The following is a 115,343-nucleotide window of genomic DNA, read 5'->3' as shown; positions in this document are numbered from 1 at the left end:
CGCGACAACTCACCTGGCACTGGCACCTGCTCGCCATGAGCGAGCGGCTGGCACCTTACAGGCGCTTCATTGCAGTTCTCTTAGAGTTTTGTGAAACGCACGGCGAAATCTTTCAGCGTCGGCGCGCGGCGATGAGAATCAGGCAGCCGCGGTGTTCCAGCAGCGTGCCGTCCGTCGTGATGCCCAGCAGTGTGGTCTGCGCATCCAGCGCGCTGCCTTCGTTGATGCGCACGCCATCGACGATGGCGAAGCGGCGTCTGGCGTCACGGTCGTAAGCCAGCACATCGAAGCGCGGCGTCTTGAAGGAACTGCGCAGGGCCTCGGGTAGCGAGCGGCTGTCCAGCGGCTGCGCGGCATCGGGCGCCGCTTCACAGCGCTGCGTCGCTGCGGCGCCGGCGGCCGCGGCGATTGCCGACAGTCTGGCCTGCCGGCGTTGCTGTGCCAGTGGTGAAGCGCTGTAGTCGCGCTGCGGCGCATCGAGCTCATCGCTCGGCAGCGCCGGCGCCTCGTCTTCGGCGGCAGTGGTGATCACCTCGTTGCTGGGGCGGATGCCCTCACCCGGATCGGGTGTCTGCAGCGCATCGTGAAAGGCATAGGGATCGTCATCGCCGCTGTCCTCGTCCAGGCTGCCATCCATCTCCACGACTTCCATCTGCTTCGGGCCGGACTGCGTGGCGGCGGGTGCAGTCGTCGTGACAGAGGCGGCCATGTCCTGCCGGACCCTTGCCGCATGAATCGCGGCCATTTCGGTTTCGCGCGGCGGGGATGAAGGCGCGGGTGCGCCGGCCAGCGTCAGCAGCAGCGCGATGCCGCCCAGCGCCAGCAGCGGCAGCGACCAGCGCTTCAACAAAGACAATGACTCACCGGAGTGGTTGGAGGCGTAAGCCGGCATGGGCAGCTCGGAAGGCAACAATTCTGTAACGGTAGCCTTCGATAATGACAAACGTTCGACAGCGGCCCGCTGCTGCGGCTCTCTCGCGTCGAAACAGCCTTTGCGAGGTCGCGCAAGGGCGCAGATCAGAGCTTGGGGCTACACGCGTTTTTCCATCTGGGGAAGGGGATGTCGTCTGTGCGTATCTACGCCGCACTGGCTTTGCTGGTGGGCGCCGTTGGCGTGTCGCGAGCGCAGGAAGCGCCGCGCGTCGCAGGCGCCACGCAGGTGGTGCCGGTACAGGATCGCCGTTTCGACATCCAGGAATTCCAGGTGCTGGGCAACAGCGTGCTGACGCCGCGTGAGATTCAGGAGGTGCTGCAGTTCTTCGTCGGCGAGCAGCGCAAGGCCGAAGACGTGGACGGCGCACGCGCCGCGCTGGAGAAGCTGTACAAGGAGCTGGGCTATCGCACCGTGACGGTGACCATTCCCAAGCAGACCATCCGCGACGGCATCATCAAGCTGCAGGTCAGCGAGACGGCCATCGGCGATACGCGCATCGAAGGCGCGCGCTACAGCTCCGCGCAGGGGCTGCGCCTGGAGGTGCCTTCGCTGCAGGCCGGCACGGTGCCGAACTTCAATGAGCTGCAGCGCGAGCTGCTCTCTGCCAACCGCATCGCCAGCCGGCGCGTCACGCCGGAGCTGGCGCCGGGACAGGTGCCGGGCACGCTGGACATCACGCTCAAGGTGGACGAGTCGCTGCCGCTGGGCGCCTCGCTGGGCCTGAACAACGATCACGCCCGCGGCACCACGGCGCTGCGCAGCTATGTCAGCGCCTACTACGGCAATCTCTTCCAGCGCGGCAACACGCTGAGCCTGTTCTACAGCACCGCGCCTTCGCGAAGCGATGACGGCCGCATCCTGTCGGCCTCCTACGCCCTGCACCTGGGCGATTCGCCCTGGACCCTGACCCTGTCCGATCTGCAGAGCAACAGCCGCATCGAGGTCGCGCAAGGCATTCTGGCGATCAGCGACAGCAATACCATCGGCCTGCGCCTGAGCCGCCCGCTGACGGTGGAGAGCCAGGACTGGTTTCCCAGCATCACGCTGGGCGCCGATTACAAGAACTTCGACTCGCAGACCGTGCTCAGCTCGGCGCAGGGCAGCAAGACCGAACTCACGCCGCTGCGTTATCTGCCGCTGAGCGTGTCGCTCTCGCAAAGCTATCGCGGTACGCATCACCGCCTGCAGAGTGATGCAGCGCTGATCATGAGCACCGGCGCAGTGGGCAGCGATGAGCAGCAGCTGGATCTGTCGCGCTATGGCGCACGCGCGCAATCGGTATACCTGCGGGCCTCGCTCAGTGATTACATCTCGCTGCCCAAGGGCTTCGGCATCAATCTGCGTGCGCTGGGCCAGTTCACCGACCGGCCGCTGCTGCCGGCGGAAAAGCTCTCCGGTGGCGGCACCGACAGCGTGCGCGGCTACTTCGAGGCCGAGGTCACCGGCGATTACGGCGCCGTGGGCAATCTGGAGCTGCGTCTGCCTTCGCTGCCGGATCTGTTCGCCGCCGCGGGCTGGGCCGCCTATCTCACCGAGCTGCAGCCTTACGGCTTCTTCGACGCCGCCTGGCTGCATGACCACGGCCCTTATGTCGATGCCAGCTCGCCGCGCATCTTCAGGCTGATGAGCACCGGTGGCGGACTGAGCCTGCGCATGCGCGAGTACGCGAACCTGCAGCTGGTGTACAGCGAGGCGCTGCGCAGCCTGCCGTTCGTGAAGTCCGATCCGAATTCAAACACGCCCAGCGGTCTGGCCGCACCGACCGCCAAGGGTGATCGTCGTCTGCTGTTCCGCTTCGTCGGCAGTTTCTAGGGAGTGTGGTGCCAATGCGTATGAATCGAAAAATCCGCTCGTGGCTGGCGCTGGGCGCACTGCTGGCCGGCTGGTCGCAGGCGGCGGGTGCGTGGTGGAGCCACGACTGGTCGTATCGCAAGCAGATCGTGCTCAATCCCGCCGCCGTGCCGGTGTCGGGCGGCGCGGCGCTGCACCCGGCCGTGGTGCTGGTGCGTCTGCACGAGGGCGTGTTCCGCTTCGGCGATGCCAATGCCGACGGCTCCGATCTGCGCTTCGTCGCCGAGGATGACAAGACGCCGCTGGCCTATCACATCGAGAAGTTCGATCCGGTGTTCAACATGGCCTTCGTCTGGGTGGCGCTGCCGGAACTCAAGCCGGACGTGCAGACCAGGATCTGGATGTACTACGGCAATGCGCAGACCAACACCCTGCCGGAGAGCCGCGAGACCTATCCCGCCGAACAGCTGCTGGTCTATCACTTCTCCGATGCTGCGGGCTCGGCGGCGCAGGACGCCACCACCTACGCACAACACGCCGGCAGCGTGGTGGCCGGCGATGACAGCGGCCTGATCGGCGGCGCCGCGCGCTTTGACGGCACCGCGCTGCTCAGCATTCCCGCCAATGCCGCGCTGCAGATGCAGAGTGGCGCGGCGCTGAGCTGGTCGCTGTGGCTGCGGCCCTCGGCGGCCGAATCCGCCACCGTGTACAGCTATGGCAATGGCGCGCTGCGCATCGGCCTGGACGGCGGCCATCCCTCGGTGGCGGTGAACGGCCGCAGCCTGCTGCGCGCGCCGACCGCGATTGCCGATGGCAGCTGGCATCACGTGGGCGTGACGGTGTCCACCGCCGGCACCCTGTCGCTGTATCTGGATGGCAAGCTGGCCGGCAGTGCGCCGGTGAGCCTGCCCACGCTGCAGGCGGGCGCCACGCTGGGTGGCGAAGGCAGCGGCGGCGCGGTGCAGCAGGCCTATCACGGCACGCTGGATGAATTCCAGATCTACCGCGGCGAACTCAGCGCCGGCTGGATGCAGCTCGCGGCGTCCAACCAGGGCACGCAGGACAAGCTGCTGGGTTTCGGCGGTGACGAACAGCAGAGCTCCAGCCACACCAGTCATCTCGGCATCATTCTGTCTTCGCTGACGCTCGATGCCTGGATCGCCATCGTGGTGCTGATGACCATGATGAGCATCAGCTTCGTGATCATGGCGCGCAAGGCAAGCCAGCTCAGCCGTGCCGCCAAGGGCAATGCCGCGTTTCTCGACCTGCTGGCCGGCGCCGAGGGCGATGTGCTGACGCTGGCCGGCAGCATGCACAGCGGCGAGACCGCGCCGGCATCGGCGCTGGCGCTGCAGTCGCCGCTGCATGCGCTGTTCGACAGCGGCCTGCGCGAGCTGCGCCATCGCAATCCGCAGCTGCAGCCCGGTGTCAGTCTCAACCCGGCCGCCATCGAAGCGATCCGCGCCGCGATGGAAACCGTGGTGCTGCGCCAGACGCAGGCGCTGAACAAGTTCATGGTGCTGCTCACCATCGCCATTTCCGGCGGCCCTTTCATCGGCCTGCTCGGCACGGTGATGGGCGTGATGATCACCTTCGCCTCGGTGGCTGCCGCCGGTGATGTGAACATCAATGCCATCGCGCCCGGCATCGCCGCCGCCCTGGCCGCCACCGTCGCCGGCCTGCTCGTCGCGATTCCCTCCCTGTTTGGCTACAACTATCTGCTCTCCCGGGTGAAGGAATGCAGCGCGGACATGCAGGTGTTCGTGCAGGAGTTCACCACCAAGGTGGCCGAGCGGTTCCACGCGGTCTGAAGCACCCAGGAGACAGCGCCATGCAAGTCCAGGAAGACAAGGCCTACGACGATATCAACGTCACCCCGATGCTCGATCTCGCCTACGTGCTGCTGGTGATTTTCATCATCATGACCACGGCTTCGGTGCAGGGCGTGAAGGTGAATCTGCCCAAGGCTTCCAACCAGCCCAGTCTGGCCAAGCCCAAGACCGTGGCCATCACCATCAACAATGAAGGCAAGATCTTCATGGACGCGGTGCCGGTGAGCCGCGAGGAACTGGCCCAGCGCCTCAAGCAGAAGAAGGCCGAGAACCCCGATCTGCCGGTGATCGTGCGCGGCGACAGTGCCACGCAATACCAGAACGTGATCGACGTGCTGGCGCTGCTGGGCGAGCTGGACATCACGCAGCTCGGTCTGGTCACCCAGCGTCTGGTTCAGTAGTCAGCGCCGATCATGCCCGCTGGTCTGCAAAACACGATGAGGAAGGCGGGGCCGGTACTCGGCGTTCTCGCGCTGCTGGCGCTGCTCGGCTGGGGCATTTACGCGCTGGTTCACTCCGGTGGTGAACAGCCGCGCAGGATCGTGCCGGAAGTGGTGCAGCTCAAGCTGATTCAGCCGACGCCCCCGCCACCCCCGCCGCCGCCGCCCGAGCAGAAGATCGAGCCGCCCAAGGAGCAGACGCCGCAGATGAAGGTGGAGGAGCTGCAGCAGACGCCCCCTTCACCCGAGCCGCCCTCCGATGCGCCGCCCGGTCCGCCGGCGCTGGACGCGGCGGGCGAGGGTGGCAGCGATGGCTTCGGACTCGGTGGCAAGCCGGGCGGCGCCGGTTATGGCGGTGGTGGTGGCGGCGGTTCCCGCTTCGGCTGGTACTACAGCAAGGTTCACGACAAGGTTTATGCGGCGATGGATCGCCGCAAGCGCTTGCGCGAGCAGCGCCTCGAGCTCACCGCACAGATCTGGGTCGAAGCCGATGGTCGCATCAGCCGCGTCGCGCTGCTGCAGCCCAGCGGCAAGAGCGATATCGACGATCTGGTTCTGGAGGCCCTGCGCAGCATCGGCCGTCTGGACGTTCCCCCCGCCGATATGCCGCAACCCATGAATCTGCGCCTGGGCGCACGCAATCGCGGCACGCGCTTCAACAGCTGACATCTCGCCAGGATATATCCCGCTCATGATTGACCAAGCCGATCTTCACGTCCTCAAGCCGCGCCAGGGCCTGCGCCTGCTGGCCGCCTGCGCCAGCCTCTGCGCCGCCACGCTCGCACAGGCGCAGCCGCTGCCGCAGGAGCAGACGCCGGCCGCGACACCCGATCTGCAGATGAGCGATTTTCTCGGCGAGTCGGCGCCGCCGCCGGCCGCGCCGCTGAACAAGCCCGCCACGGAAAGCCCGGACAAGACCGCCGGCGACAAGGACAAGGCGGTGCGCGTGCCGTATCTGAGCGAGCAGCAGCGCGAAGAGATCAAGAAGGAATTGCGCGACGAGATCCTGGCCACCGCCGCCAAGGAGAACTGGGCGCAGCCCGAGGCGCTGCCGGCCTGGGTGCGGCGCACCCGGATCGAAGGCGAGATTCTGCTGCGCATGGAAGCCGATCTCATGGACAAGGGCAATGGCGCGCAGTTCTTCAACTTCCAGGCCATCAACAGCGGCGCGCCGGTGAACTTCACGCCGCCCTCGGACCCTTCGCTGGTGACCGTGCCGTTTCTCAACACCACGCAGAACCGCACCATCCCCAAGCTGCGCGCCAAGCTGGGCCTGAGCTACACGCTCTCCGATCCCATGGTGTTCAACTTCCGTCTCGCCACCGGCAACGGCGGCAACCCGGTGTCCACCAACCAGACCCTGGGCACCAGCTTCAACAAGCCGCAGGTGCTGATCGACCGCGCCTATGTGCACTACCAGATGCTCGCCGCGCTGAGTTTCGACGGTGGCCGCGCGCCCAATCCCTTCACCACCGGCACCGATCTGATCTGGGATCGCGATCTGAGTTTCGACGGCCTGGGCGGCCGTTACCGCTACAGCTTCAGCCCGCAGCGCTCGCTGCAGCTGGCGCTGGGCGCGTACTCGGTGGAGAACACCGATCTGAACTACGCCAGCAACGGCCTGAGCAAGTACGCCAGCCGCGACAAGTGGCTGCTCGGCGCGCAGCTGGAATGGCGCGGCGACCTGTTCAAGGAGCAGATGCTGCGGGTCGGCGCCGGCTTCTACGATTTCACCAAGGTGGTCGGCAAGTTCTCCTCGCAATGTCAGGCGCCGGGTTCGGCAAACGCCTGCAGCACGGATGATTCGCGGCCGGCCTTCGTGCAGAAGGGCAACACCATGTTCGCCCTGCGCAATCTGCAGGTGCAGAACGAAAACGAAGACCCCACCTATCAGTATTTCGGTCTGGCGTCGCAGTTCCGCGTGCTCTCGCTCAGTGCCAGCTGGGATGCGCCGCTGAGCGAGACCGTGCGCGTCGCGCTGGATGCCGATTACGCGCGCAACCTCACGTTCTCGCCGGACAAGATCCGCGCGCAGGTGCCGGTGAACAATCTCGGTCCCTGCGCCAACGCCAGCAGCTGCACGGCGCAGCAGGCCTGGGAAGGCGGCGGCAATGCCTATCAGGCGCAGCTGCGTCTCGGCCGGCCCAAGCTGCAGCGTCCCGGCGACTGGCAGGCGCAGTTCGGCTATCGCTACGTGCAGAGTGATGCGCTGCTCGATGCTTTCACCGATTCCGACTTCCATCTCGGCGGCAGCAATGCGCAGGGCTATTACGTCGGCGGCAGTTTCACTTTTGCGCCGTCCGCGACGCTGGGCGCCCGCTATCTGAGCGCCACCGAGATCACCGGGCCCAAGCTCTCGATCGATGTGCTGCAGATCGATCTGGCCGTGCGCTTCTGATCCCGCCATGTCGCCAGGACGCCTGCTTTTGCTGAGCGCGCTGCTGATGCTGGCGGCGCCGGCCCGCGCGGATCGCAATTCCGAAGACCGGCTGCGCGATCAGCTGCGCAACACCATCACCCAGCTGCGTGCGCTGACGCAGGAAAACGCCAGCCTCAAGGTGCAGCTCGCGCAGGCGCAGGCGCGGCCCGTGGAGGACCCGGGCAAGGCGCAGCGCCTGCAGCACGACATCCAGCAGCTGCGCGGCGAGCGCGAGGCGCTGCAGGCGCAGCTCACGCAGCGCGGCGGCGAGCTGCAGCAGCTGCAGGAGGCCCAGCAGAGCGCGCAGCAGGATTACCGCCGCCTGCAATCCACGCTGCTCGCCGACCACCGCCGCGCCGAGGCTGCGGATGCGGCGCTGACCGAATGCCTTGCCGATAACCGCAGCCTGCTGGGCGTGGTCGATGAGCTGGCGCTGCGCTACCAGAATCGCGGCTTTGCCGATGTGCTGCTGTCACGCGAGCCGCTCACCGGCCTGCGGCAGGCGCAGCTGGAGCAGACCGCGCAGCGTTACCGCGATCAGGCCGCGACGCTGCGCGCCGGCAGCAAGAACCCCTGAAACCGCAAGCGCCAACGGAAAGAATCCATGAATACCCCTGTCGCATCCCTGAGCCTGGCCGAGATCGCCGACGTGCTGCGCGGCGCCGGCCTGCGCGCCACGCTCGCCGAGCAGCAAGACGGTCGCCAGCTGATTCAAAGCGCGGTGCAGGGCATCGGCTTCGTGGTCACCGGCGGCAACTGCGCGCCGCAGCAGCAGGACCGTTACGTGGATCTGAGCTTCAGCTGTCTGATCGCCACCGATGGCGGGCTGGACGCGGCGATGGCGCAGCGCTGGAACGCCGGCAAGCGTTTCGCGCGCATGTATCACAGCGGCGAGATGCTGGTGGTGGCGATGGATGTGTTCATCGCGGCCGGCGAGCCGGCGGCGCTGCTGCGAGCCTATTGCGAGCTCTGGGATCGCGTGCTGCATGAATTCATCGCCTTCGTGCGCAGCATGCCGGCCGCGCCGGCCGCCAAGTCCGCCTGAAATTCAAACTGGAAGCGCGCCATGAAACGTCCTGATCGCCAGCAGCGCAGACCCGGCCTCTGGCCGCTGTCGGCGCAGGGCCGCATGCGGCGCATCGCCTTGCTGGGGCTGCTGGGCGCGCCCTCGCTGCTGCAGGCGACGCCGGCGCTTGCCGGCGCTTCCATCGGCTCGGCGGCCTGGTTCGCGCAGATGCACGCGGGCAGCGCCGCGCAGAACCAGATACCGGCGACCCGTTCGCCGACCACGGCGGTACTGCAGTCGGGCGCCAGCACGCCGGACCAGGCCTTGAAGTCGGCGGATCGTTCGCTGAGCAATCTGCGCGCGGCCCTGGACGGTATCGCCGCCGAGAAGCAGCGCCAGCTGGCGGCGGCGCAGCAGCTGAGTCTGGAAGCCCCGGCAGTGCCGGACGGCCTCACCGCCGGCGGCCTGGTGCCCAGCAAGATCGAAGTGCCGCAGGCCAGCGGCAGCGCCGGCTGTGCCAGCGCCGCGCAGTGCATCTGGGTCAATGCCGAGGCGCCGACGCAGGCGGTGCAGGATGGCCGCACCACGGTGACGGTGGCGCAGACCGCCGACAAGGCGGTTCTCACCTGGGACTCCTTCAACGTCGGCGCGCACACCACGCTGCACATCGACCAGCACGCCGGCACGCAGTCCGACGGCAAGAACGACTGGATCGCGCTCAACCGCGTCAGGCCCGGCGTCGAGGCCTCGGTGGTGCAGGGCACCATCAAGGCCGAGGGCGCGGTCTACATCCTCAATCAGAACGGCGTGCTGTTCGACGCCGGCAGCCGCATCGACACGCATTCGCTGCTGGTCTCGACGCTGCCGCTGTATCTGCGCACGGGCGAGCAGAAGCTGCGTGATCTCAGCGACGAGGCGCTGGCCTACAGCAACACGCAGTTCCTGAAATACGGCTTGCTGTCCACCGATCCCAACAGCGCCATCGGTGGCGTGCTGGGCCTGAATGCGCGGGGCGGCGCCACCTTGCCGCTGGCGGCGGCGGATGCGCTGTCGCTGGCCCTGCCGGGCGATGTCACGGTGGCGCGCGGCGCGCAGCTGTCGATCCGCGACGATGGCTTCGGCCTGATCGCGGCGCCGAACGTGCATGTCGCCGGCGTGCTCGATGCCGCCGACAGCCAGCTGGCGCTGGTGGCCGGTGTGGGCGTCGAAGTCTCGCGACCCGACAGCTCGCAGAGTTCGCGGCGCTTCGTGGTCAATTCGGTGGGCCGCATCGTCGATGCCAGTCACGGCAATGCCGAGCTCACGCCGCTGTTCACGATCGACAACAGCGGCCTGATCAGCGCGCTGCGCGGCGGCGTGTCGCTGATCGGCAGCCGCGTGCTGCAGGATGGCGTGATCGAGGCCAGCACCAGCGTGGCACGCGCCGGCTATATCGACATCATCGCCGCCGATGGTTACGACGAGCAGTCGCAGCGTTATCAGCGCTACGGCTACGCCGGCTTCTCGGGGCGCTCCCTGACGACGGTGCTGCCCGATGAGGGCAAGAGCGGCGTGTTCGACCACGATGCCGCCGACGATACGCCGGACAAAACCAATTCCTCGGCCTCCGCCGATGCGCAGTTCGCGCCGCAGGGCCTGAACGTGAAAGCCTCGGCCATCGTGCTGGACAGCGGCGCGCTGCTGGAGGCGCCGGGACAGAACGTCAATCTCACGGCCGTGGCGGAAGACAGCTCGCTGCTCAAGTCCACGGTCGATGCCAGCGAGGGCGTGGCCGGGCGCCTGTATATCGCGCCGGGCGCCAGCATCGATGTCTCGGGTCTGGCCGATATCGAGGTGCCGCTGTCCGAGGTGCTGATCAGCGTGCCGCGCATCGGCCTCAACGAGCTGGCTGATTCGCCGCTGCAGCGCAGCGGTCCGCTGTTCGGTTCCAGCCTGGTGTTCGACAGCCGCGACAGCGGCACGCGCAGCGACGGTGTCAGCTGGGTGGGCACGCCGCTGGCCAATCTGCTGGGTTATGTGGAGAACGTCAGCCGCGGTGTGCGCGAGCTGCTGGTCAACGGCGGCAATCTCAAGCTGCTGGGCAATGAGGTGATTGCCGACATCGGCTCGCAGCTCAATCTGGCCGGCGGCTATCTGCATTACGACGCCGGCTACAGCAATGCGACACGGCTGGTGACCGCGTCCGGCGGCGTGGTGGACATCGCCCATGCCGATCCCAATGTGCGCTACGTGGGTTTCGCGGGCCAGGCGGTGGAGCAGCATCCGCGCTGGAACATCAGCGAGGTCTACATCAACCCGCTGCTGTCCGGCAAAGGCCTGGTTTACGAGGAGGCCGACATCGGCGGCGGCAACGCCGGCAGCCTCACCGTGTTCGGACAGACCACCAGCCTGATCGCCGGCAGCGTGGACGCGCATGCGGTGTCCGGACGCCGGCAGCTGGACAACGGCGGCATCAGTCTCGGCGGCACCCTGCAGTGGGGCGGCAATTTTTCCGGGCAGCTGTTTCCGGGTCTCAATACCGTGAGCGGCGGGCCGAGTTATGCGGTGGTGTCGCAGCTCGACAGTGCGCTGCTGCGCGGCGTGGACGCGCGCTCGCCGGCTTTCGAACGCGGCGGCGACGCCAGCGATACCGGCGATGTCGCCTGGTGGACACCGGTTTCGGCCAAGCTGATCCGCGACTCCGGCGCCAGTGTGGTGAAGATCATCGCCGATCAGGCCGGCGCCACCACCATGGGCGGCGAGATCAAGGTGGCGGAGGATGCGCAGCTGAGCGTGGCGCCGGGCGGCAGCGCCAAGGGCGACAACGGCCTGAGCATCTCGGCGGCGCGCATCGAGATGGTGGCCTCGCGCATCGATGTCGAAGGTCAGCTCAGCGCGCCTTCGGGCCGCATCAATCTGCTCAGCACCGGCCAGACGTATCTGGAAGGCGCCTCGGTGCTGGAGACCGAGGGCGATGTGGTGCCCGGCGATATCGTGCTGGGCGACAAGGCCAGGCTCAGTGCCCGTGGCCTGCTGATCAACGATACCGATCTGGATCAGCAGCAGGCGCACGGCAGCGCCTACCTCAACGGCGGCTCGGTGACGCTGAGCACGCTGCAGTCCTCCTTCGTCACCGATCCGGGCAGCCCGGCGGTGGAGCCGGACCCGAACAATCCCGATGACACCGGCACGCCCGAGGTGCCGCCGACGGTGGCCAATCTCACCGGCGCCATCGTGCTGAACAGCGGCAGCGTCATCGACGTGATGAGCGGCCTGCGCGTGCAGCAGAACGGCAGGCTGCAGCGCAGCAGCGATGGCGTGATTCTCGGCAGCGGCGGCTCGATTGCGCTGAGCACCTATCTGCTCAATGGCGCGCCTTTCGGCCGCGTCGGTGGTCCGGCGCTGCCCAGCACCCTGCTCGATGAGGTCGGTCATATCGAGCTGGGCGGCGCGCTCTATGGCTATGGCTTCCAGCGCGGCGGCCGCCTGGCACTGCGCGCGCCGGGCATTGTCATCGACGGTTCCACCGGCAGCGATGCGCAGGGCACGCTGGCGATCGATCCGGCGCTGTTCAGTGCCGGCGGCCGCGATGCCGGCGGCAGGCCGGTCCCGGGCGGTTTTGCTGATTTCCGTCTGGATGCGGTCTACGACGCCGGCATCGCCTCCAACACCCGCGTGCTGGTCAGTCCGCAGCAATGGCTGCTGAGCGGCGCCGAAGATGCGATCCCGGCGCTGCGCAGCATCGGCAGCGGCAGCGATCTGCTGCAGCTGGCCCGTGCGGGTGCGATCACCATCGGCCGGCTCGATGCCTTTCACACGCGCAGTGCCAGCTTCGCGCTCTACGCCGGCGACTATCTGAACTGGGTGGGCGGCGAGTCGGGCGGCATCTTCGTGCCGCCGAGCCTGCTGGATGAGGGCGGCGATCCGCTGGCGACGGGCTCGGTGCTGATCGATACCGCCGCCACGCTGGCCATCGAGCCGCGCTCCAGCGTCGTGATCGCCTCGCACAATCGCGTGACCCTGCTCGGTTCCATCATCGATCACGGCGGCTCGGTCACGCTCAGCGTCGATACCGCCTCGGGCGGCTATCACAACAATCCTTCCGGCGGCGCCGACAGCAGCGCCGGCATCCTCAATCCCTATACCTCCGACGATAAGTGGGTGCTGCTCGGCGCCGAGAGTCTGATCGACGTCTCCGGCACCACGCTCTACGACACCACCACCGCGCCGGCGGGTTCGGGAATGATTCCGGTGGGCGAGGTGATCGACGGCGGTTCGGTGACACTCAGCGCCGACACCGGTTATGTCATCGCCCTGAGCTGCGCGGATACGCAGGACTGCAGCGGTTCGTCCAGCACCGGCAACACCGGCAGCGCCAGCACCGGCACCGCTGCCGGCAGCAACGCGGTGATTCCGAAATTCGGCAGCAATGACGGCGGCTCCGGTGGTTCGGGGGGATCGTCCAGCGGCGGCAATACCGGCAGCAGCGACGGCAATCGCACCGCGGCGCTGATCGATGTCTCCGGTGCCAGCGGCTATGTCGGCATCCTGCAACCCTGCCTGCGCCTGGCCGACGCCACGCTGATCGCCAGCGATGCCGGTGCGATCCGCATCGGCGCGGGCTCCGGCCTGTATTTCGATGGCAGCCTGCTGGGGCAGGCGGGTGGCGCCGGCGCGCAGGGCGGCAGCCTGAGCGTGGTGGCGCTCAATCCGCGCGTGGCGCCGGACAGCGGCTATGCCGGCGCGCAGCGGCTGGTGCTCAGCGCCACCGCGCCGACCCTGCCCGAGCGTTTCCTCGACTTCAGCGCCAGGCAGACCGTGGGCGCCGACGGCATCCTGTATTTCTCGACGGACCGTCTCGACGGCTCGGGCATCGCCGCGCTGTCGCTGGGCAGCGATCCGCAGCTCAGCGACACGCCGGTGCCCATCGACATCAACAGCTCGCTGAGCCTGAGTCTGGCGCGTTCGCTGAGCCTCAACACCCTGGTGTTCTCGGCGCGTCCGCCGGTGCCCGAGCATGGCCACATCAAGCCGATCGAGGTCAGCTTGAGCGCGCCGTATGTGGCCCTGCACGGCTACAGCGCCAGCGCTGACAGCTACGACAGTTTCGAGAACATCACCGTGCCCGGCCTGCCGGAGACACGCCAGCCGCTGTCCTCGCTCAGCATCAGCGCGCAGGATTTCGACATCGGTGGTCAGCTGGCCATCGAGAACTACAAGGACGTAGCGCTGAACGCCAGCGGCGATGTGCGTTTCTACACGCCGGCGGCTTACAGCAGCTTCAATACCGGCAACGGCAACTACAAGACCTTGCCGGGCGTGCTCCTGATCGGCGGCAGTCTCACGCTGACGGCCAATCGCATCTATCCGGCCAGCGGCCAGACGCAGCTGCTGATTGCCGACAATCACCTGCGCCGCAGTGATCTGGAACTGATCATCCGCCCCACGGAGAAGGACCCCGATACCGGCGAGCCGCTGACCACCTTCGGCACTCTCTATCAGGCCTCCGACGCCACCATCACCTTCAAGCAGAGCGGCGGCAGCAGTGTCGCGCCTTACTCGGTGGGCGGCTCGCTGGTGGTCACCGCCAAGCAGATCGAGCAGGACGGCACGATCTACGCGCCGGGCGGCTCGATCCAGCTCGGCATCGCCAACGATCACATTCTCGAAGGCGTGGACGATGACGAGCAGGTCTTCAACTACAGCCTGTTCCCTTACTTCCGCAGCAGCATTCCCACCGTCCAGCTCGACGCGGTCTATCACTACGACGATCTGGTCTATCAAGACCCGACCGACACCCGGCAGGCGGTGTTGCAGGACCAGCCGCTGATCACGCAGGTGGCGCTGGAAACCATCACCAGCAAGGTCAGCTTCGGTGCCGGCAGCCGGACCTCGGTGTCGCTGGCGGGACTGACGCTGCCTTATGGTCAGACCGTGGATGGTCTGAATCTGGTCTACAACCCCAGCGGCGACAGTCACGCGCAGCTGTCCGATCTCAAGCAGTCGCCCGACAAGCGCATCGGCGTGGTCGGCGGCAGCATCGATGTGAAATCCGGTGCGGTGCTCGATGTCAGCGGTGGCGGCGAGCTGTTCGCCAGCGAATGGGTGGCCGGCACCGGCGGCACGCGCAATGTGCTGGCCAGCAGCAGCACCTCGTTCGCCGGCGGTGTCGAACATCAGCTCTCGCTGTATCCGGATGCGCGTCAGGTCTACGCCATCGTGCCCGGTTACAGCGGGCTGGCACCCTACGATCCGGCGCTGCTCAGCGGCGATCTGGCCCGCGATCCGCTGGTGGGGCAGGCGGTCTATCTCAGTGGCATCGCCGGCCTGCCGGCGGGCACCTACACCTTGCTGCCCGGCGCTTACGCGGTGCTGCCCGGCGCCTACCGCCTGGTGCAGGACACCGCCACGCAGGACGTGATCGCCTCGATCAGCAACAAGACCCTGGCCGACGGCAGCCTGCAGGTGGCCGGCTACTTCGTCGATCAGCTCAGCGGCGCACGCAGCGCGCACAGCAGCAACTTCCTGCTGCAGTCGGCGGCGGTCTGGGGCCAGTACTCCGAGTATCACTACACCAGCCTCAACCACTATTTCACCGCGCAGCAGAGCGCCGGCGCCTTGCCGCTGGCCGCGCCCGCCGACGCCGGCACGCTGGCCTTGTCGACGCTGACGCAGCTGTCGCTGAGCGGTGCGCTGCAGGCCGCGCCGGTGAGCGGCTACAAGGGTGTGGATCTGCAGATCGCCGCGCCGCAGATCGTGGTCGGCGACGGCAGCGCGCTTGGCGGCGCGCTGTCGCTGGACGCGGCCTGGCTCAGCGGGCTGCATGCGCGTCGCCTGCTGCTCGGCGCGCTCAGCGGTTCCACCGCCGACGGCATCGAAGAGCTGTACGTGGGTGCGGACAAGGTGACGGTCGCCAATTCCGCCGCGCGGCCCTTGCAGGCCGCCGAGATCGTGCTGGTGGCGCGTGGTGAATCCGCAGGCGATGGCGTGCAGATCGGCCAGCAGGCGCTGCTGCGCAGCGAAGGCGCGGCCACCGGCCGGCGCGGTTATCAGCTGTCCATCGGTGGCGCCGGCACCATCCAGCACCAGACGTCCGATCCGGACGACGGCACGCTCAGCGACGACGAGCCCATCGAACAGGATGTCAGCGGTGACGGCGCTTTCCTGCAGCTGTCGGTGAATCAGATCAATGTGCCGGTGCGTCTGCTGGTGACCGGCCTCGACGGCCCCGAGGGCCTGGCCAAGGGCAGCACGAATATCGTGGCGGGCGCGACGCTCGGCGGCGCCGGCAGTCTCACGCTGGATGCCACCGGCGGTCTGGCGATTGCCGATTCCGCGCAGCTGAAAGTGCAGTCCCTGGGACTCAACAGTGCCGACATCGCGGTGGCGGATCGCAGCAGCCTCAGCGGCGACTACGGTGTGCTGATCGGCCCGGCGCTGCAGCGGCAGCTGGCGCAGATCGGTCTGGTGCAGCTCAATGCCACGCAGGCCATCCACTTCATCGGCGATGCGCAGCTGCGCGCGCTCGACACTCTGGAACTCAACAGCCCCGAGCTGATCAGCGACGGCGGCCACGCCACGCTCAGCAGCGGCACGCTGATTCTCGCCAACAATCTCGACAGCGCTGCCGGTTACGGCAGCGGCGGCACCGGCCAGCTCACGGCGCAGGTCTCGCGTCTGGAGTTCTTCGGCGACCACAGCCTGACCGGCAGCAGGATGGGCTTCGATGGTTTTGCGCAGCTGAGCCTGAATGCCGGCAGCGAGCTGCGTGCGGTGGGCAGCGGCAGTCTGCTGCTCGGCGGCAGCGATCTGCTGCTGCAGGCGCCGGTGTTCAATCTCGGCAATGCCTCGGCGCTGCGCATCGAAGACGCGGGTCTGCTGCAGGCCACCCGCAGCAGCACCAGCCAGGTGCCCGCCGGCGGTGTCGGCGGCAGCCTCGGCGTGACGGCGCGCCGCATCGACTGGAACGCGCCGCTCGCCGCGCAGGCCGGGCGCATCAGCCTCAGCGCCAGCGAGGATCTGCGCCTGGGTGCGCAGGCGCAGCTGGATGCCCGCGGCAGCCGCTTCATCGCCTACGATCAGACCCTGCCGCTGTCGGCGGGCTCGATTCAGCTCGCCAGCGGCAGCGGCGCGCTGAGCCTGGCAGCGGGCGCCACGCTCGATGTCTCCGCCGATGCCAGCGGCGGCGACGCCGGTGCCATCGCGTTGAGCAGCGCGGGAAACGCGGTGAGTCTGCAAGGCCAGCTGCGCGGTGCGCGCGGCAGCAGCGGTGCGGGCGCCAGCTTCAGCCTCGACAGCCGGTCGGCGGTGGCGCTGGATGGCGTCGCCGATGCGCTGGCAGGCTCGGGCATCGACGGCGCGATCCGCGTGCGCAGCGGCAGCGGCGATCTGAGTCTGGGCGCCGACCGGCAGCTGCGTGCACAGAGTGTGCAGCTGATTGCCGATGGCGGTGATCTGGATCTGGCCGGTCGCATCGATGCCCGCGGCGCCGATGGCGGCAGCATTGCCGCCTACGCCCAGCATGCGCTGCGCATCACTGGCTCGCTGCTGGCGGCCGGCGGCGCGCAGGGCAAGGGCGGCAGGATCGATCTGGGCGTGGGCGCCAGCGGCGACGGCCGCAGCGATGCGCTGCTCGGCTATCAGTCCTACGACGCCGCGCAGGCCGGACGCGTGCAGCTGGCCGATACCGCGTTGCTGGACGTCAGCGGCAGCGCCGGCCGCGTCCGTCTGCGGGTGCCGCTGCTCGCCGATGGCAGCGTGCCGCTCAGCGTCGCCGATGGCGCGACCCTGCTTGGCGCCAGCACGCCGGAGCTGGAAATCTACGCACGCTGGGACGCGGCCGACAGCAGCAGCGGCGCGCTGCACTTCAACGGCCGCGTCGATCCGGCGAACAGTGGCGATGCCGGCCGCTTCTTCCGCGACACGCTCGTGCATTATGTGCAGAGCCCGGTCTGGCAGCTGGATCAGCGCAACGGTCAGGCGCAGCACTGGCTGGCGCGCGCCGGCATCGAGCTGCGCAACAGCAGCGCACTGATCGATGGCGGCGACATCACCATCGCCAGCAACTGGAACCTCGCTTCCGGTCATTTCGATGCGCAGGGCCGGCCGGTGCTGGATCTGCGCACGAATGATCTGGCGCCGGTGATCAGCCTGCGCGCCAGCGGCGATCTGCGCGTGCAGGCCTCGATCAGCGATGGCTTCTTCCAGAGCGCCAATCCCTTCAATCCCACACAGCCGGATGATCTGGCCCATGATGTGGCAGCCAGTGCCAGCGCCAGCAATCCGCTGCCGCTGGCCACGGCTTCGCTGCTGGGCCTGCAGGCCGATGGCCGGCCTTACGATTCCGCCTCGCTGCGTCTGGTGGCGGGTGCCGACACCGGCAGCGCCGATCCGCTGGCGCTGCTCGCGAGCAGCGGCAAGGGCAGCGTGGTTCTCAGCGGCCATCAGAGCGCGGCCTCCAATGCCGCAGGCAATGAGGGCCGCATGCTCGCGACGCCGACCATGATCCGCACCGGCGTCGGCAGCATCGAGATCGCCGCCGCGCGGGATCTGCTGCTCAGCGACAGCGTGGCGCCCGGCGTGATCTACACCGCCGGCTACGCCAATACCGATGGTCTGGTGCGGCCTGGCAATGCCGGGCTGCTGAGTGTGGTGGACGGACAGGCGCCGGTGATCGACACCGGCAAGGTGCAGCCGCGCGGTGCCGGCGATCTGGACATCGCGGTCGGCGGCAGCATCCGCGCGCCGCTGCAGATCACGGACGACGGCACGCGCACCGGCGTGGCCGGCGCCAATCTCACGCAGTGGTGGTGGCCCTGGATGCAGGACAGCTGCCTGCTCACACAGAGCGGCTGCACCGGCAGCCGCGAGGCATCGTCCATCAACTTCGGCATGTTCGATCAGGGCGTGCTCAGCGCCGGCGGCGATGTGCGGATCCGCGCCGGTGGCGATATCCAGGGTCTCTCGGTCTCCCTGCCCAGCACCTGGACGAAGCAGGCCGGCGCCGATGAACGCGGCATCGGCGGCGGTGATCTGCAGCTCTCGGCCGGCGGTGATGTGCTGGGCGGCTCGTACTTCGTGGCGAAGGGCGAGGGCCATCTGCGTGCCGGCGGCGTGTTCGGCAACAGCGATGCGGCGCCGCTGCTGGCGCTGCAGGATGCGCAGCTCAAGGTCGAGGCGGCGGCCGGACTGAATGTCGGCGGCATCTTCAATCCCTCGTATCTGTTCACCAACTTCGACGCCAATGCCTACAGCGCTGCTTCGGCGGTGAGCCTGCGCAGCGCCGCCGGCGCGGTGGTGCTGGGCAGCGCGGCGGTGATTCCGGGTGCCGACTATGGCGGCAGCAGCGTGCTGGGCCGAGGTGATGCCTTCATCCTGCCGGCGCATCTGAGCATCGCCGCCGCCAACGGCACCCTGAGCCTGCGTCGCGGCGGCGAATTGTTCCCGGCCGCCGATGGCCAGCTGGAACTGTATGCACAGGACAGCATCAGCCTGCTGGGTCGCGCCAACAACGGCGAGCGCCTGGGCCTGCTCGATCTGGATGCGGCGCTGCTGCCTTCGATCGACTCGCCGCTGAGCAGCAGCGCGGTGCCGGCCTCGGGCAGCTTCATCCAGCAGGACGGACTCTCCAATTTCCTGCTGCGTGATCCCGGCTTGCTGCATGCGCATGATCCGCAGCCGCTGCGCCTCTACAGCGTGGCCGGCAGCATCCTCAATGGTTATCGCCTCAGCGTCACCGCCGGCTCGGAGGCGTTTCCCGGCTACGAGGCCGGTGCCGGCGACAATGGCATGCGCATCTCGGTGTTCAAGCCGGCGCAGATCCGCGCCGGTCTGGACATCGTCAATCTCTGGTTCTCGGGCCAGAACTTCTACAGCAGCGATATCACCAGCATCATCGCCGGGCGCGATCTGCTCGATCCGCCGCTGCAGCAATCCAAGTTCGTGCCGGTGATCGAGCTTGGCGGCCCGGGCAGTCTGGCGGTGTCCGCCGGACGCAATCTGGGGCCGCTGACTTCCGCCGGCGATGCGCGCAGCGACGGCTATCTGTTCAAGGGCAGCGAACAGTTCCCGGGCATCCGCAGCATCGGCAACAGCAACAATCTGTATCTGGATCGCGATGGCGCCGATATCGATGTCGCTTATGGCGTCGGTCCCGGCATCGCCATCGATGCCTTCGCCGCGCAGTACCTCGATCCGGCCGTGCTGCACGATCCGCTCAATCCGCAGGACAAGCTCGGCACGCCCGATTACACGCAGGCGCTGCTGGCGTTCGTGCGTGAGACGCTGCTGGACGCGCAGCGTCGCGATGGCGTGGATCGCAGCGTGCAGCTCGGCGCGCTGGATGCCAGCCTGGCCTGGCAGATCTTCAGCGCGCTGCCGCAGGCACAGCGCCAGCGCTTCGTCAGTGCCAGCTTCCTGGATCTGCTCAATCAGGTGGGCCTGGATTACAACGCGGTCACGCGCAAGGTCTACGACCGCAGCCATCCGCAGGGCGTGCAGTACAGCGCCGACAACATCCTCTATGCCGGCCAGTACGGACGCGGCTATCGCGCCATCGACACCCTGTTCCCCGGGCAGTGGGGCTATACGCAGAACGCGCTCGATGGCAGCCGCAATGGCGCGCTGGCGCTGCGCAGCACCGGCACCCTGGACATGCGCGGTTCCACGATCCAGTCGCGCTATGGCGGCAGCATCGACATTCTCGGTCCCGGCGGGCCGATTCTGGTCGGCAGCGCCGGCGCGCCGCCGTTCACCGCCGAAACCGGCAACACCGCGGCGGTGGGCCCCAGCTCGCAGGGCGTGCTCGCCTTGCAGGCCGGCTCGGTGCGGGTGTTCACCGATCAGAGCGTGCTGCTGGCGCAGAGCCGCATCTTCACGCAGCAGGGCGGCGATGTGCTGATCTGGAGTTCCAACGGCGACATCAATGCCGGCAAGGGCGCCAAGACCAGTTCCGAAGTGCCGCCGCTGCGCTTTGCCTGCGACGACGATCTGTTCTGCACGGTCGATACCGCCTCGCAGGTCAGCGGCGCCGGCATCGCGGCGCTGCAGAGCGTGCCGGGCGAGCCGGCAGGTTCGGCCAATCTGATCGCACCGGTCGGCACCGTGGATGCAGGCGACGCCGGCATCCGCGTCAGCGGCAGTCTCAATGTCGCGGCGGCGCAGGTGGCCAATGCCGACAACATCCAGGTCTCCGGCGCCAAGATCGGCGTGCCCAGCGCCGCCGTGGATTCTTCCGCCATGAGTGTGGCCGGTGCGGTGTCCTCGGCGGTGGCGCAGAGCGCCGAGCAGGCCGGTGCTTCGCAGAAACGCCGCGATACCGAGCTGGAACTGTTCGTCGAGATTCTCAGCCCGGTGGATTCGGGTTCCGATTGCACGGAGCAAGACCGCAAGCAGGGCGCCTGCGGACACGGCGGCTGAGTGCGCAGGCCGCTGCCGTGCCACGGCGCTGCAATGTTCCTTGTGTAGGCTGCGTCACAGATGACAGGGGTGTGGTTCTGCTTGGGGAATTCATGCGTTTCGGATGGGCAGGCTTGCTGCTGCTGGCTGCGCTGTGTGCGCAGGCCGCAGACATCGAGGTGCCGGGGCTGCTGGCCAACGAGACACGGACATTCGCGGGTCGCGAGTTTTACGACTCCTTCGCGACGGTCTGGCAGGCCTACGATCCGGACGGGCGCTTCTCCCTGACCATCAATGAAAAACCCGCCGCGCGTCTGGGCAGTCTGGTGACGGTGCTGTTCAACGGGCAGGTGGTTTTTCAGCGCTTCATCAGCTTCAACGCGCGCATGGCCAGGGCCGTGGGCGCGGACGCTTCGGGGCGCGTGTACTCGGCGGTGATGAGCGCGCAGTTGAACGACATGCTGAAGGATTCGGAACTGTTGGGCGACGGCCTGTAGGCCAGCGCGCCCGCTGACTGGCAATTGGGGAATGAGGATGCGCGGGTATTTATGGCTGCTGCTGTGGCTGCCGGCGGGGACGCTGTGGGCGGCGCCGCTGACCTACACGCCGGTCAATCCTTCGTTCGGCGGCAACCCCTTGAACGGTTCGGTGCTGCTGGGCGAGGCGCAGGCCATCAACAAGTACACCGCGCCGGTGGTGACCAAGAGTCCCGCCGACAAGCTGCAGGCCTTCGCCGATTCGCTGCAGTCGGCCATCCTGAGCCGCGTCAGTTCGGCGGCGCTGCGCAACATCATCAATGTCGACGGCGGCCTGATTCCCGGCACCGTGGAAACGCAGGACTACATCATCACGGTCACCGACAAGGGCAACGGTGTGACCACGATCAGTACGACCGACAGAACCACCGGTCAGACCAACACCTTCGAAATCAGTACGCAGCTGTGAGTCGTTCACGGCCGCGCATGCAAGAACACCTGGCGCAGTACCTCCACCTAAACGCAGTTTGAACTGGAGTATCCATTCATGTTGAAGAAACATTCAATCGCCCTCGTGCTGGGTGCGATGATCGCCGCCCCCGCGGCCTTCGCAGACGACACGGCGACGCAAGGCATCATCTATCAGGCCGACCAGACCGGCGCGGTCGCCAACATCAACCAGGTCCAGGCCGATGGCCTGCCGCAGGCCGCTGCGATCCTGCAGATCGACTCCAGCGGCACCGGCAATGCCGATGTCGCCAACATCGCCACCGTGATCCAGGGTGCCGCCGCCGGCGCCGCGGGTCAGGTCACCGTCGACAGCACCGGTGCGGCGTTCAACAGCGACACCACCGATGCGGTCGCCGGCCTGGCCGGTGTCACCGACTTCACCGGTCCCACCGTGCCCGATCTGTCCGCCTACACCGACCAGAACACCGGCGCCGCGCCGTTTCAGGTGAACGTGGTTGGCGGTTCACAGAACAACTACGGCCTGATCGTGCAGGACGGCCAGCAGAAGTCGCAGGCCATCGTGATCCAGGCCACCGGCCTGGAAGTCGATAACGCCATCGCCGCGCAGAACTCGCTGACCAATGGCGACATCGCCGCCAACGGCGACACCGACACCGCCTCGGCCACCGCCGGCGGCGCCTTCACGCTGACGGTTCAGGACTACAACAGCCAGGCCGTGGGCCAGGGTGAAGTGGTGGTGAACTTCGCCGACGGCACCTACTCGATCGATCTGGGCAACGGCGAGATCGCGCTCACCGATCTGTCCAACTACGTCGAGCCGGATAACGCCGAGGGCAACCTCGCGGTGATCACGCAGGGCACGCATCTGACCTTCAGCACCATCAACGGTGTCGATATCGATGTCGATGATTCCTTCGCCGGTTCCGATGTCACCAACAACCAGGCCCTGGCGCTGCAGAACGGCACCAACGGTTACGTCGGCATCGGTCAGCAGGGTTCGTTCAACACGGCGCTGGCGCTGCAGAACGGCGACAGCAACTTCATCGAGACCTTCCAGTACGAAGGTGACTCGGGCTCGCCGCTGAACGAGTTCGCGCTGGTGGCGCAGGTCGGCAACAACAACATCGCGCAGACCTACCAGGCGGGCGCGGTGAATTCCTCGTACGTGTTCCAGATCGGCGACGGCAACGTGGCGCAGGTGGATCAGTCCACCGACGTCGCGGGCGCCAGCGGCGCGATCGCCTTCGTCTACCAGAGCAACGCGGCGGCTGGTGCGGATTTCGTGACCGGCAACTACGCGAGCGTCTATCAGCACCTGGCCCCCTGATCGTCAAGGGCGGCAACGAAGTTCCATGCGGTTGAGAGCCTCCCCGGATATGGATCCGGGGAGGTTCATCTGTGCACATAAGAAGTATGAATCGGCTTGCCAAGATAATTGCTGTTCTGATCCTGTGCTGGACTTCGGGTTGCGCATTGATGGGCAAGGCACCGGAGGGCGTGCGCTCGCCCGCCGATCTTTCGCCGGCCACCAGCATCGGCCGGCGTTTGCGCCAGCTGCCGCCGCCCAAGGGTCCGATCACGGTCGCCGTGTATGGCTTTCGCGATCAGTCCGGCCAGTACAAGCAGTCGCCGGACAGTTCGTTCTCGACGGCGGTGACGCAGGGCGGTGCCGCCTATCTGGTGCGCGCGCTGGCCGAGTCGCGCTGGTTTTCACCGGTGGAGCGCGAAGGTCTGCAGGACCTGCTCACCGAGCGCAAGATTTTCCGTTCCACGGAGCAGACCGGCGGCAACAATGCCACGGTGCCGCAGATTCCCAATCTCACGCCGGCCAATCTGCTCATCGAGGGGGCGGTGGTGGGATATGACTTCAACGTCACCACCGGCGGCATCGGCATCAAGTATCTGGGCATCTCCGCCTCGCAGCAGTTCCGCAAGGATCAGGTCACCGTCAATCTGCGCGCGGTGGACACCAACACCGGCGTGATCCTGCACAGCATCAACGTCACCAAGACCATCTATTCCAGCCTGATCTCGCCTGGCGTCTACCGCTTCATCTCCTACAAGGATCTGTTCGAGGCCGAGGCCGGCTACACCAGCAGCGAGCCGGTGCAGGTGGCGATCCAGGAAGCCATCGAAACCGCCGTGGTGGCGCTGATCGTCGAGGGCATCAACAGGAAGTCCTGGGTGCTGGCGCATGCCGAGGACGTCAATCATCCGATCGTGCGCGCGGTCAGCGCCAAGCTGCTGGGCACGGACACCGAAAACGAGCCGGGCAGCGGCCTGCTGGAAGCGCTCAAGCCCAAGGTCGATCCGGCGACGACGCTGCTGGCGGCCGAGCCCGAGACGCCGGCCGGCGCCGTGTCGCTGGACAAGCTGCTGGCAACGCCGGATCGCGGCGCGGCACGCAGCAAGCCCGCGAACGCCGATGAGGCCATCCAGGCGATTGCCAAGGCGCGCGCGAAAAAGCCGGCGGCCACGGGCGCCGGCGACAGTTTCGTGGACAGCGGTCGGGAGTGATGCCGGTGAAAATGCTCACTGCCTTGTTCCTGCTGCTGCCGGCGCTGGCCCTGGCGCAGAGCAGCAGCATCGATCAGATCGTCGATGCACAGAAGGCTTTCGAGGCGCGCAACACCGAAGGCGGCGCCAGCATCGCGCCGGCCATCGAGAACTATCTGCTGGCGCTGCAGAGTACGGCGACGCTGGCGCTGATCGAGCAGTCCGAAGGCGTGGGCAATCGCGCTGATATCCGCCAGCTGGCGCCGCAGAACCAGGCCGCGGTGTTCCAGGGCCATGGTGACGGCAATCTCGCGGATATCGAGCAGAACGGGGTCGGCAATCTGGCCATCGTCACGCAGACCGGCAGCGGCAATCTGCTGTCGGCGCTGGAACAGGCCGGCAACGGCAATTCGGCGACGGTGCTGCAGGCCGGCAGCTTCAACAGCGCCGACATTCATCAGTACGGCGACAACAACAGCCTGAACCTGCAGCAGAACGATCAGTACAACAGCGCCACGATCAGCGAATACGGGCAGGTGGCGCTGAGCATCACGCAGAGCAATCCCGGTGGCAGCGCCGCATCGGTCAACGCGCTGAAGGTTTCGGCCGTGGTGGAGAGCGGTTACAGCTCCGGCTTCGGTCCGATCACCACCACGGGGACGGGCAACACCGCGCTCAATCTCTGTTCCGGCAGCGACGCGTTCTGTGCCTCGCACTGAGACGCGCCGCCCTCAGGCCCGCCCATCCACGTCCTTATATCGCAGCAGTCCCTCATCCGGAGGTTTGCAGATCATGAACACCATCCTCAAGCGCACTCTCATCGCCAGCGGCTGTCTGTGGCTGGGCGCGGGCCTGTCGGCTTGCGGCGGCGGGGGAGGCGGCGGCGCGCAGACGCCGGCGGCGGTGGCCAGCAAGGCCGATGTGCTGCGCAGCCTGGCGGTGGTGCTCAATGCCGCCAGCGATTTCGATCCGCAGTCCGAGGGGCTTTATCCGCTCGGCGATGGCAGCGCCGCCGGCAGCATCGCCACGCCGGGTGATACCAGCGCCACGTCCGTCGATTGCGAGATCAGCGGCAAGCAGAGCGAGGACGCCAGCACCGCGAACCGCATCTACAGCCTGTTCAGCAACATCGTGATCGAGAGCGACACCTATCACGATCTCTACACCGATTGCGTGGCCAGCTATCTGCGCAGCGACAGTTCCTCGGGCGAGCTGAGCATCAACGGCGCGCTGGAAAGCGGCGCCGGCAACTACGATCCGGTGAAGGAAGAGAACACCGACGACTATCGCTATGTGCTGTTCGGCAAGAGCGGTGATGCCAGCAAGCGTCTGGTCGCGGTGTATCGTGAGCAGGACGAGGACAACAATGTCACCGCCACGCAGAGCTATACCCTGGAAGGCCTGATCGAGAACGGCAGTTTCGAGGATCGCGTGGAGAGCCGGCTGCGCAATCTTGCCGTTCTGGAGAGCGACGGCAGCCGCGCCGGCCAGCTGAGCCTGGTGCTGGGCGGGGATGCGGCGCTGCGCCTGGTGCGCAAGAACGATGGCAGCCTGAGCATCAGCGGCCCCCTGAGCTTTTCGTCCTCGCGCAATGCCGAGTGCAAGGGCGCCGCACTGGAACTGGCCACGGTCAGCGATCTGAAGTCGGACGGCGGCACGCTGGTCGCCGGCACGCTCAACATCAGCGTCGACACCACCACCGCCAGCCTGAGCTTTCAGGCCGACGGTTCGGCGCAGCTGAGCGTGGGCGGTGCTGCGGCGCTGAGCATCAGCAAGGACGAGCTGCAGGCGGCGCTGAACTCGGCCTCGGGCTGCTGAAGGCGCTCAGCGCTGGATGATGCTGGCCTGATTGCCGTAGCCGGCCTGGTAGATCATCGCGCGCGCGCCGTTGGCGGGCGCGTCGATGCTGGCCTGGTTGGCGGCGCCGTACTGCACGATCAGGAACTGCTCGGTGGCGGCGTTGTACTCGCTGCCGCTCATCACCGGCAGGCTGGAGATGACGCCCGCCGCCGTATTGCTGTTCAGAAGGCTTTCTTCGATCTGCGCGGCGGTATCGGCGGCCAATGCCGGCTGGCCCAGCGCCAGCAGCAGGCCCAGGCTTGGCAGTAACAGATGCTTGGAAGTGGCCATCGCCAGACTCCTTGGTGTTCAGGAGTCATAGCGGTGCGCCGGCGTGCGGCTTTAGCGTGGCCCTCGGCCTGCGGGCGTCAGCGGCAGGTGCGGGCCGATCAGTGGCGCGCGGCGCCGTCGTCGCTGCTGATCAGCCAGCGGCCTTCCTGCAAGGCGAAGCCCAGGCGGCGAGGCGTGCGCTGCGTCTGGCCGTCCTCACCCAGCGCCAGTAACTCGAAGCGTGCTTCGGCGCGCCCTTGCGGCGCGATCTTGAGCTGGAGGTTTTCGATGGTCAGGCCGCCGAGCTTGCGCTGCGCCAGACGCTCGCTTTCCGCGCTCGCCCAGGCCTCGTGCGTGGTCTTGGCGGCAGGCTGGTAGCGGGCGTCGTAGAGCGCGGTGAAACGCGCGGCGTCCTGCTTGAGCTGCGCATCGCGCCAGTTGCGCAGCAGATCCAGCAGCAGGCCATGCCACTCGGAAGGATCCGGCTGCGCGAGCACCGGCACCGGCGCGATCAGGCTCACCGGCTGCACGCGGGTCTCGCCGGGAATGGCGGTGGCGACCGCCGGCGTGGCGCCCGCAGCGGCGACGCTGCGGCCGGTCAGCTCGCTGAGCAGCTGCAGCCTGGCTTCCAGCACCAGGTCGCTGCCGGGCGCGCCACGCGCCTTGCTCAGTGCGTCCTGTGCCTGCAAAAGGTAGATGTCGGCGAGATTGCGCTGCAGCTTGGTGTAGCCGGGTTCGCGGGCGGCGGCGGACTCCAGCAGCGCACGCGCCTTGAGCAGCTCGCCCGAACGCGCCAGCAGGGCGGCGAGATTGTTGTAAGGCTCGGGCCACTGCGGTTGTTCCTTGATCAGCCGCGCGTACACCGCCATGGCCTCCTTGTCGCGGTGCTGCTGCGTCTGGGCCAGGCCCAGCAGGAACAGCGCCTCGTAGTCCTTCGGCTGCTTTTCCAGATGCGGCGTGAGCAGCTGCAGCGCCTTGTCGCTGTCGTGATTCAGCAGCAGCAGGCGCGCCTCATCGACCACCGCCGCCTGCGCCGTGGCGCAGACGCCGGCATCGAGGCAGAGCGCTGCGGCCAGCAGCAGGCCGGCGGCGGATTTCACGAAAGGGATGCGGCCGATGGTCATGGCAATGAGGGCAAGGGTGCTGTCGCGGAATGGTGAGGACGGTTGCAAGGCCGCGCGCAACCATCAGCCGCACAGAATATTGTGGATTTGTTACGTGCAATTGAAACGGCCGGCACGGCTGTGCGCGCCGCAACGGCAGCGCGGATGCTTCAGGCGCTGGCGTCTTCGCCCGTCGCGCCGTCCGGGCGTTCGCGCCAGGCGCGCGGCGAGCGGCCCATCAGATCCTTGAAGGCGTGGCGGAAGCAGGCGATGTCGCGATAGCCCAGCTCGCTGGCGATCTCGCCGATGCGCGCCTGCGTGTGCTCCAGGTAGTACAGGGCCTTGTCGCGACGCACCTGATTGAGCAGCTCGCGAAAGCTCAGGCCTTCCTCGCGCAGGCGGCGGCGCAGGGTGCGCTCGGACTGATGCAGGGCACGGGCGATGCGTTCCAGGCTCGGCTCGTCCTTGAGATGGAAGGCGATCAGCTCGCGCACGCGATTGCCCAGCGAGGTCTGTTCGCGGAGGCGCGCCATCTCCTCGTCGCATTGATCCAGCAGCAGGCGCAGGTTCACCGGATCGGCGCTGGGCACGGGCGTGGACAGCAGGCTGGCGGGAAACACCAGCTGATTGCTCACCGCGCCGAAACTCACCGGACAGCCGGCGTATTGCTCGAACATCGCCGCGTGCGCAGGCGGTGGCCGCATCAGCTGCACGCGGCGCAGGGGCAGGGCGCAGCCGATCATCTTGGGCAGCTGGCGCGAGAGATTGCCCACCGTGGCTTCAACCATGGCGGCGTCGAAGTCGGCGTGTCCGGACGCGGTCTGCACCTGCACGATCAGCTCGTCGCCGCGCAGCTCGGTGTGTATGCGCAGGCCCGGCAGCAGGATGGGGGCGTAGCGCTCCAGGAGCTCCAGCACCTGGCGCAGATCGCGGCTGGCCATCGCCGCCGCGCCCAGGCAGCCATGCGCCAGCGCCGGCACGCGTTCGCCCAGGCGCAGGAAAATTCCGGCACAGCGCGGGTCGCGGAACAGGCGCACGAACAGACGCATCATGGTCGGCGCGGACAGACGCCGGCTCACCGGCACGGACTGCAGCTCGGCCAGCGTGGCGTCGTTCGCCGCCGCCTCCGCGCCGCCCAGCTGTTCGCGCAGCAGCTCCTGCGCGTACAGCAGGTAGATGCCGTAACCGCTGGCCTGGCGGGCGTTTTCCTGGGAAGTTTTGTCGCGCTTCATTTGGCCGATACTGTCCCATTTTGGCCTTGGCGGCGTCTACAGGCTTTGCAGACCACGGCGTACTTTTCCTGCAGACGGCAAACAGGCCGGCGCGAGCCCCGGAGCCGCGGCACAGAACCATGAGAGGAGCAGCATGTTCGCTTGGACCAAGAAGGTCGGGCATCGCGTGCGCCTGGAAGGCGGTGTGGAAATCAGCACACAGCCGGGCGAGACCGTGCTCAACGCGGCCCTGCGCAGCGGCGTGGCGTTCCCTTTCAGCTGCAAGGTCGGCGGCTGCGGCAGCTGCAAATGCCAGCTGCTGGAAGGCAAGGTCAAGGAGCTGACCGACAAGTCCTATCTGCTCACGCGCGAGGAACTGCAGCAGAACTACATCCTGGGCTGCCAGAGCGTGCCGCGCAGCGATCTGCGCCTGCGCATCCCGCAGGATCCGCTCACGCAGCAGCAGGTGCAGGGCTGCATCCGTGCCAGCACCGCGCTGAGCCATGACATCGTCGAGCTGCGCGTGGATCTGGACGCGCCCCTGCGCTACCGGCCCGGCCAGTACGCGATCGTCAGCGTGGAAGGCAGCGCGCTGCCGCCGCGCTGCTATTCCTTCGCGCAGGCCAGCGATGAGGTCGAGGGCGCGCGGCAGATCCGCTTCTTCGTGCGACGCCTGCCGCGCGGCGGCCTGTCACAGCTGCTCTGCGCGCCGGAAGCCCTGGGCAGGCGGCTGCAGCTCAGCGCCAGCCATGGCCAGTTCCATCTGCGTGAAGGCTCCACGCCGCTGCTCTGCATCGCCGGCGGCAGCGGGCTGGCGCCGCTGCTCGCACTGCTTCAGGGCGCGCTGCACAGCGGCGCGGCGTTTCGCGAGGTCACGCTCTTGTTCGGCGTGCGCGCGCAGCGTGATCTGTATTGCCAGAACGAGATCGCCGCGCTGGCGCAGCGCTGGCAGGGACGTTTCCACTTCATGCCGGTGCTCTCCGAGGAGCCGGCGGATTCGTCCTGGCAGGGCCTGCGGGGTCTGGTCACCGAGCACTTGAGCGCGCCACTCGCTGCCGGTGCGCAGGCCTATCTCTGTGGTCCGCCGGCGATGATCGACGCCGCCATGAGCCGGCTCGCGGCGCTGGGACTGCCGCGCGAGCAGATGTTCTTCGACAAGTTTTCCGATCAGAGCCAAACCGCCAAGGCGGCCTGAGCCTCCAGGCTGCAGGCGATGCATCTCAAGCAGGAGCGTCTCATGTTCCGATATCTGCGTTTCTTCTTCGGTCCGGTCATGGTGATGGTGATTTCCACGGCCATGTACTTCGGCGGCATCTGGCTGTGGCTGCCCAGCCTGCTGCAGATCAGCTTCGTGGCGCTGCTGGATCAGGCTTTCCCGTATGACCTGGACGAACGGCCCTATCAGCAGAGCTGGCTGCTGGATCTGGCCCTGTATCTGTCCTTGCCGGCCACGCTCTGGCTGTTCCTCTCGGTGATGTGGGCGGTGGGCAGCGGCACGCAGGACCCGCTGGGCATCGGCGCGCTGATGCACAGCCTCAGCGGCGTGGACGTGGTGGCGGCGCGCGCCGACACTGCCTGGTATCACTATCTGCCGATGTGCGTGGTGCTGCTGATCACCGCCACCGGCGCCGGTGGTCTGGCCGGACACGAGCTCACGCATCGCACCTCGCGGCCCTTCGATCTGTGGCTGGGCCGTATCAGCATGGCCATCCTCTGGGGCGTGGCCTTTCCCATCGAGCACGTCTACGGCCATCACGCCTATGTGAGCACGCCCAAGGACCCGGCCACCGCCGCGCGGGGTGATTCGCTGTACCAGCATTTCCCCAAATCGCTGTACCGCACCGTCACCAATGCCTGGGAGATCGAGCAGGCGCGGCTGGCCAAGCTGGGCCTGTCGTTCTGGTCCACGCGCAATGCCCTGCTGCGCATGAGCCTGGTCTCGCTGTGCTTCACGCTGCTGGCCTACACCCTCGCCGGCTGGGCCGGCGTGCTGCTGCACATCGTGCTGAGCCTGGAAGCCAAGCTGGCGCTGGAAGCGCTGAACTACATCGAGCATTACGGTCTGGTGCGTCTGGCGGGCGAGCCGGTGCAGCCGCGCCATTCCTGGAACTGCAATCACTCGGTGAGCGGCGTGCTCACCTACAACCTCACGCGCCACAGCCATCATCATGCCGATGCGCAGGTGCACTTCCAGGATCTGCGCAGCTTCGCCGAGCAGCCGCAGATGCCCGGCGGTTTCATGACCGCCTTCGTCTCCGCCTGGGTGCCCTGGCTGTGGCGCAAGCGCATCGCGCCCAAGCTGCTGACCTGGGATCGTGAACAGGCCAGCCCGCGCGAGTACAAGCTCATCCACGAAGCCAATCTGCGCAGCGGCTGGCCGGAGCTGATGGGCAGCGTGGCCAGCGCGCCGCAGAATCTGCACACGGCAAGGCCAGCCTGAAGGTTTGACTGCAAGGCGCGATGAGCACGGTATGAACAATCTGGCACAGGGCATCGATCAGGCTTTTGCTCGCAACGGGCTGCGCCACACGCGCGCCGCCAAGCTCAATCCGCCGATGGCGCCGGCCTTCGAGATGCCGCGCCCGCAGCTGGCGGAGCGCGTCACCGCCGTGCCCGGCGCCAAGCTGGTGCTGGTGCGCGCGCCGGCCGGCTTTGGCAAGACCACGCTGATGCTGCAGCTGCGCCAGCGTTTCCGCGAGGCCGGCCTGCTCGGCGCCTGGCTTACCGTGGACGAGGCGGACAATGACCTCAGCCGCTTTCTGGGCTTTCTCGCCGCCGCGCTGGAGCAGATCGGCATCGTCTACCGCCCCGAGTGCGAAGGCGATATCGCCGCCACCGCCGTGGCGCTGCTGGATCGCATCGCCAGTCATGAAGCGCCGTTCGCCTTGTTCGTCGATGACTTCGAGGCCATCCGCAATCCGGCCGTGCTGTCCTGGCTCAGCCAGATCATCGACAACATTCCGCCGGGCAGCCGCGTGGTGCTCGGTTCGCGGCAGCTGCCGAACCTGGGCCTGGGCCGGCTGCGCGCCAAGGCGCGCATGGTGGAGATCGAAGCCGCGCAGCTGCGTTTCAGCATGGAAGAAACGCGCAGCTATCTGCAGCAGCGCCGTCGCCTGAGCCTGACAGCGGATCAGATCCAGCGTCTGTTCCGCAGCACCGAGGGCTGGGCCACCGGTCTGTGGCTGGCCTCGATGTCGCTGGAGCAGGGCGGCGATGCCGAAGACTTCATCGCCGGCTTCTCCGGCGCCACCGCGCAGATCGCCGATTACCTTGCCGAAGACGTGCTGGCGCGCCAGAGCGAGCCGCTGCGCCGCTTCCTGCTGCAGACCAGTGTGCTGGGCGAACTCACGCCCGCGCTCTGCGACGCGGTGCGCGGCGCCGAGGACAGCGCCGCGCTGCTGGCGGCGCTGGAACACGCGGGCCTGTTCCTGGTGCAGATGGACAGCGGCCGGCATCGCTATCACGCGCTGTTCGCCGACTTCCTGCGTGGCCAGTTGCGACGCGGTGCGCCGGAAGATTTTCGCCAGGCCCATCGCGCTGCCGCGCAGTGGTACGTGCAGGAAGGCCGCATGGTGCCGGCGATCCAGCACGCGATGCAGGCCGAGGACTATGCGCAGGCCCTGCAATGGCTGGCGCGCGAGGCCGAGTCACTGATGCATGAGCGGCGCTTCGGTCTGCTGGTGCGCTGGCTGGAGGCGGTGCCGGCCACCGCGCTGCGCGACTATCCGCAGCTGCAGCTCGTGCTGGCCTGGGCGCTGGGCTTCACGCGCGGCCCCACCGAGGCCATGAAGCTGCTCAAGGAAGTGGAAAGCGAAAGCCTGGATGCGCCGCTGCGGCAGGGTTGCCTGGCCATCAAGCCCATGCTGCTGGGCATGCTGGACCGCGTCGACGAAGTGTTCGAGACCATGCGCCTCAACGAGGGCCAGAGCGTGGAGGTGGACCGCTTCACGCGCGGCATTCTCACCATCTCGGTGGCCAATGCCACGATGATGGACAACCGCTATGCCGAAGCCCGCCAATACGCCGACGAGGCGCGCCGCGCCACCACCCACAGCGCCGCCGGCTTCATCAGCCAGCAGCTCTCGGAATGGGTGGAGGCTTCGCTGGATCTGGTGCAGGGCCGCCTGCAGCAGGCCCTCGTGCGCCTGCGCACCGCCGCGCATCTCACCGACGCCTTCGCCAGCGGCAATCTGCTGGTGGGCGTGGTGCTGGCCGAGGCCCTGTATGAAAACGACCAGTGCGAAGCTGCCGAGCGTCTGCTCAAGGTCTATCTGCCGCTGACGCGGCTGGTGGCGCTGCCGGACCAGCTGATCTCCGCGCACGTGGTGCTGTCGCGCATCGCCGATGCACGCGGCGATCAGGAGGCCGCGCTGCAGGTGCTCACCGAACTGGAGCAGCACGGCCATGTGATGGCCCTGCCGCGAGCGGTGGCCTGCGCGCGTCTGGAACGCGCGCGCCGCTATCTCACCCAAGGTGATATCCCCGGCGCGCGCGAAGAACTGGCGCGCGCCAAGGACCCGGCGGTATGGAGCATGGTGGCGCGCTACACCCTGCTGGCCAATGACGTGGAGACCCTGGAGCTGTGCCGCCTGCGCCTGCAGCTGCGCTCCGGCAATGCTGCTGCCGTGCTGCCGGATCTGAAGCGCGGCCTGGAAGCCGCCGAGCAGGCGCAGCGCCATCGCCGCGCACTCAAGTACCGCATCCTCTACGCCGAGGCCCTGCTCAAGGACGCGCAGCCCAAGCTCGCGATGCGCATGCTGGAACGCGCGCTGAAGTTCGCGGCGGCGGAAGGTTTCATCCGCAGCTTCCTCGATGAAGGCCCCACCGTGGAAGCCATGCTGCGCCAGTTCTTCCAGTCGCGCGAAGGCGCCGGCGAGGCGGCGGAACTGCCGCCTTCCGCGCATCTGGAAAAACTGCGCCGCGCCACGGATCGCTTTGAAGCCCTGCCTTTGCATCAGTCCGCACTGGCCGAGCCGCTCACACCCAAGGAACACACCGTGCTGGAGCTGCTGGCGCAAGGTCATTCCAACGAGGAGATGGCCGAGCGCCTGTTCATCTCCAAGACCACGGTGTGCACGCATCTGCGCAGCATCAACGTCAAGCTCGGCACCGGCAGCCGCATGCAGGCCGTGGCCACGGCGCGGCGCCTGGGCCTGGTGCGCTGAGTGCGCGAACCGTCAGTTATGACGAGGTCTGCAGCAGCGCTGGCGATCTAAGGTTCAGTGTCGCGCGACATCTGTTATTCCCGCGTTCGTGGGAATGATGCAGAACGGCGTGAGCTGGCAGGGCCTGGCGCCGCACCCGCAGTGCCGATCAAACAAAACCAATGCCGCGCATCATCACGCCGCGGCGATGAGGAGCATCGTGAGCAAGAAAGTATTGCTGGTCACCGGCGCCGCCAGCGGCATGGGCAGGCTGAGCCTGGAACGCGCCCTGGCCTCGGGCTGGAAGGTCTGTGCACTGGACCGTCAGGGCCTGGAGCCGCTGCCCGCGCATCCGGACCTGCTCTGCATCCAGGCCGATGTCTGCGATGCGCAGGCCATCGAAGCCGCGGTGGACCGTACCGAGCGCGAGCTGGGGCCGATTGATCGCGTCAGCAATGCCGCGGCCATCATGCCCCTGGGCCTGCTGCTGGAGCAGGACCGCGAGCTGATCAAGCGCATCATGGACATCAACTACGGCGGTCTGGTGAATCTCGCCGCCGCCACGCTGCCGCGCATGCTGGCGCGCGGACGCGGGCAGTTCCTGAGCTTCGGTTCCATCGCCGGCCACATGCCGACGATCTACATGGGCGCCTACAACGCCTCCAAGTTCGCGGTGGTGTCCTATACCGAAGTGCTTTATCACGAGAACCGCGGTCGTGGCGTGCAGTTCGTGCTGGTCTGTCCACCGGCCGTGGCCACGCCGCTGCTCAAGCAGGCGCGCGACACCGTCTGGCCCAGGATGCTGGATCAGGTGCCGCCGCTGGCGCCGGAAAAGGTGCTGGACCGCATCGAGCGCGCCTTCCAGTGCGAGGAGTTCATGGTCTTTCCCGGGCCGGTCACCCGCTTCACCTACTGGCTGCGCCGCATGGCACCGAACCTGATCTGGAAGCGCGTGCATCAGGTGGAGGGGCGCTGAGTCTCACGCGCCGACTCACTGCGCCTGCGGTGTGTCGCTGAGTTTCGACGGCGTGGGCAGGCCTTCCAGGAAAGTCGAGATGGCGCTGAGCACTTCGCGGGAATGCGTGTGGTGCAGCGCATGTCCGGTGCCGGGCAGAATCACCGCCTGCGCTTGCGGCATCACGGGCAGCACGCGGCGACCATGGTTCCAGAACGGCACCAGCGCGTCATCGGCGCCGTGGATGAACAGCAGCGGCAGGCGGATTTCATCGTAACGCGGGCTGAGCGATTGCAGATACTCGTTGAGCCGGGTCATGTCCTGCACGTTGTGCTGGAAGCTGCGCGGCCGCAGGGCCAGCAGAGCGCCGATGTTCTGGATGTAGTCCGCCGGCACTGCTTGCGGCGCCAGCACCGGCGCCACTTCGCGATCGATCCGCAACTGGCCCGCCGGCGTCACCAGGGTCCAGGCGAACAGCGGTCCGAGCAGGGGCCGCGAGCCGACGTCATAGGTCCAGCCCACTGATCCCGCCCAGTGGCCGGCGACGCCCGCCAGCATGATTCCGCCGGAGATGCGCTCTGGCATCTCCACCAGCGCGGCCATCACCACCGAACCCGCCCAGGAGTGACCGGCCATCACCGGCTTCTCGATGCCGAGTTGTGCGCAGGCGTCCAGCAACAGCGCGGCGAGCTGCGCCGGATCCAGCCAATCGCCATCGGGCCGCTGGCTATAGCCATAGCCCGGACGGTCAAAGGCAATGACACGGTGATTGCGTGCCAGTGCCGGCATCAGGCTGCTGCTGAATTCGCGCAGATTCGAACTGGCGCCATGTACCAGCACCAGCGCCGGACCGGGGCCGCTGCCTTGCATCACGTAGTGCAGGCGCAGGCCGTTGACCTCAATGAACTGGCCCAAGGGCGGCACGCGACGCTCGATCCACGCGCTGGCGGCCAGCGAGTAGAGCACCAACAGCGCCAGCAAGACTGGCGCGCACCACAGAGCGACTTTCACCTGTGCGAAGTCCCAGGCTTGATGCGGCTCAGGGCTGGTCCGCTGATGACCACTGCTGCGGCACACGGATCAGTTCACGCGTGTCATAGCCCCAGCTCGCGATCATCGCCACATAGCGCGCATAGTCCTGCTCCGACATCGTCGGCTGCCGGCTCATCAGCCAGACGTAGTCCCGGCGGCTGCGCGCGATGATGGTCACCGAGTAGTCCGGTTCCAGATGCGCGATGCGGAACTCGAACCTGATCGGCAGCCACCAGAAGAAACGCATGCCCCAGAGTGCATTGCCGGTATCTTCCACCACATAGCCCGTCGGCTTGGAGAGGGTCTCCGGCGCGCTGAAGCTGCCATCGCGACGCCGGTAGGTGGTGGCGATGTGCTCGCCGTCGAGTGCATAGCTTTCCACGGCGTTGTGCGCGCCCTTGTCCACCGAAGGCGGAATATGCGCGATCACGTACCAGTCGCCCATGAAGCGCGGCAGATCCACCTGCGCGACCAGCGGCACCGCCTGCGGCGTCTGAGCCGGGGCGGCAGGTGCCAGCAGCATCAGAGTCGTCAGCATCATCACGGGCAGCAGGCGCATAGCCGTTCTCGGCGGAAGGTTTTGCGAGTTTACGGCGGCGGACGGTTCTCGGATGCAGGCTGGCAGCGGCAGCTGGCGGCGCGATTCGGGCAATCGCACCGCTTCCCGCTCAAGCAGTCTCCGCTTCGCTTTACCGCGGCGGCATGCGGATCGCGCCATCCAGGCGTACCGCCTCACCGTTGAAGTAAGCGCTCTGCACCATGAACGCGGCCAGTTCCGCGAACTCCTGCGGCTGGCCCAGGCGCTTGGGGAAGGGGACGGAGGCGGCCAGCGCGGCGCGGACGTTTTCGGGGGCGCTGGCCATCAGCGGCGTTTCAAAGATGCCGGGCAGGATGGTGTTGACGCGGATGCCGTCGTTCATCAGGTCACGGGCGATGGGCAGGGTCATGCCGACCACGCCGGCCTTGGAGGCCGAGTAGGCGGCCTGGCCGATCTGGCCGTCCTGCGCGGCCACCGAGGCGGTGTTGACGATGGCGCCGCGCTCGCCGTCCGCCAGCGGCGGCAGGCTCAGCATGCCGGCGGCGGATTTGGCGATGCAGCGGAACGTGCCGACCAGATTGATCTGGATGATCTTGTCGAACGAGTCCAGCGGGAAATGCTTGATCGCACCGCTGGTCTTGTCGCGGCTGGCAGTCTTGATGGCATTGCCCACGCCCGCGCAGTTGATCAGCACGCGCTCCTGGCCAATCGCGGCGCGTGCCTTGGCAAAGGCGGCGTCCACTTCGGCTTCGGAGGTGACGTTCACCTTGCAGAACACGCCGCCCAGTTCAGCCGCCAGGGCTTCGCCCCGTTCCTGGTTCATGTCGAAGATCGCCACCCTGGCGCCCAGGGCGGCGAAGTGTCGCGCGCTGGCTTCGCCGAGGCCCGAGGCGCCGCCGGTGATGACCACGGAAATGCTGGCGTCGATTTTCATCTTGAGTCCTTATCTTGATTGTCGGTCGGTGGAGGCGGCGGCGCTCAGGCCGCCAGTCCCGCCATCGGTGGATGGAAGCGCTGTGCAGACTGCGCGCGTGCCCGCAGCCAGGCCGAGGGCGCGAAGCGTTCGCCGTAAGCAGCGGCCAGGCGTTCGCACTGCGCCACGAAGCGGTCCACGCCCAGGGTGTCGATGTAGGAAAGCGTGCCGCCGGTCCACACCGGAAAGCCGATGCCCAGGATGGAGCCGATGTCGGCATCGGCAGCGTCCTGCACGATGCCGTCTTCCACTGCCCGCGCGGTTTCCAGCGCCTGGATCGTCAGGAAGCGCTCGCGCAGCGCTTCCACCTCCGGTTGCTGCGCGGCCAGCGGGAAACGCTCGGCAAGGCCCGCCCAGAGCTGCTTCTTGCCCTGCGCGGGATAGTCGTAGAAGCCGGCGCCGCCGCGACGGCCGATGCGCCTGGCATCTTCCACCATCACGCGCAGCACCTGGATCACGCGTGCCAGATGCGGTGTCAGCTTCTGGCCGTCGGCGAGGTTCTGCTCGATGCCCTTGAGCTGGAACGCCATGCTCACCTCATCGCTCACCGCCAGCGGACCCACCGGCATGCCGGCCATCTTCGCGGCATTCTCGATCAGCGCCGGGGCGATGCCTTCTTCGAGCATCAGCAGACCTTCCTGGAAGAAGGTGGCGAACACGCGCGTGGTGTAGAAGCCCGGCCCGTCGTTGACCACGATCGGCGTCTTGCGCAGCTGTGCCACGAAGTCCAGCGAGCGTGCCAGCGTGGCCTCGCTGGTCTTCTCGCCCATGATCACTTCCACCAGCGGCATCTTGTCCACCGGCGAGAAGAAGTGCAGGCCGATGAACTGCGCCGGCAGCTTGTAGGTCTTGGCCAGGCTGCTGATCGGCAGCGAGGAGGTGTTGCTGGCAAAGATCGCATCCGGCCCCAGCACCTCGGCGGCCTGGCGCGTGACCTCGGCCTTCACCGCGCGGTTTTCGAACACCGCCTCGATCACCAGTTCGCAGCCGGCCAGATCGGCGTAGCGCGCAGTGGGCTTGATGCGCGCCAGCTGCGCCTCGCGCTTCTGCTCGGTGGTCTTGCCGCGCGACAGCGCCTTGTCCAGCAGCCTGGCGCTGTACTGCTTGCCCTGTTCCGCCATTTCCTGCGTGCTGTCCAGCAGCACGACTTCGATGCCGGCCGCCGAGGCGGAATAGGCAATGCCGGCGCCCATCATGCCGGCACCGAGCACGCCGAGCTTTCCGACCTTGCTCCTGGCCACGCCGGCCGGACGACGCGCCAGCTTGTCGGCGGCGTTCTTGTTGATGAACAGGGTGCGCATCATGTTGCGCGCCACCGGGCCGGCGATCAGCTGGCCGAAATACTTGGACTCGATGCGCAGGCCGGCGTCAATGTTCAGCTGCGTGCCTTCGTACACGCAGGAGAGAATCGCCAGCGGCGCGGGGAAGTTGCGCTGCGTGTTGGCGGCGGTGAGCGCGGTGCCGGCCATGAAGCTGCGCTGTGCATGCGGCGCCAGCGGGCCGGCGCCACCGGGCACGCGGTAGTGCTTCTCGTCCCAGGGCTGCACGGCCTTCGGCGATTTGAGCAGCCATTCACGCGCCAGCGCCACCACGTCCTCGGCCTTGCCCACGGCCTGCACCACGCCCAGCTTCAGCGCTTCGGCAGCTTTCAGTTTCTGACCGGTGAGCAGCAAGGGCAGCGACTTCTCCACACCGATCAAACGCGGCAGACGCTGCGTGCCGCCGCCGCCGGGCAGCAGGCCGATGCCCACTTCCGGCAGGCCCACTTCGGCGCCTTCGGCCAGCACGCGGTAATGACAGCCCAGCGCCACCTCCAGGCCGCCGCCGAGCGCAAGGCCGTTCATGGCGCAGGCCACCGGCTTGCCGCAGGTTTCCATGCGCCGCAGGATGCCGTGCAGCACACGGCTCATGGCCGCGCCTTCGGCGGCGGAGAGACCGCGATCAAACGCCGAGACCATGTCCTTGATGTCGGCGCCGGCAATGAAGGCGCCGGGCTTGGCGGAGGTGAGCACGATGCCCTTGACGGCGGCATCCGCGGCGGCTTTCTCGATGACTTCGGCCAGCTCGTTCTGCAGCTGCGGCGTCAGCACGTTCATGGGACGGCCGGGCAGGTCGAAAGCGATGAGCGCGATGCCCTCGGCATCCACGGTGTATTGCAGAGTATTCATGTGGGTTCTCGCAGGAGCGCTCAGATGCGTTCGATGATGGTGGCGGTGGCCATGCCGGCCGCGGCGCAGAGCGTGATCAGGGCGGTGGTCTTGTTGCGGCGTTCGAGTTCGTCGAGCACGGTGCCCAACAGCATCGCGCCGGTGGCGCCGAGCGGATGGCCCATGGCGATGGCACCGCCGTTGACGTTGACGATCTCCGGCGACAGGTCCAGGGCGCGCATGTAGCGCAGCACCACGGAGGCGAAGGCCTCGTTGATCTCGAACAGGTCGATGTCGCGCAGGTTCATGCCGCAGCGCTTGAGCAGCTTCTCGGTGCAGCTGGCCGGGCCGGTGAGCATGATCGCCGGCTCGCTGCCGATGGAGGTGAAGGCACGCACGCGGGCGCGGGGCTTGAGCCCCGTGGCGCGGCCGAAGGCTGCATCGCCCAGCAGCACGGCGGCGGCGCCATCGACGATGCCGCTGGAATTGCCGCCGGTATGCACATGGCGCACCGACTCGATCTGCGGATAACGCTGCTGGGCCACGGCGTCGAAGCCGCCTTGCTCGCCCATCTCGACGAAGGCGGCGCGCAGCTCGCCCAGGGATTCCAGCGTGGTGCCCGGGCGCATGTGCTCATCGCGCGAGAGCAGCACCTCGCCGATCACATCGCGCACCGGCACGACGGACTTTTCAAACGCGCCGCCGGCCCAGGCCGCCGCCGCGCGCTGCTGGCTCTGCACGGCGTAGGCATCGACATCGCGGCGGCTGTAGCCGTCGAGCGTGGCAATCAGATCGGCGCCGATGCCTTGCGGCGTGAAGTAGGTTTTCCAGGCCACCTGCGGGTCGCTGGACCAGGCGCCGCCATCGGCGCCCATGGCGATGCGGCTCATGGACTCCACGCCGCCGGCGACCACGGCCTGCGAATGGCCGGCGGCGATCTGCGCCGCCGCCAGATTCACGGCTTCCAGGCCCGAGGCGCAGAAGCGGTTGAGCTGCACGCCCGGCACCTGCTGCGCGTAATCGGCATTGAGCGCGGCGACGCGCGCGACATTGGCGCCCTGTTCGCCCACCGGCGCCACGCAGCCGAGAATCACATCGTCCACCAGCGCGGTGTCGAGGCGGTTGCGGTCGCGCAGGGCCTGCAGGGTCTGCGTGGCAAGCTGGATCGGCGTGACCTCATACAGCGCGCCGTCGGGGCGACCCTTGCCGCGTGGCGTGCGGATGTGGTCGTAGATGTAGGCGTGACTCATGGTGTCTCCTGCGTCGGGCTGAAGCCGGCGGGCTGATGGTGATGGGTAATGCCGTGTTGTGCGTGAGCAGACTCGCAAGGTCTGTCACCCGCAGGGCGGGTCAGGCGCGCAGCGCCGTAACCCGCCAGGGCTTTGCTGGTTGTTGTTGGGTTTATCTCTCGATCTATTGCCTTCTTCCGCCGCCCTCCGGCGGCGGCCGCAGAAGCTCCCCCGTAGGTCGCTTCTGCTCTCTTTGCTTGTGCAAAGAGAAGTAAGCAAGAGAAAGCACACCCCGGCTCTGGCGCCGGCTTCGCCGGTGCCTGAGCTGTGCAACGTGCTCGGGGCCGTTGCGGACACGCCATCCCTGGCGTGGCCGCAACTGAGCCGCCCTTGCCAAGCGGCTCTCCCCTGCGCTCGCCGCACAGCTCAGCGCCAGAGACGGGGACCCCAACGTCAAAAGCAACAGCAGCTTTGCGCGACGAGCGTCGCTGCGCTGTGCTTTGCTGTGGCTTTGCTCTTAACCCCCCTTTGCCTCGCACCGAGCAGCGCAGCGAGCGCAGGGGAGAATCGAACAGGATGTTCGATTCAGTTGCATACAGGCCATGGATGGCCTGTATGCGACGGCCCCGAGCACGTGAGCAGCGCAGGCTGCCGGCGCCGCGACAGCGGCGACGGATGCGAGGCGTAGGGCGTGCTTTCTCTTGGGTACTTCTCTTTGCACGAGCAAAGAGAAGTACCTCGGGCGCCGGAGGCGCACGAAACCAAGGCGAGATCGAGAGACACACTAAGCCAAGACCCGCAAGGCCATGGCGGGTTACGGCGCTTGCGCGCCTAACCCGCCCTACGAAACTCTCGGTGTTAAGCGAGCAGCTCATAGTCGTGCTTGCCAGCCCCGCAGTCCGGGCACAGCCAAGTCTCCGGCAGGTCTTCCAGGCGCGTGCCGGGGGCGATGCCGTTGTCGGGATCGCCGAGGGCTTCGTCATAGATGTGGGAGCAGTAGCGGCACTGCCATTTGCGCACGGGGTTCTCCGTATCGTGTTGGATCAGCCGGCGCTGCGCGCCAGATGGATTTCGGGATGGATGGCAAAGCCCTTCTGGATCGCGAGATCGTGCTGCTCCAGCTGCGGACGCAGCAGGCGCCAGACCTTGCCGTTGTTGTAGAAGGGCGTGGTCGGGTAGAGGTGATGCATGAGGTGGTAGTTCTGGAACTGCAGCAGCGGGTCCAGCAGCCACTCGTGGCCCAGGCGGACCGTGGTGGCACGCGTGAAGTTCTGCGACTGCGGCGTGTCATGCGGCACATGCGGCAGCCAGAAGAAGGCGAAGCCCTGCATCATCTGCAAGAGGCGCGAGGGAATCAGCCACAGCATCAGCACCTGCTCGCCATAGCCCTGCCAGATCAGTACGGCCACTGCGGCCAGGAAGATGGCGGTGCCGATCAGCGATTTGCGCAGGAAGCCGCGCGCCACGGCATCGCCCATGCGCAGCACGTAGACGAAATACAGCAGGTCGATGAAGGCCCAGCGCAAGGGCAGCTGCCACCAGGGGCCCTGCATCACCAGATCGGGGTCGCGGGCGTCGCCGGTGAAGCGGTGGTGCTGGATGTGCCCCCAGCGGAACAGGCCCAGGTGCACGTACGGCAGCATCAGCCACAGCGCCATCTGGCCCAGGCGGTCGTTGAGCTTGGTGTCGCGGCACATGGCGCGGTGGATGCAGTCATGCGCCAGGGTGAAGCCGATGTAACCCAGCAGGCTGTTGATCACCGCGCCCAGCCACAGCGGCATCAGGCCGGCGAAGCCCAGCACATAGGAAGTGCTGAGGCTGATCATCACAAAGGCCCAGAGCATGAGCGTGGGCCAGGCGTACGCCGGGGCGCGGGTCAGCAGCTGCAGCTGGCTGCGCTGCGCGGCGGACAGGCTGTCGGGAGCAATGATGTGGTGCATGGGCGGCTCTCGGGGCAAGGTCATCGATGCCGCATAGCCTGCCCAAGCCCCTACCGCGCCGGCATCGTCATATGTGACGATGGCGCCGGGCTGGCTGAGGGCCGCCGGGGGGCGGATCGTCAGTAATGACGAGGACGCCAGCCCATCCCGGGGCCTAGCGTCTCGGGCTCAGACAACAAAGAACGAGGGAGGGGTGTCCATGCGCAGTTTCGCGTTGTGGAACCATGCGGCTGCGAGCCGCCGGGCTGGCCGCGCATGAACGCGCAGGTGCCGCAGGCCCCGGCCCGGCAGCAAAAAGCGTTTCTGCCGCTGGAGCAGCTGTGCCAGTGGGAGAGCCGCAGCCCCGGCCGGACCTGGCTGGTGCAGCCGCTCAAGAACGGTGAGGTCAAGACCTTCACCTGGGGCGAGGGTCTGGCGCAGGTGCGCAAGCTGGCCGAGCATCTGCAGAAGACTTACGCGCCCGGCAGCCGCATCGCGCTGCTGTCCAAGAACAGTGCCTGGTGGTTCATCGCCGACTTTGCGATCTGGGCGGCCGGGCATGTCAGCGTGCCCATCTATCCCAGCCTCACCGGCGACTCGGTGCGTCAGGTGCTGGAACTCAGCGGCGCCAGCGCGCTGATCGTGGGCAAGCTCGATGACTGGGAGAGCATGGCCGGCGGCGTGCCCGCCGAACTGCCGATGATCCGTCTGCCGGAGGCAGCGCCTTCGCGCGGCGAAGAATACGAAGCGCTGCTGGGTCGCTACAGCGGCCTGTCCGGCGAGCTGCGCCGTGACGGCGCCGATCTGGCCACCATCATCTACACCTCGGGTACGACAGGCGTGCCCAAGGGCGTGATGCATTCCTTCCTCAACATGGCCAAGGCCACGCGCGTGCTGATCGAGCAGGTGCAGGCCACGCCCGAGGACCGGCTCATTTCCTATCTGCCCACCGCGCATGTCGCCGACCGTCTGCTGTCGCAGCTGCTGTCGGTGGGCTGCGGCTGCCGGGTGTTCTTCTGCGAAGCGCTGGAGACTTTCGCGCGCGATCTGCAGCGCGCGCGACCGACGATCTTTTTGTCGGTGCCGAGGCTGTGGCTGAAATTCCAGATGGCCGTGCAGGCCAGGCAGCCGCAGGAGAAGCTGGACCGCCTGCTGTCGCTGCCGCTGATCGGCGCTCTGGTGCGGCGCAAGATCCGCAAGGCCCTGGGCCTGGACGCGGTGCGCGTGGCCATGAGCGGCACCGCGCCGCTGTCGGCGGAGGTGATTCACTGGTACCGGCGCCTGGGCATCGAGATTCTCGAAGGCTATGGCATGACCGAAAACTTCGCGGTCTCGCATGGCAATGCCGTGGGTCATTCGCTGCCGGGTTCGGTGGGCGTGCCGCAGGCCGGCGTGAGCGTGAAGCTGGACGAGAAGGGCGAGGTGCTGGTGAAGAGCCCCTGCCTGATGCTGGGCTACTACAACGATCCGGAGCGCACCCGCGAAGCCGTCACCGAGGACGGTTATCTGCGCACCGGTGATCTGGGCAGCATCGACGCGCAGAACCGGCTTACGCTCACCGGCCGTGCCAAGGAGCAGTTCAAGACCAGCAAGGGCAAGTATGTGGCGCCGGCGCCGATCGAGAACGCGCTCAACAATCATCCCAAGGTGGAAGCCAGTCTGGTGGCCGGTCTGGGCTTTGCCCAGCCCTTTGCGCTGCTGATGCTGGCGGCAGGCGAGTGGGAGCGCTGCCGCGCCGCAGCGCAGGAACGCGAGGCGCTGAGCCGGTCGCTGGAGGCGATGCGCCTGGAGATCAATGCCCGGCTCGATCCGCACGAGCGCCTGGATTTTCTGGTGGTGGTGCCGGAGCAGTGGAACATCGCCAACGGCTTTCTCACCCCCACGCTGAAGATCAAGCGCGCCGAGGTGGAGAAGTTCTACGGCACGCAGTTTCCGGTCTGGTCGGCGCAGCGGCGCGGCGTGGTCTGGGCACAGTGAGTTTGCCGCGCTGCGGGGCTCGTCTTTTTTTTGCGGCGTCACCGGCCGGGATCATCACTTCTGACGATATGAGCCGGGCGCCCTGAGGGTAGCGTATCGCGGGTGATGTTCCGGCCGGCGCGAGCCGCCGGCAAAGCACTCGGGCCGACAGAGCCCAAAGCCCCGGAACGGGGTAACAGCAGGGAGGAGAGAACGATGGGAGTCCGCGTGCCCGTGACGGCCAGGCTTGCTGCGGTTTCGTTCAGGAAGGGAAAGCGGCTGCGGCGCTGCGCGCTGGCGCTGCTGCTGACGCTGAGTGCGCAGCCGGCGCTGGCCTCGAAATTCCGGATTCCCTGGTTCGATGGTGAATCCTTCGAGGCGGTCTCCAACACCACGCTGATCGGCGGCGTGGAACTGCGCGTGGAAGCCCAGGATTCGCGCAAGCTGGCCAAGGGTGCGCTGGACCCGAACGTCTGCGGCCGCGATGCCGAGGGCAAGCTGCTCTACCAGAGCTGCCAGGGCCTGTTCCGCACCCAGGATTTCGTGTCCCGGCATTTCGTCGCGGCGCCGGGCTATGCCTCGTCCAATTTCGATCAGGGCGATCTGAACTACGAGCAATGGGACATCACGCAGTCCGGCGTGCGTCTCAACCAGGATCTCACCGTCACCTTCGGCGATCACGGCTGGCTGAAAGATGCCGGCTTCTTCGTCAAGGGCTTTGCGTTCTGGGACCCGGTCAACGACAACTTCGACGAGACCTACGCCAACCGCATCACCCGCGACAACTATCAGCAGTCGGGCTTCGTCTCCACGCCTGGGACCGAGCTGGTGCGGCTGGGCAATGTCTCGCAGGTGCTCTCCGCGCTCTCGCCCCTGGTCAGCGGCCTGGGACTGTCCGACAACGTGCTCGGACAGCTGCTGTCCAATCCCACCGCGATTCCGGTGCTGGGCGTGCGCAACGACTCCACGCCCTGTCCGGCGGCGCGCAATCCCGGCGGCCAGCCCTGCGGCATCGTCTATGGTCCGGGTCAGCGCATGAAGGTGCCGCGCAAGGATCGCCAGACCCTGGGCCAGATCGGCAAGAACATCGTGCTGCAGGATCTGAATTTCTACGGCGCGCTGGCCACGCCCTGGGAGCACGATGTGCGCTTCCGGGTCGGCCGCCAGCAGGTGTCCTGGGGCGAGGCGACCGTGGAGTTCCTGGGTTCGCTCAACATCGCCAACCCGCCCAACCTCAACAATCTGTTCCGCCTCGGCGGCAATGGCCTGGATGATTTCTACACGCCGCTGAACATGGTCTCGCTGTCCACCGCACTGATGGACGGCCTGTCGCTGTCGGCCTTCTATCAGCTGGAGTGGGAGCCGCTGCAGGCGCCCGCCGCCGGCGGTTTCTATTCGCCGGTGGACATCAATGTCCACAACGGTGGACAGCGCTATGTGACCCTGGGCTTCGGTCAGCTGCCCGATGATCCGGATGGCGTGGGCATGCTGCTGGACAATCCGCTGTCCGGCATCACCAATACCAGCGGCCGCATCCAGCGTCTGGCGGATCGTGAACCCAACAGCGATGGCCAGTACGGCATCCAGCTCAAGTATTACGCCGACTGGCTCAACGACGGCACCGACATCGGTTTGTACTTCGCCAACTATCACTCGCGCATTCCCATCGCCAGCCTGTACTCGGTGGATCGCAGCTGCATGAAGGACAGCACCACCACGCTGGGCTTCTCCCTGGCCTGTCCCGATCTGCCGCTGCTGCATGGCATCACCAATCCCAATGATCCGGCCGGCGCCACCTCCGACACCCTGGGCCTGGACTCGGCCAAGCTGGTGCTGGAATACCCGCGCAACATCCAGATGTACGGCCTGAGCCTCAACACCACCATCGGTGACTGGGCGCTGCAGGCGGAGCTGGCCTACCGTCCGCGCGATCCCATGCAGGTGGCGGTGATCGATCTGGCCTGGGCGGCCTTCGGGCCTTCGCTGTCCAACTGCCATATCGCGCCGGGCTGCCCGGCGGGCCTGGGTTCGGTGCCCGGCATCGGCACCAAGGCCGACGGCACCGTGGGCACCTATCCGGGCAGCCGCTACGTGGTGGACGAGCAGGGCACGCCGGGCGCCTACAACGACATCATCTTCGCGGCGGTCGGCGACATTCCCGGCTCCGGGCGTTCGTTTCCCAGCTTCGTGGTGCCGTATCGCGGCGGCACCGTGGGCATGAATCCGGCGAATTCCTATATCCGCGGCTGGGAGTATTTCCAGAGCCTGTCCTATGACCTGGGCGGCACCTATGTGGAAGGCAGCACCGATTTCACGCCGCATCTGATTCACGCCGATCAGGTGATCTGGCTGCTGGAACTGGGCGGCAATGTGGTGCCGGATCTGCCGGCGCTGGATCATCTGCAGCTGGAAGCGCCGGGGCTGCAGTACCACGCCAGCGCCGGCGCCGACGGCTCGGGTGCGGACCGCTCGCGCATGGCCTGTTCCACCAATGAAGCCTGCTCGTATGGTCCGGATGGCGTGCGCTTCAATCCGCACCAGCAGAACAAATCGCTGTTCCCGGACAAGTTCTCCGGCGGTTATGCGGCGGTGATTCTGATCCGCTACGAATCCGTGCTGCCGGGCATCAGCGTGCAGCCGCAGATCATCTTCAAGCACGACGTCTACGGCACTTCGCCGGGCCTGGCTGCCAACTATGTGCAGGGCCGCATCCTCTGGGACACCGGCATCGAAGTGCGTTACCGCTCCAACTTCTCGGTGAACCTGGGCTATCGCCTGATTGCCGGCGCCAGTGCCGCGAACCTGCTCAGCGACCGCGACAGCGCGCGCGTGTTTCTCAAGTATTCATTCTGAAATCGGCGCGGGCGCGCAGCGCTCCCGCCAGTGGGTCTTGCTAAGGAGAGAGGCGATGTACAGAGCAGGCAGAATCATGATCGCCGCCGCCGCGATGCTGGCATGCGGCAGTGCGACGGCGGCGGTGAGCGCGGACGAGGCGGCCAAGCTGGGCAACACCCTGACGCCGGTCGGCGCGGAGAAGGCCGGCAATGCCGCCGGCACCATTCCGGCCTGGACGCCTCTGACGCAGCATCCGGCGGCCTCGCTCAAGGGCGAGTACACCAGCGACGCGGCCATCGATGCGGAGAAGCCCGTTCTCACCATCACCAAGGCCAATATGGCGCAGTACGCCGACAAGCTGAGCGAAGGCCACAAGTACCTGCTCAAGACCTTCGACAGCTACAAGATGAACATCTACCCCAGTCATCGTCAGGTGGCCTGGCCGGCGGAGATCTACAAGGCCACGGCGGTGAACGCGACCAAGTGCCAGTTGCTGGGCGTGGACAATCCCGATGGCTGCTCGCTGGGCTTTCCGTTTCCGATTCCGAAGTCCGGCGCCGAGGTGATCTGGAACCACAAGCTCAAGTTCCGGGGTGAAGCCGCCACGCGCTACAACAACCAGATGATCGTGCAGCCGGACGGCACGTTCCAGTTCACCAACATCGTCGAGGACGTGAAGTTCTATTACGGCTCGATCGCCAAGCCCGTGCCGCTGACCAAGGACGCGGGCCTGTTCATCAAGTACTTCTCCAAGATCCAGGGTCCGCCGCGTCTGGCCGGCACCCTGATCCTGGTGCACGAGCGCGCCGGCGCGGGTCCGGAAGGGCGTCAGGCCTGGCTGTATGCGCCGGCGCTCAAGCGCATCCGGCGCGCGCCCACGGTGTGCTGCGACAACCCCGCGGAAGGCACCGATGGTCACCAGTTCTATGACCAGGTCGATATGTTCAACGGCATTCTCGACCGCTACACCTGGAAGATCGTCGGCAAGAAGGAGATGTACATCCCGAACAACTCCAACCTGATCGCCGGACCGAAGACCAAGTACAAGGACATCGTGCGGCCCAAGCATCTCAACCAGGATCTGCCGCGCTACGAGCTGCACCGCACCTGGGTGGTGGACGCGGACCTGCGTGCCGGCACCAATCACACCTTCAGGAAGCGCCGCTTCTATCTGGACGAGGACGGCTGGCAGATCGTGGCGGTGGACTGCTACGACGCCAACGGCAATCTGTTCCGTTTCCAGGAGGGCCATATGGTGGCGCTGGCCAATGTGCTGGGTTCGGGCACGCTGCCGGAGGTGATCTATCACTTCGACACCGGCCGCTACTTCATCACCGCGCTGGCCAACGAGGATCAGCCCAACGACTACACGCGGCAGTTCGACGAGAGCTATTTCGATCCGGATGCCGTGCAGAAGCGCGCCAACAAGTAAGCGTATCGGCCGGACGCGAGCGCGGGGTGCTCGCGTCCGGTTTCACCAGGGCCGGCTTTCCACGTAAAGAGAATCAGGATGCATAGCGATCCGCGCGGGCGCTTCTCGCAGTTGTTCATCCGGCTCACCGAGCCGATCGTGTTCGGACGGCGCCCGATCACGCTGACGGTGATTGCGCTGGTCACGCTGCTGATGGCCTGGCAGGCCGCGCATCTGCGTCTGGATGCCGGCTTCGACAAGCAGCTGCCGAAGAATCACCCTTACATCCAGATCTTCCAGAAGTACCAGAGCCAGTTCGGTGGTGCCAACACCGTGCTGTTTGCGCTGGTGCAGAAGGAGGGGCAGGGCGACATCTACGAGCCGCGCTATCTGGAAACCCTGCGCGGCCTGACCAAGGCGGTGTTCTTCACGCCGGGCGTGGACCGTCCGCGGGTGAGTTCCATCTTCACGCCGGACGTGCGTTATCTGGAAACCGTGGAAGACGGCTTCCAGGGCGGCAATGTGATCCCCGCCGAGTACGCGCCGACGCCGGAGATGATGAAGCAGGTGCGCTCCAACGTTTCCAAGGCCGGCATCATCGGCCGTCTGGTCGCCAATGATCAGCGCGGCGCCATGGTGTTCAGCGAGCTTCTGGAAAGCGATCCGGTCACCGGCCAGCGGCTCGACACCATCGCCGTGGCGCACAAGATCGAAGCGGTGCGCCAGCAGTTCCTGTCGCCGACGCGGTATGACCTGAAGCTCAGGCAGGCGCAGGGCGCGCATGCGGCGGGCGAGACGATGGCATCGGTTTATACCGACCCGCGTGGGCTGTGGTTTTCCTGGCGCGACCATGAATTCAAGCTGCCCGGCGAGGAAGCGCCGCTCAAGCTCAAGGGCCATGCCTTGACGGTTGAGGCGGTGCCCAATCCGGATTACAACCCGAACGTCGACATCCACATCGCCGGTTTTGCCAAGGTGGTGGGCGACATCGCCGATGCCACGCTGGAAGTGGTGAGCTTCTTCGGCCTCACCCTGTTTCTCACCTGGCTGGTGCTGTGGTGGTACACCGGCTCGGCCAAGGTGGCGCTGCTGCCGCTGGGCTGCGGACTGCTGGCCGTGGTCTGGGAGCTGGGCATTCTGCACATGGCCGGTTACGGCCTGGACCCTTTCGCGATTCTGGTGCCGTTCCTGGTGCTGGCCATCAGCGTCTCGCACGGCATCCAGATCACCAGCTTCTGGCTGCTGGAGATTGCCAGCAAGGGCTGCAGCAGCTTCGAGGCCTCGCGCAACACCTACAAGCGTCTGGTGATTCCGGGCATCACCGCGCTGCTCACCAATGTCGTGGGCTTCGGCACCATCCTGCTGATTCCGGTGGGCATCGTGCGCGAGATGGCCATCAATGCCATGTTCGGCCTGGTGGCGGTGATCGTCTGCAAGAAGATCCTGCTGCCCTGCCTGCTGTCCTACGTGAAGATTCCCGATCCCGAGCGCTTCCGTCAGCACCAGCAGCGCCGCGACGCGATGTTCCTGCCCTTGTGGCGGGCGCTGTCGGCCATCACCGAGCGGCCGGTGGCCATCGTCGTGCTGCTGGCCGGCGCGGCGGCCTGGGCCGGTGCCGAATACATCTCGCGCGATCTCAAGTACGGCGAGCTGCACGCCGGCGTGCCGGAACTCAAGCCCGACTCGCGCTACAACCGCGACTCCGAGGCCATCGTGAGGAATTTTGCGATTGGCGTGGACGTGATCAAGGTGATTGCCGAAACCAAGGCCAATGGCTGCATCGATTACGACACCATGGCCGAGATCGATCGCTTCTCCTGGCACATGAAGGGCATCCCCGGTGTGCAGTCCACGATCTCGCTGATCCAGGCCGAGAAGAGCGTGTTCCAGGCCTTCAACGAGGGTAATCCGAAGTTCTATACGCTGCCGCGCGACAGCGACGGTCTGGTGCTGGCCGGCCAGCAGTTCCCCACCTCTAGCGGCCTGCTCAATGCCGACTGCAGCGCCATTCCGATGTTCATCTTCACCAGGGATCACAAGGCCGAGACCATCGACAGCGTGGTGGCCGGCGTGAACCGTTTCATCGCCGCGCAGAAGCCGGACAGCGCCGTGAAGCTGCGCATGGCCACCGGCAATGTCGGGGTGATGGCCGCCACCAATGACACGGTGCGCGAGTCCGACAAGAAGGTGCTGCTCTGGCTGTACGTCTGCATCGCCGCCTGCGTCTGGCTGTCGTTCCGCAGCTTCGCCGGCCTGGTCTGCGTGCTGCTGCCGCTGGCTGCGGTCTCGGTGCTGACTTATGCGGTGATGGTGTTCCTGGACATCGGCGTCACGGTCTCCACGCTGCCGGTGGCCGCGTTTGCCGCCGGCATCGGCGTGGACTACGGCATCTACATCTTCAGCGTGCTGGAGGAGTGCGTGATGGAGCGGCGCATGCGGCTGCGCGAGGCTTATGTGGAGACGCTCAACCAGACCGGCAAGGCGGTGATCGTCACCGCGCTGGCGCTGGCGGCCAGCGTCTGCACCTGGCTGCTCTCCGGCCTGCAGTTCCAGATCAACATGGGCATTCTGCTGACCATCATGTTCCTCGCCAATGCCGTGGCCGCCGTGCTGCTGCTGCCGGCCTTCGCTGCCTTCCTGCTGCGTCGCGCGCCCGCCCCCATGGTGCCGGCCGCCGGAGTGTCCGCGCCATGAAATCCCTTCGCACGGTGGTTCTGGGCATGAGTCTGGCGCTGGCGGTTCTGGGCGGTGGCGTGGCGCTGATGCAGTCGGCGCGCGCGGCGATTGCGCCGCAGCCTTCCGATCCCTCGCCGCTGGCGGCGCAAGGTCTGCTGCTGGACATCGCGCGGGCCGGCGCGCGTCTGGTGGCGGTGGGTGAGCGCGGGCATATCGTCTATTCCGATGACGGCAAGCACTGGCTGCAAGCCAGGGTGCCGGTGGATGCGCTGCTCACGGCGCTGAGTTTTGTCGATGACCGGAACGGCTGGGCCGTGGGTCATGACAGCGTGATTCTGCGCAGCCGTGATGGCGGGCAGAGCTGGCAATTGCAGAACTTCCAGCCGGAGGAGCACAAGCCGCTGCTGGACGTGCTGTTCCTGTCCGCGACGGAAGGCTATGCCATCGGCAGCTTCGGTCTGTTCCTGTACACGCAGGACGGCGGCGAGCACTGGCGCAACGCCGATCCCGGTCTGTTCGCCGAAGCCGGGCGTCATCTCAATGCCATCACGCGGCTGGCCGACGGGCGCTTCGTGCTGGTGGGCGAGGCGGGTTTTGCCGCGCAGTCGGAGGATGGCAGGCAGTGGTCGGCACTGACGATTCCTTATCAGGGTTCGCTGTTCGGCGTGCTGCCTTTCGGTGAGCACGGTGCTGTGGCCTATGGCCTGCGGGGCAATGTGTTCTGCAGCGCCGCGCCGGGCACGCAGGACTGGAACAGCGTCGCCACGCAGACCACGCGCTCCATTTTCGGCGGCACGGCGCTGAGCGCCGAGGAGCTGCTGCTGGTCGGCGCCGATGGCCTGAGCCTGCGCGTGGCGGGCTGTGCGCAAAGCCAGGCGCAACTGGGCCGCGCAGGCGAGGGCTCCTTGTCGGCGGTGGTGAAAGGCGCAAGCGGACTGCTGGTCGTGGGCGAGCGCGGCGTGCAAGCCCTGAGCACCGCGCAACGCTGAACCGCAGTTCTCCGCGCATCAATCGTAAATCGTAGACCTGCAGGGCGGGGCAGGCGCACCAGCGCCGTAACCCGCCATGGCTTTGCTGATTGTTGCTGCGTGTGCTGCTCGATCTATTGGCTTCTTCCGCCGCCCTCCGGCGGCGGACGAAACGACCATCGGATCAAGAGCAACCATTCAAAGACCACAGCAAAGCCCGGCGGGCTACGGCGCTATCGCGCCTGACCCGCCCTACTGCTTCGAGTGTGACTGGCGTTCGCGTCGCGGCAGCGGCGCTTATGGTGGTGGGGTGCCGCCCCAGTCGCCCCACATTGCCTGCATCGCGGCCAGCGCCGCAATGCCTGCTGTCTCCGTGCGCAGCACGCGCGGGCCCATGCGGATGCCGGTGAAGCCGGCTTCGTGGGCGCGATGCAGTTCGTGTTCGGAAAGACCACCCTCCGGACCCACCAGCAGCGTCAGCGGGCCGCGCGGCGGCGGCAGCTCGCGCAGGCCGTGATGTGCCAGCGGATCGAGCGTGAGCCGCTCGCCGTGCGCATCCTCGCGATCCAGCCAGCTGGGCAAGGCTTCAACGTCCGCAAGCTGCGGCACCCGGGTGCGGCCGGATTGCTCGCAGGCGCTGACGATCACGCCGCGCCAGTGCTCCAGCTTCTTGTCCCAGCGCTCGGCGTCCAGACGCACCACGCTGCGCGAGGACAGCAGGGGCACGATGCGCGTTACGCCCAGCTCCACGGCTTTCTGCAGGGTGTAGTCCATGCGCTCGCCCTTGGCGATGCATTGCGCCAGCATCAGGTCCAGCGGCGATTCGCGCGCCACGTTCACGAAGGCGCCGATGCGCGCACGGGCTTCGCGCTTGCCGATCTCGATGATCTCGGCTTCATACTCGCCGCCGCGACCGTCGAAGGCTATGAAGCGCTCGTTCTGGCGCAGGCGCAGCACCTGCACCAGATGCCGATAGGCGTCCTCGGGCAGCGTCAGCGTGGTATCGCTCTGCAGCGGGACGGGGAAATGAATGCGGGGCTGGCTCATGGGCGCAAGGATAATCAGCGCGCGTGGCTGCCGCCATGCGCCGGGACAAGGCGTGCGCTGGATCGCCTTGCGGGTTTGCCCGAGTGCCCGGACCGCCGCCGGCAAACTACACTGCCTTCCGGTTCTGGTCTGACGGGAAATGCGCCATGCTGAGGCTCAAGACCGCTGTCGGCTGCCTGGCCTGTCTGCTGGCGGGCCTGCTGTCGTCCTGTGGCGGGGGTGGTGGCGGTGCGCAGCTGGCTTCCGACAAGCTGGCGCAGATCTGCATGGCGCCGCGCAGCGGTGTCGATCCTTACACCGGCAAGCGCTACACGGATCGCGCCGGCACGCTGGGCAGCGAGCAGCGCTGGCTCGATGCCTACATGCACGAGATCTATCTCTGGTATCCGGAGATTCCCGGCGTCAACGCCAGTGCCTACAGCCTGGCCGCCTATGGCTCGGTCTACGACGCGATGGCGGCCTACTTCAAGGCGCTGCGCACGCCCGCCATCACCAGCAGCGGCAAGCGCAAGGACCCGTTCAGCTTCGTCTATCCCACGGACGAGTGGAACGCGCAGTCGAGCGAGGGCCTGAGTGTGGGGTATGGCATGCAGATCCGTCTGGTGGCGAACCGGCCGCCGCGTCAGGCGGTGGTGGTGGCGGTGGATGCCGGCACCTCGGCGGACGCGCAGGGCATCGCCCGGGGAGCGCAGATTCTGGCCATCGACGGCGTGGATATGGTCAATGACGGCACGCAGGCGGGCGTGGACACGCTCAACGCCGGCCTGTTTCCGGCCAGTGCCGGCGAGCAGCACCGCTTCAACATCCAGGACTTCGGCAGCAGCGGCACGCGCGAGCTGGTGCTCACCGCGCAGTCCTTTACCGAGCGGCCGGTGCCTTTGGTGAAAACCCTGGAAACCGCCAGTGGCAAGGTCGGCTACATCCTGTTCAACGATCACATCGCCACCGCCGAGGGTGCGCTGTACGAGGCGGTGCAGCAGCTGTCCGCCGCCGGCATCCAGGATCTGGTGCTGGACCTGCGCTACAACGGCGGCGGTTATCTGGATATCGCCAGCGAGCTGGCCTACATGATCGCCGGCGCCAGCGCCACGCAGAACAAGGTCTTCGAACGGCTCAGCTTCAACGACAAGAATCCGCGCGCGGCGGGGGATGCGGCCACGCCGTTTCACGCCACGGCGCAGGGCTTCGATGCCTCGCTGCCGGAGGGCACCGCGCTGCCACAGCTGAATCTGCAGCGCCTCTATGTGCTGCTCACCGGCGACACCTGCTCGGCCAGCGAGGCGGTGATCAACAGCCTGCGCGGCGTCGATGTGGACGTGGTGCTGATCGGCGAGACCAGCTGCGGCAAGCCTTATGGTTTCTACGCCCAGGACAACTGCGGCATCAGCTATTTCGCCATCGAGTTCTCCGGCACCAATGCCAAGGGCTTTGGTGATTACGCCGATGGGTTCACGCCGACCTGCGCGGTCGATGACGATTACAGCCACGAACCGGGTGATGCCGGGGAAGGCATGCTGGCAGCGGCGCTGAGCTATCGGCAAAGCGGCGTCTGCCCAGGCAACGCCAAGCGCGCATCCCTCAGCGGTGGCAGGCTGCTGCGCTCGCCCGTCAAGGAAAACGCCTGGCGACGGCGCTGAAGCCAGGGCCTGTTGACCTTCACTTTGCGCGCAACCGACCGTTAGTCGTGGCGCGGGCGTTCTTCGCGCAGCAGCGCCAGGCGCGCCGATGCGCCATTGAGCAGCGCCTCGCTCTCCTGCGGCAGGCGCCGCTGCCAGTTGGGATGTTCGGCGATGGTGCCGGGCAGGTTCGGCTGTTCGCTGAGCCCGGCCAGATCTTCGATGGGCGCCATCGCCAGCGGCGCCGGGGTGCGCGCCACGAAGCGCAGCGCGGCATCGATGGCCGGCTCGGCGGATTCCGGCGCGGCATCGCTGCCCTGGGCCACGCCGGCGTAGCGAAGCGCCGCCCATAGTGTCTGACGATCCCGCGCCCGCACGGCGCGTTCCTGTTCGGGCGTGACGCCCGGCTCCAGCAGATCCAGCTTCACCCGCCAGTCGACATCGCGGCCATACCACCAGCCGGCGACGCTGGGCAGATCGTGCGTGGTGGTGGTGGCCATGGCCTCGGCGCTCCAGCGCCCGGGCTCCACGAACAGGCCATGATCGCGTTCGAACCACAGCACGCGCATGCCCATCAGGGCTTTTTCCTGAAGCTGCTCGCGGAAGCCCTCGGGCACGGTGCCGAGGTCTTCGCCGATGATCACCGCGCGGTGGCGCGCCGACTCCAGTGCGATCAGGCGCAGCAGATCCTGCTGCGGATACTGCAGGTAGGCGCCGGCCGTGGCCTGCGCGCCTTCCGGCACCAGCCACAGGCGGCGCAGGCCCAGCACGTGATCGATGCGCAGGCCGCCGACCTGGCGCAGGCTGGCGCGCAGCAGTTCGATGAAGGGCGCGTAGCCATGCGCGCGCAGCGCGCGCGGCGAGAACGCGGTGAGGCCCCAGCTCTGGCCGAGGGCATTGAGCAGATCGGGCGGGGCGCCCACCGAGATGCCGCTGAGCATTTCGTGCTGACGGCTCCAGGCATGGCTGCCGCCGCTGCTGGTGCCCACCGCCAGATCACCGATCAGGCCGATGCGCATGCCGCTGTCCAGCGCCGCCGCCTGCGCGCTGCACAGGCTGCGCGCCGCCAGCCACTGCGCGAAGAGATGAAACTCCAGTTCCTCGGTATCGCCGGCCACCGCGCGCGCCACCGCCGGCGAGCGCGCATCCCGCAGCGGCGCCGGCCAGTCGCGCCAGTGCCAGCGCCCCTGCGCCAGCTCGCGCGCATGCAGCACTTCGAAGCGCGCATGGTCCAGCAGCGCCTCGCCGCCGGCCTTGCAGAACGCGCTGAACTCACTGTGATGGCGGCCGCCTTCGCGCAGGCTCTCGCGCAGCTGCGCGTGCACCGTGCGCAGCAGCTGCAGGCGCAGGCGCGCGGCTGCCGGCCAGTCGATCAGCGTCAGCTGTTCCAGACGTTCGCGCTCGGTGGCCAGGCGCGCCTCGCTGAGCAGCAGCTGCAGGCCGGCTTCGCCGATCAGTTCCGCCGGGTCGCCGTAGAGCGTGTTGAGCAGCAGGCGGCTGGAGGGCGCATAAGGACTGTAGTGATTCACGTCGGCGGCGAACTGCGCGTGCACCGGGCTGATCGCCACGGCATCGGCGCCGCGCGCAGCGGCGGCCTGTGCGAAACCGCGCAGCGCGGCAAAGTCGCCGAAGCCCGTGCACTGCGGCGCGCGCAGCGCGTAGAGCTGCGTGGCGATGCCCCAGAGCCGCGACTGCGGCGCGATGTCGGCGATGGCATGGCAGCGCGGCGGCGCCACCGCCAGGGTGATTTCGCGATCCGCGAGCTGCGCGCGGTGATAACCCGGCGGCAGGCGCGTGTCCGCCGCCAGATGTGCAGCGTCACGCCGATGCAGCTTCAGCAGCAGGCGCTGCCCGTCCTCGCAGAGCACCGGCAGCTGCGCGCCCTCGTCGAGTTCGCCGGCGGGCAGCAGCAGCTCGGCGTCGCTGCTGGCGGTGAGCAGCGGCGGCAGCTGTGACTGGCTCTGCTCGGCGCGGGCGCGGGCATGCGAATCGGCCAGCTGCTGCGCGCTGGCGCAGGGCAGCTCCAGCGCTTCGAGCAGGGTGCGCAGGGTGTCGTCGGAGACACTGCGCGAGACGCCGCGATAATCGGTCCACTGCGTGGCAATGCCGGCGATGGCGGCGAGGTCCTGCAGCTGCGGCGAACTCATGACGCGACTCCGCGACTCGGAAGATAGGTGGCGGTCAGCAGCATCAGGCTGTGACCGACGATTTCGATCTGCATGTCCGCGACTGCTTCGACGCCGCGCCCGGGCTGCGCGCTGTCCAGCAGCAGCTGATACTCGGCCAGCGGCGGCGGCAGCTGGAAGCGATGCGCGCCGCTGTCGGCATTGAACAGCACGATCAGCAGCTCGATGCGCTCGTCCTCGCGCGCCGCCGCGCGCCGCAGCCCCAGCAGGCGCGCATTGGCGTTGTGCCAGTCGCCAGAACTCAAGGCCTGGCCGCGCTCGTCGAACCAGTGCACATCACGCAAATCTTCGGCCAGTTCCAGGCGGGCGTGCTGGAAGTAGTCGGCGCGCAGCAGGGGCTGGCTGCGGCGCAGCTCCAGCAGGCGGCGGCTGAATTCCAGCAGTTCCGCGCCCGGCGGCGAGTCCGGCAGCGACCAGTCGAGCCAGCTCAGCTCATTGTCCTGGCAGTAGGCGTTGTTGTTGCCCTGCTGCGTGTGGCCGAACTCATCGCCGGCCAGCAGCATGGGCGTGCCCTGCGAGAACAGCAGGGTGGCGAGCATGGCGCGCTGGATGCGCGCGCGCTGTGCCAGCACTGCTTCGTTGCCGGTTTCGCCTTCGATGCCCCAGTTGTAGCTGTCGTTGCGGTCGTTGCCGTCGCGGTTGTCCTCGCCGTTGGCGAGATTGTGCTTGACGTTGTAGCTGGTGAGATCGCGCAGGGTGAAGCCGTCATGCGCGGTGATGAAGTTGAGGCTCGCCCAGGGCTTGCGGCGATGATGATCGAACAGTTCCGCCGAGCCTTGCAGACGCGCCGCCAGCGCCGGACGCATGCCGGCGTCGCCGCGCCAGTAGCGGCGCACCTCATCGCGGAACTTGTCGTTCCACTCCGCCATGCCGGCGGGATGCCGGCCCAGCTGATAACCGCCGGGCCCCAGGTCCCAGGGCTCGGCGATCAGCTTGCAGCGGCTCAGCAGCGGGTCCTGCATCATCGCGTCGAACAGGCCCGCGCCGGTGTCGAAGCCCAGCGGCTCGCGGCCCAGGGTGGAGCTCAAGTCGAAGCGGAAGCCATCGACATGAAACTCGCTCACCCACCAGCGCAGCGAGTCCATGACCAGGCGGATCACCTGCGGATGCGAGCTGTTGATGGTGTTGCCGCAGCCGGTGTCGTTGATGTAGTAGCGCGGCTCATTGGGCAGCAGGCGGTAGTAGCTCGCATTGTCCAGGCCGCGCAGGGATAGCGTCGGTCCCAGCTCGTTGCCTTCGGCGGTGTGGTTGTAGACCACATCGAGAATGACTTCGATGCCGGCGGCGTGCAGCTGTCTCACCGCCCATTTCAGCTGGCCCAGGGTGCCGTCGGACAGATACGCCGGATGCGGCGCGAAATAGGCCAGGGTGTTGTAGCCCCAGTAATTGACCAGTTCCTTTTCCACCAGGAAGCGGTCATGCACGAAGGCGTGTACGGGCAGCAGTTCAACGGCCGTCACGCCCAGGCGCTGCAGATATTCGATGCTGGCGGGATGGCCCAGGGCGCCGAAGGTGCCGCGATCATGCGGCAGGATTTCTTCGCGGCGCATGGAGAAGCCGCGCAGATGCATCTCGTAGATCACGGTGTCCGACCAGGGCGTACGCGGCGCGTGCTCGTTGCCCCAGTCGAAGTAGTCGTCCACCACCACGGCCTTGGGCATGAAGGCGGCGCTGTCGCGGCGGTCGAAGGACAGATCGCCCTTGGGCGAGCCGATGCGATGGGCGAACAGCGCGTCATGCCATCTGAGCGTGCCCTGCAGCTGGCGTGCGTAGGGATCGAGCAGCAGCTTGTGGGCATTGAAGCGATGACCATGCAGGGGCTCGTAGGGCCCGTAAGCGCGATAGCCGTATGCAAGGCCCGGCCGTGCCTGGGGCAGGTAGCCGCGCCAGATGCCATCGCTGCAATCGGGCATGGCATAGCGACGCTCATGACGCCCGGCGGCATCGAACACGCAAAGTTCGATGCGTTCGGCGTGTTGCGAGAACAGCGAGAACAGCACACCGCGACCGTCCCACTGTGCGCCGAGCGGGGCGCCGTAGTGGCTGCGGTCGGGAGGCAGGAGGCGGTCGGGCAGGTCCATCATGGCGCGTGGCCTCCGATGCTGACGCTGCGCGCAAAGCTAGCGTCAACCATGACGCCAACCGTAGGGCAGGTTAGGCGCGCAGCGCCGTAACCCGCCGCTTTGGCTTTGTTGTTTGCTGCTGGGTTTGGCTCTCGATTGATTGGCTTCTTCCACCGCCCTCCGGCGGCGGACTTACTTCTCTTTGCTTGTGCAAAGAGAAGTAAGCAAGAGAAAGCACACCCCGGCTCTGGCGCCGGCTGCGCCGGTCCCTGAGCTGTGCAACGTGCTCGGGGCCGTCGCAGACACGCCATCCCTGGCGTGGCTGCAACTGAGCCGAACTTCCTGTTCGGCTCTCCCCTGCGCTCGCCGCACAGCTCAGCGCCAGAGACGGGGACCCCAAAGTCAAAAGCCACAGCAGCTTCGCGCGCGAAGCTCTGCTTTGCTGTTGCCTTTAACCCCCTTTGCCTCGCACCGAGCAGCGCAGCGAGCGCAGTGGGAGAATCGAACAGGAAGTTCGATTCAGTTGCAGCCGCGCCATGGATGGCGCGTCTGCAACGGCCCCGAGCACGCGAGCAGCGCAGGCTGCCGGCGCCGCGACAGCGGCGACGGATGCGAGGCGTAGGGCGTGCTTTCTCTTGGGTACTTCTCTTTGCACGAGCAAAGAGAAGTACCTCGGGCGCCGGAGGGCGCACGAAACCAAGCGCAGATCGAGCATCACACCGAGCAGCAACAGCAAAGCCATGGCGGGTTACGGCGCTGGCGCGCCTAACCCGCCCTACGATTGCTGCGCGTGTGGCACGGTCTGGCATCTGCATCTGCATCTGCATCTCAGCTGCCATGCCGCAGAATCAGCGCCGCCAGCGGCGGCAGGTTCAGGACCAGCGATTGCGCCTGCCCATGGCTGGGCACCGCCTCGCTGTGCAGCAGCCCGCCATTGCCCAGATTGCTGCCGCCGTAATGCTGCGAATCACTGTTGAGCAGTTCGCGCCAGCTGCCCGCCGCCGGCACGCCCAGGCGATAGCCCGGACGGGGCACCGGTGTGAAGTTGAGCAGCACCACGATGGCCGGTGCGTCCTGCGCATAACGGGCGTAGGCATACAGGCTGTGCGCGGCATCGTCGGCGCTGAGCCAGGCGAAACCATCGCCTTGCGCATCGCGTGCATGCAGGCCCGGCTCTTCGCGATACAGACGGTTCAAGTCGCCAATCAAGCGCTGCACGCCGGCATTGGGCGCCTGCGCCAGCAAGGGCCAGTCCAGCTCCGTGTCGTGATTCCACTCGCGGGCCTGCGCAAACTCACCGCCCATGAACAAGAGCTTCTTGCCCGGATGCGTCCACATCCAGCAGAACAGCGTGCGCAGATTGGCAAAGCGCTGCCATTCATCGCCGCTCATCTTGTTGATCAGCGAACCCTTGCCGTGCACCACCTCATCGTGCGAGAGCGGCAGCACGAATCTTTCGGAGAAGGCGTAGAGCAGGCTGAAGCTGAGATCGCGGTGATGATGGCGGCGATGCACCGGATCACGCTGTGCGTAGCGCAGGCTGTCGTGCATCCAGCCCATGTTCCACTTGTAGTGAAAGCCCAGGCCGCCGTGCTCGATATCGTTGGATACGCCCGGCCAGGCCGTGGATTCCTCGGCGATCATGATCGCGCCCGGACAGCGCTGCCGCACCACGCGATTGAGTTCGCGCAGAAAGGCCACGTTCTCCAGGTTCTCGCGGCCGCCGTATTGATTGGGCACCCACTCGCCGGACTTGCGCGAGTAATCGCGGTAGAGCATGGAGGCCACGGCGTCCACGCGCAGACCGTCGATGTGGTACTCCTGCAGCCAGTGCAGGGCGCTGGCGATCATGAAGCCCATCACCTCGCGACGGCCGAGGTTGTAGATCAGGGTGTTCCAGTCCTGATGAAAACCTTCGCGCGGGTCTTCGTGCTCGTAGAGCGCGGTGCCGTCGAAGCGCGCCAGGCCATGCGCATCGGTGGGGAAATGCGCGGGCACCCAGTCGAGAATCACGCCGAGGCCGGCCTGATGGCAGCGGTCCACGAAACGCTTGAAGGCCTCCGGCTCGCCGAAGCTGGCCTGTGGCGCGAACAGCCCCAGGGGCTGATAGCCCCAGGAGCCGCCGAAAGGATGCGCCATCACCGGCAGCAGCTCGATATGCGTGAAGCCCAGCTGCTGCACATAGGGAATCAGCTGATCGCCCAGCTCGTCCCATTGCAGCGAAGGCCGGCCCGGATCCCAGCGGCGGCGCCAGGAGGCGGCGTGCAGCTCGTAGATGCTGATCGGCGCCTGCGCGCTCTGGCGCTGCGCGCGCTGCGCCAGATAATCCTGGTCCTGCCAGTCGTAATCCTGGTTGCCCGCGACCACCGAGGCGCAGCCGGGCGCGGCCTCGGCCTGCCGCGCCAGCGGATCGGCCTTGCGCGGCAGCAGGCCCTGCGCGCCGCGGATCTCGTATTGATAGAGGCAGCCTGCGCTCAGGCGCGGGATGAACAGCTCCCAGACGCCGGAGTCGCCGCGCCGGCGCATCGGATGGCGACGCCCGTCCCAGCTGTTGAAGTCGCCGATCACCGACACGCGCCGGGCATTCGGCGCCCAGACCGCGAAGCGCACGCCCGGCACCTCGCCGATGCGCAGCAGCTGCGCGCCCAGGCAGTGTCCGAGCCGGTAGTGGCGGCCTTCGTTGAACAGATGCAGATCCAGATCGCCCAGCAGCAGACCGTAGCTGTAGGGGTCCTCGGTTTCCTGGATCGCCTCCGGCCAGTGGATGCGCAGACGATACGGCGCATCGCCCGGCACCGCGCCGGCGTAGAGACCGTCCAGCTGTTGCGGCGCCAGCTTGGCGAGCACCAGATCGCTGTGGTGCGCGATGACCTCCACCGCGCGTGCCGAAGGCAGATAGGCGCGGATCACCCGGGCCTGGCCGCGACCATGCGGGCCCAGCCAGGCGAAGGGATCCTCGCAGCGACCCTCGGCCAGCGCATGGGCGATATCGTCAGGCAGCGACGCGGAATGCGGAACGGGCATGGGAGCCTTGTGATGAAGGAGTGCCAGCGGGCCGGACGGGACTTCAGCTCAGCAGCATCTCACGCGTGACCAGGGTGACGCCGCCCTCGCTCAGGTGGAACAGCTTGCGGTCGCGCTCGGGGTTTTCGCCGATCACGGTGTCGTCGGGAATCACGCAGCCTTCATCGATGATGGCATTGCGGATGCGGCAGTTGCGGCCGACGGTGACATTGGGCAGCAGCAGGGTCTTCTCGACATGGCTGCCGGACTCCACGCGCACATTGGAGAACAGCACGCTGCGGATCACCTGCGCGCCGGAGACGATGCAGCCGCCGGCGACCATGGAGTCGATGGCGCTGCCGCGACGGTTGGGTTCATCGAACACGAACTTCGCCGGCGGCGCCTGCAGCTGATGCGTCCAGATCGGCCAGTCGTTGTCGTAGAGATTGAGTTCGGGCTGCACGTCCACCAGTTCCAGATTGGCCTGCCAGTAGGCATCGATGGTGCCGACGTCGCGCCAGTAGCCCTGCTTGCGGCTGTCGTAGAGATCGGTGAAGGGATAGGCGTACACCGAGCCTTCCTTGATGGCATTGGGCACGATGTCCTTGCCGAAGTCGTGGCTGGATTCGGCCACGCCGGCATCGGCCATCAGGCGGCGCAGCAGGAACAGCGCGTCGAAGACATAGATGCCCATGCTGGCCAGGGCGCGGTCCGGCTTGCCGGGAAGCGGCTCGGGATGCTTGGGCTTTTCATCGAAGCGCAGCACCCGCGTGCTGTTGTCGATCTGCATCACGCCGAAGCTGCGCGCCTCGTCCAGCGGCACTTCCAGGCAGCCGACGGTGAGCATGGCGCCGGTGCTGGCGTGATGCGCCAGCATGCGGCCGTAGTCCATCTTGTAGACGTGATCGCCGGCCAGCACCAGCACATAGGCCGGCTGATGCTCCTTGATGAACTCCAGGTTCTGATACACCGCATCGGCGGTGCCGGAATACCAGGAGGCGATTTCCGAGCGCTGCTCGGCGGGCAGCAGTTCCACGAACTCGCCGAACTGGCCGCGCAAGAAACTCCAACCGGTCTGCAAGGGCCGGATCAGCGACTGGCTCTTGTATTGCGTGAGCACGCCGATGCGGCGGATGCCGCTGTTGATGCAGTTGGAGAGGGTGAAGTCGATGATGCGGAACTTGCCGCCGAAGGGCACCGCCGGCTTGGCGCGGGCGCTGGTCAATTGCATCAGACGCGAACCGCGTCCGCCGGCCATCACCAGCGCCAGGGTTTCGCGCGTGAGGCGGCTGACGAATCGGGTATCACCTGCAGTCATGTTTCTCTCTTTCTCGCTGTGTCGCCACCGGCTCGTGCCCGGCGGTCGTGATCTTTTCGTGTTGATCTTAAACTTGCTTCATCTTCCCTGGGACAAGGTCATGCCTGTCCTTGCCCCAAAATTGACCATACACATTTCATGCCGATGAAAATCCTGCACGCCGCTTCCGAGTGCGTGCCGCTGGTGAAAACCGGCGGCCTGGCCGATGTCGTGGGTGCGCTGCCGCTGGCGCAACGTGCGCAGGGCGACGATGCGCGCGTGATCCTGCCGGCGTATCGCGGTCTGGCCGCGAAGTGCCGGGAGCTGCACACGCTGGCCACGGTCGCGATACGCGGCCGTACGCTGCAGCTGCTGCGCGGTCGGCTCGACTCCGGCCTGCCGCTGTATCTGGTGCAGTGCGCAGCGCTGTATGAGCGCGAGGGCGATCCGTATCGCGATGCCCAGGGCCGCGAGTTCAGCGACAACGCCGAGCGCTTCGCCTGCTTCAGCGAAATGGTCGCGCGCCTGGCCACCGGTCTGGATCCGGAGTTCACGCCGCAGCTCGCCCATCTGCACGACTGGCAGGCAGGCCTGGCCGCCGCCTGGCTGCACGAGCAGCTGCAGCGACCGCGCCTGCTCTACACCATCCACAATCTCGCGTATCAAGGTTTGTTCCCGCGCGCGCAGTACGAGGCCCTGCAGCTGCCCTGGCGCTGGTGGACGCCGCAGGGCCTGGAGTTCTGGGGGCAGTGGTCCTTCGCCAAGGCGGGTCTGGTCTATGCAGACGCCTTGAGCACGGTGAGTCCGAGCTATGCGCAGGAGATTCTCGGCGCCGAATTCGGCTGCGGCCTGGAAGGCGTGCTGCAATGGCGGCGCGGCGTGTTGCACGGCATCGTCAACGGCATCGACACGCAGGTCTGGGATCCGGGCACCGATCCCTTGCTGGCGCAGCGCTACAGCCTGGCCAGCGTGGCGGCCGGCAAGCGCGCCAACAAGCGCGCGCTGCAGGCGCAGCTGGGACTGGCCGGGAATGATGCACCGCTGCTGGTGTTCATCGGCCGGCTCACCGAGCAGAAGGGCGCGGACCTGATTCTGGCGGCGGGCGCGGCGCTGCTGGCCAGCGGCGCGCAGCTGGCCTTGCTGGGCGCCGGCGATGCCGCGCTGCAGGACGCGCTGCGCGCCTGGGCGGCGCGCGCGCCGGCGGGGCAGGTGGCGGTGCGCATCGGCTATGACGAGACGCTGGCGCACCAGCTCTACGCCGGCGGCGATCTGCTGCTGATGCCCTCTCGCTTTGAACCCTGCGGACTCAATCAGCTCTACGCGCAGCGCTACGGCACGGTGCCGGTGGTGCGCGCCACCGGCGGCCTGATCGACACTGTGGTCGATACCACGGCGGAGACCTTGCAGTCGCAGCGCGCGGGCGGTGTGCAGTTTCGCGACGCCGACGGCGCCGGCCTGAGCTACGGCGTGCAGCGCGGCCTGCAGCTGCTGCGCGAGGCCGATACCGCGCAGGCCCTGCGGCGCCTGCTCATGAGCCGCGACTGCTCCTGGGCCGCCTCGGCACGCCAGTATCGCGCGCTCTACGCAAGTCTCTGAGCCGCTGTATCGGCGCTCGTGCCTGCAGCGCGTGCTGACTTACAATGCGCAGTCTTCCAACCGCAATGACTGTGTCCGGCGTGAGGCCGGATTTGATTAGCCATGACCAAAATCGTTTTCATCGCGCACAACGGCAGTGAGCGCGTCATCGAGGCAGAGGACGGCAAGACCGTGATGCAGGCCGCCGTGGACAATCTGATTCCCGGCATCGTCGGTGACTGTGGCGGCTGCTGCACCTGCGCCACCTGCCATGCCTATGTTGACGAGCGCTGGCAGGGCAAGCTCAAGCCGCCCAGCGAAGACGAGGCGATGATGCTGGAAGGTGCGCTGGAGGTGAAAGCCAACAGCCGTCTCACCTGCCAGATCCAGATCGGTCCCGAGCTGGACGGTCTGATCCTGCGCACGCCCGAAAGACAGTTCTAAGAACAGTCAGGCGCGCCGGCACCGCGCGCCGTTTCCCTGCTTTCCAGAACACCGCCGTGGCCACCGGGTCACGGCGGTTTTTTCTGCTGTCCGTCGTTTTTTTGCCCGCTTATTCGCTAAAAGTGCAAACAAAGTTTTCACAATGAAATTTTGATTGACGTTTACGATACAGGCCGCGTAGCCTTCGCCCATAAATCAAGACACCCCCTGGAGAGCGCTGTCGCAGCCATGGGGCGCGGGAGGAGCGGATGGGACAGGTTTTATCCGAGACCCAGTACGAGGTCGCTCTTCGGGCGGCGGAATCAGCCGAAGTCAGCGCATCGGAAAAGGCCGAGATGCTCATGGAGATCGCCATGGGCATGCAGAGCCGGCCGCGCCAGCTGGAAGATCTGCAACGCGCGGTCGAGCTGTACCGGCGCGCGCTCTCCCTACTCGACGAAGGCGCCTTGCTGCACGCCCGCATCCAGGCACGTCTGGGCACCGCCTTGCAGGCCCTGCCGGAAGGCGGGCGACAGGCACTGCGCGAGGCCTGCGCCTGCTACGAAGCGGCCTTGCCGCGGCTGCAGGCGGCCCGGCTGCCGGCCGAAGAGGCGGAGCTGCATCTGAATCATGGACTGTGCCTGCAAGGCCTCGCAGGGCAGGGGGTGGCGCGCATCCAGGACGCGATCGCCAGCTACCACCGCGCGCTGCGCGTCTTCAACCGTGAGCAATACGCGCAGGAATACGCGATTCTGCACAACAACCTCGCTGTCGCCTATCTGGCCATTCCGGTCAGCGACGAGCGCGCGCCGATGCGCGAGGCGCTGGCGGTGCAGTCCTTCGAGGAAGTGCTCAAGGTGGTGAATTTGATCGATCATCCCAGCGAGTACGCGATGATCCAGAACAACCTCGGCAACGCGCTGCAGTACGCGCGCAGCGGGCATCCGCTGGACAACCGGCTGCGTGCGCTGAGTGCCTACGACGAAGCCCTGAAGGTGCGCAACGCCAGCGACACGCCGCTGGAATACGCCAACACCCTCGCCAACAAGGCCAATGTGCTGCGCAATCTGCCGCAGGACCCGCAGCAGGCCGAGTCCGGCCGCGCGTCCGCGCTGCGCAGTGCGCGCAAGCTCTACGAAGAGGCGGGCGAAATCTTCGCGCGCCTGTCGCGGGAGGACGCCGTTGCCGTGGTCGAGGAGGCCCTGGCCGATATCGACACCGAGCTGGGCGGCGCGGACTGAATCATTACAAAGCCAAAACAGCGAGGAGAGAGAACATGGCGATTCTGCAGCAGCTGGGTAGCGAGCCTCTGGCGCTCGGCAGCATCCTGGTGTGGACCCTGCTGGCCTTTGTGCTGGCCATCGCCGGTGGTGCGCTGATGGGCCTGCGCCTGGGCGCTTCGGCGCTGGGCAAGGAGCTGGCGGCGCTGATGGGCGCGCTGTTCGGCCCGGTGGCGGCGGTGCCTGGCGTGCTGCTGGGTCTGCTGATTCTGAAGCTGGTCTGAGCGGAGTCTGCTGCCATGATCGACATGTTCCTGAACTCGCTGCGGCTGTTCTTGCGCGGCAAGCTGTTTCGCGAGCCACGCGCGGTGCTGCGGCAGTGGCTGATCGGTTTTGCCCTGAGCCTGCTGGCGGTGCTGCTGCTGGGCGCGCTGGGCCTGCCGATCTGGCTGGTGGTGCTGTGCAGCGCGGTGGCCGCCGGCGCGCTGCAGCCCTGGCTGTTCCGCGATCTGAAGTACGCCTGAGGCCGGCCGTGAACGCCACGCCGCAAGCGCAGGGCGAAGCATCCGGAGCCGGCGAGCGCGAGCTCGACGCTCTGGTGCAGGACATCGCGCGTCTGGAGGCGGTGGTCGCCGGCTGGGAGCCTGCGCAGCAGGCCGGCGTGCAGGCGCTCAAGCAGGCGATCGAGGCCTTGCACAAGGAAGCGCTGCGCCGGCTGATCCGCCGTCTCAAGCAGGAGCCGGCGGCCGCGACCGCGCTGCGCGAGGCGCTGGGCGAGCCGCTGATCTGGGCGGTGCTGCTGCATCATGGCCTGGTGCGCGAACCGCTGGAGGCGCGGGTGCGCAAGGCGCTCGAAGACGTGCAGCCCTACATGGCGGCGCACGGCGGCGGCGTGGAACTGGTGGCGGTGAAGGCACCGGACACCGTGGAGATCCGCCTCACCGGCGCCTGTCACAGCTGCCCGGCCTCCAGCACCACCCTGAGCCAGGGCGTGGAGAAGGCGCTGCGCGAACACTGCCCGGAGATCCAGCACATCCGGCAGGTGAGCCGTGGCCAGGATGCCTGCGCCAGCCCCGACAACCCTGCCGTGCATTACATCAGTCCGTTTGCGCTCAACGCCAAGGGTGGCTGGCAGGATCTGGCGCTGCTGACCGAGATTCCCGAGCGCGGCGTGCTGGAACGCACGCTCAAGGGCCGCTCGCTGCTGCTGTCGCGGCAGGGTGATGCGGTGAGCTGTTTCGACAACCGCTGTGCGCATCTGGGCATGCCGCTGGATATGGGCGAGGTGCGCGAAGGCGTGATCCGCTGTCCCTACCACGGTTTCGAATACCTGCTGGACAGCGGCGAGTGTCTGACCGCCAGCGAAGTGCAGCTGTGTAGCCATGCGGTGCGCGTGATCGGTGAGCGCGTGCAGGTGCGTCTGGAGGGAGGTGGCACATGAATCAGGCGCTGAAGGTCCACCTCACGCCGGCCCTGAGCCGGGCACCGGAGCCGGCCGGGCGCGCCGCGCTCGATCCGCAGGGGCCGCAGGTCTGCATCGGCGCCCGCGAGGACGCCTGCGGTCTGGCGGTGCCGGTGCGTCCGGAGCCGGGCACGCTGTTCGGACCGCGCGGCGCCTGCATGGCCGGCGGTTCGCTGTGGGTCTGCGACACCGGACATCATCGCCTGCTGGGCTGGGCGCAGCCGCCGCAGCAGGATCATGCGCCCGCCGACTGGCTGATCGGGCAGCCCGATTTCTACAGCGAGGGGCGCAATGGCAAGGCCGCGCCCAGTGCCACCAGCTTCAACGTGCCCACCGGCATCAGCGCCTGCGGCGAGGGTCTGGCGGTGGCCGATGCCTGGAACCACCGCGTGCTGATCTGGCATCGCGTGCCGCGTGCCAGTCACACCCCGGCGGATCTGGTGCTGGGGCAGCGCGATTTTCTCGAAGCGCAGGGCAATCGCGGCGGCGAGACCGCAGCCGATACCCTGTTCTGGCCTTACGGCGTGCATTGGGACGGTGCGCGCCTGTGGGTGGCCGACAGCGGCAACCGCCGCGTGCTGATGTGGCAGGGGCTGCCGCAGCAAAACGGCCAGGCCGCCGATCTGGTGCTGGGGCAGAGCGGCTTCACGCAGCGCGATGAAAACGGCGGCGGCGATCCGAGCGCCGCCAGCATGCGCTGGCCGCATGCGGTCGTGATCTGGGGCGAGGCGCTGTGCGTGGCCGATGCCGGCAACAACCGCATCATGGTCTGGTCGCAGCTGCCCCGCCGGCACCAGCAGCCCTGCGACATCCTGCTGGGCCAGCAGCAGGCGCATCTGGTGGATCACAATCAGTCCCTGTACTGGCCCAGTGCGGAGACCCTGAACATGCCCTATGGCGTCGCCGCCGCCGGCGACTGGCTGCTGGCCGCCGACACCGCCAACTCGCGGATCATCGCCTGGCACCGGGGCGATCTGCACAGCGGCGCGCCGGCGCGCGCGCTGAGCGGGCAGCTGCAGTTCAATGCCAAGGGCGACAACCGCTGGCAGATGCCGGTGCGCGACAGCCTGTGCTGGCCTTATGGCCTGAGCGTGCAGGAGGGACGCGTGGTGGTGGCGGATTCCGGCAACAACCGCGTGCTGCTCTGGCCGCTGGCGCAGGAGCTGCTGCCGTGAGTCCTGGCGCAAGCCTGCTGGCGGCGGACGAGCAGCGGGCCGAACGCATCCGCGTGCAGGGCCTGGTGCAGGGGGTGGGCATGCGGCCCACGGTCTGGCGCCTGGCGCGCGCCGCGCAGCTGTGCGGCTGGGTGCGCAACGATGGCGAAGGCGTGGAGATCCGCGTGCAGGGCGGCGCCGAGGCCATCGCCGCTTTCGTGCAGGCACTGCGCGAGCAGGCGCCGCCGCTGGCGCGCATCGATCGCATCGAACGTCAGACCTGCGCGCTGGAAAGCCTGCCGGCGTTTCAGATCGAACACAGCGGCAGCGGCGCGGTGCGCACTGCGGTGGTGGCCGATGCCGCCTGCTGCGAGCAATGCCGCGCCGAGATTTTCGATCCCTATGCGCGCCGCTACCGCTACGCCTTCACCAATTGCACGCACTGCGGTCCGCGCCTGAGCATCGTCGCAAGCATTCCCTATGATCGCGCCGGCACCAGCATGCGCGCGTTCGCGCTGTGCCAGGACTGCCGTGCCGAATACGAGGCGCCGGACGACCGCCGCTTCCATGCCCAGCCCATCGCCTGCCATGCCTGCGGGCCGCGCGCGCAGCTGCTGCGCGCCGATGGCGCCGCCTTCAGCGTGCAGGCGCTGAGCATGCTCGACGAGGTGGACGCCGCCTGCACCCTGCTGCAACGCGGGCAGATCCTCGCCATCAAGGGCCTGGGTGGTTATCAGCTGGCCTGCGATGCCGGCAATGCCGAAGCCCTGGCCGAGCTGCGCCGGCGCAAGCGCCGCGCGCGCAAGCCCTTTGCGCTGATGGCGCGCGATCTGGACGTGATCCGCCAGTACGCGCGCCTGAGCGATACCGAGGCCGCGCTGCTGCAGAGCGCGGCGGCGCCCATCGTGCTGCTCGACGCCGAAGGCCAGGCGCTGCCGGAAGCGGTGGCGCCCGGGCTGCGCAGCCTGGGCTTCATGCTGCCCAACACGCCGCTGCATCATCTGCTGCTCAGGCGCATGGCGCGGCCCATCGTGCTCACCAGCGGCAATCTCGCTGACGAGCCGCAGTGCATCGACGACGAGGACGCGCGCGCGCGCCTGTCCGGCATCGCCGATTACTTCCTGCTGCACAACCGCGCCATCGTGCGTCGCGTCGATGACAGCGTGGCGCGCGTGGTGGACGGCCGCGTGCAGCTGCTGCGCCGCGCGCGCGGCTATGCCCCCAATCCGCTGCCGCTGCCGCAAGGCTTTGCCGAGGCCGCGCCGCTGCTGGCCTTGGGCGGCGAGCTGAAGAACAGCTTCTGCCTGCTGCGTCGGGGCGAGGCCATCGTCTCGCATCACATGGGCGATCTGGGCGAGGCACGCACGCAGGCCGATTACCGGCGCGCGGTCGGCGATTACCTGCAGCTGTTCGAACATCAGCCGCAGGCCGTGGTGATCGACGCGCATCCCGAATACCACTCCTCGAAGTTCGGGCACGAACTGGCCGAGCAGCGCCGGCTGCCCCTGCGCCGCGTGCAGCACCATCACGCGCACATCGCCGCCTGCCTGGCCGATAACGGTGTGCCGCTGAATGCGCCGCCAGTGCTGGGCATCGCCCTGGACGGTCTGGGTTTCGGCGACAACGGCGAGATCTGGGGCGGCGAGTTTCTGCTGGCCGACTACCGCAGCTGCCGGCGCCTGGGCAGTTTCAAGCCGGTGGCGATGCTGGGCGGCGAGAAGGCCATGGTCGAGCCCTGGCGCAATACCTATGCGCAGCTGATGGCGGAGCTGGGCTGGCCGCGCTTCGCCATGAACTATGCCGAGCTGGATCTGTATCGCTTTCTGGAAGCGCAGCCGCGCGCGGTGTTCGATGCCATGCTCGGACAAGGGCTCAACAGTCCGCCGGCCAGTTCCTGCGGGCGCCTGTTCGATGCCGTGGCCGCGGCCATGGGCATCTGCCGCGAGCGGGCGCTGTACGAAGGGCAGGCCGCCATCGAGCTGGAAACCCTGGTCGATCAGCACACCCTGCGCCACGAGGATGAGCAGCTGGCCTATCCCTTCGCGATTCCTCGCCTGCAGAACGGTCTGCCGTACATCGAGCCGCTGGCGATGTGGCAGGCGCTGCTGGGTGATCTGGTGTTGGGCACGCCGCTGCCGGTGATGGCGGCGCGTTTCCACAAGGGCCTGACGCAGGTCATGGTGCGCATGGTGGAAAAGCTTTGTGATAGTGAGGGGGCAGCTGCGGGTCTGCGCTGCGTGGCGCTGTCGGGCGGGGTGTTCCAGAACCGCGTCCTGCTCAGCGAAATGCGGCGGCGTCTGCAGGCGGCGGGTTACACCGTGCTGCAGCATCGGCAGCTGCCCGCCAACGATGGCGGTCTGTCCCTGGGCCAGGCGGTGATCGCCGCGGCGCAGGGACTGGCGGGAATACATTAAAGGAGAGGTCTCATGTGTCTGGGGATACCGGGCCGCATCGTCGAAATCAGCGATGCCGCGCAGAAGCTGGCGGTGGTCGAGGTGGGCGGTGTGCGGCGCGCCATCAATATCGCCTTCATCGTCGACGAGGCGCATCCGGCGCAAGCCTGCCTGGGCGACTGGGTGCTGGTGCACGTCGGCTTTGCCATGAGCCGCATCGACGAAGAGGAAGCGGCGCGTACCCTGGAGCTGCTGACGCAGCTGGGCGAGGCGCAGGCCGAGATCGAGGCCATGCGCCAGTCCGCGGCCGAGCCGGCCGTCGGCACGAGGCTGTCATGAGCGCGCCGGTGATCCGTGATGCCCTGCAGGGGCTCTATCCCTTCCTGCATGGCGAATCGCAGAACCCGCAGCGTCTGGAGCAGGCGCTGCTGGAATCGGTGACGCAGAAGTCGCAGGACAGCATCGAAACCAAGCGCCGCTTCTTCGCCGAGAACGGCACGCGCCTGGTGGCGGCAGCGCGGGCGCTGGCCGAGGTGTACCGGCGCGGCGGGCGGCTGCTGTGCATGGGCAATGGCGGCTCCAGCTGCGATGCCGCGCATATCGCCGTGGAGTTCCAGCATCCGGTCACGGCCGGGCGGCCGGCGCTGCCGGCGATGAATCTGATGGGCGACACCGCGATGATGACGGCGGTGGGCAATGATGTGGGCTTCGATCAGGTGTTCGCGCGCCAGGTGATCGCCCATGGCCGTCGCGGCGATGCGCTGGTCGGCATGTCCACCAGCGGCAACTCCGACAATCTGCTCAATGCCTTCATGCAGGCCAGGAAGCTGGGCATGACCACGATCGGCTTTGCCGGTCACGACGGCGGCGCCATGGCGCACAGCCCGCATCTGGATCACTGTCTGGTGGTGGCCAGCGACAGCATCCACCGCGTGCAGGAAACCCATGTGGCCTGCTATCACATTCTGTGGGATCTGGTGCATACCCTGCTGGCGGACAACCGCGGCAGCGCGGAGACGGCGTCATGAAACATGTGGATGAATTCCGCGATCCGGCCAAGGCGCGTGCGCTGGCCGCCGAGATCCGGCAGCTGGCCAGGCAGATCGGGCGCGGCCCCGACAATCCGCTGCTGGTGATGGAGGTCTGCGGCGGGCACACCCACGCGATCTTCCGCTACGGCATCCAGCAGCTGCTGCCGGACACCATCGAATTCGTGCACGGTCCGGGCTGTCCGGTCTGCGTGCTGCCCATGGGACGTGTCGATGACTGCGTGGCCCTGGCCGAACGTCCCGAGGTGATCTTCACCACCTTCGGCGACGCCATGCGTGTGCCCGGTTCGCGCAAGAGCCTGCTCAAGGCCAAGGCCGAGGGCGCCGATGTGCGCATGGTGTACTCGCCGCTGGATGCGCTGCAGCTGGCGCGCGACAACCCGGGGCGCGAGGTGATCTTCTTCGGCCTGGGTTTCGAGACCACCATGCCCAGCACCGCGATGACGGTGCTGGAAGCCAAGCGCCAGGGCATCGACAACTTCTCGCTGTTCTGCAATCACATCACCATCATTCCCACCATCAAGGCCATCCTCGATTCGCCGGGCATGCAGCTGGACGGTTTCCTCGGCCCCGGCCACGTCAGCATGGTGATCGGCACCGCGCCGTATCAGTTCATCGCCCAGCACTACCGCAAGCCGCTGGTGGTGGCCGGCTTCGAGCCGCTGGACGTGCTGCAGTCGCTGTGGATGGTGCTACGGCAGATCGTCGACGGCCGCTGCGAAATCGAAAACCAGTATGGCCGCATCGTGCCCGAGCATGGCAACGAGGTGGCGCTGCGTTCGGTGCAGGAAGTCTTCGAGCTGCGCGAGTTCTTCGAATGGCGCGGCCTGGGCTCCATCGATCACTCCGGCGTGCGGGTGCGCGAGGCGTATGCGCAGTACGACGCCGAGCGCAAGTTCCCGGTGCCGAACCTGAAGATCGCCGATCCCAAGTCCTGCCAGTGCGGCGAGGTGCTCAAGGGCGCCATCAAGCCGCGCGACTGCAAGGTGTTCGGCACCGCCTGCACGCCGCAGACGCCGCTGGGTTCGCTGATGGTGTCCAGCGAAGGCGCCTGCGCCGCCTATTACCAATATGCACGCATCGACACCAGTCGCCTGCGTGAAGACCGCCAGGACAAGGTGAGCGCATGAATGATTTCTCGGCAAACGACGGCAAGCGCCGGCCGCGCATCAACGACACGCACGTCAATCTCTCGCACGGCAGCGGCGGCAAGGCGATGCGCGATCTGATCGCCGACGTGTTCGTCGGCGCCTTCGACAATCCCTCGCTGTCGGCGCTGGAGGATCAGGCTGTATTTGATCTCAAGCAGCTGGGCACGCACGGCGAACGCCTGGCCTTCACCACCGACACCTATGTCGTCGATCCGCTGTTCTTCCCCGGCGGCGACATCGGCCATCTGGCGGTGAACGGCACGGTCAACGATCTGGCCATGAGCGGCGCGCGGCCGCTGTATCTGTCCTGCGGCGTGGTGCTGGAGGAAGGCCTGCCGATCGAGACCCTGCGCCGCGTGGTGGAGAGCATGCGCCAGGCGGCGCTGGCCGCCGGCGTGCAGATCGTCACCGGCGACACCAAGGTGGTGGAGCGCGGCAGCGCCGACAAGCTGTTCATCAACACCGCCGGCATCGGCGTGGTGCCGGCCGGCATCAACATCTCCGCCTCGCGGGCGCAGCCGGGCGATGCGGTGATCATCAACGGCACGCTGGGTGATCACGGCGCGGCGATTCTCATCGCCCGCGGCCAGCTGGCCTTGCAGGCCGAGGTGCCCAGCGACTGCCAGCCGCTGCACGAGCTGGTCGCGGCGATGCTGCGCGCCTGCCCGGACATCCATTGCCTGCGTGACGCCACGCGCGGCGGCCTGGCCACGGTGCTCAACGAGTTTGCGCAGAGCTCGCAGGTCGGCATCCGGCTGCAGGAGCAAACCCTGCCGCTGCGTGAAGACGTGAAAGGCGCCTGCGAGATCCTGGGGCTGGACCCGCTGTATCTGGCCAACGAGGGCAAGCTGGTGGCGGTGGTGCCGGGCGAGGCGGTCGAGGCGGTGCTGGCGGCGATGCGCGCACTGCCCGCCGGTCGCGACGCCGCCTGCGTGGGCCGCGTGGTGGCGGCGCCGCGCGGCGCGGTGATTCTGGAAACCGGCTTCGGCGGCGAGCGGGTGGTGGACATGCTGGTCGGCGAGCAGCTGCCGCGCATCTGCTGAGCGCTGCGGGAACCCGCACATGTCCGCGCCCCTGCTGATACTCGATCACGGCCGGCCGCTGCAGCTGCATTACCAGAGCCTGCTCGAATATCACGGCGGCGGCGCGCTGACCGGCGCGGCGCTGGGCTTTCAGGCCATGGTGCGCGCCGCGGCGGTCCTGTCCGAGGCGCAGACCTGGGATCGCCGCGACTTGCAGCTGTGCTCCTGGCACAGCGGGCCGGGCGTGGTGGACGCGCTGGAGTTCGTGACGCGCTGCGTCAGTCGCGGTCGTTACCGGCAGGAAAGCCTGGGGCCGGGCGGCAACTGCGGCAGCGAGCAGGCTTTCCGCTTCCAGCTGGAAACACCGGCGCTGCGCGTGCAGCTGGCGCTGCGCGAGGGGGTGGTGGATCCGCGCTTCTTCGCGCTCGCCGGCCGCCCGCAGCGCAGCGAGCGCGAAGAAGCGCAGCTGACCGGGCTCAAGGCCAGCATCGCCGCGCAGCTGATGGCGCGTCCGGCCCGCGAGTTGTATCTGCTGGACGTGCAGGAGCTGAGTCATGCATGAGCTGTCGATCACGCGCAGCATCGTGGCCATTGCCTGCGAGCACGCTGGCGGTCAGCGCGTCAGCTGCGTGCGCCTGCAGATCGGCAAGCTGTCGGCGGTGATGCCGGAGTCGATCCGCTTCTGCTTCGAGGTCTGCGCCGCCGACACCGTGCTGGCCGGCGCCACGCTGGAGATCGAGGAGATCGAAGGGCGCGGCCGTTGCAGCGACTGCGGCGCGGAGTTTGCAATGGATCTGCCGGTGGGGCGCTGTGCGGCCTGCGGCAGTCTGCAGGTGGAGTTGCTGGCGGGTTCGGAACTGAAGATTCGCGAGCTGGAGGTGGAAGCATGCGTGTAGGCGGCACTCGCGGCGGCAGCGGGGCAAGGACCGCCGCATGAAACCCGCACCTTACCGACCCGAGCCGGCGCCGCAGGCCCTGAGCGTCGACAGCCTGCTGCCCCTGCGCGGCGAGCGCCGCCTGGGCTTCACACGCGCCGAATGGCTGCGCCTGGCCGGCTTCTACGGTTTCATCGCCCTGCTGCATCTCGCCGGCTGGGGCCTGTATCTGTATTACGCCGCCCGTCATCCGCCGCTGGTGGGCCTGGGCTTCGCGGCCTATATGTTCGGTCTGCGCCACGCCTTCGACGCCGATCACATCGCGGCGGTGGACGACACCGTGCGCTTCCTGATGCGCAGTGGCCAGCGCCCCCTGGGCGTTGGCTTCTTCTTCTCGCTGGGGCATTCCAGCATCGTGTTCCTGCTGGCGCTGGCGGTGATCTTCGCCGCCGGCTTCGTGCATCGCGAGCTGCCGCAGATGCAGCAGTACGGACATCTGATCGGCGCCGGCGTCTCCGGCGTGTTCCTGTGGCTGATCGGCATCCTCAATCTGTTCGTGCTGCTGGACATCCTCAAGCTCTGGCGGCGGGCGCGCAGCGGCCGGCACAGTCATGATCATCTGGAGGAACTGCTGGCGCAGCGTGGCCTGATGAACCGCCTGTTCGGCGGGCGGCTGCGCCAGGGCATCCGGCACAGCGCACAGATGTATCCCCTGGGCCTGCTGTTCGGCCTGGGCTTCGACACCGCCTCGGAGATTGCGCTGCTGGCGATGACGGCCGGCGCCATGGCCGACATGCCGGCTGCGGCGGCCTTGTCGCTGCCGCTGCTGTTCGCCGCCGGCATGTCGGCCATGGATACCACCGACGGCGTGCTGATGTGCGGGGCTTACGACTGGGCCTTCGTCAATCCGCTGCGCAAGATCTTCTACAACATCAGCACCACCGGCCTGTCGATCGCCGTGGCGCTGGTGATCGGCAGCATCGAGCTGATGCAGGTGCTGATCCATCTGCTGGCGCTGCAGGGGCCCTGGTATCAGCGCATCGCCGATCTGGACTTCGGCGTGCTCGGCTATCTGATCGTGGCGGTGTTCCTGCTGGCCTGGCTGCTGTCGGTGCTGTGGTGGAAGCTGGCCCGTGTCGAGGAAAAATACGGCCAGATCCAGCTGCACCAGCATCGTCACAGTCACGGTGAGGGGCGCAGCCACGTGCACGAGCATTTTCACTAGCCACGCACAAAAAGGCAGTGCATCGCGGCGCCGCGGCGACATAATAGGGCTGTCGTCCACAGGCTTTCGCGCATGGCCCGAACCCGCAAACCCGCTGTCACGAGTCTGTTCAAGAGCATCGCCGGCGAGACCCCTGGCGCCTTCAGCGAAGGGGTCTGGATTGATGTCGTGCGCAAGATGGATGAGGTCTACGCCGACCTGATCCGTTACGAATCCGATCTCGAAAGCAAGAACCAGGCGCTGGAGAACGCGCACAACTTCATCTCCGGCGTGCTGTCCTCGATGTTCGATGTGCTGATCGCCTGCGATGCGCAGGGCCGTATCCAGCAGGCCAACCGCGCGCTCAACGAGCTGACCGGCATTCCCGAGGACGAGCTGCACGGCCGGCCGCTGCACGAGGTGTTCGTGCCCGGCAATCGCGAGCTGGTGCAGAGCCTGATGACGCGCGCGCGTCTGGAGGTGGTCAAGGACTACGAGCTGATTCTCGCCGGGCGCGAAGGGCCGATGCCGCTGGCGGTGAACTGTTCGCGGCGGCACGACCGTCGCAACCGCTTCGCCGGCATCGTGCTGATCGGACGTCCGGTAGGTGAGTTGCGCCGCGCTTACGACGCGCTCAACGATGCGCACATGGAACTCAAGCGCACCCAGCAGCAGCTGATCCATTCGGAGAAGCTGGCCACCGTGGGTCGTCTGGTCGCGGGCGTGGCGCATGAGCTGAACAATCCGATCAGCTTCGTCTATTCCAATGTCCACACCCTGAAGAAATACGGCGACCGCATCCGCCGTTATCTGGACGCCACGCAGCGTCTGGAAGGTCATCCGGAGCTGGCGGCGCTGCGTCGCGAGCTGCGTCTGGACCGCGCGCTGGAAGATCTGGAGCCGCTGATCGCCGGCACCCTTGAAGGTGCCGAGCGTGTGCGCGACATCGTCAATGATCTGCGCCGCTTCACCGGCAGCCGGCGTGGTCCGGCGGTGCCGGTGGCGCTGCGCGCGACGCTGGACAGCGCCATCCACTGGGTGACACAGAATGCCGCGCGCAGCCTGGACGTGCAGGTGCAGGTGGATCCTGCGCTGCAGGCGCTGGGGCATGAGGGCCCTCTGCATCAGGTGATGGTGAACCTGATCCAGAACGCGCTGGACGCCATGGAGAAGACGCCGCATCCGCAGCTGTCGATCAGTGCGGAGCGCATCGGCGCGCAGGTGCTGCTGCGCTTTGCCGACAACGGGCCGGGCATCAGTGCGGAAAACCTGAGTCGCATCTTCGACCCTTTCTTCACCACCAAGCCGGTGGGCAAGGGCACCGGACTGGGCCTGTCGATCAGCGATGCGATCGTGCGCGATCACGGCGGCGGCATTGCCGCGGAGAATGCGCCGCAGGGCGGGGCGGTGTTTGTGATGACGCTGCCGGCGGCGGAAGGCACGTGAAGGGGTAGACCTGTCGGGCGGGTTAGACGCGCTAGCGCCGTAACCCGCCGTTCTTGTTGCTTGGCTAATCGCCTTATATGGTTTTGGTTTCGTGCGCCTGTCGGCGCCCGCGGCAGAAGCTCCCCCGTAGGTCGCTTCTGCTCTCTTTGCTCGTGCAAAGAGAAGTACCCAAGAGAAATCACGCCCTGCGCCTCGCATCCGTCGCCGCTGTCGCGGCGCCGGCAGGTAAGCGCTGCTCACGTGCTCGGGGCCGTTGCAGACGCGCCATCCATGGCGCGGCTGCAACTGAATCGAACTTCCTGTTCGATTCTCCCACTGCGCTCGCTGCGCTGCTCGGTGCGAGGCAAAGGGGGGCAAGTCAAAAGCAACAGCGCAGCGACGCTCCGTGCTCGAAGCTGCTGTTGCTGTGGCTTTTGACTTTGGGGTCCCCGTCTCTGGCGCTGAGCTGTGCGGCGCGCGCAGGGGAGAGCCGCTTGGCAAGGGCGGCTCAGTTGCGGCCACGCCAGGGATGGCGTGTCCGCAACGGCCCCGAGCACGTTGCACAGCTCAGGCACCGGCGTAGCGGGCGCCAGAGCCGGGGTGTGCTTTCTCTTGCTTACTTCTCTTTGCACAAGCAAAGAGAGCAGAAGCGACCTACGGGGGAGCTTCTGCGGCCGCCGCCGAAGGGCGGTGGAAGAAGCCAATAGATCAAGAACAAAACGAAGCAAGCAACAGCAAGGCCCGACTGCTTACGGCGCTGCCGCGCCGAACATGCCGTTCGGGTGCGGTAGTGCTTGCATCTGATGCTTACAGCACTGCGCCGGCTTCTGCGCGCAGGCTGGCTTGTTGATGCCAGCGCCGCAGCAGATCAAGGTTGACGTGTGAGACGCCGTCAGCTTGCGGACCTTCGCGCAGGCGGAACGGTTGCTGCGGTTCGCCCAGCTGATCCAGCACCGCCAGCGCGCCGCTGAAATCCTGCTGCAGGGTGTAGACGCTGAGCGTGACCACGGTGGCGATGCCGGCGGCGCTGGCCGCGCGCAGGCCCAGTTCGCTGTCCTCCAGCGCCAGACAGTCGCGCGCCGGCAGCTGCAGGCGCCGCAGCGTTTCCAGATAGACATGTGGCGCCGGCTTCTTCGCGCGCACCGCATCGCCCGCGACGATGCAGTCGAAATGCCCGGCAAGCTCCGCCGCTTCCAGCAGCTCGCGGACATTGGCCTCGCTGGTGGTGGTGGCAATGGCCAGCTGCAGACCGGCATGGCGGGCCTCGCTGATCAGACGCCGCACACCGCTGCGCAGCGGCACCGCGCCACCGCGCACGGCGGCGGCATAGAGCGCGTTCTTGCGCTGATGCAGGCGCGCGATCCAGTCCTCGCCCCCGCCGCCCAGACGACGCGGAGCCTGCTGCAGATAGTGACGGATGCGTTCCTTGCCGCCGGTGACCTTCAACAGCTGCGCATAGAGTTCGCGGTCCCAGTACCAGTCCAGGCCGGCTTCGGCGAACGCGGCGTTGAACGCGGCGCGATGGGCCTCCTCGCTCTCGGCCAGCGTGCCGTCCACGTCGAAAATCAGTGCCTGCAGCATGCTCGCCTCAGCCGCCGGTCTCGGCTTCGCCGCCGCTGCCCTGCGTGAACACGCGGCTGGCGCGGATGTCCGGTTCGCTCAAGCTCATCAGCGCTTCCATGTCGATGCCATAAGGGCTTTCGAACAGGCGGTTGGCCTGGCGCAGACGGGCGCGATCCAGGGCATTGCGGATCGAACGGGCGTTGGCGAAATTGGGCTGGGTGAGACGCGCGGCGATGTACTCGCGCATCGCGGTCTCGGCGCCGGCGTTGAAGCGGTAATGCATCTGCTCGACCATCTTGCGTGCGATCAGCAGCAGCTCCTCGGCCGAGTAGTCGGGGAAATCGATGTGATGCGCGATGCGCGAGGACATGCCGGGATTGGACTGGAAGAAGGTGTCCATGCGGTTCTTGTAGCCCGCCAGGATCACCACCAGATCATCGCGGTTGTTCTCCATCACCTGCAGCAGGATCTCGATGGCTTCCTGGCCGTAGTCGCGCTCGTTCTCCGGGCGATACAGGTAGTAGGCCTCGTCGATGAACAGCACGCCGCCCATGGCCTTCTTCAGCACTTCCTTGGTCTTGGGCGCGGTGTGGCCGATGTACTGGCCGACCAGATCGTCGCGCGTGACGCTGACCACATGGCCTTTTCGCACATAACCGAGACGGTGCAGGATCTCGGCCATGCGCAGCGCGACGGTGGTTTTGCCGGTGCCGGGATTGCCGGTGAAGCACATGTGCAGCGAGGGCGGGCTGGCGTCGAGGTTCAGCGCCTTGCGCGCCCGCGTCACCGCCAGGTACGCGGCGATTTCGCGGATGCGGCGCTTGACCGGGACCAGCCCGACCAGCTCGCGATCGAGCTGGTCGAGCACCTCGCCGACCTGGGTTTCACGGATGATCGCCTGCAGATCCACGGTCGCGGCCTTGTCCTGCGAGGGACCCGGTTCGTTCACGGCGGTATTCGCGGCGATGGTGGCCATGATTAGTACCTCTCACCTTCTGGCTTGGCGCTGCTGTAGCCCTGCACGGTGTAACGCAGGCTGCGGCCTTGCACTTCCTGGCGCACCAGGCCGAAGCCGGGCTCGCTGGGCGGACGGTTGACGATGAAGCTCATGGTGATCGATTCCACGTTGCGCGTGGAATCGAAGGCCATCATGCGGATGTAGTGATTCGGGAAGGTCTTGCGGCAGGCGGCCAGTTCCATCATCACGCCGGCGGCGTCTTTCAGATCGAACATCGGCATGCCGAACATCTCCCAGAAGGTGTTGCGCGGATGCGGATCATCCGTGTACTCCACGCTCCAGGCATAGCCCTTCTCCAGGCCGTATTCGATCTGCTGCTTGATCTCGGCGTCGCTCAGGTCCGGCAGAAAGCTGAACTGGCCCTGGGTGAGACGTTGCATCGGGTTGGTCATCATGGTGCGGTCTCCTTAGCTGGCGGTGGCGGTGGGCACGAAGTCCGAGGTGTCGGTCGAGGTGTAGTTGAAGCTGATCTCACCCCAGGTATCCAGCGCAGCCTTCAGCGGCGTGCACCAGCGTGCGGCGGCGCGCAGGATCTCCGGACCTTCCTTGACGATGTCCTTGCCCTCGTTGCGGGCCTTGACCATGGCTTCCAGCGCCACGCGGTTGGCCACCGCACCGGCCTGGATGCCCTGCGGATGGCCGATGGTGCCGCCGCCGAACTGCAGAATCACATCGTCGCCGAACAGGTCGAGCAGCTGGTGCATCTGGCCGGCGTGAATGCCGCCCGAGGCCACCGGCATGATCTTCTTCAGATCCGCCCAGTCCTGATCGAAGAACAGGCCGCGCGGCAGATCCTGCTTGGTGTAGCTGTCGCGGCAGACGTTGTAGTAGCCCTGCACGGTCAGCGGATCGCCTTCCAGCTTGCCCACCGCGGTGCCGGCGTGCAGATGGTCGCACCCCGCCATGCGCAGCCACTTGGCGATCACGCGGAAGCTCACGCCGTGGTTCTTCTGGCGCGTGTAGGTGCCGTGGCCGGCGCGGTGCATGTGCATCAGCATGTCGTGCTTGCGGCACCAGTTGGCCATCGACTGGATCGCGGTGTAGCCGATCACCAGATCGACCATCACCACCACCGAGCCCAGTTCCTTGGCGAACTCGGCGCGCTCGTACATGTCTTCCATGGTCGCGGCGGTCACGTTCAGATACGTGCCCTTCACCTCGCCGGTGGCGGCCGAAGCCTTGTTCACCGCATCCATGCAGTACAGGAAGCGGTCGCGCCAGTGCATGAAGGGCTGCGAGTTGATGTTCTCGTCATCCTTCATGAAGTCCAGGCCACCCTTCAGGCCTTCGTAGATCACGCGGCCGTAGTTGCGGCCCGAGAGACCCAGCTTGGGCTTGGTGGTGGCGCCCAGCAGCGGACGGCCGAACTTGTCCAGACGCTCGCGCTCCACCACCAGCCCGGTGGGCGGACCCTTGAAGGTCTTGAGATACGCCACCGGCACGCGGATGTCTTCCAGGCGCGCGGCCTTGAGCGGCTTGAAGCTGAACACGTTGCCGATCAGGCTCGCGGTCATGTTGGCGATCGAGCCTTCTTCGAACAGGATCAGGTCATAGGCCACGTAGGCGAAGAACTGGCCCGGGGTGTTCGGCACCGGATCGACGCGATAAGCCTTGGCGCGATAGCTGTCGCAGGCGGTGAGGCGGTCGGTCCACACCACGGTCCAGGTCGCGGTCGAGGATTCGCCGGCCACCGCCGCCGCGGCTTCCACCGGGTCCACGCCTTCCTGCGGCGTGATGCGGAACAGGCAGATCACATCGGTTTCCTTGGGCTGGTAGTCGCCGTCCCAGTAACCCATCTGGCGATACTTGAGCACACCGGCCGAGTAGCGCTGCTTGGCACTCATCGGGGGATTGGCAATGTCATTCATGGTTCGTCTCCAATGATCTTCAGGCGGCCACCGACAACTCGGGGCCTTGCGGGTCGAGTGCGCCACTCTTGTAGCGGCGCGCCATCTCGGCCAGCGGAATGGTCTTGATGCGGCTGGCCTGACCGGCCGTGCCGAACTCCTCGTAGCGCTGCTGGCAAAGCGCACGCATGGCGTCCATCGCCGGCTTCAGGAACTTGCGCGGATCGAATTCCGCCTTGTCCTTGGTCGCGATCTTGCGGAACTGCGCGGTCATCGCCAGACGGCAGTCGGTGTCGATGTTCACCTTGCGTACGCCGTACTTGATGCCCTGCTGGATCTCCGCAACCGGCACCCCCCAGGTCTGCGGCATGGCGCCGCCCCAGCGGTTGAACTCTTCCTGCAGGTCCTGCGGCACGGAGGAGGAGCCGTGCATCACCAGATGCAGGCCCGGCATGCGGCGGTTGATCTCCTTGACCACGTTCATGGCCAGGATGTCGCCGGTGGGCGCGCGCGAGAACTTGTAGGCGCCGTGGCTGGTGCCCATGGCGATGGCCAGCGCATCGACGCGCGTGGCGCGCACGAAGGCCACGGCCTGATCCGGATCGGTGAGCAGCTGATCGTGCGAGAGCGTGCCTTCCGCGCCGTGGCCGTCTTCCTTGTCGCCCTTGCCGGTTTCCAGCGAGCCCAGGCAGCCGAGTTCACCCTCCACCGACACGCCCACCGTGTGCGCGGTTTCGGTGACCTTGCGGGTGATGTTCTCGTTGTACTCGTAGCTGGCCGGGGTCTTGGCGTCGGCCTCCAGCGAGCCGTCCATCATCACGCTGGTGAAGCCGTTCTGGATCGCCGAGAAGCAGGTGCTCTGATCATTGCCATGATCCTGATGCAGGCACACCGGAATCTCCGGGTAGATCAGCTCCACGGCCTCGACCATCTTCGCCAGCATGGTGTCGTTGGCATAGGCGCGTGCGCCGCGGCTGGCCTGCAGAATCACCGGCGCGTCCACCGCCTTGGCGGCGGCCATGATCGCCAGCACCTGCTCCATATTGTTGATGTTGAACGCCGGCACGCCGTAGCCGTATTCGGCGGCGTGATCGAGCAGTTGTCTCAAGGTGATGCGGGCCATCTTGCCTCCTGATCAGGTGCGTTGTCTTGTTGTCTGGGGATTCACAGCATGCGTCGGCGCGTCTGCACCAGACGCAGAATCATCGGGGTGAGAATCAGCTGCATGGCCAGATCCTGCTTGCCGCCGGGAATCACGATGGAATTGGCGCGCGACATGAAGCTGTTGGGGATCATCGACAGCAGGTAAGGGAAGTCGATGCCATGCGGATCGCGGAAGCGGATCACCACCATCGATTCGTCGGGCGTGGGAATCCAGCGCGCGATGAAGGGATTGGAAGTGTCCACCGTGGGCACGCGCTGGAAGTTGATGTCGGTCTGCGTGAACTGCGGGCAGATGTAATGCACGTAGTCCGGCATGCGGCGCAGCATGGTGTCCATGATCGCTTCGGTGGAATAACCCCGCTGGCTGCGGTCGCGATGCAGCTTCTGGATCCACTCCAGGTTGATGGTCGGCACCACGCCGATCTTCAGATCGGCATGCTTGGCGATATCCACCGGATCATGCTTCACCGCGCCGTGCAGGCCTTCGTAGAACAGCAGATCGGTGTTGGCCGGCAGCGGCTCCCAGTCGGTGAAGGTGCCGGGCGGGCTGTTGTACTGCTGCGCCTCGCGCTCGTCGTGCACGTAATGCCGGGTGCGGCCGCCGCCGCTCTTGCCGTAGTCGCGGAACAGCGTCTCCAGCTCTTCGAGCAGATTGGCGTCCGGGCCGAAATGGCTCAGGTGGTTGTTGCCCTCGGCAGTCGCCTTGGCGATCGCGGCCTTCATCTGCGCGCGGTCGTAGCGGTGAAAGGCATCGCCTTCGATGTACGCCGCCTCGATCTTCTCGCGGCGGAAAATCTGCACGAAGGTGTTCTTCACCGAAGTGGTGCCGGCGCCCGAGGAGCCGGTGATCGAGATGATGGGATGCAGGGCCGACATGGCTTGTGGTCTCCTTTTATGGTTTTAACCGCGCAGCAGGCCGCGACGCGCAAACAGCGGCCAGCCCTGCGTGCTCTGGATGGGATCGAGGTGATAGCGGCGCACACGCTCCACCTTGTCGGCCGAACCGAACACCAGCGGAATGCGCTGATGCAGCTGTTCGGGCTCGATGTCCAGGATGCGCCGCACGCCGTCGCTGGCCGCGCCGCCGGCCTGTTCCACCAGCAGCGCCACCGGATTGGCTTCGTAGACCAGGCGCAGACGGCCGTGGCGGTACGAAGGACGGCGATCGGCGGGATACAGGAACACGCCGCCGCGCATCAGGATGCGATAGGTGTCCGCCACCAGCGACGCGATCCAGCGCATGTTGAAGTCACGGCCGCGCGGACCATCGGTGCCCTGCAGGCAGTCGTCGACGAAGGCGCGCACCGGCGCGTTCCAGTGCCGGTAGTTGGAGGCATTGATCGCATACTCGCGGGTGCCGGCCGGCAGCTCCAGCTTGGCGTGGCTGAGCACGAAGACATTGCGGCGACGGTCGAGCACGAACACCGAAGTGCCCTGGAGCAGGCTCAGCACCAGCGCGGTCTGCGGTCCGTAGACCACGAAGCCCGCGCCCAGCTGCTGATTGCCGGCCTGCAGGAAGCTCTGCGGCAGATCCTCCAGCGCCGGCAGAATCGAGAAGATGGTGCCGATCGAGACATTGGTGTCGATGTTCGAGGAGCCGTCGAGCGGATCGATGGCCACCACCAGCGGCGCATCCGGCTGCAGCACTTCAGGGTGATCGCTTTCCTCCGAGGCGATCGCCGCCACCGGCGCGCCACGCAGACGGCGCAGGAACAGCTCGTGCGCTTCCACGTCCAGCTGCTTCTGTGCGTCCCCGTCGCTGTTACGGCCGCCGTGCATATCGCCCATGGCGCCGGCCAGCACGCCCAGTGAGACGCGCTCGGCCAGTTCCTGCGCGGCTTCGGCGATGGCTTGCACGGTCGCGGTCACCACGCGCGCCTGCGGCCCGCTCTGGGTGGCCAGGTATTCGCCCAGCGTCAGATGTTCCGACATGGCCTCATCTCTCCTGAATCAGCGGCGGCAACGCCCCCATGGCGCCGGCCTATGGGGCTGTACCTTAGAGAGCGATGGTTTTCAAAACAAACTAAATATTGTTGCCATTACATCAAAAATAATTTCATAACCACGGCAGGCCGCCTTTCAACGAAACTGCAGGCCTATTGCCCGGCATTAAGGAATATTTGAAGATCGCGGCATGGCCAATCTGACCCTCAAGCAATTGCGCACCGTGGCGGTGATCGCGCGCTGCGGCACCATCACGCGCGCCGCCGGCGAGATGCATGTGACGCCGGCGGCGCTGACCGCGCGCCTCAAGCAGCTGGAGGACGAACTGGGCATCAAGCTGTTCAGCCGCACCAGCGCCGGACTGATCGCCACCGAGGCCGGGCACACCATGCTGGCGGCGGTGGAGGAGGTGGACACCGTCATCAAGCGCTGCGTGGAGCAGATGGATGTGCTGCGCGGGGTGCGCGGCGGGCGCGTGGCGCTGGGCGTGGTCTCCACCGGCAAGTATTTCGCGCCGCGCGCGGTGGCGGTGTTCGGCCAGCAGTATCCGGGCGTGGAGATCCGTCTGGTGATCGGCAACCGCGACGAGATCATGCGCGCGCTGCGTGATTACAAGGTCGATCTGGCGATCATGGGCCGCCCCAGCAGCGACTTTCCCACCGAGCACCGCATCATCGGCGAGCATCCGATGGTGATCGCGGCCTCGACCGATCACCCCCTGGCCAAGCGCCGCCGCATCGCGCTCTCCGATCTGGCCAGTGAACGCTTTCTGGTGCGCGAGATCGGGTCCGGCAGCCGGGCGGTGTTCGAGCTGCTGGCCGACCGCATCAAGAGCGAGCGCGTCAACATCGCCATGGAGATCGAGAGCAACGAGACCATCAAGCAGGCGGTGATTGCGGGCCTGGGCATCACGCTGATCTCCGCGCACACCATCGAAGCCGAACTCAGTGCCGGACGCCTGGTGATTCTCAATGTGCAGGGCCTGCCGATCCGCCGCCACTGGCTGCTGGTGCGCCGCGCCGATCACGAGCTGGGCCCGGGCGCGCGTTCGTTCTGGGAGTTCATGCTCGACAAGGGCCCGGGCCTGCTGCCGCATGTGCCGCTGAAGGCGGTGCGGTGAGCGTATGATCGTGGCGTGTGAGGCTTGTTGCTGAGAGCTGAGATGTGGGCGATGAGACGCGGCGGACTGGTCCTGGCTCCACGCTCACCTCCAAAGATCCGGGGGAGAGAAAAAAGATGAATGAGCGTTTCAAGGTTCTCTGGCTGCAGTCCGGGGGTTGCGGTGGCTGCACCATGTCGCTGCTCTGCGCCGAATCGCCGGACGTGCTCTCGACCCTGGATGGTTTCGGCATCGATCTGCTCTGGCATCCCTCCCTGAGCGAAGCGTCCGGGCGCGAGACGCTGGCGCTGCTGGCGCGCATCGAGTCCGGTGAGCAGGCCCTGGATGCGCTGTGCGTGGAAGGCTCGCTGCTGCGGGGGCCCAATGGCAGCGGCCGCTTCCATCTGTTCGGCGGCAGCGGCCGGCCGATGCTGGACTGGGTGCGCAGCCTGGCCGCACGCGCGCGCTATACCGTGGCGGTCGGCAGCTGCGCGGCCTATGGCGGCGTCACCGCCGCCGGTGCCAACCCGTCCGACGCCTGCGGCCTGCAGTACGACGGCGCGCAGCTGGGCGGCGCGCTGGGCGCCGAGTACCGCTCGAAAGAGGGCTTGCGCGTGATCAATGTCGCGGGCTGTCCCACGCATCCGGGCTGGGTCATCGACACCCTGGCAGCACTGGCCTTGCGGGAGCTGGACGAGGATGCGCTGGACGCGCTGGGCCGGCCGCGCATGTATGCCGACCAGCTGGTGCATCACGGCTGCACGCGCAATGAGTATTACGAATTCAAGGCCAGCGCCGAGAAGGCCTCCGATATCGGCTGCATGATGGAGCATCTGGGCTGCAAGGGCACCCAGGCGCATGGCGACTGCAACACGCGCCTGTGGAACGGTGAAGGCTCCTGCACGCGCGGTGGCTATGCCTGCATCAACTGCACGGCGCCCAATTTCGAAGAACCCGGCCATGCCTTTGCGGTGACGCCGAAGATCGCCGGCATTCCCATCGGCCTGCCCGCCGACATGCCCAAGGCCTGGTTCGTGACGCTGGCCTCCCTGTCGAAGGCTGCGACCCCCAAGCGCGTCAAACTCAACGCAGTGCAGCCGCGCGCGATCATCCCGCCCGCGATCCACCGCCCGGAAGACTGAGAACCTATCCGTGAATTGCGCACGTCTGCATTGCTGCCGAAAATCGCGCCGGGCAAGGCGCGAAACGCAGGCCTTGGCCCAAAAGCGATTGACGGGGCCAAGGTCAAGTTTCGCAACGCCGCACGGTGCGATTTTCGGCGCAACCCGAAGGGACGGGGCCCCCGGTGGACTACTGGGGCCGCAGGGCGGCGTTGGCAGCCGCTGGCTTGGAATCCCAAGCGGCGCGTCTGCCGCCTTGCCCTGCGGCAAAACGAGCTCGGTCGCAGACGCGCGCAATTCACGGACAGGTTCTAAGAGCTAAATGAGACAGATCACACTGGGGCCCTTCAATCGCGTGGAAGGCGATCTGGAGGTGCATCTGGCGGTGCGCGAAGAGCGCATCGTGGCGGCGCAGGTCAATTCGCCGCTGTTTCGCGGCTTCGAGCAGATACTCGAAGGCAAGGCGCCCAGCGATGCGCTGGTGATCACGCCGCGCATCTGCGGAATCTGCTCGGTGGCGCAGTCGATGGCCGCCGCTGCCGCGCTGGCCGACGCCATGCAGCTGCAGATGCCGCGCAACGGCGAGCTGGTCACCAACCTGATTCTGGCCAGCGAGAATCTTGCCGACCATCTCTCGCACTTCTATCTGTTCTTCATGCCCGACTTCGCGCGCGAGGCTTATGCCGCGCGGCCCTGGCATGAACACGTGGCCGCGCGTTTTCGCGCCCTGAGCGGCAGCGCCGCCGCCGAGGTGCTGCGCGCGCGCGCCGAATTCCTGCATCTGATGGGCACGCTGGCCGGCAAGTGGCCGCATACCCTCACGCTGCAGCCGGGCGGCAGCTCGCGTGCGGTGGAGCCTGGCGAGCGTCTGCGCCTGCTGGCGCTGCTGGCGCAGTTCCGGCGCTTTCTCGAACAAAGACTCTACGGCGACAGCCTGGAACGCATCGCGGCGCTGAGCAGTCGCGAGGAGCTGGAGGCCTGGCGCGCACAGGCGGCCTGGCACCAGAGCGATCTGCGCACCTTCCTGCATCTGGCCGAGCAGCTGGATCTGTACGCGGTGGGCCGCGGCAGTGAACGCTATCTGAGCTACGGCGCCTATCCGCTGCAGCAGGAGCGCCTGTTTGCGCGCGGGGTCTGGGACCGGGGCGCGGCGCGCAGCCTGGATCTGGCGGCGATTGCCGAGGACATCTCGCACAGCTGGATGCAGGGCGACAAGCTCAGCCTGCCGCCCGCGCAAGGTCGCACGCATCCGGATGAGAACCGTCCCGGCGCCTATTCCTGGTGCAAGGCGCCCCGGCTCAATGGCGAGGTGATGGAGGTGGGCGCGCTGGCGCGGCAGCTGGTGGATGGCCAGAGCCTGATCCGCGATCTGGTGGCGCGCGGCGGCGGCAGTGTCGCCACGCGGGTGATTGCCCGTCTGCTGGAAATCGCGCGCGTGCTGCTGGCCATGGAGGACTGGCTGCGCGCGCTGCAGTCCGACAAGCCTTACTGCGCCTTCGCCAAGATGCCGATCGAGGCGCAGGGCGTGGGCCTGGTGGAAGCCGCACGCGGCAGCCTCGGCCACTGGCTGCGCGTGCACAAAGGCCGCATCGCGAATTACCAGATCATCGCGCCCACCACCTGGAATTTCTCCCCACGCGATGCGCAGGGCGTTCCCGGTGCCCTGGAACAGGCGCTGGTGGGTGTGCCGATGGCCGCCGGCGAAGAAGATCCGGTGCTGGTGCAGCACATCGTGCGCTCTTTTGATCCCTGCATGGTCTGCACCGTGCACTGAAGCAGTGCCAGGGCTTTTTGCAATACGTTCGCATTCTCACCGCAATCAGTGAGTTAATGCTTGTAACCGGTGCTGGCACGGCTTTCGCTTTCCCGCTGACTCTTAAATAGCAGCAGTGCCCGGTCAAACGGAGCACTGAATGGCTGTCGCAAGGATTGCAGGCAGCGGGGGGCTTCGAGTGGCGACTGATTACAGCGGCAAATCGGATTTGCAGAGCGGTCCACGAAAACCGGCACTGGCGCGCGCGGATCGTTTGCGTGTGGTGCTGGTGGATGACGATACGGCGCGTTCGGCCTTCGTGACGCAGGCCTTGCTGGCACTGGGTCACGATGTGGTGGCGCGGCTGTCGGCCAGCGAAGACCTGCTCACCGCCGTGCGGCGCGTGCGGCCGGACGTGATTCTGGTGGACATGGACAATCCCGCGCGCGACGTGCTCGACAACTGCGCCGCGGTGACGCTGCAGGTGCCGCGGCCCATCGTGTTCTTCGCCCGCGATGCCGATCCCGACACCATCTCGCAGGCGGTGCGCGCGGGTGTCTCGGCCTACATCGTCGACGGCATGGCCGCGCATCGCCTGAAGCCCATCCTCGATGTCGCCATCGCGCGTTTTCGCGAGCATCAGAAACTGCGCAATGAACTCGACGAGATGCGCACGCGTCTGGCCGACCGTCGTGACGTGGAGCGCGCCAAGTCGCTGCTGGCCAAGCTGCGCAGGCTCGACGAGGCGCAGGCCTACGCGCTGCTGCGCAAGAGCGCGATGACGCGGCGCGTGACCATCGGCGAGGCCGCGCGCACGGTGCTGGCCGCCGCCGAACTGCTCGACGCCGACAGCGGCGCGCGGGAGGAGAACTGATGAATGTGATGTTGCCGTTCCGGCCGGAGATCAGCAGCCTGACCATCGGCTACATGCCGCTGCTGGATTCGGCGCCGCTGCTCTGGGCCGCGCATCGCGGCTACTTCCGCGCGGCGGGCCTGGATGTGGAACTGGTGCGCGAAGTGTCCTGGGCGAGCCTGCGGGATCGCCTGGCTTATGGCGCGCTGGACGCTGCGCAGTGCCTGGCACCGATGCCGGTGGCGGCGACACTGGGCGCCGACGGCGTGGGCGTGCCCATGGTCACCGGCCTGTGTCTGTCGCAAGGGGGTTCGGCCATCACCTTCTCGCGCAGCATGGCGGCGCGCATCGGCCTGAAGGAAAACATGGAGGTCACGGTCAGTGCCGCGGCGGTGGCCGATTACGTGCGCTGCGGCGGCCGTCTGCGTCTGGCTTATGTGTTTCCGTTTTCCATGCATCACTATCTGCTGCGCGACTGGCTGGCGCTGGGCGGGATCGACGAAGACCATCCCGGCATCGAATATTCCGTGGCGCCGCCGCCGCAGATGGTGCGCCTGCTGGAATCCGGCGCGGTGGACGGCTTCTGCGTGGGTGAACCCTGGAACACGGCGGCGGTGAAGGGCGGACTGGGTTTTGCCGTGACGCCGACCAGCCGCATCTGGGACGGCGGCGCGGAGAAAGTCCTGGGCGTGACGCGGGAATGGGCGCAGCTGTTTCCGCAGACGCATCGCGCCATGATTGCCGCGATTCTCGCCGCCCTGCAGGAGCTGAGCGGCCGCAATGTCGCGCGCGAGCTCACGCAGCTGCTGCACAAGCTGCAGGTGGTGGCGGTGCCGGAGAGCTGGATCGAAGCGGTGCTGCGCGGGCAGGGCGTGGGCAGCGCGCCGCGCTTCGTGTCCGGTCTGGAAGCGTTTCCGCGCCGCTCGCAGCTGATGTGGTGCGCGCTGCAGATGCTGCGCTGGCGCCAATGGCAGCAGCCCTTGTCGCTGGCCGCACTCACTTCCTCCGTCTGCGACATGCAGGCTTATTGCGATGCCGCACGCGCGCTGGGCATGCCGGGGCCGGCGGTGGATTGCGTGACGGAAGGGGCCGGCTACGTGGTGATCGGCGCCGATGGCACCACGGTCAGCTCGCGCTTCATCCGCGGCCCGGTGCTCGACCCGGCCGATCCGGCGGCCTACCTCGCCGCACGCGGCTGGCCGGGTGAGGCGGCGCGTGCGGTGGCGCGCGCCTGAGGCTGTGGCACAAGGCTTGCAAAAAAATTCCTGCTTGGGGTTTGAGACTGCCATGCGCCCGCTGCTCGGGTTCGCCACGCGGACCTGAGCAGCGGGCTGGCAGTAACCGGCCCCGGCTCTGATTGCAAAAGTTCGGATCAGGAAGTCGCAGACGACTTCCATCATTCAAGCGGCCAATGACGCCCGCGACCATTCGCGCCCGCCCCGTAGCGGGTTGCCCGGAGTCGCCATGTCTGATGCCTCGTTGCTGTTCCCCTACATCACCAATGTGATCGCCCTGCTGGCGCAGGGCGTGCCGCTGGCCATGCTGCTGTTCTACGTGCTGGACCGGCACGGCTCCTGAGCATGCGCCTGTTCATCGTCTCGCGCTGGCGCCTGCTGCTTGGCGTGCTGGTTCTGGTGCAGAGCGCCGGCGCAGCGGCGCAGCCGGATGCAGCGCTGGCCGACGCGGCCGCGTCCCTGCACGCGCAGGTGCTGCGCTGGCAGCAGATGCATGCGCCCGGCGCGGTGCTCTATGTAGCGGCACCGGAGCTGCAGCCCGAGCTGCGCCTGATTGAAGTCTTCGTCGATCAGGTGCCGGCGCAGCGCTATCGCTTCAGCGAGATCGAGGCGGCAGCGCTGCGCGAAGGCATGCGTCAGCGTCTGCCGCTGGACGCGCTGTCGGCGGGGCGGCACCAGCTGCGCATTCATGCGGTGGCGCGCGAGCCCGGCAGCCAGAATCGCGAAGCGGCCATCGATACGGTGCTGGAGCAGTCGCTGACCCTGCCGGCGCAGGATGGCGTGCTGGAGCTGGTGCTGACGCAGGAAGGCAGTTTCGCGGCGACGCGTCTGCGGCTGCGCAGCCTGGAAGATGCCGATGCCCGCAGCGAGGCCCGCCAGCGTTACGCCGCGTTCCTGGACGCCAGCGGCCAGTCGTTTGCGGCCGAGGCCGAGCGCCGCCTGCTGCAGATGCAGAACAGCGTGCCCTCGGCCACAAACGCCGCTGCGGCCCCGGACCACGACGGCATCTTGCTCGCGCGCTACCAGCGCGCGCTGAGCGCACTGGCCGCAGATGAAAGCGGCGCCGAAGCCCAGCTTGAACAGCTGAACCAGGAGCCGCTGCGCAGCGAGCTGGCCCTGGCGCTGCGTGATCAGGCCAATCTCAGCCTGGCGTACCGCGATCTGCGCGCCCGGCGCGGTGAACAGGCGATCGCGCGGCTGCAGCGCATCCGCAGTCCCGGACCTTGCGACAACGCGGCGCTGCTGGCCCTGGGCTGGGCCTATCTGCTGCCGCGCGGCGCGGCGGGTGCGGCGCAGGATCGCGAGGCGACGGTGTCGCTGCGGCCGGTGGGCGAGGATGCGGTGGCGCAGGCGCGGCGGCTGACGCCGTTTCGCTACCGGCAGGCGGTGGCCGAAGGCGAGCGCGGTGAGGACATCCGTCGGGCGCTGGTGCCCTGGGAAGAACTGATCGGCCGTGACACCCTCGATCCCGCCGTGCAGGAGGGCATGCTCGCGCTGCCCTATGCCCTGGATCATTTCGGCGCGCATGAGCAGGCGCTGCAGTATTACCAGCGCGCCATCGTGCAGCTGCAGGCGCTGCGGGCCCGGCTGGCGGCGGCGCAGGCCCAGCTCGACAGCGGCGAGCTGCTGGCGCTGCTGGATGCGCGTGACGGGGATCGCGATGGCGGCTGGTCGCGGCTGCTGGTGGATCGGCGCGAGGACCAGGAAGCGGTGCCGCTGCGCCTGATGCGTCGCGATGCGGCGCTGGCGGCGGCGATGCAGGCGCATCGCGACACGGCGGCGATCAGCCGGGCGCTGGCGCAGGATGCCGAGCGGCTGCGCGCGAGTTCGGAGGCGCAGGCCAGCACCCTGCTCGGCGAGGTCGATGCCATGCAGACGCAGCTGCAGGCGCGGCTGCGGGAAGAGGACGCGCGCTTCGCACCGCTGGCGCAGCGCTGGCTGCGCAGCCTGGATGCACAGAGCCAGGTGTACCTGGCCGAAGCGCACTTCGCGCTGGCCCGCGCCAATGACCGTCTGCCCGGTGCACCCAGCTATGGAGCCGCGCCATGAAGCGCCTGCTCCCCGTCTTGCTGCCGGTGATCCTGAGCGCAGGCCAGGCGCGCGGCGCCGAGCCGCAGTCCACCGTCGGCAGCGTCACGCAGAACAATGGTCTGAGCCGGAACGGGCATCTGATCGTGATGACGCCCAGCATCCTGCGCGCGACGCCCTCGGCGCCGCAGCAGGCCGAGCTGCAGCGCGCCATCGCCGAATACGATGCCCTGATCGAGCTGCCGGAGGCGCCGCCCGCGCTGCGCGCCGAAGCGCTGCGCCGCGCCGCCTATCTGCGCGTGTGGCTGGCGGACGTCGGCGAACAGGGTGATGGTCCGCAACTGCGGCGCGCCATCGCCCTGTACCAGCAGTTGCTGCGCGAGCTGCCGGATGATCCGGCCAATGATCTGGCCCTGTATCAGCTGGCGCGCGCCTGGCAGCTGGCCGGTGACAACGCGCAGGCACTGACGGCGCTCACGCAGATCGCAGCGCGCCATCCGCAATCGACGCTGCTGGCCGATGCCCAGCTGCGCGCCGGCGAGCTGCTCTACGCGCAGCAGCGCTATGCCGAGGCGGCAAGCCAGTACGCGGCCATCGTCGCGCGCGGCGCGCAGGCCGCCGGCAATGCGCCGTACTTCGGCATCGCGCAATACAAATACGCCTGGAGTCTGTACCGGCAGAACGAGTACGAGCCGGCGCTGGGCGTGTTCCTGGCGATTCTCGACCGCAGCCTGCCGCCGGGCGCCAGCGAGGAGCCGGCGGTGCTCGATGCACTGGCGGCCCAGCAGCAGGAATTTGCGCGCGAATCGCTGCGCCTCGCGGGCGTCTGCTTTGCCGCGCTTGGCGGCGGCACGGCGATGAACCGCTACTTCGCCGCACACGGTGAGCCGCGCTATGCCACGCTGCTCTACAACGCGCTGGGCGCGAGTCTGCTGGCGCAGCGTCGCTACAGCGATGCGGCCCTGGTCTACACGGCTTTCATCGAGCGCCATCCGCTGCATGCGCTGGCGCCGGCCTTCCAGCAGCGGGTGATCGGCGCTTATCGCGAGGGTGGTTTCGGCGAACCGCTGCGTGCGGCGCAGGCGCGCTATGTGCAGCAGTATTTTCCCGGCGCGGCGTACTGGCAGGGGCAGGCGCCCGCTGCGGCGGTGATGCAGGCCCTGCGCCAGCATCTGGATGAGCTGGGGCGCTATTACCACGCGCAGGCGCAGCAGCTGCCGCCGGGCGAAGACACGGCGCGACGCACGGCCTTCGCCCAGGCGGCGGAAGCGTATGCGCGTCTTCTGCAGCTGCAGGAGGACCCCGCGCAACGCGTTGCCATCCGGCTGCTGTACGCCGATGCGCTGCTCGATGGCGGTCAGACGCGCGCGGCGGCCGGGCAGTATCTGCACGCGGCTTATGACCAGCCCGATGCCCGCGCGCCGGAGGCGGCGCTGGCTGCGGTGCAGGCTTACCAGCGTCTGGCCCAGGAGGTCGCGGCCAGCGAGCGACCCGCCGCGCTGCGCGAATCGCTGGCGGCGGCGCAGCGCCTGGATGCCGCCTTCCCGCAGCATCCGCAATGGGCGGCGGTGATGACGCGCAGCGCGCAGGATCTCTACGAGCTACATGAGGACGCCAGCGCCCTGGCCCTGGCGCAGCGCGTGTTGTCCGGCACACGGGCGCTGACGCCGGGCCAGCGCAGCGAGCTGCTGGCGGTGGTGGCCGATGCGCAGTACGCGGCGCAGAACTATCCGGCGGCGGAGCAGGCCTATCTGCAGGCCTTGCAGCAGAACACGGCGGAGCCTTCGCGGCGCCGCGAGTTCATCGAGCATCTGGCGACGGCCATCTACCGGCAGGGCGAGGCGGCGCGCAGCGGGGGTGATCTGCGCGCGGCGGCCACGGCGTTTGCCCGCGTCAACCGCCTGGCGCCCGGCAGCCGCATCGCCGCCACCGCCGACTACGACGCCGCCGCCGCGCTGATAGCGCTGAAGGACTGGACGGCGGCCCTGCTGATGCTGGAAGCCTTCCGGCAGCGCTATCCGCAGCATGCCTTGAGCGATGAGGTGGATCAGAAGCTCGCCTTTGCCTATGAGCAGGATCAGCAGCCGGCCGCCGCCGCGCAGGCTTATGCGCGCGTCGCCGCGCAGGCCGCGACCGCGACGCCGCTGCGCGAACAGGCGGCCTGGCAGGCTGCCCAGCTTTATGAGCGCGCGGGCCTGAAGCCGGCGGCAGTCCGCGCTTATGAAAACTATGTGGCCGGCTATCCGCAGGACGCGCAGCGCGGGCTGGATGCGCGGCGGCACCTGGCCGATCTGGCACGCGATTTCACGCACGATGAATCCGCCTACCGGCACTGGCTGCAGGAGATCGTGGCCGTGGACGCGGCGGCGCGCAGCGCCGGCTCGCAGCACGAGGCGGCGCTGGCGAGTCTGGAGCTGGCCCGTCTGGACGCGGCGAAGGCACGCAGCCTGCCGCTGAGCGAGCCGCTGGCGCGCAGCCTGCTGGCGCGCAAGCAGGCCACGCAGACGGCCATCGAGGGCCTGCTGCGCGCCGCCGCTTATGGCGATGCGGAAGTCAGCAGCGCCGCGAGCTATGAGGTCGGCGCCGTCTACCGCGACTTCGGCCGCGCCTTGCTGGCTTCGGAGAAACCGGCGCAGCTGTCCGGTGATGCCGCCGAGCAGTATCAGATCCTGCTGGAAGAGCAGGCCGATCCGTTCGAGCGCAAGTCCATCGCCGCGCATGAGGCCAATCTGCGCCGCATCAGCGAGGGTTTATGGAACGACTGGGTGCATCGCAGCGCGCAGCAGCTCGCCGAGCTGGCGCCGGCGCTGTATGGCAAGCGCGAACTGCGCGAGGAGCGTTATGAAGCGCTGCGTTGATGATCGTCTGCTGCCGCTGCTCTGCGCGGTGTTGCTGAGCGCCTGCAGCACGCCGCCGCTGCGCAGCGATGCGCCGCCGCGCGCCGCCGCGCCACAAGCCGCCACGCCGGCGTCGCCGGCGGCCGGGAGCACCATGGCTGCCGCGCAGACGCGCTTCGAGGCGGCGCTGAAGCTGATGCAGGACGGCCAGCGGGAAGCGGCGGTCGCGGCGCTGCAGGCACTGTGTCGCGACTACCCGCAGTTTTCCGGGCCCTACACCGATCTGGGCATTCTCTACAGCAAAATGCAGCGCCGCGACGCCGCCATCGCCAGCTTCGCGCAGGCGCTGCAGCGCAACCCGGACAATGTGGTGGCGCTGAACTATCTGGGCGGTCTGTACCGCGAGGCGGGCGACTACACGCGCGCCGAGCAGGCCTACCAGCAGGCGCAGCGCGTGCGCCGCGATTACGCCCCCAGTTATCTGAACCTGGCGATTCTCTACGAGCTTTCGCTGCATCGTCCGCAGCAGGCGCTGTCGCAGTACCGGCTGTACCAGCAATACGCCGGCGCGCAGGCGCAGCCCATGGTCACGGTCTGGATCAAGGAGATCGAGCTGGCAGGCGCGGCGCCCAGCAATCGCGTGGTGGCGGGGGCGGGGCCATGAGAACCCTGCTGCTGCTCTCGGCGGGGCTGCTGCCGCTCGCCGCGCTCGCCGCCGAACCGGCGAAGGCGCCGGAGATGGAGACGGTGATTGTCGGTGATCGTGAAGCCGCGGTGGGCCTGTATCTACTGCCCTGGAAGGAAGAAGCCGCCAGCGATATCGATCATCCGCCGCATCAGTACCAGCTGCAGGCGCTGGATGCGCAACAGTTCCGGCAGCAGGTCGAGGACGAGCAGGCCAATGCCGCTTACCGGCGGGTGCGACTGGAGCCGCGCTGAAGCGCGGCGGGCTTACAGCCAATGCAGCTGCGGCGCCCGGCCCAGCCGCGCGCCGACCAGGGCCAGCTGGCCGTAGCGGCGGGCCAGTGGTTTCACTGCGTGCAGCGGCACATCGAAAACCGCAAAGCCGTGTTCGCGCCAGTCGCCGTCGTCTGCGCTGCTTTGTGCCGGCACGCAGCGCCAGCCGTGCCGATGCAGCACCTGCGCCAGCGCGCGCTGGCGCTGACGGTTGAGGCTTTCGCACAGCCGGCGCGAGCGCGGATTGCTGGCGGTGATCAGAACCCACTGCCGGCGGCAGCCGGCGCGGCGCAGGGCGCGCTCGATTGCGGCCCGCCGCTGGCCGATGCGGCAGACCTGCGCACCCCCGGCCAGCTGCAGCTCGTAGTGCGCAGCGGCGTAGGCGGCGGCCAGCGCGGGCTTCACGGCGCCTGCATCAGCACCCGCAGCAGCAGGCGGTCCAGCAGCAGGTCCAGCATCTCCAGCTGATCGTTGAGGCCGTGATCGGAATCGAGCAGGTGCAGCTCGGCAGCGTGCTGCCGCGCGAAGCGCTGCGCACGTTCCACCGGCACGATCTCGTCGTGCCAGCCGTGCACCACGCTGCACAGCGCCGGGATGCCCTCGGGTTCGGCATCCCAGCCGGGGTAGGGGAAGTACAGCGCCGGCGCCATCAGGAACAGGGCGCGGGGCTTCAGTGTCGCGCAGGCCATGGCGCTGACGTAGGCGCCCATGCTGGAGCCGGCCAGCACCAGGCGCTGCGCCTGCGGCTGCAGCGCCAGCAGCTGGGCGATGCGGGCGGCGGGATCGTGCGTGTGACTATAATCCGGGCTGATGACCGCGAAGCCCCGGCGCTGCGCGGTGCGGGCCAGGTGGCTGATCTTGGTGCCCCAGGGTCCGCTCTCCTTGCCGTGTGCGAAGACCAGCAGATTGTCGCTCATCCTTTTTCGTCCCTGGAGTGAAGGCGCCGCATGATAATGAAAGCCCGCCGCAAAGCCGAAGAGGCCGAAACGCCGCTATCCGGCAAACGCGGCCGTCGTGCTGCCCGCAGCAAGGAAAAGCTCGATGTGCAGCTGACCGTGCGCTTCAACTTCGGCGATGAACCAAGGGATCATGTCACGGTCATCAATCAGCGCAGTGTGCCGATGGTGGGCAGCGTGCTGGTCAACCGCGACCGCATCGTGCGCGGGTTTTTGAGCCTGCTGCTGAAGACCGCCATGCTGCAGCCGCGCGTGGTGCGCGAACTGTTTCCATATCTGCCGCTCAGGAAGCGGCCGCAGGCCAAGAGCAAGCGATGAACAAGGGTTTGCAGATCGTCAACGCCTCGATACTGGCGCTGAACGTCACCTTCGCCCTGACCCTGGGCGTGGTCACGCTGATCTACAGCTTTTATCTGGACGCCGCGCCGCGCATCCGCGAGGAGTGGAGCATGGTGGGGCTGATGACGGCGATCTTCACCGTGCTGTCGCTGACCTCCTATGCCGGTTTCTTCGGCCTCTGGCGGCAAAAATCCTGGCGCTGGCCGGCGCAGGGCCTGATGTGGGCCAGCCTGTTGCTGGGTGGCGCCCTGTTACTGCGCATCCTGCGCACCTGATTCCCCGCCATGTCGAACCTGGAATATCGCAAACCCAAGCAATGGGAAGTGTTGGCCTGGGTGCCCATTGCCTCCGGTCTGTACTGGCTGCTGGCAGCGCAGGGCGCGGCCTGGTGGCTCTGGGCGGTGCTGCCCGGCAGCCTGCAGCTGGCGGCGGGCGTGAATCTGCTGGCCACGCCGGGCGGTGCGCGCAGCCTGGGCCTGCTGGCACTCGGCGCCGGCCTGGGCCTGCTGTTCCTGCTGCCGGCCTGGTGGGTGGCGGGTTTCGGCGTGGCCTTGCTGGCCGGCATCCTGTCCTTCCTGAGTTTGGTCACGGCCGGGCGGCTGGCGCTGCGTCAGGCGCCGCTGTATCTGGGCGCCACGCCGCCGGAAGTGTCCACGCGGCTGGACCTCAAGGTGGCTGTCGACGAACTGGTGCTCGGCTATTTCGTGGGCAGCGCGCGACTGCCCAGCGGCCAGGCCGCGACGCGTGCCTGCGAGGATGTGATGCGGCTTGCCGACGCGATCCGCGCGCGCGGCTGGGATCGCGATCCGCAGGCCCTGCACAGCGCGCCGCCGGCGCCGGAAGAGACCTATATCGAGCGCGGGCGTCTGCGCGGCATCGATTACGAAGTGCTGCGCTTCGACAGCGCCTATGGTCCGCCGGATGAGTTTCCCAATGCCGCGCACTGGCGCGGCCTGGCCAACAATGGCGAATGCCAGGTGCGTCTGCTGCGCCACCCCGGCAAGCCGCGGCCCTGGCTCATGTGCATCCACGGCTATCGCATGGGCATGCCCTGGCTGGATTTCAGCCTGTTCCCGCCCGAATACCTGCATCAGAAGCTGGGCCTGAACCTGATCATGCCGGTGCTGCCGCTGCACGGGGCGCGCCGCGCCGGCCTGCGTTCCGGCGACGAATACCTGGACGGCGATCTGGCCAATCTGTTCTACGCACAATCGCAGGCGCTCTGGGATCTGCGCCGCAGCCTGGCCTGGCTGCGCGCCAACGAGCCGGGCGCGCGCGTCGGCGTCTACGGCGTATCACTGGGCGGCTACAACGCCGCGCTGCTGTCCTGCCATGAAGCCGAGCTGGACTTCGTGCTGGCCGCCATTCCGCTGGCGGACGTGGCCCATGCGCTGTGGAGCGTGACCCCGCCGGCGCACCGCAGCTACCTGCGCCAGCAGGGCGTGACGGAAGCCCGCTATCGCGAAGTCCTCAAACCCGTATCGCCGCTGACGCTACCCTGTCGCCTTCCGCAGGAGCGGCGCTTCGTGGTGGCCGCCACCGCCGATCGCATCGTCGTGCCTTCGCATCCGCTGCAGCTCGCCCAGCACTGGGACGTGGCCGTGCAGTGGTATCAGGGCTCGCATCTGTCGATCCGCTACGAACACGAGCCGCGCGACCTCTTGAAGCTCGCGCTGTCCAGGGCCGCCTGGAATCTCGGCTGAAAAATTCTCTCACTGCCTTTTGGGCTTCTTTCATGAAAACCGCTGCTATCACCGGAACCGGATTGTTCACACCTGCACAGTCGATCAGCAATGACGAGCTGGTGGCCTGCTACAACGCTTACGCCGAGCGCCAGAACCAGCAACAGGCCGAGGCCATCGCCGCCGGCCAGGCCGAGGCGCTGCCGATGTCCAGCAGCGAATTCATCGTCAAGGCTTCCGGCATCAAGGCGCGCTACGTGGTGGACAAGAGCGGCGTGCTGGATATCGACATCATGCGTCCGCGCATCGAGCTGCGCGGCAACGACCGGCCCAGCCTGCTGGCCGAGATGGGCGCCGAGGCGGCGCGTCAGGCTCTGGCGCGCGCCGGGCGCAAGCCCGAAGACGTGGATCTGGTGATCGTGGCCTGCTCGAACCTGCAGCGCGCCTATCCGGCCATCGCCGTGGAAGTGCAGAGCCTGCTGGGCTGTCCGGGCTATGCCTATGACATGAACGTGGCCTGCGCCTCCGCGGCTTTCGGCGTGCAGGCCGCCGTCAACGCCGTGCGCCAGGGCGATGCCCGCGCGGCGCTGGTGGTCAATCCCGAAATCTGCAGCGGCCATCTGAACTGGCGCAACCGCGACTGTCATTTCATCTTCGGCGATGCCGCCACCGCGATGCTGATCGAGCCGCTGGACAGCGCGGTGTCGACGCTGCGCTTCGAAGTGCTGGGCACGCGCCTTGCAACGCAGTTCTCCAACAATATCCGCAACAATTTCGGCTTCCTCAACGACTGCGAGCAGCCGCGCCGCAGCTGGGACGATGTGCTGTTCCGCCAGGAAGGCCGCAAGGTGTTCAAGGAAGTGGTGCCGATGGTGGCGGAGCTGCTGCTGGGGCATATCGCCGAGCTGGGGCTGAAGCCGGCCGATGTGCGCCGCTTCTTCCTGCACCAGGCCAATCTGGGCATGAACGAGTTGATTGCGCGCAAGGTGCTGGGCCGCGATCCTTCGCGCGAGGAAGCGCCGGTGATTCTCGACGAATATGCCAACACCAGCTCGGCCGGTTCAGTGATTGCGATGCACAAGTACCACGCCGATCTGAAGGCCGGTGATGTCGCGGTGCTCTGCGGTTTCGGTGCCGGCTATTCCGCCGGCTCGGTGATTTTCCGGCGCCACTGAGAAGTGAGGCCGACGGACCTGATCGATGACTGACAAACCCTCGCGTTCCCTGCTGGGCCGGCTGTTCGACTTCGTCTGGATGCTGGTGGCCGGCCTGCTCAAGCTGGTGACCATCTTTCTGGTGGTGCTGGTGCTGGCGGTGCTGTGGTTCGGCTTGCACGGCTCGCATGGCGTGCACATCGCCGACAACACGCCACTGGTGCTCGCGCCCAGCGGCACGCTGGTGGAGCAGATCGATCAGGACGACAGCCGTCATCTGCTGGAGAGCCTGAGCGGCGAGCCGCCCTCGCAGTCCTCGCTGCGCGATCTGACCGACGCGCTGGAACAGGCCAAGGACGACAAGCGCATTCCCTTCGTGGTGCTCAAGCTCGATGAGCTGAGCGACGCCGGCCTGCCGCAGCTGCAGGAGCTGAGCGCAGCGATGCACGACTTCCAGTCCTCCGGCAAGAAGATCATCGCCTGGGGGCCGTCCTACGATCAGGCCGCGTACTACGCTGCGGCCCACGCCGACGAGGTGGTGCTCGATCCCATGGGCAGCGTCGATCTGGAAGGCTTCAGCAGCTACAGCAACTATTTCAAGGACGCGCTCGACAAGCTGGGTGTGGAAGTGCACGTGTTCCGCGTCGGCGAGTACAAGTCGGCGGTGGAGCCGTTCACGCGCAATGACATGTCGCCGGAAGCGCGGCAGGCCAGCCGCGAATGGCTGGGCGATCTCTGGCAGGTCTACGGCGCCGGCGTGGCGCAGGCGCGCAAGCTGCCGGCCGGGGCCGTCCCGCAATACGTGGCGCGTCTGGCCGATGGTCTGGAAGCCGCCGGTGGCGACGGCGCCGCCTATGCCAAGCAGAGCGGACTGGTGAGCAGCGTCGAAACGCTGCGGCAGTTCCGCAAGCGCATGGCCGCGCAGGTGGGTTTCGATGACGATCTGGGCAGCTTCAAGCAGATCCACTACCTGGATTATCTCGACGCCGTGGACCGCGAGCGCGGCAGCAGCAGTGACAAGAACAAGATCGGCGTGGTGACCGTGGAGGGCGAGATCGTCGACGGCAAGGGCGAGATCGGTCAGGCCGGCGGCGAAACCATCGCCGATCTGCTCGATCAGGCGCGTCGCGACGAGCAGATCAGTGCGGTGGTGCTGCGTGTCAATTCGCCGGGCGGCAGCGTCTGGGCTTCCGAGCAGATCCGCCGCGCGGTGGATGCGCTCAAGGAGGACGGCAAGCCGGTGGTGGCCTCGATGTCCACGCTGGCGGCCAGCGGCGGTTACTGGATATCGATGGACGCCGACCGCATCTTCGCGCACGACGCCACCATCACCGGCTCCATCGGCATCTTCGGCATGCTGCCCACCATCGACCGCGCGCTGGGCAAGTTCGGTGTGCACACCGATGGGGTCGGCACCACGCCGCTGGCCGGCACGCTGCGCATCGACCGGCCGCTGAGCGAGGAGCTGGGGCGCATCATGCAGGCGCAGATCAACAAGGGTTATCGCGATTTCATCGGCGGCGTGGCCAAGGCGCGCAAGCTGGAAGTGGAGAAGGTCAACCAGATTGCGCGCGGCCGGGTGTGGAGTGGGGAGGCGGCGCTCAAGCTGGGTCTGGTCGATGAGCTCGGCGGACTCAAGCAGGCGGCGGACGCCGCGGCCAAGCAGGCCGGTTTCGAGCCGGGTGATTACGAGCTGGAAGCCATCGAGCCCGCGCACGAGTTTGCCCTGCATCTGCTGTCGCGGTTCTCCGGCGAGACCCGCGCCATGCTGTTGCCGGCGGCGATGCGCGGCTGGCTGCAGGGTTTCCTGCAGCAGGCGGATGTGCAGCAGTATCTGGCGGCCTACAACGATCCGCGCGGCATGTATGCGCGCTGCTTCTGCGCGCCGAGCCAGGGCGCCCGTCGCCCGCACTGAATCGACTGCGAAGCCGACGCGTGCCGATACTGTCGATTGACGATTTTTCGCTGCACTACGTGGAGGCGGGCAGCGGCCCGCCGCTGCTGATCGTGCATGGCCTGGGCGGCAGCTGGCAGGACTGGGAAGCGCAGATCGCGCATCTGTCGCAGCGCTACCGCGTGATTGCGCCGGACCTGCGTGGCTTCGGCGCCAGCACGCGCGGCTGGCGGCTGGGCGGCATTGCGCGTCTGGCCGCCGATCTGCGGGCGCTGCTGCAGGCGCTGCAGATCGAACAGTTCGTGCTGATCGGACATTCCATGGGCGGCGCGGTTTCGCTGCAGCTGGCGCTGGAGGAAGGGCCGCGCGTGCAGCGTCTGGTGATCGCCAACAGCGTGCCGAGCTTCCGGCCCGAGACCCTGCGCCACTACGCCGAATTCGTTTATCGCTGGCTGGCCATGGGCCTGCTGGGCCCGGCGCGGCTGGCGCGCATCAGCGCCGCGCGCACCTATCCGCGTCCGGAGCAGGCCGCGCTGCGCGCCCAGAGCATCGCGCGTGGTGCGCGCAACCGCCGCTTCAGCTATCTCTCGGCACTGGCCGCGCTGGGCCGCTGGTCGGTGCAGTCGCGTCTGCACGAGCTCGAGCTGCCGGTGCTGCTGCTGGGCTCCGAACACGATTACTTCACGCGCGAGGAGACGCTGCGTTTCGCGCAGGCCCTGCCGCAGGCGCAGCTGCACATCGTGCCCGAGGCGCATCACAGCCTGCCCAGCGAGTATCCGCAGCTGGTCAATGATTATCTCGACCGCTTCCTGGCCGGCGCCGAGCAGCGCGAGGCGGCGCAGGCGTGAGTCGCGATCCGCTCGGGGTGTTCGACTCCGGCGTCGGCGGGCTCTCGGTGCTGCGCGAGATCCGCAAGCTGTTGCCGGCCGAAAGCCTGATCTATTACGCCGACAGCGCGCACTGTCCCTACGGCGGCAAGAGCAGCGCGCAGATCCGTGAACGCGCCTGTGCCATCACCGAACAGCTGCTGGCGCGCGGTGCCAAGCTGATCGTGGTGGCCTGCAACACCGCCACCATCGCCGCGGTGGAGCATCTGCGCGCGACCTATCCGATCAGCTTCGTGGGCATCGAGCCGGCGATCAAGCCGGCCGTGGCGCAGACGCGCAGCGGCTATGTCGGCGTGCTGGCCACGGGTGCGGCGCTGGCGGGCGAGAAGTTTCTGCGTCTGACTGCGCAGCACGGCCAGAACGTGCAGGTGATCACCCAGCCCTGTCCGGGGCTGGTGGAATTCGTCGAGCGCGGCGAGCTGGACAGCCCGGCGCTGCGCAGCCTGCTGTGGCGCTACATCGAACCGCTGCTGAAACTGCGCGTGGACACCCTGGTGCTGGGCTGCACGCATTACCCCTTCCTGCGCCCCGTGATCCGCGAGCTGGTGGGCCGGCACGTGGCGATCCTCGACACCGGCGAGGCCGTGGCGCGGCAGACCCAGCGCGTGCTGGAACGCGAGAACCTGCTGGCGCCGGCCGATGCGGCGGGCGGCTTCGAATGGCTCAGCAGCGGCGATGCCGCGCAGGTGGCACCGGTGATCGCGCGCCTGCTGGGCGCGTGATTCTTGAACGTTTCCTCAGACGCAGCGCTCATTCGACAAAGCGCATGGACAGATCCACCGCGCGCACGTGCTTGGTGATGGCGCCGATGGCGATGCGGTCCACGCCGCATTCGGCATAGCCGCGCACGGTTTCCAGGGTCGCGCCGCCGGAGTATTCGATCACGGTGCGGCCGCCGCCGGCGCGATGCGCGCGGGTCAGGCGCACGGCCTCGCGCAGCGTGGGGTGGTCGAAGTCATCGACCAGCAGCAGATCGACATCGGCCTCCAGGGCCGCGCGCACCTGATCCAGATCCTCGGCCTCGGTCATCAACGGCACGCCGGCATTCAGGGCGCGGGCGGCGGCAATCGCGGCGCGGATGCCGCCGGCCGCCGCGACATGATTTTCCTTGATCAGGATGCCGTCGTAGAGGCCGATGCGATGATTCACGCCGCCGCCGCAGAGCACCGCGTACTTCTGGGCATTGCGCAGACCCGGCAGGGTCTTGCGGGTGTCGACGATGGCGCAGCCGGTGCCGGCCACCGCGTCCACGTAGCGACGCACGCTGGTCGCGGTGCCGGACAGGGTCTGCAGGAAATTCAGCGCCGGTCGCTCGCCGGTGAGCAGGGAGCGCGCCGGGCCTTCGAGCGTGTACAGCACCTGATCGGGCTGCACGCTGTCACCTTCGGCGACCTGCCAGTGCAGCTGCACGCGCGCATCGAGCTGGCGGAACACCGCGTCCACCCAGGGCCTGCCGGCAATCACTGCCGCCTCCCGGCTGATCACCCGCGCGCGGCCGCGTTCCGGTTCGGCCACCAGACGCGCCGTGACATCGCCGCTGCCGACATCCTCGGCCAGCGCCTGTGCGACGCAGCTTTCCAGATCCTTCACATAGGCAGGCAGTTTCATGTCGCGCTCTGGCCTCAGGGCTGCTGGCCCCACAGGAATTCCAGCAGTGCCAGCTGCGCCCACATGCGGTTCTCGGCTTCGTCGTAGATCACCGACTGCGGGCCGTCGATCACCTCGGCACTGACTTCCTCGCCGCGATGCGCGGGCAGGCAGTGCAGGAAAATCGCATCGGCCTTGGCGCGCGCCATCAGCGCGGCATCGACCTGAAAGCCGGCGAAGTCCCTGAGGCGCTTCTGCTGCTCGGCTTCCTGGCCCATGCTGGTCCAGGTGTCGGTGACGATCAGATCGGCGCCGCTGGCGGCTTCTGCGGCGCTGGCGCTGAGCTGCACCGCGCTGCCGGCCTGCGCCACCAGCTGTGCGTCGGCCTCGTAGCCCTTGGGCGTGGCGATGCGCAAGGTGAAGCCGAACAGCTGCGCGGCCTCGATGAAGGAATGGCAGACGTTGTTGCCGTCGCCGATCCAGGCTGCGATCTTGCCGCGCGGGTCGCCGCGATGCTCGAACCAGGTCTGCAGATCGGCCAGCAGCTGGCAGGGATGGTGCAGATCGGACAGGCCGTTGATCACCGGCACCCGCGAATAACGGGCGAGTTCTTCCTGATCGCGCTGCGAGTCATTGCGGATCATGATCGCGTGGCACATGCGGGACAGCACCTGCGCGGTATCCGACAAGGGCTCGTCACGGCCCAGCTGTGTGGCGCCGGCGCTCAAAAACAGTGCATGACCGCCGAAGCGCGCCATGCCCGACTCGAAGCTCACGCGGGTGCGCGTGGAGTTCTTGGTGAAGATCATCGCCAGGGTCTTGCCGATGAAGGGACGGTGCTGTGCGTCCGGCAGACCTTTGAGAACGGTGGCGCGCTGCACGATGGCCCGTGCCTCGGCGGGCGAAAGATCGGACAGTCGCAGGAAGTGGCGGATCATTGCAGTTCTCGCATCCCCAGTGCTTCGGAATAATGGACCGTCAAAAACGACGAGGGCCGCGCTAGGCGCGGCCCTCGTGCGGCAACGGCTGGGCTTTATTTTAGCCGAGATTGCTTTCCGCGAACTCCCAGTTCACCAGTGCCCAGAAGTGTTCCAGGTAGGTGGGACGGGCGTTGCGATAATCCACGTAATAGGCGTGCTCCCAGACGTCGCAGGTCAGCAGCGGCTTCTGGTTGGTGGTCAGCGGCGTGGCGGCATTGCTGGTGCTGGTGATCGCCAGGCTGCCGTCGGGGTTCTGCACCAGCCAGGCCCAGCCGGAGCCGAAGGTGCCGATCGCCACCTCGGTGAACTGCTTCTTGAACTCCTCGACGCTGCCGAAGGACTTCTGCAGCGCGGCGCTGAGCTTGGCGCCCGGTGCCTTCTGGTTCGGCGTCAGGCTGTTCCAGAAGAAATTGTGGTTCCAGACCTGGGCGGCGTTGTTGAAGATCTTGCCGGAAGACTTCTTGACGATGTCTTCCAGGGTCAGGTTCTCGAATTCGGTGCCGGCGATCAGCTTGTTGCCGTTGTCGACATAAGCCTTGTGATGCTTGCCGTAGTGATAGTCGAGCGTTTCGGCCGACATGTGCGGGGCGAGGGCGTCGCGGGCAAAAGGCAGCGGGGGGTGAATCAGGGCCATGGGGTTTTCCTCTTCGGGCTGGTGGCGCACGCGTGCGGCGGCGCGAGTACTGGCAGATGACGGGGGCAGAATAGGCGACGCAATCCTTGAATTCAACTGAGAAGCCTTCTCGCCCAGCGCCGGTGATGGAGCTTGCAAGCGCGGTGCCCGGGAACTCGGCATCGATGTTGCAGAACTGTCAAAACCGGGCGCGGTCTGTACGGGTATAATCCCGCCGCTACCGTTGCGCCGTTACGGAGAAAGTCATGGAAGTTCTGGAACGCATCAAGAAGCAGGTCACCGAAAACCCCGTTGTCCTTTATATGAAGGGCACGCCGGATTTTCCGCAGTGCGGATTTTCCTCGCGCGCGGTGCAGGCGCTGAAGTCCTGCGACGTACCCTTTGCCTATGTGAACATCTTTGAGGACGAAGAGGTTTACCGTGCGCTGCCGAAGTTCGCCAACTGGCCCACCTTCCCGCAGCTGTACGTGAAGGGCGAGCTGGTCGGTGGCTGCGATATCACCCTGGATCTGTTCCAGTCCGGCGAGCTGAAGAAGATGCTGGACGAGGCCATCGGCAAGAAAGCGGCCTGAAGTCTTCCCGAGCAAAAAAAAGCGCCCCGCGGGGCGCTTTTTTATTGGGCTGGCGTCCGCGCCGGCTCAGGGGCTGGCCAGCATCGCGCTGGCGACCTTGCGCTGCACTTCCTCGCCGGCCAGCTGCGTCAGCCATTCCAGGCCGAAGGCGATGGCGGTGGCCGGGCCCTGGCTGGTGATGCAATGGCCATCCACCACCACCGGCTGGTCCACCCAGTGCAGCAGCTGTTCGCGAAACGACGGATAGCAGGTGGCCTTCTTGCCGTCGAGCAGGCCGTGCGGGGCCAGCACCAGGGCGGGCGCCGCGCAGATGCCGCCGAACCAGCGATGCGCGAGGCGCTGCTGCTTCAGGCGTTCCACCAGCGGTGCATGCGCGGCCAGGGCGCGAGCCCCGGACTCGCCACCGGGCAGCACGATGGCGGTGAACTCGCGACCGTCGAGATCGGCATAGCGCGCATCGGCCAGCAGGCGGATGCCGCGGGTGGCCTGAATCTCCAGGCTGGCGCCGATGCTGGCCACGCAGACCTGCAGCTCGGCGCGGCGCAGCACATTGACCAGCGCTACGGTTTCCAGCGATTCGCTGCCATCGGCAACCGGAATCAGAACCGTCATCGTCCGTTCTCCTTGATCATTGTTATGAGGTCTTCGAGCCCAGCATAACGGGCGTAAAATCCCCAGCACAAATTCCGGTGAGGCCGCGATGTCCTGAGGATGCCGGATTGTCCGTCCAATTTGCTTGAGGAATGGCGTCATGGCCCTTGGCCTGTTCGTGATCGGTGATGAAATCCTGAGCGGCAAGCGGCAGGACAAACACTTCGCCAAGGTGCTGGAACTGCTGCGCGCGCGCGGCATGGAGCTGGGTTTTGCGCAATTCATCGGTGACGACGAGCAGGCCATCGCCGAGGCGATCGCGGCCGTGCATGCGCGTGGTGATGTGCTGCTGTCCTGCGGCGGCATTGGTGCCACGCCGGATGACTGCACGCGCCAGGCGGCGGCGCGCGCCTATGGCCTGCCGCTGACGCGGCATCCCGAGGCCGAGGCGCTGATCGTGGCGCAGTACGGTGACGCGGCCTGGCCCAATCGCGTGCTGATGGCGGACTTCCCGCGTGAGGCCGGGCTGATTCCCAACCCGGTCAACCGTGTTGCCGGTTTTTATGTGGGGCGCAGCTATTTCGTGCCCGGCTTTCCGGAAATGGCCTGGCCGATGCTGGAATGGGTGCTGGACACGCAGCTGGCCCACCTGCATCGCGCCGAGCCGGATGTGGAATTTCGTCTGCGGGTGGTCGGCAGCTCGGGCGAGGGCGATCTGCTGCCGCTGATGCAGGCCACACTGGCGCGGCATCCGGGCATCCGACTGTCCAGCCTGCCTTCACGCGGCGGGCCGGGCCTGCCGCGGCACATCGAGTTCGGCTTCAAGGGCGAGTGCGCACAGGCCGGTGCCGCCTATGGTTACTTCCTGGCGGGTCTGCAGGCCTTGCCGGGTCTGCGCATTGAGAACTTGTTCGCGCCTGAGCAGCTTTAGGGCCTGTTAGCCATCCCTTTGCCCGCTGCGACGGCGGCTGTTTTGGCGCAGGGCAAGGCGGCAGACGCGCCGCTTGGTGATTCCAAGCCAGCGGCTGCCAACGCCGCGCTGCGCCAAAACCGCCCCGTCCCTTCGGGTTGCGCCAGAAATCGCGCCATGCGGCGTTGCGAAACTTGGCCTTGGCACCAACCAAGGCCTGCGTTTCGCGCCTTGCCTGGCGCGATTTCTGGCAGCAACGCAGCGGGCAAAGGGATGGTTAACAGGGCCTGATCGCCAAGCGGCAGCTTTGCGCCGGTGAACGGAGCGCGGGGCGGGGGTTTGGCCTCGCTAGACTGCGGTACTGGGATCACCGGATGGCCAGGGGGCTGCCGCAAAATGGATCACGCCGCACAGTTCATCGGCGGCCTCCTCTGTGGGGGCGTGGGTGTGGCTGTGCTCGCGCTGGGCATCTATTTCGGTCGCTGCCGTGCGCGGGTGCGGCGCCAACGCGAACATCTGCGTGCCGAGCAGAACGAGGCCGCCGGTCTGCGCGGCGAGCTGTTGCGCCACGCGGTGCGCGAGCATGCCCTGCAAAAGGAGTTGGAGCGCCTGAGCGCCGCCGCCGGCGACTTCGAGTGCTTCGTCGGCCGTGTCGCGGAGGCCCTGCATACGCCGATGCAGAACGCCAGCGGCTTCGCGCAGCTGCTGTCCGCCCAGTACGGCACGCAGCTGCCGGTGCCCGCCGGGGAATACCTTCACTACCTGCAGCAGAGTGTCGGCCAGCTGGCGCAGCTGCTGGACGCGATGCTCAAGCTCAGCGCCGCGGGGCAGCGGGATGCGCGCTTCGTGGCGGTGCGCCTGCAGCAGGTCTGGGAGCTGGTGGAGCAGCGGCATGCCCTGCGCATCGCCGCCATGCAGGCCGAAATACGGGTGGCATCCCTGCCGGAGATCGAAGGCGATCCGCAGCTGCTGGAGGAGCTTTTCGAGCGACTGCTGGACAATGCCCTGAAGTTCCAGCCGCCGGGTCAGCGGCCGCGCATTCACATGACGGCGCGGCGGCGGGGCGACGACTGGCATATGGTGCTCACCGACAACGGTCTGGGCATTCCGCGCCAGCGCCTGGCGACGGTGTTTCTGCCGCTGCAGCGGCTCCACGAGCAGCAGGAATTTCCGGGCGATGGCCTGGGCCTGGCGATCTGCCGCAAGATCATGCAGCGCCACCGCGGCCAGATCTGGGCGGAGCCGCACGAGGGCGGGGCGCAGATCCACCTGATTCTGCCCCACGCGCAGAGCGCGAACGCCGGCGGTTTTGCGCTGCCTGTGGTGCAGCAGATGGATGCGCAGTTGACGCTGCCCTCTGGACCCTCCGCCAAGTCCCCTTGAAAATAGCAGGGTCGCCCTCATACGCGGGGCATCGTTTTGCAAAGACGCTCTCGACCATGCCGCTTTACGAATATCACTGCAATGCCTGTGGCGCCGACCTGGAAATCCTGCACGGTGTTTCGGAGGCGCCGCCGAAGAAGTGCCCCGAGTGCGGCAAGCTGAAGCTGGTCAAGCACGTGTCCGCCGCCGGGTTCCGCCTGGGCGGCGCCGGCTGGTACGAGACCGATTTCAAGTCTGACAAGGACAAGAAAAAGAATCTGGTCGGCGACAAGGCCGAGGCCGCGCCGGCCTGCGCGCCCGGCGGCTGTGAAAAGCCCGGCTGCGCGGCTGCGGCGGAGAGCCAGGCGGCCAAGCCGGCGAGCAGTGCCAAGTCCGGCGCCAAGGCCGCTGCCAAGCCGGCCGCCAAGGCCAGCAAGCCGGCCAAGCCCGCCAAGAAGAACAAGGCGGCGTAAAACCGCCGCGGCATCCGCTGCGCGTGGTCGGGTGAGAGCGGCGCGGTTACACTACGCGCCCTTTTTCAGCCAGCAGTGGCCGGGTTCGCCGGCCGCTCCGAAACCGACACGATGCGCACTCATTACTGCGGCCAGGTCAGCGAAGCGCTGACCGGCCAGACCATTACCGTCTGCGGCTGGGTTCACCGTCGCCGTGATCACGGCGGCGTGATTTTCATCGACCTGCGCGACCGCGAAGGTCTGCTGCAGTGCGTGTTCGACCCTGACACCGCCGAAGCCTTCGCCACCGCCGACCGCCTGCGTTCGGAATACGTGGTGCGCATCGTCGGCCGCGTGCGGCCGCGTCCGGCCGGCACCGAGAATGCCGGTCTGGCCAGCGGCAAGGTGGAACTGCTGGGCAAGGAAGTCGAGCTGCTCAACAAGGCCGACACGCCACCCTTCCATCTCGACGACGAGACGGTGGGCGAGGACACGCGCCTGAAGTATCGCTACATCGATCTGCGCCGGCCGCTGCTGCAGAAGAACCTGCGCCTGCGTCATGAGGTGATCAAGCGCATCCGCAACTTCATGGATGAGCAGGGCTTCATCGATGTCGAAACCCCGATTCTGACCAAGGCCACGCCGGAAGGCGCGCGCGATTATCTGGTGCCCTCGCGCACCCATCCAGGCAAGTTCTTCGCGCTGCCGCAGTCGCCGCAGCTGTTCAAGCAGCTGCTGATGGTCGGCGGCCTGGACCGCTACTACCAGATCGCACGCTGCTTCCGCGACGAAGACCTGCGCGCCGACCGCCAGCCCGAATTCACGCAGCTGGACGTGGAGACCTCGTTCCTCACGCAGGAACAGATCATGGCCCTGATCGAGGGCCTGGTGAAGGATCTGTTCCAGAGCCTGCTGGGCGTGGACCTGGGCACGCTGCCGCACATGAGCTTCGAAGAGGCGATGCGCCGCTACGGTTCCGACAAGCCGGACCTGCGCAACCCGCTGGAGCTGGTGGACGTCAAGGATCTGGTCGCCGATGTCGACTTCAAGGTGTTCTCGGCGCCGGCCAAGGACGAGAAGTGCCGCGTCACCGCGCTGCGCGTGCCGGGCGGCCGCGAGAAGCTCTCGCGCGGCGAGATCGACAAGTGCACCGAGTTCGTGAAGATCTACGGCGCCAAGGGTCTGGCCTACATCGTCGTCAACGACAAGGCCAAGGGCCGCGAGGGCCTGCAGTCGCCGATCGTGAAGAACCTGCACGACGCCGCGCTGGCCGGCATCATCGAGCGCACCGGCGCGCAGGATGGCGATGTGATCTTCTTCGGCGCCGACAAGAGCAAGATCGTCAGCGATGCCCTGGGCGCGCTGCGCCTGAAGCTCGGCAATGATCTGGGCCTCACCGGCGAAGGCTGGCGCGCGCTGTGGGTGGTCGACTGGCCGATGTTCGAGTACGACGAGGACGACAAGCGCTGGGTCTCGCTGCACCATCCCTTCACCGCGCCCAAGCCCTTCGACGCCGCCGCGCTGCGCGCCAACCCGGGTGCGACGCTGTCGCAGGGTTATGACATCGTGCTCAACGGCGTCGAGATCGGTGGTGGCTCGGTGCGTATCCACAGCTCGGAAGTGCAGCAGGCGGTGTTCGATCTGCTGGGCATCGGGCCGGAAGAGCAGCAGAGCAAGTTCGGCTTCCTGCTGGAAGCGCTGTCCTTCGGCGCGCCGCCGCACGGCGGTCTGGCCATCGGCCTGGACCGTCTGGTGATGCTGATGGCGGGCGGCGCCAGCATCCGCGAGGTCATCGCCTTCCCCAAGACGCAGACCGCGCACGATCCGCTCACGCAGGCCCCCAGCGAGGTGGAACCGCGTCAGCTGCGCGAGCTGCACGTGCGCAGCACCGTGGCACCGGCGGCGCCGCCGGCATCAAACTAATATCGGGTAGTCGAAAGCCTCGGCCCTGGTCGAGGCCTTTCGGGAGAGGTGAGTCATGGCAGCTGCACTGAAGATCGACAGCTTCAATCTCATGGATGACGGCGAGTGCGATGCGCGCATCGTCGCTGCCAAGAAGATTCTCGGTTCGCGCCTGAAGATTCTCGGTCACCACTACCAGCGCAACGAGGTGTTCCAGCACGCCGATTTCACCGGCGACTCGCTCAAGCTCTCGCAGCTGGCGGCGACCACGGATGCCGAGTTCATCGTGTTCTGCGGTGTGCATTTCATGGCCGAGGTGGCGGACATCGTCACCAATGGCGAGCGCACCGTGATTCTTCCGGATCTGGCCGCCGGCTGCTCGATGGCCGACATGGCCAATCTGGTGAAGGTGCGCAAGTGCTGGGCGGAACTCTCGGAAATCCTGAATCCCGATGAATGCGTCACGCCGGTCACCTACATCAACTCGGCAGCGGACCTGAAGGCCTTCTGCGGCCAGCACGGCGGCATCGTCTGCACCTCCAGCAATGCGCGTGCGGTGCTGGAGTGGAGTTTCTCGCGGCGCGGGAAGGTGCTGTTCTTCCCCGACCAGCATCTGGGCCGCAACACCGCCTACAAGATGGGCATTGGCCTCGATGAAATGGCGGTCTGGGATTTCACCAGGCCTCTGGGTGGCAACACGCCCGAGCAGCTGCGGCGCGCGAAGATGATTCTCTGGAAGGGCTTCTGCTCCGTGCACCAGATGTTCCAGCCCGCGCACATCGACGCCTTCCGCGCCCGCGTGCCGGGCGGCAAGGTGATCAGCCATCCGGAAAACGCCTTCGAGGTCTGCAACAAGAGCGACTTCGTCGGCAGCACCGAATACATCCTGCGCACCGTGCGTGCCGCGCATCCCGGCGAGCATTTCCTGATCGGCACCGAGCTGAATCTGGTCAACCGTCTGGCTGACGAGATGAAGGACAAGCAGGTGACGGTGGAATTCATGTCGCCGACCGTGTGCATGTGCTCGACCATGTTCCGCACCGACCCGCAGCATCTGGCCTGGACGCTGGACAATCTGGTCGCCGGCCACACCGTCAATCGCATCCGCGTGCCGATGGAAGTGGCCAAGCCGGCGCGAGCGGCGCTGGATCTGATGCTGGAAGTGGTGGACTGAAGAAGCGCCCGCGACCGGGCTTTCGCCTAGCACACATGGCGCTCGCGATGCTGTCTCGTAGATTCGTAGGGCCGGGTTAGGCGCGCAGCGCCGTAACCCGCCAGGGCTTTGCTGTTCTAGGCGAAGTTTGCTACCTGATCTATTGCCTCATTCGTCCGCCCTTCGGCGGACGACTCACTTCTCTTTGCTTGTGCAAAGAGAAGTAAGCAAGAGAAAGCACACCCCGGCTCTGGCGCC

The 115,343-nt window shown here is 67.1% G+C and carries 91 protein-coding genes; 62 read left to right on the top strand and 29 right to left on the bottom strand.

The window, feature by feature from the left end; all coding sequences use genetic code 11:
* Positions 1 to 112: 112 nt before the first annotated feature.
* Positions 113 to 892 (bottom strand): hypothetical protein, encoded by a 780-nt coding sequence (locus tag BMY12_RS20230; RefSeq protein WP_177188873.1) that lies wholly within the window; start codon positions 890 to 892, stop codon positions 113 to 115.
* A 168-nt stretch (positions 893 to 1,060) separates the two neighbouring features.
* Here BMY12_RS20230 and BMY12_RS06115 point away from each other — a divergent pair, with 168 nt between their 5' ends.
* The 14 genes from BMY12_RS06115 to BMY12_RS06050 all read left to right on the top strand — a co-directional run bounded on the left by BMY12_RS06115 (position 1,061) and on the right by BMY12_RS06050 (position 26,058).
* Positions 1,061 to 2,746, top strand: a complete 1,686-nt coding sequence (locus BMY12_RS06115) for a ShlB/FhaC/HecB family hemolysin secretion/activation protein (protein ID WP_093283466.1) — start codon at positions 1,061 to 1,063, stop codon at positions 2,744 to 2,746.
* 14 nt (positions 2,747 to 2,760) lie between these two features.
* A complete protein-coding gene (locus tag BMY12_RS06110; RefSeq protein WP_093283463.1) occupies positions 2,761 to 4,536 on the top strand; it encodes a DUF2341 domain-containing protein in 1,776 nt (591 codons plus the stop codon).
* Between the two features lie 20 nt (positions 4,537 to 4,556).
* On the top strand, positions 4,557 to 4,958 hold the full coding sequence (locus tag BMY12_RS06105) for an ExbD/TolR family protein (RefSeq protein ID WP_093283459.1): 402 nt from the start codon (positions 4,557 to 4,559) through the stop codon (positions 4,956 to 4,958).
* A 36-nt stretch (positions 4,959 to 4,994) separates the two neighbouring features.
* Positions 4,995 to 5,663, top strand: a complete 669-nt coding sequence (locus tag BMY12_RS06100; RefSeq protein WP_143068861.1) for a TonB C-terminal domain-containing protein — start codon at positions 4,995 to 4,997, stop codon at positions 5,661 to 5,663.
* A gap of 25 nt (positions 5,664 to 5,688) precedes the next feature.
* Entirely contained in the window at positions 5,689 to 7,395 is a 1,707-nt protein-coding gene (locus BMY12_RS06095) for a putative porin (protein ID WP_093283454.1), read from the top strand.
* Positions 7,396 to 7,402: 7 nt separating this feature from the next.
* Positions 7,403 to 7,993, top strand: coding sequence for a hypothetical protein (locus BMY12_RS06090; RefSeq protein ID WP_143068860.1), 591 nt, complete (start codon positions 7,403 to 7,405; stop codon positions 7,991 to 7,993).
* 27 nt (positions 7,994 to 8,020) lie between these two features.
* Positions 8,021 to 8,461: a YbjN domain-containing protein gene (locus BMY12_RS06085; protein ID WP_093283449.1), complete on the top strand. Its 441-nt coding sequence runs from the start codon at positions 8,021 to 8,023 to the stop codon at positions 8,459 to 8,461.
* 21 nt (positions 8,462 to 8,482) lie between these two features.
* On the top strand, positions 8,483 to 20,818 hold the full coding sequence (locus tag BMY12_RS06080; RefSeq protein ID WP_093283446.1) for a filamentous hemagglutinin family protein: 12,336 nt from the start codon (positions 8,483 to 8,485) through the stop codon (positions 20,816 to 20,818).
* A gap of 92 nt (positions 20,819 to 20,910) precedes the next feature.
* Positions 20,911 to 21,294, top strand: a complete 384-nt coding sequence (locus BMY12_RS06075; protein ID WP_093283444.1) for a CsgE family curli-type amyloid fiber assembly protein — start codon at positions 20,911 to 20,913, stop codon at positions 21,292 to 21,294.
* Positions 21,295 to 21,331: 37 nt separating this feature from the next.
* On the top strand, positions 21,332 to 21,742 hold the full coding sequence (locus BMY12_RS06070; RefSeq protein WP_177188872.1) for a curli assembly protein CsgF: 411 nt from the start codon (positions 21,332 to 21,334) through the stop codon (positions 21,740 to 21,742).
* Positions 21,743 to 21,820: 78 nt separating this feature from the next.
* Positions 21,821 to 23,071 (top strand): hypothetical protein, encoded by a 1,251-nt coding sequence (locus tag BMY12_RS06065; RefSeq protein ID WP_143068859.1) that lies wholly within the window; start codon positions 21,821 to 21,823, stop codon positions 23,069 to 23,071.
* 149 nt (positions 23,072 to 23,220) lie between these two features.
* Entirely contained in the window at positions 23,221 to 24,261 is a 1,041-nt protein-coding gene (locus BMY12_RS06060) for a CsgG/HfaB family protein (RefSeq protein WP_218140103.1), read from the top strand.
* 11 nt (positions 24,262 to 24,272) lie between these two features.
* On the top strand, positions 24,273 to 24,959 hold the full coding sequence (locus BMY12_RS06055) for a hypothetical protein (protein ID WP_245732387.1): 687 nt from the start codon (positions 24,273 to 24,275) through the stop codon (positions 24,957 to 24,959).
* A gap of 73 nt (positions 24,960 to 25,032) precedes the next feature.
* The gene (locus tag BMY12_RS06050) at positions 25,033 to 26,058 is read left to right on the top strand and encodes a hypothetical protein (protein WP_143068858.1); all 1,026 of its coding nucleotides are present in this window, start codon (positions 25,033 to 25,035) and stop codon (positions 26,056 to 26,058) included.
* Between the two features lie 6 nt (positions 26,059 to 26,064).
* Here the strand turns inward: BMY12_RS06050 and BMY12_RS06045 are convergent, their stop codons facing one another.
* The 3 genes from BMY12_RS06045 to BMY12_RS06035 form a co-directional block, all read right to left on the bottom strand.
* A complete protein-coding gene (locus BMY12_RS06045; protein WP_093283429.1) occupies positions 26,065 to 26,370 on the bottom strand; it encodes a hypothetical protein in 306 nt (101 codons plus the stop codon).
* Positions 26,371 to 26,468: 98 nt separating this feature from the next.
* Positions 26,469 to 27,449, bottom strand: a complete 981-nt coding sequence (locus BMY12_RS06040) for a tetratricopeptide repeat protein (RefSeq protein WP_177188870.1) — start codon at positions 27,447 to 27,449, stop codon at positions 26,469 to 26,471.
* Between the two features lie 173 nt (positions 27,450 to 27,622).
* The gene (locus tag BMY12_RS06035; protein WP_093283423.1) at positions 27,623 to 28,684 is read right to left on the bottom strand and encodes an AraC family transcriptional regulator; all 1,062 of its coding nucleotides are present in this window, start codon (positions 28,682 to 28,684) and stop codon (positions 27,623 to 27,625) included.
* Between the two features lie 133 nt (positions 28,685 to 28,817).
* On the opposite strand from BMY12_RS06035, the gene BMY12_RS06030 reads away from it, so the two are divergent.
* The 4 genes from BMY12_RS06030 (at position 28,818) to BMY12_RS06015 (ending at position 34,783) form a co-directional block, all read left to right on the top strand.
* Positions 28,818 to 29,858, top strand: coding sequence for a 2Fe-2S iron-sulfur cluster-binding protein (locus tag BMY12_RS06030; protein WP_093283421.1), 1,041 nt, complete (start codon positions 28,818 to 28,820; stop codon positions 29,856 to 29,858).
* 42 nt (positions 29,859 to 29,900) lie between these two features.
* A complete protein-coding gene (locus BMY12_RS06025) occupies positions 29,901 to 31,103 on the top strand; it encodes an alkane 1-monooxygenase (RefSeq protein WP_177188869.1) in 1,203 nt (400 codons plus the stop codon).
* Between the two features lie 31 nt (positions 31,104 to 31,134).
* On the top strand, positions 31,135 to 33,828 hold the full coding sequence (locus tag BMY12_RS06020) for a winged helix-turn-helix domain-containing protein (protein ID WP_093283416.1): 2,694 nt from the start codon (positions 31,135 to 31,137) through the stop codon (positions 33,826 to 33,828).
* A gap of 199 nt (positions 33,829 to 34,027) precedes the next feature.
* A complete protein-coding gene (locus BMY12_RS06015; RefSeq protein WP_177188868.1) occupies positions 34,028 to 34,783 on the top strand; it encodes an SDR family NAD(P)-dependent oxidoreductase in 756 nt (251 codons plus the stop codon).
* 15 nt (positions 34,784 to 34,798) lie between these two features.
* Here BMY12_RS06015 and BMY12_RS06010 read toward each other — a convergent pair whose 3' ends face one another.
* The 7 genes from BMY12_RS06010 to BMY12_RS05980 form a co-directional block, all read right to left on the bottom strand.
* Positions 34,799 to 35,773: an alpha/beta fold hydrolase gene (locus tag BMY12_RS06010; protein ID WP_143068857.1), complete on the bottom strand. Its 975-nt coding sequence runs from the start codon at positions 35,771 to 35,773 to the stop codon at positions 34,799 to 34,801.
* A gap of 28 nt (positions 35,774 to 35,801) precedes the next feature.
* The gene (locus tag BMY12_RS06005) at positions 35,802 to 36,353 is read right to left on the bottom strand and encodes a lipocalin family protein (protein ID WP_093283407.1); all 552 of its coding nucleotides are present in this window, start codon (positions 36,351 to 36,353) and stop codon (positions 35,802 to 35,804) included.
* Positions 36,354 to 36,483: 130 nt separating this feature from the next.
* A complete protein-coding gene (locus tag BMY12_RS06000; RefSeq protein WP_093283405.1) occupies positions 36,484 to 37,266 on the bottom strand; it encodes an SDR family NAD(P)-dependent oxidoreductase in 783 nt (260 codons plus the stop codon).
* A gap of 44 nt (positions 37,267 to 37,310) precedes the next feature.
* Positions 37,311 to 39,473, bottom strand: coding sequence for a 3-hydroxyacyl-CoA dehydrogenase NAD-binding domain-containing protein (locus BMY12_RS05995; protein ID WP_093283402.1), 2,163 nt, complete (start codon positions 39,471 to 39,473; stop codon positions 37,311 to 37,313).
* Positions 39,474 to 39,493: 20 nt separating this feature from the next.
* The gene (locus BMY12_RS05990; protein ID WP_093283400.1) at positions 39,494 to 40,702 is read right to left on the bottom strand and encodes an acetyl-CoA C-acetyltransferase; all 1,209 of its coding nucleotides are present in this window, start codon (positions 40,700 to 40,702) and stop codon (positions 39,494 to 39,496) included.
* Between the two features lie 837 nt (positions 40,703 to 41,539).
* Positions 41,540 to 41,701 (bottom strand): rubredoxin, encoded by a 162-nt coding sequence (locus tag BMY12_RS05985; protein ID WP_093283397.1) that lies wholly within the window; start codon positions 41,699 to 41,701, stop codon positions 41,540 to 41,542.
* Between the two features lie 23 nt (positions 41,702 to 41,724).
* Positions 41,725 to 42,621, bottom strand: a complete 897-nt coding sequence (locus BMY12_RS05980; protein WP_177188867.1) for a fatty acid desaturase family protein — start codon at positions 42,619 to 42,621, stop codon at positions 41,725 to 41,727.
* Between the two features lie 255 nt (positions 42,622 to 42,876).
* Between BMY12_RS05980 and BMY12_RS05975 the strand changes: the two genes are divergently transcribed.
* From BMY12_RS05975 to BMY12_RS05955, 5 genes are all read left to right on the top strand, one after another.
* The gene (locus tag BMY12_RS05975; protein WP_093283858.1) at positions 42,877 to 44,577 is read left to right on the top strand and encodes an AMP-binding protein; all 1,701 of its coding nucleotides are present in this window, start codon (positions 42,877 to 42,879) and stop codon (positions 44,575 to 44,577) included.
* Positions 44,578 to 44,772: 195 nt separating this feature from the next.
* The gene (locus tag BMY12_RS05970) at positions 44,773 to 47,409 is read left to right on the top strand and encodes a DUF1302 domain-containing protein (RefSeq protein WP_177188866.1); all 2,637 of its coding nucleotides are present in this window, start codon (positions 44,773 to 44,775) and stop codon (positions 47,407 to 47,409) included.
* A gap of 76 nt (positions 47,410 to 47,485) precedes the next feature.
* Positions 47,486 to 48,823 (top strand): DUF1329 domain-containing protein, encoded by a 1,338-nt coding sequence (locus BMY12_RS05965; RefSeq protein WP_245732379.1) that lies wholly within the window; start codon positions 47,486 to 47,488, stop codon positions 48,821 to 48,823.
* Between the two features lie 78 nt (positions 48,824 to 48,901).
* On the top strand, positions 48,902 to 51,496 hold the full coding sequence (locus tag BMY12_RS05960) for an efflux RND transporter permease subunit (RefSeq protein ID WP_093283386.1): 2,595 nt from the start codon (positions 48,902 to 48,904) through the stop codon (positions 51,494 to 51,496).
* Complete coding sequence (locus tag BMY12_RS05955; protein WP_093283384.1) at positions 51,493 to 52,467, top strand: WD40/YVTN/BNR-like repeat-containing protein; 975 nt, start codon at positions 51,493 to 51,495, stop codon at positions 52,465 to 52,467. Before BMY12_RS05960 ends, BMY12_RS05955 begins: the two co-directional genes overlap by 4 nt.
* Before the next feature lie 276 nt (positions 52,468 to 52,743).
* On the opposite strand, the gene BMY12_RS05950 is transcribed toward BMY12_RS05955, so the two are convergent.
* Entirely contained in the window at positions 52,744 to 53,493 is a 750-nt protein-coding gene (locus BMY12_RS05950) for a 16S rRNA (uracil(1498)-N(3))-methyltransferase (protein WP_093283381.1), read from the bottom strand.
* Positions 53,494 to 53,639: 146 nt separating this feature from the next.
* Here BMY12_RS05950 and BMY12_RS05945 point away from each other — a divergent pair, with 146 nt between their 5' ends.
* Positions 53,640 to 55,130: a S41 family peptidase gene (locus tag BMY12_RS05945; RefSeq protein WP_177188865.1), complete on the top strand. Its 1,491-nt coding sequence runs from the start codon at positions 53,640 to 53,642 to the stop codon at positions 55,128 to 55,130.
* 41 nt (positions 55,131 to 55,171) lie between these two features.
* On the opposite strand, the gene malQ is transcribed toward BMY12_RS05945, so the two are convergent.
* The 4 genes from malQ to glgC all read right to left on the bottom strand — a co-directional run bounded on the left by malQ (position 55,172) and on the right by glgC (position 63,679).
* Complete coding sequence (gene malQ, locus BMY12_RS05940) at positions 55,172 to 57,256, bottom strand: 4-alpha-glucanotransferase (protein ID WP_093283376.1); 2,085 nt, start codon at positions 57,254 to 57,256, stop codon at positions 55,172 to 55,174.
* Positions 57,253 to 59,379 (bottom strand): glycogen debranching protein GlgX, encoded by a 2,127-nt coding sequence (gene glgX / locus BMY12_RS05935; RefSeq protein WP_093283374.1) that lies wholly within the window; start codon positions 59,377 to 59,379, stop codon positions 57,253 to 57,255. Before glgX ends, malQ begins: the two co-directional genes overlap by 4 nt.
* An 807-nt stretch (positions 59,380 to 60,186) precedes the next feature.
* A complete protein-coding gene (glgB, locus tag BMY12_RS05930) occupies positions 60,187 to 62,382 on the bottom strand; it encodes a 1,4-alpha-glucan branching protein GlgB (RefSeq protein ID WP_093283371.1) in 2,196 nt (731 codons plus the stop codon).
* Positions 62,383 to 62,425: 43 nt separating this feature from the next.
* Positions 62,426 to 63,679, bottom strand: a complete 1,254-nt coding sequence (glgC, locus tag BMY12_RS05925; protein ID WP_093283369.1) for a glucose-1-phosphate adenylyltransferase — start codon at positions 63,677 to 63,679, stop codon at positions 62,426 to 62,428.
* A gap of 138 nt (positions 63,680 to 63,817) precedes the next feature.
* On the opposite strand from glgC, the gene glgA reads away from it, so the two are divergent.
* The 16 genes from glgA (at position 63,818) to BMY12_RS05845 (ending at position 78,632) form a co-directional block, all read left to right on the top strand.
* Positions 63,818 to 65,254 (top strand): glycogen synthase GlgA, encoded by a 1,437-nt coding sequence (gene glgA, locus BMY12_RS05920; protein ID WP_218140102.1) that lies wholly within the window; start codon positions 63,818 to 63,820, stop codon positions 65,252 to 65,254.
* Positions 65,255 to 65,356: 102 nt separating this feature from the next.
* The gene (locus BMY12_RS05915) at positions 65,357 to 65,677 is read left to right on the top strand and encodes a 2Fe-2S iron-sulfur cluster-binding protein (protein WP_093283366.1); all 321 of its coding nucleotides are present in this window, start codon (positions 65,357 to 65,359) and stop codon (positions 65,675 to 65,677) included.
* A gap of 335 nt (positions 65,678 to 66,012) precedes the next feature.
* On the top strand, positions 66,013 to 66,897 hold the full coding sequence (locus BMY12_RS05910) for a tetratricopeptide repeat protein (protein ID WP_218140101.1): 885 nt from the start codon (positions 66,013 to 66,015) through the stop codon (positions 66,895 to 66,897).
* A gap of 35 nt (positions 66,898 to 66,932) precedes the next feature.
* Complete coding sequence (locus tag BMY12_RS05905; RefSeq protein ID WP_093283361.1) at positions 66,933 to 67,160, top strand: hypothetical protein; 228 nt, start codon at positions 66,933 to 66,935, stop codon at positions 67,158 to 67,160.
* A gap of 15 nt (positions 67,161 to 67,175) precedes the next feature.
* A complete protein-coding gene (locus BMY12_RS05900) occupies positions 67,176 to 67,400 on the top strand; it encodes a hypothetical protein (RefSeq protein ID WP_093283358.1) in 225 nt (74 codons plus the stop codon).
* Between the two features lie 8 nt (positions 67,401 to 67,408).
* Complete coding sequence (locus tag BMY12_RS05895) at positions 67,409 to 68,317, top strand: NifU family protein (RefSeq protein ID WP_093283356.1); 909 nt, start codon at positions 67,409 to 67,411, stop codon at positions 68,315 to 68,317.
* Positions 68,314 to 69,513: an NHL repeat-containing protein gene (locus tag BMY12_RS05890; protein ID WP_093283353.1), complete on the top strand. Its 1,200-nt coding sequence runs from the start codon at positions 68,314 to 68,316 to the stop codon at positions 69,511 to 69,513. Before BMY12_RS05895 ends, BMY12_RS05890 begins: the two co-directional genes overlap by 4 nt.
* Positions 69,510 to 71,906: a carbamoyltransferase HypF gene (gene hypF / locus BMY12_RS05885; RefSeq protein ID WP_218140100.1), complete on the top strand. Its 2,397-nt coding sequence runs from the start codon at positions 69,510 to 69,512 to the stop codon at positions 71,904 to 71,906. Before BMY12_RS05890 ends, hypF begins: the two co-directional genes overlap by 4 nt.
* 12 nt (positions 71,907 to 71,918) lie before the next feature.
* A complete protein-coding gene (locus BMY12_RS05880; RefSeq protein ID WP_093283351.1) occupies positions 71,919 to 72,224 on the top strand; it encodes a HypC/HybG/HupF family hydrogenase formation chaperone in 306 nt (101 codons plus the stop codon).
* A complete protein-coding gene (locus BMY12_RS05875; RefSeq protein ID WP_093283348.1) occupies positions 72,221 to 72,913 on the top strand; it encodes a D-sedoheptulose-7-phosphate isomerase in 693 nt (230 codons plus the stop codon). Before BMY12_RS05880 ends, BMY12_RS05875 begins: the two co-directional genes overlap by 4 nt.
* Complete coding sequence (gene hypD / locus BMY12_RS05870) at positions 72,910 to 74,064, top strand: hydrogenase formation protein HypD (protein ID WP_093283346.1); 1,155 nt, start codon at positions 72,910 to 72,912, stop codon at positions 74,062 to 74,064. The genes BMY12_RS05875 and hypD overlap by 4 nt, the downstream gene beginning before the upstream one ends.
* Complete coding sequence (gene hypE / locus BMY12_RS05865; protein WP_093283343.1) at positions 74,061 to 75,128, top strand: hydrogenase expression/formation protein HypE; 1,068 nt, start codon at positions 74,061 to 74,063, stop codon at positions 75,126 to 75,128. The genes hypD and hypE overlap by 4 nt, the downstream gene beginning before the upstream one ends.
* Positions 75,129 to 75,147: 19 nt before the next feature.
* Positions 75,148 to 75,669 carry a hypothetical protein gene (locus BMY12_RS05860; protein ID WP_093283342.1) on the top strand — a complete coding sequence of 174 codons (522 nt, stop codon included), beginning with the start codon at positions 75,148 to 75,150 and terminating at the stop codon, positions 75,667 to 75,669.
* Positions 75,662 to 76,003, top strand: coding sequence for a hydrogenase maturation nickel metallochaperone HypA (gene hypA, locus BMY12_RS05855; RefSeq protein ID WP_093283339.1), 342 nt, complete (start codon positions 75,662 to 75,664; stop codon positions 76,001 to 76,003). Before BMY12_RS05860 ends, hypA begins: the two co-directional genes overlap by 8 nt.
* A gap of 37 nt (positions 76,004 to 76,040) precedes the next feature.
* Complete coding sequence (locus tag BMY12_RS05850; RefSeq protein ID WP_093283337.1) at positions 76,041 to 77,207, top strand: HoxN/HupN/NixA family nickel/cobalt transporter; 1,167 nt, start codon at positions 76,041 to 76,043, stop codon at positions 77,205 to 77,207.
* Positions 77,208 to 77,279: 72 nt separating this feature from the next.
* Positions 77,280 to 78,632 (top strand): sensor histidine kinase, encoded by a 1,353-nt coding sequence (locus BMY12_RS05845; protein ID WP_093283334.1) that lies wholly within the window; start codon positions 77,280 to 77,282, stop codon positions 78,630 to 78,632.
* A 786-nt stretch (positions 78,633 to 79,418) separates the two neighbouring features.
* Here BMY12_RS05845 and BMY12_RS05840 read toward each other — a convergent pair.
* Genes BMY12_RS05840 through BMY12_RS05810 form a run of 7 tightly spaced genes read right to left on the bottom strand, consistent with a single transcriptional unit; the run spans position 79,419 to position 86,135 of the window.
* Positions 79,419 to 80,192 (bottom strand): HAD-IA family hydrolase, encoded by a 774-nt coding sequence (locus BMY12_RS05840; RefSeq protein WP_093283332.1) that lies wholly within the window; start codon positions 80,190 to 80,192, stop codon positions 79,419 to 79,421.
* Between the two features lie 7 nt (positions 80,193 to 80,199).
* Positions 80,200 to 81,150 carry a CbbX protein gene (gene cbbX, locus BMY12_RS05835; protein ID WP_093283329.1) on the bottom strand — a complete coding sequence of 317 codons (951 nt, stop codon included), beginning with the start codon at positions 81,148 to 81,150 and terminating at the stop codon, positions 80,200 to 80,202.
* Between the two features lie 2 nt (positions 81,151 to 81,152).
* Positions 81,153 to 81,587 (bottom strand): ribulose bisphosphate carboxylase small subunit, encoded by a 435-nt coding sequence (locus BMY12_RS05830; RefSeq protein ID WP_093283326.1) that lies wholly within the window; start codon positions 81,585 to 81,587, stop codon positions 81,153 to 81,155.
* Positions 81,588 to 81,599: 12 nt separating this feature from the next.
* A complete protein-coding gene (locus tag BMY12_RS05825; RefSeq protein WP_093283324.1) occupies positions 81,600 to 83,060 on the bottom strand; it encodes a form I ribulose bisphosphate carboxylase large subunit in 1,461 nt (486 codons plus the stop codon).
* 19 nt (positions 83,061 to 83,079) lie between these two features.
* Complete coding sequence (fba, locus tag BMY12_RS05820; protein WP_093283320.1) at positions 83,080 to 84,162, bottom strand: class II fructose-bisphosphate aldolase; 1,083 nt, start codon at positions 84,160 to 84,162, stop codon at positions 83,080 to 83,082.
* A 41-nt stretch (positions 84,163 to 84,203) separates the two neighbouring features.
* On the bottom strand, positions 84,204 to 85,079 hold the full coding sequence (locus tag BMY12_RS05815) for a phosphoribulokinase (protein WP_093283318.1): 876 nt from the start codon (positions 85,077 to 85,079) through the stop codon (positions 84,204 to 84,206).
* 24 nt (positions 85,080 to 85,103) lie between these two features.
* The gene (locus tag BMY12_RS05810) at positions 85,104 to 86,135 is read right to left on the bottom strand and encodes a class 1 fructose-bisphosphatase (RefSeq protein WP_093283315.1); all 1,032 of its coding nucleotides are present in this window, start codon (positions 86,133 to 86,135) and stop codon (positions 85,104 to 85,106) included.
* A 202-nt stretch (positions 86,136 to 86,337) separates the two neighbouring features.
* Between BMY12_RS05810 and BMY12_RS05805 the strand changes: the two genes are divergently transcribed.
* The 9 genes from BMY12_RS05805 (at position 86,338) to BMY12_RS05770 (ending at position 98,012) form a co-directional block, all read left to right on the top strand.
* On the top strand, positions 86,338 to 87,267 hold the full coding sequence (locus BMY12_RS05805) for a LysR family transcriptional regulator (protein WP_093283312.1): 930 nt from the start codon (positions 86,338 to 86,340) through the stop codon (positions 87,265 to 87,267).
* Positions 87,268 to 87,383: 116 nt separating this feature from the next.
* Positions 87,384 to 88,388, top strand: a complete 1,005-nt coding sequence (locus BMY12_RS05800; protein WP_093283310.1) for an NADH-quinone oxidoreductase subunit B family protein — start codon at positions 87,384 to 87,386, stop codon at positions 88,386 to 88,388.
* Positions 88,389 to 88,689: 301 nt separating this feature from the next.
* Entirely contained in the window at positions 88,690 to 90,141 is a 1,452-nt protein-coding gene (locus tag BMY12_RS05795; RefSeq protein ID WP_093283307.1) for a nickel-dependent hydrogenase large subunit, read from the top strand.
* Positions 90,142 to 90,319: 178 nt separating this feature from the next.
* Entirely contained in the window at positions 90,320 to 90,994 is a 675-nt protein-coding gene (locus BMY12_RS05790; RefSeq protein ID WP_245732378.1) for an ANTAR domain-containing response regulator, read from the top strand.
* Entirely contained in the window at positions 90,994 to 92,208 is a 1,215-nt protein-coding gene (locus tag BMY12_RS05785) for a CmpA/NrtA family ABC transporter substrate-binding protein (protein ID WP_093283305.1), read from the top strand. Before BMY12_RS05790 ends, BMY12_RS05785 begins: the two co-directional genes overlap by 1 nt.
* 345 nt (positions 92,209 to 92,553) lie before the next feature.
* Positions 92,554 to 94,257, top strand: coding sequence for a hypothetical protein (locus BMY12_RS05780; protein WP_093283302.1), 1,704 nt, complete (start codon positions 92,554 to 92,556; stop codon positions 94,255 to 94,257).
* Entirely contained in the window at positions 94,254 to 97,094 is a 2,841-nt protein-coding gene (locus tag BMY12_RS19905; protein WP_143068855.1) for a tetratricopeptide repeat protein, read from the top strand. The genes BMY12_RS05780 and BMY12_RS19905 overlap by 4 nt, the downstream gene beginning before the upstream one ends.
* Positions 97,078 to 97,737: a tetratricopeptide repeat protein gene (locus BMY12_RS05775; protein ID WP_177188864.1), complete on the top strand. Its 660-nt coding sequence runs from the start codon at positions 97,078 to 97,080 to the stop codon at positions 97,735 to 97,737. The genes BMY12_RS19905 and BMY12_RS05775 overlap by 17 nt, the downstream gene beginning before the upstream one ends.
* Positions 97,734 to 98,012, top strand: coding sequence for a hypothetical protein (locus tag BMY12_RS05770; RefSeq protein ID WP_093283297.1), 279 nt, complete (start codon positions 97,734 to 97,736; stop codon positions 98,010 to 98,012). The genes BMY12_RS05775 and BMY12_RS05770 overlap by 4 nt, the downstream gene beginning before the upstream one ends.
* A gap of 12 nt (positions 98,013 to 98,024) precedes the next feature.
* On the opposite strand, the gene BMY12_RS05765 is transcribed toward BMY12_RS05770, so the two are convergent.
* Entirely contained in the window at positions 98,025 to 98,435 is a 411-nt protein-coding gene (locus BMY12_RS05765) for a DUF3293 domain-containing protein (protein ID WP_093283295.1), read from the bottom strand.
* Entirely contained in the window at positions 98,432 to 98,947 is a 516-nt protein-coding gene (locus BMY12_RS05760) for a YqiA/YcfP family alpha/beta fold hydrolase (RefSeq protein WP_093283293.1), read from the bottom strand. Before BMY12_RS05760 ends, BMY12_RS05765 begins: the two co-directional genes overlap by 4 nt.
* Before the next feature lie 36 nt (positions 98,948 to 98,983).
* Here BMY12_RS05760 and BMY12_RS05755 point away from each other — a divergent pair, with 36 nt between their 5' ends.
* Genes BMY12_RS05755 through murI form a run of 7 tightly spaced genes read left to right on the top strand, consistent with a single transcriptional unit; the run spans position 98,984 to position 105,664 of the window.
* On the top strand, positions 98,984 to 99,304 hold the full coding sequence (locus BMY12_RS05755; RefSeq protein WP_245732377.1) for a hypothetical protein: 321 nt from the start codon (positions 98,984 to 98,986) through the stop codon (positions 99,302 to 99,304).
* Entirely contained in the window at positions 99,301 to 99,600 is a 300-nt protein-coding gene (locus BMY12_RS05750) for a hypothetical protein (RefSeq protein WP_093283289.1), read from the top strand. The genes BMY12_RS05755 and BMY12_RS05750 overlap by 4 nt, the downstream gene beginning before the upstream one ends.
* A gap of 9 nt (positions 99,601 to 99,609) precedes the next feature.
* Positions 99,610 to 101,028, top strand: a complete 1,419-nt coding sequence (locus BMY12_RS05745; protein ID WP_245732375.1) for an alpha/beta hydrolase family protein — start codon at positions 99,610 to 99,612, stop codon at positions 101,026 to 101,028.
* A gap of 32 nt (positions 101,029 to 101,060) precedes the next feature.
* Positions 101,061 to 102,182: a beta-ketoacyl-ACP synthase III gene (locus BMY12_RS05740; RefSeq protein WP_093283287.1), complete on the top strand. Its 1,122-nt coding sequence runs from the start codon at positions 101,061 to 101,063 to the stop codon at positions 102,180 to 102,182.
* A 25-nt stretch (positions 102,183 to 102,207) separates the two neighbouring features.
* A complete protein-coding gene (gene sppA / locus BMY12_RS05735; protein ID WP_093283284.1) occupies positions 102,208 to 104,076 on the top strand; it encodes a signal peptide peptidase SppA in 1,869 nt (622 codons plus the stop codon).
* 20 nt (positions 104,077 to 104,096) lie between these two features.
* Positions 104,097 to 104,903: an alpha/beta fold hydrolase gene (locus BMY12_RS05730; protein ID WP_177188863.1), complete on the top strand. Its 807-nt coding sequence runs from the start codon at positions 104,097 to 104,099 to the stop codon at positions 104,901 to 104,903.
* A complete protein-coding gene (murI, locus tag BMY12_RS05725; RefSeq protein ID WP_093283279.1) occupies positions 104,900 to 105,664 on the top strand; it encodes a glutamate racemase in 765 nt (254 codons plus the stop codon). Before BMY12_RS05730 ends, murI begins: the two co-directional genes overlap by 4 nt.
* 28 nt (positions 105,665 to 105,692) lie before the next feature.
* Here the strand turns inward: murI and nadC are convergent, their stop codons facing one another.
* The 3 genes from nadC to BMY12_RS05710 all read right to left on the bottom strand — a co-directional run bounded on the left by nadC (position 105,693) and on the right by BMY12_RS05710 (position 108,143).
* Positions 105,693 to 106,550, bottom strand: coding sequence for a carboxylating nicotinate-nucleotide diphosphorylase (gene nadC, locus BMY12_RS05720; RefSeq protein ID WP_093283276.1), 858 nt, complete (start codon positions 106,548 to 106,550; stop codon positions 105,693 to 105,695).
* Between the two features lie 14 nt (positions 106,551 to 106,564).
* Entirely contained in the window at positions 106,565 to 107,467 is a 903-nt protein-coding gene (gene argF / locus BMY12_RS05715) for an ornithine carbamoyltransferase (RefSeq protein WP_093283274.1), read from the bottom strand.
* A 100-nt stretch (positions 107,468 to 107,567) separates the two neighbouring features.
* On the bottom strand, positions 107,568 to 108,143 hold the full coding sequence (locus BMY12_RS05710; RefSeq protein ID WP_093283845.1) for a superoxide dismutase: 576 nt from the start codon (positions 108,141 to 108,143) through the stop codon (positions 107,568 to 107,570).
* A 245-nt stretch (positions 108,144 to 108,388) separates the two neighbouring features.
* Here BMY12_RS05710 and grxD point away from each other — a divergent pair, with 245 nt between their 5' ends.
* Positions 108,389 to 108,715 (top strand): Grx4 family monothiol glutaredoxin, encoded by a 327-nt coding sequence (gene grxD, locus BMY12_RS05705; protein WP_093283271.1) that lies wholly within the window; start codon positions 108,389 to 108,391, stop codon positions 108,713 to 108,715.
* Positions 108,716 to 108,781: 66 nt separating this feature from the next.
* On the opposite strand, the gene BMY12_RS05700 is transcribed toward grxD, so the two are convergent.
* Positions 108,782 to 109,327: a DJ-1 family glyoxalase III gene (locus tag BMY12_RS05700; RefSeq protein ID WP_093283269.1), complete on the bottom strand. Its 546-nt coding sequence runs from the start codon at positions 109,325 to 109,327 to the stop codon at positions 108,782 to 108,784.
* A 139-nt stretch (positions 109,328 to 109,466) separates the two neighbouring features.
* On the opposite strand from BMY12_RS05700, the gene BMY12_RS05695 reads away from it, so the two are divergent.
* The 5 genes from BMY12_RS05695 (at position 109,467) to nadA (ending at position 115,106) form a co-directional block, all read left to right on the top strand.
* Positions 109,467 to 110,237, top strand: a complete 771-nt coding sequence (locus BMY12_RS05695; RefSeq protein WP_093283266.1) for a competence/damage-inducible protein A — start codon at positions 109,467 to 109,469, stop codon at positions 110,235 to 110,237.
* 375 nt (positions 110,238 to 110,612) lie between these two features.
* Positions 110,613 to 111,599: a sensor histidine kinase gene (locus BMY12_RS05685; protein WP_093283263.1), complete on the top strand. Its 987-nt coding sequence runs from the start codon at positions 110,613 to 110,615 to the stop codon at positions 111,597 to 111,599.
* A 56-nt stretch (positions 111,600 to 111,655) separates the two neighbouring features.
* Positions 111,656 to 112,051 carry an FmdB family zinc ribbon protein gene (locus tag BMY12_RS05680; protein WP_093283261.1) on the top strand — a complete coding sequence of 132 codons (396 nt, stop codon included), beginning with the start codon at positions 111,656 to 111,658 and terminating at the stop codon, positions 112,049 to 112,051.
* A 111-nt stretch (positions 112,052 to 112,162) separates the two neighbouring features.
* Complete coding sequence (gene aspS / locus BMY12_RS05675) at positions 112,163 to 113,953, top strand: aspartate--tRNA ligase (RefSeq protein WP_093283842.1); 1,791 nt, start codon at positions 112,163 to 112,165, stop codon at positions 113,951 to 113,953.
* Positions 113,954 to 114,008: 55 nt separating this feature from the next.
* Positions 114,009 to 115,106, top strand: coding sequence for a quinolinate synthase NadA (gene nadA / locus BMY12_RS05670; protein WP_093283259.1), 1,098 nt, complete (start codon positions 114,009 to 114,011; stop codon positions 115,104 to 115,106).
* Positions 115,107 to 115,343: the final 237 nt, after the last annotated feature.

It is taken from the genome of Solimonas aquatica, from assembly GCF_900111015.1.
Taxonomy (GTDB): domain Bacteria; phylum Pseudomonadota; class Gammaproteobacteria; order Nevskiales; family Nevskiaceae; genus Solimonas; species Solimonas aquatica.
The sequence above is the reverse complement of the archived record's forward strand: the minus strand, read 5'-3'. Positions and strand labels throughout refer to the sequence as shown.

Excerpts from the sequence above, each read along its gene's own strand:
- BMY12_RS05840 (WP_093283332.1), bottom strand. The coding sequence starts at position 80,192 with ATGCTGCAGGCACTGATTTTCGACGTGGACGGCACGCTGGCCGAGAGC.
- BMY12_RS06030 (WP_093283421.1), top strand. The coding sequence starts at position 28,818 with ATGTTCGCTTGGACCAAGAAGGTCGGGCATCGCGTGCGCCTGGAAGGC.
- aspS (WP_093283842.1), top strand. The coding sequence starts at position 112,163 with ATGCGCACTCATTACTGCGGCCAGGTCAGCGAAGCGCTGACCGGCCAG.
- BMY12_RS06075 (WP_093283444.1), top strand. The coding sequence starts at position 20,911 with ATGCGTTTCGGATGGGCAGGCTTGCTGCTGCTGGCTGCGCTGTGTGCG.
- BMY12_RS06005 (WP_093283407.1), bottom strand. The coding sequence starts at position 36,353 with ATGCGCCTGCTGCCCGTGATGATGCTGACGACTCTGATGCTGCTGGCA.
- BMY12_RS05830 (WP_093283326.1), bottom strand. The coding sequence starts at position 81,587 with ATGATGACCAACCCGATGCAACGTCTCACCCAGGGCCAGTTCAGCTTT.
- BMY12_RS05875 (WP_093283348.1), top strand. The coding sequence starts at position 72,221 with ATGAGCGCGCCGGTGATCCGTGATGCCCTGCAGGGGCTCTATCCCTTC.
- BMY12_RS05805 (WP_093283312.1), top strand. The coding sequence starts at position 86,338 with ATGGCCAATCTGACCCTCAAGCAATTGCGCACCGTGGCGGTGATCGCG.
- hypA (WP_093283339.1), top strand. The coding sequence starts at position 75,662 with ATGCATGAGCTGTCGATCACGCGCAGCATCGTGGCCATTGCCTGCGAG.
- BMY12_RS05905 (WP_093283361.1), top strand. The coding sequence starts at position 66,933 with ATGGCGATTCTGCAGCAGCTGGGTAGCGAGCCTCTGGCGCTCGGCAGC.
- sppA (WP_093283284.1), top strand. The coding sequence starts at position 102,208 with ATGACTGACAAACCCTCGCGTTCCCTGCTGGGCCGGCTGTTCGACTTC.
- BMY12_RS06090 (WP_143068860.1), top strand. The coding sequence starts at position 7,403 with ATGTCGCCAGGACGCCTGCTTTTGCTGAGCGCGCTGCTGATGCTGGCG.
- BMY12_RS06000 (WP_093283405.1), bottom strand. The coding sequence starts at position 37,266 with ATGAAAATCGACGCCAGCATTTCCGTGGTCATCACCGGCGGCGCCTCG.
- BMY12_RS05780 (WP_093283302.1), top strand. The coding sequence starts at position 92,554 with ATGCGCCTGTTCATCGTCTCGCGCTGGCGCCTGCTGCTTGGCGTGCTG.
- glgC (WP_093283369.1), bottom strand. The coding sequence starts at position 63,679 with ATGACTGCAGGTGATACCCGATTCGTCAGCCGCCTCACGCGCGAAACC.
- BMY12_RS05955 (WP_093283384.1), top strand. The coding sequence starts at position 51,493 with ATGAAATCCCTTCGCACGGTGGTTCTGGGCATGAGTCTGGCGCTGGCG.
- BMY12_RS05825 (WP_093283324.1), bottom strand. The coding sequence starts at position 83,060 with ATGAATGACATTGCCAATCCCCCGATGAGTGCCAAGCAGCGCTACTCG.
- BMY12_RS05680 (WP_093283261.1), top strand. The coding sequence starts at position 111,656 with ATGCCGCTTTACGAATATCACTGCAATGCCTGTGGCGCCGACCTGGAA.
- BMY12_RS20230 (WP_177188873.1), bottom strand. The coding sequence starts at position 892 with ATGCCGGCTTACGCCTCCAACCACTCCGGTGAGTCATTGTCTTTGTTG.
- BMY12_RS05945 (WP_177188865.1), top strand. The coding sequence starts at position 53,640 with ATGCTGAGGCTCAAGACCGCTGTCGGCTGCCTGGCCTGTCTGCTGGCG.
- BMY12_RS05850 (WP_093283337.1), top strand. The coding sequence starts at position 76,041 with ATGAAACCCGCACCTTACCGACCCGAGCCGGCGCCGCAGGCCCTGAGC.
- hypE (WP_093283343.1), top strand. The coding sequence starts at position 74,061 with ATGAATGATTTCTCGGCAAACGACGGCAAGCGCCGGCCGCGCATCAAC.
- BMY12_RS19905 (WP_143068855.1), top strand. The coding sequence starts at position 94,254 with ATGAAGCGCCTGCTCCCCGTCTTGCTGCCGGTGATCCTGAGCGCAGGC.
- BMY12_RS05795 (WP_093283307.1), top strand. The coding sequence starts at position 88,690 with ATGAGACAGATCACACTGGGGCCCTTCAATCGCGTGGAAGGCGATCTG.
- grxD (WP_093283271.1), top strand. The coding sequence starts at position 108,389 with ATGGAAGTTCTGGAACGCATCAAGAAGCAGGTCACCGAAAACCCCGTT.
- BMY12_RS06055 (WP_245732387.1), top strand. The coding sequence starts at position 24,273 with ATGCTCACTGCCTTGTTCCTGCTGCTGCCGGCGCTGGCCCTGGCGCAG.
- BMY12_RS05740 (WP_093283287.1), top strand. The coding sequence starts at position 101,061 with ATGAAAACCGCTGCTATCACCGGAACCGGATTGTTCACACCTGCACAG.
- BMY12_RS05995 (WP_093283402.1), bottom strand. The coding sequence starts at position 39,473 with ATGAATACTCTGCAATACACCGTGGATGCCGAGGGCATCGCGCTCATC.
- argF (WP_093283274.1), bottom strand. The coding sequence starts at position 107,467 with ATGATCCGCCACTTCCTGCGACTGTCCGATCTTTCGCCCGCCGAGGCA.
- nadC (WP_093283276.1), bottom strand. The coding sequence starts at position 106,550 with ATGAAACTGCCTGCCTATGTGAAGGATCTGGAAAGCTGCGTCGCACAG.
- BMY12_RS05970 (WP_177188866.1), top strand. The coding sequence starts at position 44,773 with ATGGGAGTCCGCGTGCCCGTGACGGCCAGGCTTGCTGCGGTTTCGTTC.
- hypD (WP_093283346.1), top strand. The coding sequence starts at position 72,910 with ATGAAACATGTGGATGAATTCCGCGATCCGGCCAAGGCGCGTGCGCTG.
- BMY12_RS05960 (WP_093283386.1), top strand. The coding sequence starts at position 48,902 with ATGCATAGCGATCCGCGCGGGCGCTTCTCGCAGTTGTTCATCCGGCTC.
- cbbX (WP_093283329.1), bottom strand. The coding sequence starts at position 81,150 with ATGGCCACCATCGCCGCGAATACCGCCGTGAACGAACCGGGTCCCTCG.
- BMY12_RS06105 (WP_093283459.1), top strand. The coding sequence starts at position 4,557 with ATGCAAGTCCAGGAAGACAAGGCCTACGACGATATCAACGTCACCCCG.
- BMY12_RS06025 (WP_177188869.1), top strand. The coding sequence starts at position 29,901 with ATGTTCCGATATCTGCGTTTCTTCTTCGGTCCGGTCATGGTGATGGTG.
- BMY12_RS06065 (WP_143068859.1), top strand. The coding sequence starts at position 21,821 with ATGTTGAAGAAACATTCAATCGCCCTCGTGCTGGGTGCGATGATCGCC.
- BMY12_RS05695 (WP_093283266.1), top strand. The coding sequence starts at position 109,467 with ATGGCCCTTGGCCTGTTCGTGATCGGTGATGAAATCCTGAGCGGCAAG.
- BMY12_RS05890 (WP_093283353.1), top strand. The coding sequence starts at position 68,314 with ATGAATCAGGCGCTGAAGGTCCACCTCACGCCGGCCCTGAGCCGGGCA.
- BMY12_RS05990 (WP_093283400.1), bottom strand. The coding sequence starts at position 40,702 with ATGAGTCACGCCTACATCTACGACCACATCCGCACGCCACGCGGCAAG.
- BMY12_RS05810 (WP_093283315.1), bottom strand. The coding sequence starts at position 86,135 with ATGTCGGAACATCTGACGCTGGGCGAATACCTGGCCACCCAGAGCGGG.
- BMY12_RS05910 (WP_218140101.1), top strand. The coding sequence starts at position 66,013 with ATGCTCATGGAGATCGCCATGGGCATGCAGAGCCGGCCGCGCCAGCTG.
- BMY12_RS06095 (WP_093283454.1), top strand. The coding sequence starts at position 5,689 with ATGATTGACCAAGCCGATCTTCACGTCCTCAAGCCGCGCCAGGGCCTG.
- BMY12_RS06115 (WP_093283466.1), top strand. The coding sequence starts at position 1,061 with ATGTCGTCTGTGCGTATCTACGCCGCACTGGCTTTGCTGGTGGGCGCC.
- BMY12_RS05900 (WP_093283358.1), top strand. The coding sequence starts at position 67,176 with ATGATCGACATGTTCCTGAACTCGCTGCGGCTGTTCTTGCGCGGCAAG.
- BMY12_RS05950 (WP_093283381.1), bottom strand. The coding sequence starts at position 53,493 with ATGAGCCAGCCCCGCATTCATTTCCCCGTCCCGCTGCAGAGCGATACC.
- BMY12_RS05770 (WP_093283297.1), top strand. The coding sequence starts at position 97,734 with ATGAGAACCCTGCTGCTGCTCTCGGCGGGGCTGCTGCCGCTCGCCGCG.
- BMY12_RS05845 (WP_093283334.1), top strand. The coding sequence starts at position 77,280 with ATGGCCCGAACCCGCAAACCCGCTGTCACGAGTCTGTTCAAGAGCATC.
- BMY12_RS05860 (WP_093283342.1), top strand. The coding sequence starts at position 75,148 with ATGTCCGCGCCCCTGCTGATACTCGATCACGGCCGGCCGCTGCAGCTG.
- BMY12_RS05965 (WP_245732379.1), top strand. The coding sequence starts at position 47,486 with ATGATCGCCGCCGCCGCGATGCTGGCATGCGGCAGTGCGACGGCGGCG.
- BMY12_RS06070 (WP_177188872.1), top strand. The coding sequence starts at position 21,332 with ATGCGCGGGTATTTATGGCTGCTGCTGTGGCTGCCGGCGGGGACGCTG.
- BMY12_RS05815 (WP_093283318.1), bottom strand. The coding sequence starts at position 85,079 with ATGTCGGCCCTGCATCCCATCATCTCGATCACCGGCTCCTCGGGCGCC.
- BMY12_RS06100 (WP_143068861.1), top strand. The coding sequence starts at position 4,995 with ATGAGGAAGGCGGGGCCGGTACTCGGCGTTCTCGCGCTGCTGGCGCTG.
- fba (WP_093283320.1), bottom strand. The coding sequence starts at position 84,162 with ATGGCCCGCATCACCTTGAGACAACTGCTCGATCACGCCGCCGAATAC.
- BMY12_RS05710 (WP_093283845.1), bottom strand. The coding sequence starts at position 108,143 with ATGGCCCTGATTCACCCCCCGCTGCCTTTTGCCCGCGACGCCCTCGCC.
- BMY12_RS06110 (WP_093283463.1), top strand. The coding sequence starts at position 2,761 with ATGCGTATGAATCGAAAAATCCGCTCGTGGCTGGCGCTGGGCGCACTG.
- BMY12_RS05750 (WP_093283289.1), top strand. The coding sequence starts at position 99,301 with ATGAACAAGGGTTTGCAGATCGTCAACGCCTCGATACTGGCGCTGAAC.
- malQ (WP_093283376.1), bottom strand. The coding sequence starts at position 57,256 with ATGAGTTCGCCGCAGCTGCAGGACCTCGCCGCCATCGCCGGCATTGCC.
- BMY12_RS05800 (WP_093283310.1), top strand. The coding sequence starts at position 87,384 with ATGAATGAGCGTTTCAAGGTTCTCTGGCTGCAGTCCGGGGGTTGCGGT.
- BMY12_RS06080 (WP_093283446.1), top strand. The coding sequence starts at position 8,483 with ATGAAACGTCCTGATCGCCAGCAGCGCAGACCCGGCCTCTGGCCGCTG.
- BMY12_RS06020 (WP_093283416.1), top strand. The coding sequence starts at position 31,135 with ATGAACAATCTGGCACAGGGCATCGATCAGGCTTTTGCTCGCAACGGG.
- BMY12_RS05760 (WP_093283293.1), bottom strand. The coding sequence starts at position 98,947 with ATGAGCGACAATCTGCTGGTCTTCGCACACGGCAAGGAGAGCGGACCC.
- nadA (WP_093283259.1), top strand. The coding sequence starts at position 114,009 with ATGGCAGCTGCACTGAAGATCGACAGCTTCAATCTCATGGATGACGGC.
- BMY12_RS05775 (WP_177188864.1), top strand. The coding sequence starts at position 97,078 with ATGAAGCGCTGCGTTGATGATCGTCTGCTGCCGCTGCTCTGCGCGGTG.
- BMY12_RS05975 (WP_093283858.1), top strand. The coding sequence starts at position 42,877 with ATGAACGCGCAGGTGCCGCAGGCCCCGGCCCGGCAGCAAAAAGCGTTT.
- BMY12_RS06035 (WP_093283423.1), bottom strand. The coding sequence starts at position 28,684 with ATGAAGCGCGACAAAACTTCCCAGGAAAACGCCCGCCAGGCCAGCGGT.
- BMY12_RS06050 (WP_143068858.1), top strand. The coding sequence starts at position 25,033 with ATGAACACCATCCTCAAGCGCACTCTCATCGCCAGCGGCTGTCTGTGG.
- glgB (WP_093283371.1), bottom strand. The coding sequence starts at position 62,382 with ATGCCCGTTCCGCATTCCGCGTCGCTGCCTGACGATATCGCCCATGCG.
- BMY12_RS06045 (WP_093283429.1), bottom strand. The coding sequence starts at position 26,370 with ATGGCCACTTCCAAGCATCTGTTACTGCCAAGCCTGGGCCTGCTGCTG.
- BMY12_RS05685 (WP_093283263.1), top strand. The coding sequence starts at position 110,613 with ATGGATCACGCCGCACAGTTCATCGGCGGCCTCCTCTGTGGGGGCGTG.
- BMY12_RS05785 (WP_093283305.1), top strand. The coding sequence starts at position 90,994 with ATGAATGTGATGTTGCCGTTCCGGCCGGAGATCAGCAGCCTGACCATC.
- BMY12_RS05915 (WP_093283366.1), top strand. The coding sequence starts at position 65,357 with ATGACCAAAATCGTTTTCATCGCGCACAACGGCAGTGAGCGCGTCATC.
- BMY12_RS05755 (WP_245732377.1), top strand. The coding sequence starts at position 98,984 with ATGAAAGCCCGCCGCAAAGCCGAAGAGGCCGAAACGCCGCTATCCGGC.
- BMY12_RS05880 (WP_093283351.1), top strand. The coding sequence starts at position 71,919 with ATGTGTCTGGGGATACCGGGCCGCATCGTCGAAATCAGCGATGCCGCG.
- BMY12_RS06060 (WP_218140103.1), top strand. The coding sequence starts at position 23,221 with ATGGGCAAGGCACCGGAGGGCGTGCGCTCGCCCGCCGATCTTTCGCCG.
- BMY12_RS05980 (WP_177188867.1), bottom strand. The coding sequence starts at position 42,621 with ATGCACCACATCATTGCTCCCGACAGCCTGTCCGCCGCGCAGCGCAGC.
- BMY12_RS06085 (WP_093283449.1), top strand. The coding sequence starts at position 8,021 with ATGAATACCCCTGTCGCATCCCTGAGCCTGGCCGAGATCGCCGACGTG.
- glgA (WP_218140102.1), top strand. The coding sequence starts at position 63,818 with ATGCCGATGAAAATCCTGCACGCCGCTTCCGAGTGCGTGCCGCTGGTG.
- BMY12_RS05700 (WP_093283269.1), bottom strand. The coding sequence starts at position 109,327 with ATGACGGTTCTGATTCCGGTTGCCGATGGCAGCGAATCGCTGGAAACC.
- glgX (WP_093283374.1), bottom strand. The coding sequence starts at position 59,379 with ATGATGGACCTGCCCGACCGCCTCCTGCCTCCCGACCGCAGCCACTAC.
- BMY12_RS05745 (WP_245732375.1), top strand. The coding sequence starts at position 99,610 with ATGTCGAACCTGGAATATCGCAAACCCAAGCAATGGGAAGTGTTGGCC.